Below are 115,343 nucleotides of genomic sequence, written 5' to 3' on the forward strand. Positions count from 1 at the left end.
CATTTAAAAAAGCCAAAGCTCCTTCATAAATGTGATCAGAAATTTCTTTCATTTTTCCATCCCCTGCATCTTGTTTCATTACCCAAGATTTTTTTACAAGCATGTATACTAAGCCTAATAATGCCATTACAATTGGCATCCAAATCATCATTGATTCCATATATTATTTATTTTGATTAGTTAAAAACAGTCGTAAATGTAAGGAAATCAATGAGAAATAAAAAACCTCTTAAAATAGTTAGTTTTAAGAGGTTTATAATTTTAAAGTCTTTTAATTTCTATATCTTGAAATTATCGGTCTTTTTATAGTCACTTTTTTCGTATCTCTCAACACAATCTTTATAGATTTGTCTTGCTTCTTCAGCATTTCCCCAACCACCAACATCTACTTTTTTCTTTTCTAAATCTTTATAAACCTGAAAGAAATGTTCTATTTCTTTTAATCTATGCGGATTTAAATCTGAAATATCATTTTTGTTATTCCAAATAGGATCTGAAATTGGTACACAAATAATTTTTTCATCTGGTCCTTTTTCATCTGTCATGTGAAAAACTCCAATTGGTTTTACTTCAATAACACACATAGGAAAAGTTGGTTCATGTCCTAAAACTAAAACATCTAATGGATCGTCATCTAAAGCTAAAGTCTCTGGTACAAAACCATAATCTGCAGGATACATCATAGAAGAGAATAACATCCTATCAAAACGAATTTGACGTAAATCAAAATCGTATTCATATTTATTTCTACTTCCTTTTGGTATTTCAATTAAAACATCGAAAGTTTTTTTTTCTTCTGGACTCATGAATTTCTTTATTTATCTATTTTAAACTAACTGCAAAAGTAATACATCTAGCAAGTTTTTCAATATAATTTATTATGAATTTACGCAATACTTTTCGATTAAGTTGATTTTTTCAATCAAAAAAAATCCTTTTTTCATCTATTGAAAAAAGGATTTCTAAAAAACATTTAAAATACTATATTATACGTACAATACTTCTTTTACAGCTTTTATAACATCGTTTGCATTCGGAATCCATTTCTCAAATAATACTGGAGAATAGGGTGCTGGTGTATCTGCCGTTGTAATTCTTTTAATAGGAGCATCTAAATAATCGAATGCTTCTTCTTGTATTCTATACGTAATTTCAGAAGCAACACTTGCAAATGGCCACGCTTCTTCTAAAATTACCAATCTATTTGTTTTCTTTACTGAAGTTAAAATAGTAGCATGATCCATCGGACGTACTGTTCTTAAATCGATTATTTCAATAGAAATATTTTCTTTCGCTAACTCATCAGCAGCTTTATAAGCTTCTTTAATAATTTTCCCAAAAGAAACAACAGTTACGTCCGTTCCTTCTCTTTTAATGTCTGCAACTCCAATAGGGATAATGTATTCTCCTTCTGGAATCTCCATTTTATCACCATACATTTGCTCAGATTCCATAAAAATTACTGGATCATCATCTCTTATAGCAGCTTTCAATAAACCTTTTGCATCATAAGGGTTTGACGGTACAATAACCTTTAAACCAGGCGTATTAGCAAACCAGTTTTCAAATGCTTGGGAGTGTGTTGCCCCTAATTGACCTGCCGAAGCTGTTGGCCCTCTAAAAACAATCGGACAGTTAAGTTGCCCACCAGACATTTGTCTAATTTTTGCTGCGTTATTTATAATTTGATCAATTCCTACTAAAGAAAAATTAAATGTCATGTATTCTACAATAGGTCTGTTGCCATTCATAGCAGAACCAATTGCAATACCTGCAAAACCTAGTTCGGCAATAGGAGTATCTATAACTCTTTTTGCACCAAACTCGTCTAACATCCCTTTACTAGCTTTATAAGCTCCGTTATATTCTGCAACTTCTTCTCCCATTAAATAAATGCTTTCATCTCTGCGCATTTCTTCACTCATGGCCTCACAAATTGCCTCTCTGAATTGAACTGTTTTCATTGAATCTAAATTATTGTTTATTTTAGTTTAGCAAAAGTAAGGAATTTATGAGTAAAAAATTTATAAAAAGACACATTACTAAAACTTTTTAAATTACTCTTCAAGATTAAAAAATACTTAATTCTTTATTGTATTTAAAATTTTTAATTTCTGAAATTTCTAGCAGACTATGAAACAAAAAGTCTGTGGTATATTTTTTATTTTTATTTGAAATAAGATTTTTTATTTTCTCTGGATTATTTTCTTTAAAATTAGTAGAATACCAAACCAACATTGCAGGGTTTTCAGACGCTTTATTTTGTTGCGCATGAAACCATTGTCCGTTTTCACCAAGAATTTCTCCATGGTCTGATAGGTAGATAAGTATTGTTTCTTTGGATGATTTTTTCAATTCTTCAATTAAATTATTTAAGAAAAAATCTAAATACAAAAGGGTATTATCATACGAATTTATAAGTTGTTCACTAGATAGAGAACCAATATATTTACTATTTGTGGTTGGTGTGAATATTTCAAAATCTTTGCTATATCTACTATTATAATACCAATGACTACCAATCATATGAAGTGTAGATATCTTATTTTTAGCCATATTTTCATCTTGTTTAAAAAGATCTAATATTTTTAAATCTTTCTCTTTTTTGAAACTTAAAACAGAATGAAATTTATCTACAATTGTAACTTTTTGATTGCTGTTTACAATAGCTTCATAGCTCTTTTCTAAAGATTGATTCCCAATCCATTCAGAAGAAAAAGATGCACTATCTAAAATACTAAACAAACTATAAAAAGCAGTACCAACAGAATCTAAAACAGATTTATTTGTTAATATCTGAGGAACGCTAATTGCAGTATAAGTTAAAGGAGTTTCAATGTTTTTAAAACTGATGATATTTTGTTGTTGAGAAAGTAACGGATTCGTTTTTCTGGCGTATCCATTTAAAGACAAATGATCTGCTCTTACAGATTCGCCAAGAACAAAAATAATATGAAGGTTCTCTTTTGATGAACTTATATTTTCCTCAATTACTTTTAACTTGATTTTAGATTTTTCTACATACTTTTTTATGGCTACAAAAGCGTTGTAAGGAAGCTTTCTCTTTAAAACTCCAAAACGATAGTTTTCAACAATAAAAAAAGAAATAATTGCAAGAACAGCAGCAATAAACAAAGGCGACTTAATGCTATTTTTTTTAAGTTTTCTAAATTTTTTTATAAAAAATAAAGAGCAACACAATGCTAATAAAACAAACAAAAAGAATTGAAAGCTAAAAACATCTACAGCAATATCTATTTTAGTTTCCAATATTGCCTGTATAATACTAGCTTCAATTGTAATATCTTGTGTGTAAACCCAAAAAGCTAAAGAAGCTAAAACTGTAAATACCAAAGGAAATACAACACTAAAAATATTTTTAAACAAACTTAAAATATAGACAAAACCAAAAACTGAAAATTGTAAAATAAAAAAATGGACACCATAAACAAGCACACTTTTTAAAGGCCCAAAGGGAATATGAATGTATGAAGAGATGCTTACAAAAACAGCAATTAATAGGTTTAGAAAGAGGTGAAATAGGATCTCTTTCTTATATACTTTTATTTTTCCCATTTTATAAAGGCATGTATTTGTGTGAAGGCTTAAAGGCTATATTATAGCTAACTGAACCAATACCAATAGTGTTCTTTATAATTATTAATTTTATAAATATTAACGCTATAATTTGCAATGCTAAAAGAGAAGTGGTATTTTTATCAAAGAAAGAAAAAACCTTTAATTTTGTATGTTTTGTAATGGATAAATGCCAAAAAATTACACCAATAATCCCAAAACCTTTTAACTTATTTATCCAATCAATTCTATCTTTTGGGAAAGTGTCTTTATTTTGCAATCTGTTATTTTATTGTTAAATATAATTGTAGACAATATTACTTAATAACAAGCATAAATAAAAATTAGAAAAGCTTATTATTTTTCGGAATATATATGAAACTGTTAAATAATTAAAAAATTTACTATGCATGCATAGTAAATTTAAAAAAAAGACGTAATTTCGTCAACAAGAAAAGAATATAAAATTATAATTTATGAAAATATTAGTTTGTATTAGTCACGTTCCAGACACAACTTCAAAAATTAATTTCACAAATAATGATGCTGAGTTTGATAAAAACGGAGTGCAGTTTGTAATTAATCCTTATGACGAGTTTTGTTTAACAAGAGCAATGTGGTTTAAAGAAAAGCAAGGTGCTTCTGTAACTGTTGTAAATGTTGGTGGAGCAGAAACAGAACCTACACTTAGAAAAGCATTGGCCATTGGTGCAGATGATGCTATTAGAGTAAATATAGATCCTACAGATGGTTTTTTAGTCGCAAAAGAATTAGCTGCAATTGTGAAAAACGGAAGCTATAATCTAGTGTTAGCTGGTAAAGAATCTGCAGATTATAACGGACAAATGGTTCCGGGTATGTTAGCTTCTTTAGTAGATTTTAACTTTGTAAATGGTTGTGTATCGCTAGAAGTAGAAGGCACAAACATAACTGCAAAAAGAGAAATAGATGGTGGTACAGAAACTTTAGCTACAGCTTTACCTTTAGTTATAGGTGGTCAAAAAGGGCTTGTAGAAGAAAAAGATTTGCGTATTCCTAATATGAGAGGAATTATGATGGCGCGTAAAAAGCCCTTGCAAGTAGTAGAAGCAAATGGTGCAAACGCAACAACAAACAATCAATCTTATGAGAAACCCGCACCAAAAGGCGCTGTTAAATTAGTGGCAGCAGATAACCTAGATGAATTAATCGACTTATTGCACAACGAAGCAAAAGTTATTTAAATTTCTCAGGAAGTTTAAACAATCTAAAAGAGCATCAATAAAATAATTAAGAATTCATTTTTGTAAACTATATTAGTTCATCAGAAATATAAAAATATAAAATATGTCAGTTTTAGTTTTTGCCGATTCAACGGAAGGGAAATTTAAGAAAACTGCTTTTGAAGTAGTTTCTTACGGAAAAAAAGTTGCAGAACAATTAGGCGTTAACCTAGTTGTGTTAACAATAAATGCTACAGATGCATCTGAGTTATACACGTATGGCGCAGAAAGGGTATTAACAGTTTCAAATGAAGGTTTATCTACCTTTAACGCAAAAGAATATGCAGCTGTAATAACACAAGCAGCAAACAAAGAAAATGCAACAGTAGTTGTTATAGACTCTAGTATAAATAGTTTGTATTTATCGCCATTAGTAGCGGTTAGTTTAGAAGCGGGTTATGCATCAAATACGGTAGCTGCACCTTCAAGCACTAATCCTTTTACTGTAAAAAGAAAAGCGTTTTCTAACAAAGCATTTTCAAATACTGTAATTTCTACAGAGAAAAAAGTAATTGGGGTTGCTAAGAATTCTTTCGGAATTCATGAAAATTCTGTTGCAGGATCTTTAGAAAGTTTCGATGCAGAAGTGGTTGCTTCTGGTGTCAAATCAGAAAAAGTAGAAAGAGTTACGGGTACAGTAACCATCGCAGATGCAGACATTGTAGTTTCTGCAGGTAGAGGTTTAAAAGGACCAGAAAACTGGGGCATGATAGAAGAATTAGCAGCAGTTTTAGGCGCAGCAACAGCTTGTTCTAAACCAGTTTCAGATTTAGGATGGCGTCCTCATGGTGAGCATGTTGGCCAAACAGGAAAACCTGTAGCCTCTAATTTGTACATCGCAATTGGTATTTCTGGCGCAATTCAGCATTTGGCAGGAATTAACGCATCTAAAGTAAAAGTAGTCATTAATACAGACCCAGAAGCACCGTTTTTTAAAGCTGCAGATTATGGTGTTGTAGGAGACGCTTTCGAGGTTGTACCTAAGTTAATAGAGAAATTAAAAGCATTTAAAGCTGCTTAATATGTTTTGGGCGTGCCCAAATTATTTAGTATAGAACTTTTAAAAACCTATCGAGATTAATTTTTTTGATAGGTTTTTTTAATGCAAACAGTCAAATAAATAATTTCGTCGGGCTTTCGCTACTCGCTTTTTCTTTTTTGTTTCATTTCAATCAACAAAAGAAAAGAGCTCAAACAATAGCTCAATCCCTCACGCGGGCTTCAGTTATTGTAAAAAAATAAATTCCGTAGTAATAACAGTTTTCACTATATAATTTTTTAGTAAATTGTGCCCTTAAAAATTAGCTTACTATAATAAGTTAAAAGCTAATTTTATTTTCCGTAGCAAGATATATGAGTTTGATAAAACTAACAATAAAAGGAATTTCATACAGCCAGACACAAACAGGTGCTTATGCACTCGTGTTAAGTGAAATGGAAGGAACCAGAACCTTACCAATAATTATTGGTGCATTCGAAGCACAATCTATCGCCATCGCTTTAGAAAAAGAAATTAGACCTCCAAGACCCTTAACACATGATTTGTTTAAGACGTTTTCAGATCGTTTCTCAATAGAAGTCAAAGAAGTTATCATACATAAATTGGTAGATGGTGTTTTCTTTTCTAGTCTTGTTTGTGAAAAAGACGGAGTAGAAGAGGTCATAGATACAAGAACATCAGATGCAATTGCAATTGCAGTTCGTTTTCAGGCGCCAATTTTTACATATGAAAACATTCTAGACAAAGCAGGTGTTTATTTAAAGCTAGAAGAAGAATTAGGGTTAACAGATACTTCAGAAGCACAAGATATTTCTACAGAAATAGAAACTATCTTAGAAGTTGATACAGCGGCACCTTATGCGAATCTACCAGTCTCAGAATTAAATAAGAAATTAGACGCAGCAGTTTCTGATGAAAATTATGAATTGGCAGCAGAAATTAGAGACGAAATTAGCAAACGCTCTTAAAAATTAACGAACTTACTTATGAAGAATCTATTATTAATTGCCTTTTGTTTTGTTTCATTAACTTTTTTAGGGCAAGATTTAGAGCAAGATTGGAAAATTGATACTGTTACAAAATCAGACGGATCTTCTTTGTTAGAATCAGAAGAGGTACAGATGTTCTCTTTAGAAGCTGGTAATTTTGAGTTTCCTGTTTTTGGTGAAAATGAAAAAGCATCAGGAACATACCTTAGACAGAACAACTTAATCATCTTTAATTTTTTAAAACCAAAAGAAGCATTAAGATATTTTAATATTATTTCTTTCGATAATGCGAGCTTAGTTTTATCCGAAGGAAACGTTACTTATACATTTTCATCTCAAGAATATGCAAAAATAGTATTGCCAGAAAATGAAGAAAGTACAGCGTTACCAATAGCAGATACATCGCTAGGTGAACCAGCAGCTGAAAGTGAAAATGAAGAAATTATTGCAAGTGGAGACTTTACTTTTACAAGTTTATGGAGAGGTGTTTTAGGAATGTTTTCTTTGATAGTTATTGCCTTTTTATTTAGTTCTAATAGAAGAGCAATTAGCTGGAAAAGGGTTGCCATTGGTATATTTCTTCAATTAGTTATTGCTGTAGGAGTTTTAAAAATTTCTTTTATTCAAAAAGGATTTGAGTTAGTAGGAAAGCTGTTCATAGAAATTTTAGAATATACCAAAGCTGGAAGTCAATTTTTATTCGCAGGTTTAATATCAGATATGGATTCTTTCGGATATATTTTTGCTTTTCAGGTATTACCAACTATTATCTTCTTTTCTGCATTAACCTCATTATTATTTTATTTAGGAATCATTCAATGGATTGTTAAGATGTTGGCAATAGCTTTGTCTAAATTTTTAGGCATTTCTGGCATGGAAAGTCTATCTGTTGCAGGAAATATTTTCTTAGGACAAACAGAAGCACCTTTGTTAATTAAAGCATACTTAGAAAAGATGAATAAATCTGAAATGCTTTTAGTAATGATTGGTGGAATGGCTACTGTTGCAGGTGCCGTTTTAGCAGCTTATATTGGCTTTTTAGGTGGTGGCGATAAAGAATTAGAATTAATTTTCGCAAAACATTTATTAGCAGCCTCTGTGATGGCGGCTCCTGGTGCAATTGTAATTTCTAAAATACTGTATCCACAAACAGAAGAGGTAAATACAGATGTTACAGTTTCTCAAGAAAAAATAGGTTCTAATATTCTAGATGCAATTGCAAACGGAACAACAGAAGGCTTGCGTTTAGCAGTAAATGTTGGTGCCATGTTATTGGTTTTTGTAGCCGTAATTGCAATGATAAATGGTGGTTTAGATTTAATTGGTAATTTAACGTCTTTAAACGATGTAATTGCAACAAACACAGCTTACAACAAACTTTCTTTAGAGTTTATTTTAGGATATGCTTTTGCGCCTTTAATGTGGCTAATTGGTGTACCAACAACAGATATGACGTTAATGGGACAGTTATTGGGTATTAAATTAGTTGCAAGTGAGTTTGTAGGTTATATTCAACTTTCAGAACTAAAAAATGTAGCGAATGCAACACATTTAACCTATAACAAGTCAATTATTATGGCAACATATATGCTGTGTGGTTTTGCAAATTTTGCTTCTATTGGTATTCAAATTGGTGGAATTGGATCTTTAGCTCCTGGACAACGTAAAACATTATCAGAATTCGGAATGAAAGCATTAATAGGAGGTACAATTGCTTCTTTAATGTCTGCTACTATTGCTGGAATGATTATAGGATAGTGGCGAATCGCCACAGATAATTAAAAAATGTTATCTCCAAATCGTTAATAACTTTAAAATATTATACAAAAAGCTTCGATGGAAATTACTGAAGCTTTTTTTATTTATGACACTAAAACAAATAAACAAATAAACGACTAAACAAATAAACGAGTAAACAATGCGTCAATATCACGATTTAGTAAAGCACGTTTTAGAAAACGGAAACGAAAAAGGAGATAGAACTGGTACCGGAACAAAAAGTGTTTTTGGTCATCAAATGCGTTTTGACTTAAGTGAAGGTTTTCCTATGGTTACGACCAAAAAATTACACTTAAAATCGATTATTTATGAGCTACTTTGGTTTATAAAAGGAGATACAAATATTAAATACTTACAAGATAATGGTGTGAAAATCTGGAATTCTTGGGCAGACGAAAACGGAGATTTAGGTCCTGTTTATGGACACCAATGGCGTAACTGGAATAGCGATGATATTGATCAATTACAAGATGTAATAGAGACTTTAAAAAACAATCCGAATTCTAGAAGAATGATGGTTGCTGCATGGAATCCTTCCGTAATGCCAGATACTTCCGTTAGTTTTTCAGAAAATGTAGCTAACGGAAAAGCAGCTTTACCACCCTGTCATGCCTTTTTTCAATTTTATGTTGCAGACGGTAAGTTGTCTTGTCAATTATATCAGAGAAGCGCAGATATCTTTTTAGGAGTTCCTTTTAATATTGCTTCTTACGCATTGTTTACAATGATGATGGCACAAGTTTGTGGCTATGAAGCGGGGGAGTTTATTCATACTTTTGGAGATGCTCATATTTATACTAATCACGTAGAACAATTAGAACTGCAATTATCTAGAGACATAAGACCTTTGCCAAGAATGAAGATGAATCCTTCAATAAAAAATATAGAAGATTTTACTTTTGAAGATTTTGAATTACAAGATTACAATCCGCATCCACATATTAAAGGAAAGGTTGCAGTTTAATAGAATTATAGCATAAAAAAAGAGCTTTCAAATTAATGAAAGCTCTTTTCTCTTCTTCATAGCATTATCTTATAACTTAATTACGCTATTTTCTGCATTGGCAAAATCACTCCAAGCGAAACCATCAGCTTCATTTTCATTCACATAAGCTCCATCAATTAAATATTTAAATTCATGAGAAGTTTTCGTTTCTAAATCAACAGTTCCTTTAAAAGAACCATTTTTTAATTTTTTTAACGGAGCAGATTCGGCATTCCATTCATTAAAACTACCAACCACTGCTACAGTATTAGCTTCTTTTGCAGCTACAGTAAATGTTACTTTACACACTGGTTTGCTTTTTAAAAATTGTTTTTTAATTGCCATAATTATATTGATTAGAATTTCAGTGTAAAAATATACAAGATGAGTAACATTATCGGCGTTATTTTTTATTTACCGAAATAATTATGATTTCATAATGTGATGTAGAGTAAAACTAATAATTATGAAATAATTAATAGACAAAAGGGACTATAATTAAATATAATATAATATCTTTTGTACTGATTTTCAGTGTTTTTATTTCGAAATCGGTTTCGTAAAGCTGTTTTTTTTGACGAAAATGATGTAAAAACGTCAAACCTGAAATGATTTCTCTTATTTTTGTTAAAAATGGATTCAAACTATGATTACAGTAATCGCCGCAATTGCAAATAATAATGCTTTAGGAAAAGACAATGATTTAATTTGGCATTTACCTGCCGATTTAAAAAGGTTTAAAAGAGTAACAACAGGTCATTATATTTTAATGGGTAGAAATACTTTTGAATCTATAGGAAAACCATTACCAAACAGAACAACTATAATTATCACTAGAAATAAGAATTATTTTAAAGATGGTTGCTTAATTGCAAATAGTTTAGAAGCTGCAATTGAGTTGGCAAAAGAAGAAAAACAACTCTTTATTATTGGTGGTGCTCAAATTTATAAAGAAACAATTGCTAAGAATTTAGCAGATCAATTAGATATAACTGTGGTGCACAGCGAATTTGAGGCAGACGTGTATTTCCCAGAAATAGATGTAAAAGTTTGGAAAGAAGTTGCTAGAGAAGATTTTTCTGCAGATGAAAAAAATAAATATGATTATAGTTTTATTTCTTATCAGAAAATTTAATTAATTCGTCCGTTTCTAAAGCCTCCACCTAAATTCATTTTATATTTTCTTTGCGCAAAAAGAAAGTAATTAAAAAGCTTATAGTTTACTTCGTAACCATAATCTATGTTGGCTTGGTAATCTATAATGTTTTCATAAATATTTGAATTAAATCTACTCGGACTTTGTGCCCTTTGGTTCCAAGTAAGCACCCAAGACCTGTTTCTTGCTTCCATATAATTCTGGCTATAAAAACCTTCTGGATGTGCAGTAGAGGCTAAATAAAAGGTGAAACCAGGATCTATAATTATAATTTCATATTCTAAACTATCGTTGGCGATCACTACAGGGGCTTCTTTTTGGGTTTTGGTATTATTTATTGGAGATGAACCACAAGACCAAAGAAGAATTGCTACACAAATTATTAAAGAAATGTTTTTTAAAAGTTTCATAATCAATCAATTTAGTACTAGTAAAGCTGCAAAAATTATTCCAAAATAGATGGATTTCTAGATGATTTAACACTAATTTTCGTTTTTTAAATTTATTATAAATGAAAAATAGATGTTTTTGGGTTTCAGAAAGTCAGTTATATATAGACTATCACGACAAAGAGTGGGGAGAACCTGTTTATGATGATGCAACACTCTTTGAATTTTTAATTTTAGAAACCTTTCAAGCAGGCTTAAGTTGGATAACTATTTTAAATAAAAGAGAAAATTTTAGAAAAGCTTTTGATCATTTTAATTATGAAAAAATAGCAATGTATTCCGATGAGAAATACGAATCTTTATTGCAAGATGCTGGTATTATTAGAAATAAATTAAAAATAAAAAGTGCGATTAGAAATGCACAACTTTTTTTGGATGTTCAACAAGAATTTGGGTCTTTTTCTAAGTTTATTTGGTCTTATGTAGCGGAAAAACCAATTGTGAATACATTTCATAAAAGAGAAGAAGTACCGGCAACAACCGCTCTTTCAGACAAGATTTCTAAAGACTTAAAAAAACGCGGATTTAAATTTGTAGGTTCTACAGTAATGTACGCATATATGCAAGCTGTTGGTATGGTAAACGATCATACAACAGATTGCTTTAAATATTCTAAAAAATGAAAATAATAGTAATACCCAGAGAAGATTTAAAAAAAATAAGTGCTATTTTTAATAGAGAAGCCGGTTTATTTATTGCTTCAATTTTTATTCTTTTTTTTGATGGAATTTACTTCAATCATGAGTTCTATCATCTGCAAAAATTTTTTAATGTACTTATGATTTCAGCATTTACAATAATGCTTTATAGGGCAGCTCCAAGGGTAAAAGAACTCATGGTATATGCTGTTTTTTTAGGTTTTATTGGTGAATATTTATTTTCTAAAGGATTAAATATGTACACCTATAGGTTGCAAAACATTCCACTCTATGTACCTTTTGGACATGCTGTTTTGTTTGCCAGAATTTTTAGGTTTAGTAAAGCGTCTATTGTAAAAAAGCATCAGGAAGAATTAGCTAAATTATTTCAAATATTAATCGCAATTTTTGCAACTATTTATTTGGTTTTTTTTAGTGATGTTTTTGGTTTTGTAATGACGGTATTTGTTTTTCTTTTACTTTGGAAACGTCCAAAAGATAGGTTGTTTTTTTATTCTATGTATATTTTGGTCGCTATTTTAGAAATAGGAGGAACCGCTTTTGGTACTTGGAAGTGGCCTGGTACAGCTTTTGGAGTTATTGATTTTCTACCAAGTAATAATCCGCCAAGTGGTATTAGTTTATTTTATTTCTTGCTAGACATTGGGTGTTTTTTTATATACACACAAAGACATAAATATACTTGGAGAAGATTAAAAAATATAAGAAGAATAAAAACAGTTTAATTTCCTGCAAGTAATCGAATGGCAACAAAAATAAAAATAATTATACTACCGTAAATAAGTACTTTTTTGCCTGCATTTTTATAATAACGTTCATGGTTTTTGATGTCTTTCCTGTAACTATAAATCATTAAAGCAATAAAAGCTGTAATAAAAAAGATCATAAATATAATTCTACCAGTTGTAAAATAAGCGCTTAAAAACATGTTTAATTTTCTTTATAATTTATATAAATAGAACAATTGTAGGCTTTATTTTTCAATATTTTTCCTATATATTGTCTTTCTAAAAATGAACCTATTAGAAGTTGCAAAATTACAAATTAAAAAACTTCTATGAATTAAAATACAGATGAAAAACAAAATAAAAGCAGTGCATCAATTTCACACAGCATTTAAACTAAATATTCAAGACACACCTACAGTTGCTATTTCAGAAGATAGAAAAAAATTGCGTTTTGAGTTAATGAAAGAAGAAAATGAAGAATATTTAGAAGCTGCCAAAAACAACGATTTGGTAGAGGTGGCAGATGCCTTAGGAGATCTGTTATATATTTTATGCGGAACCATTATAGAACACGGAATGCAAGATAAAATTGAAGCAGTTTTTAATGAAATACAGCGCAGTAATATGAGTAAATTGGGTGAAGACGGAAAACCAATTTATCGAGAGGATGGTAAAGTTTTAAAAGGACCAAATTACTTTCAACCAAATATTAAAGAAATTTTAGAAAAATAGGCTTTGTGATTTAATCGAAATTAGCACTGTTTGTGCGGACAAAATCGATGACAAGCTGAACAATATCTTCGGTATTGTTTTCAAATTCGGTGTCTAAAGCATCCCATAAATCAATATTTGATTCTTTTTGCATCAAAATTGCTTGTCGTATTCTTGAATCTTTAGGAACAGGCATTTGTGGAAATAAGTATATTGCTCTGGTGAGGATATCAATGGTTTTTTCTGCTTTAATTGCCATATACGCATGAAAAATTTCATGAGTAAACTGGCCAGAAGAACTAAAAAAGAATTGAATAAAACCGCCATTGGCAACACCTTCTTCTAAAATATCAATGTAAATAAAAGTTCTTTCAAACTCGTTTAAATTACTGAAATCATCTTTTTTAGGGATTTTCTTTCCAATAATTTCTCCAATTCTGGTTATTTGTTCAGTGTCGTCATTTAAAAGAAGTGCAATTTCTGTAGATGTCATTTTGTATTATTTAATTTTTTTTACTCTTTTTAAGCTCATTCCCTTAATCATCCAATTAGGCAATGGTTTTTAGGATCTCTATTTTTTAAATTGATGTTTATTCCTAACTTTTTAACAAGAGGTACTTTATGAGTTTCTATAAAATCAATAAGTGTGCCATCAAAATCTTCGATATACCCCCAATGTCCGTTTGCTTCTCCCATTTTAAAAGAAGGATTGCTAATTATTTGAAAAGGAACACCTTTTTCTAGGCATTCAGTCTTTAGGACTTCCATGTTTTTAACATCAAAGCATAAGTGAATATACCCTAAATCTCCCCAATATCTGTCTTCAAAAATTTTATTAGGTGTATTTTCTAAACATTGTATCAATTCAATCTGGCTAGCACCAAACAATTTAGAAAATCCACCAACCCTTTCTTCTGAATGAGAAAGTACTATTCTTCTAAACTTTTTTTCTCCATTATTTAGTGAGCTTAAGTCCTTAAAAACACCTGTTTTGTCAAACTCTACAATGTCATAACCTAAAATATCTCTGTATAATTTTAAAGAAGTATCGATGTTAGAAACACCAATAGCAGTTCCTAATATACCACCAACATCATTTTTTTTATCTTGATACCAAGAGTTACTTTCTTTAATCTTTAAAATATTATCGAAAGGATCTTTTAGAAACATCTGGTTCTTCACAAATATCAGAAATAATGTTTTCTTTTAAATTCTACAGTCTTTTGAAGGTTTTATAGATGTTTTTTGTTTTAACAAAAGGGAATTGAATGCCTAAATCGCCAATTTTAAAAGGTGTTTTAGGTTTGGAAGGTGTGCTGTTTGTAAATTGCCAAATCTCATAACCACCACCACCTTGCATATTCAAGGCTAATAAAGCTCTTTTTTTTCGAGATTTTCCGCCCATGTATTTTGCCATATAGGTGGCTTCGTTACTATCATCAAAAATTAATGCATTTGCACCCAATCTTGTGGCGTACCATTTAAAAGCTTTAGCTGCATTTGCAACACCAATACCAACTTGTTGAATACCATAAATTAATTTTTCAGTCATTATTTAGTAGGCTAATTTTAGTTATAATTTTTTTATTGATGGTCAGTATTTAATAATTAGTCTCAAAAAATATAAGGTGACGAAATAGTAGTATCCTAACCTCTAAACTAATGAAACTATTTTAAAGTCTTCTTAAATAATTACGTATTTTTTAGAGGAGTAGTTTTATTTTTATTTAAAATAGAAAAGAAATAAGGTCTATACAATGAAGAATAAGTGTTGTTTTGAATATAAAAAAAAAAGCCTTGAACGTTCATTTTCAAGACCTTTTGTGTGTAATAAAAATATATTTATTCTGTTGCTTTGATGAAAGCTTCTTTACCACCAACTATTGGTATTATAATAGAAGTTCCGTTTAAATCAACAGTTAATTCTGTTCCTGGTTTAGGTAAAACGGTGTAATTGTTGTCACTAGAAAAAATCATTAAACCAATTTGCTGTCCTTTTTCTATTATTTGATCGTCTGGTTGTAAATCAAAAGTCATTTCGTAAAATTTACCAGGTTTTAAAGGTTTACTTTTAGTTAAGGATTTATGATTCTGTAAATCTGCCCAACCACGTGTAATAATATTATCTGTAATTTTTATCCTTCTACCGTCATTCCAAGGCAAAGAAACCAACCAAACAGATAAATTTATGGCAGGTTTACTACTAGCCGCTTTTATTGTAATTGAAGTTAAGCCAGAAATATGAATGTCTTCTTTTAAAATAGGCGAAAGATAGAGTAAACGATGATTAGTATACTCTGCCTGCGCTAAAGCTTCTCCTGAAAAAGAGTAATTATCTACCAACGTTTCTTTTCCTTTAGAAATAATATTTACAGACAGTTTACCAGCTTTTGGTGCTCCTGCTTCTAAATGCAAAGTTACAGGTTTTGCTTCCGGATTCGGATAGTCTGCATACGCCGTTGGTGCATCTCTTTGATCATTTTCTCTGACAATCCAAGCTTTTGCATCGTTTTCAACATTATTTTCTACGCCGTGTAAATAATGGGTAAACCAACGATTCATCATTTTCATTGGAGGTGGTCCTCCATGTCCATTTTGATGGTAAAAGATCTGAGAAGGAATTCCCATTTCTTTGGCTCTCTTGTAGATTCTGTAACTGTGTTCTGGCATTACATTCCAGTCGTTAAAACCATGAGACATTAGCAAAGCTGCTTTCATTGGTTCCATGTCATTTAAATAATCTCTTCCAGCCCAAAAATCATTATAATCTCCAGAGGCTCTGTCCATTCCATTTGCCAATTCAGTATCTCTAGTAACCTTATTATTATGCGCTCTGTTTGCTTCTTTTCCACTATGGATAAAATCGTACAAAACATCAATATCTTCCCCTAGATAACCACCAGGAGAACGGACTAAACCGTTAGAACGGTAATAATGATAATAAGAAGTATTTGGAGCCACCGGAATAATAGCTTCTAAACCTTTTACACCAGTTGTAGCTGCTGCTAAAGGAATTGTTCCATTATAAGAAGTTCCTGTCATTCCTACTTTTCCAGTAGACCAGAAAGCGGTAACAGTTTCATTTCCTTCTCTAGAAGTATACCCTTTTGCACGACCGTTTAACCAGTCTATCACAGCTTTTGGAGCTAGAGATTCGTTATCTCCACCAACCGTTGGTGAACCATCAGACAAACCTGTTCCTGGAGAAGAAGAATGCATAACAATATACCCTCTAGGAACCCACGTTTTAATTTGAGAATTCGAAATAATTGGTCTTTTTCCTCTTCTTTCTACTTCTACGCGTGTTCTTTGTTTTTCTTTTGCACCAATTTCATGCTTCACGTCCCAAAATAAACCTGGTGTATCTCCTGCAGTTCCTGCATAATACGGACTAGATTCATAAACAACAGGCAATTTTAACCCTTCAGATTCGGTTTGTTCGGGTCTTGTAACATCTACATGCATTCTATCTAATCTACCATCACCATCGGTGTCAAATGCAGTTTCTACCCATAAGTCGGAGCGAATCCACTTGCTGTCATCATTAAAAGCAGCAACAATTTGAGCTTCACCATCTTTAAAAATGGGGATTGCTTTTTCTTGGGCAGTTACTTGAACTACAAAAGCAAGTAGTAAAATTAAAATTGATTTTTTCATCTTTTATTTTGAATGTATTAATGTCTATCTTTTTTTATATAATCGGAATCAAATCTTGGTTCTTGTTTCTAAAAGCGAAGCGATCTGGTTTCTTTTTATTCTTTTAATACTGAAAACTCTATTGAAGAATCGGTAAAAACAGTGTGTGTTTGTGTTTTAAAATCTTTTTCATCTGCTTTGTAAATATTATCTACATATGTTTGTGGATTCAAGTCGATTAAAGGAAACCAAGTACTTTGCACTTGAATTTGTAATTTATGTCCTTTTTTAAAGGTGTGAAAAACATCTTGCAGTTTAATATTTACGTCTGTCTTTTTATTCGGAATAAAAGGTTCTGGTGTCTCGAAACTATTTCTAAAACGTCCACGTAAAACTTCACTTCGCACCATTAAATGATAATTACTCATTTTTAAATGATCTTGTAATTTATCGTTCGTTTCTTCTACATTATCAGGGTGTACGTCAATCACTTTTACAATCCAATCTGCAGCAGAACCCGTAGTTGCCACTTTTAATTTGGCTAAAATATCTCCAGCCAACGTAAAGTTTTCGGTTAAAACTTCTGTCTCAAATACCAACACATCGGGTCTTCTTGCCGCAAATCGTTGGTCATCTGTCATGTATTTTCTAGGTGTAAAAACGGTTTTAATATCTTCGGAATACGGAACAGGACGTTTAATATCGCTAATAAATTTTATTTCTGATGCTCGTTTTTTATCTGGGGTTAATTCTTGATTTTCAGATAAAAACCAATCTTCTTTCACCACATTTTTAGGAGGCCACGCGTCATACGATTTCCATTCTTTCTTACCAGAATCGAAAACATAGGCTTCTGGCAAACCAGAGTTTTTATCTCCATTTCCTTTTAAGAAATGGTTGAAAAATTTTGTTTCAATATCTTTCTGAAACTTTAAAGAAATAGAATCTCCAAAATAATAATTACCCACATAATTTTCTACGGTATTTCTAGCCCATTTTCCATGATCCCAAGGGCCAAAAACTAAGGTATTGTAATTGTTTTTTGCGTGTTTTTCAATAGCTTTATAAGTTTCTAAAGGTCCGTATAAATCTTCTGCATCAAATTCTCCAGCAACAACCATGGTTGCAACAGTAGCAGGAACTTTGTCTAAATGTTGAATAATTCCTTTGCTTTGCCATACAGAATCGTAATTAGGATGCTCTGTAATTTCTTTCCAGAAAAAATCGTCGATTCTGTCTTTGTTTTCCGCTGTTTTTACGTCTAACTTATCATATTGAAAATATTCATTCAGGTTTTTTAAAGGGCCTTTGTCTAGAAAAAACTGATATTGATCTTTAGAATCCATCTTAGGAAAAGAATACCAAGCAGAATCTGTTGGGGTGTCTTTGTAAGTTCCGAATAATGAAATGGCTCTAAAATAACTTAATAAAAAAGCACCATTATGGTGAAAATCATCAAAGAAAAAATCGCCAATACTTGCTTGTGGAGAAGCTGCTTTTAATGCAGGGTGTGCGTCTATTGTAGAAACAGTTGCATAATGTCCAGGATATGAAATTCCCCAAGTTCCCACATTTCCGTTGTTATTTTCTACATTTTTAACCAACCAATCGATGGTGTCATAGGTATCTGAAACTTCATCGGATTGTTGTGCTGTTTTATTCGGAATATAGGCACGCATGTTATCATAAACACCTTCGCTCATCCAACGACCACGAACATCTTGATACACCACAATATTTCCTTCTTTCATTAAATGAACATTCGGCGCTATTTTGGTTTTCATTTTACCTTCTCCGTATGGCGCAGAACTATAAGGTGTTCTTTGCATTAAAATAGGGTATTTATTAGAAGTGTCTTTTGGAGAATAAATGGTTGTATGCAGTTTTGTACCGTCTCGCATGACAATATTTACTTCTTTTTTAATGTAATTATCAATTACATAGGTGTCTTTTTTGTCTTCTTGTTCTTTTGTAGAATTACAAGAAGCAAATAGGAAAAGACTAAAAATGGTTAATAATAAAAGTTTTTTCATTTGAATGTTGATTAGTTTCGATAAAATTACGAAACAATTAAGAGTTAGGGAAAATTCTTCTGTTAAAATGAATTTTTGAAATTACTTTTGTAAAGTGACTAAGAGAATTTTTGGTAGTTATTATGCATTGCATGTCATTTCGAAAGAGTTTTTTAAGCGATTGAGAAATCTTATTCATGAGAAGTAGTTGTGATAATATTTTTCTCATATTGTATTAAAGGTACATTTCTGTGGTTCTTTTTTTGAGTTTTTATATTATTTTCTAAAAATAGTGAAACTTTAAGGATTGCCTTTAGCAAGCAAAAAGCTTAGCCCTGATTGAAACGGCATCCTTTTTAGAGGTACGAAAAAAAGATATAGTGTAAAGCAGGAAATAGCTTCTAATTATTCTAAAAGACATTCTTAGAAATAAGTGTTTATTCAATTAAAATTCTCGTATTTTTGCAAAATATGGAAGGCACAAAAAGACATCAACTAACAGATTGGTTACCAACAACAAACAAGGAAGTTAAAATTCGTGGTTGGGAAGAATTAGACGTTATTTTATTTAGTGGAGACGCTTATGTCGATCATCCATCATTTGGGCCTGCTGTAATTGGGCGTATATTAGAAAGTTACGGTTTACGCGTAGCAATTGTGCCGCAACCAAGTGTAAATGATAATTTACAAGATTTTGAAAAATTAGGAAGACCTCGCTTGTTTTTTGGAGTTACGGGTGGTTGTATGGATCCGATGGTTTCTAATTACACTGCAAGTAAAAAACGAAGAGATAAAGATGCGTACACGCCAAATGGCGATAAAGGTTTTAGACCCGATTATGCAACTTCTGTATATTCGAAAATATTAAAAGAAAAATACCCAGATATTCCTGTTTTAATTGGTGGAATAGAGGCTTCTTTAAGACGTGTAACACATTATGATTACTGGTCTGATAAGTTATTGCCTTCTATTTTAGAAACGTCTAAAGCAGACATGTTGGTGTATGGAATGGGAGAGCAGCCTTTGCGTGAAATTGTAGAATTAATGCAAAAAGGAGTGCCGTTTTCTAGTTTGAAAAACATTAAACAAACGGCTGTTTTTGTTGATGAAAAGATAGAAAAATTGCCTGTTGTGAATGATTGGGATGATGTAACCATTAATTCTCACAAAGCTTGTTTGGCAGATAAGAAAACATTTGCTTCTAATTTTAAGGTGATTGAACAAGAATCTAATAAATTAAAAGCAAGAAGAATTTTACAAGATGTTGAAGGAAAAACGTTGGTGATAAATCCGCCATTTCCTACCATGACAGAAAAGGAAATTGATGGTTCTTTCGATTTGCCTTTTACGCGTTTACCACACCCAAAATATGACAAACGTGGACCAATACCTGCGTTTGAGATGATAAAATTCTCTATTAATATTCACAGAGGATGTTTTGGTGGTTGTAGTTTTTGTACCATTTCTGCGCACCAAGGAAAATTTATTGCGAGTAGAAGTCAGGAATCTGTTTTAAAAGAAATAGATAAAGTGGCAAATATGCCAGATTTTAAAGGGTATTTATCTGATATTGGCGGACCTTCTGCAAATATGTATCAGATGAAAGGGAAAGTACAATCTATCTGTGATAAGTGTGTTGCACCAAGTTGTATTTCGCCAGTGATTTGCTCTAATTTAGATACGTCTCATAAACCTTTAACGGAGCTATACCAAGCAGTTGATAAACATCCAAAAATTAAAAAATCTTTTATTGGAAGTGGAATTCGTCATGATATGTTGGTGCCAGAATTCAATAAAAACGCAGATCCGAAAGAATTAGATGCGTATACAGAAGAAGTAATGACAAAGCATGTTTCTGGTCGATTAAAAGTTGCGCCAGAACATACTTCAGATCCTGTTTTAAAATTGATGCGTAAACCGTCCTTTAAATATTTTCATATGTTTAAAGAGCGTTTCGATAAGATAAATATTAAGAAGAAATTAAATTTACAGTTAATTCCGTATTTTATTTCGAGTCACCCAGCAAGTGAAGTGGAAGACATGGCAAATTTAGCTGCAGAGACCAAAGATATGGGCTTTCAGTTAGAACAAGTGCAAGGTTTTACACCAACACCAATGACGGTTGCAACGGTAATTTATTATTCAGGATTTCATCCGTATACTTTAAAGCCAACAAAAACGCCGAAGACAAAAAAGGAGCGTGAAGACCAACATAAATTTTTCTTTTGGTATAAGAAAGAAAATAAAGATTGGATTAAAAACACACTTAATAAAGTTGGAAGACAAGATTTATTACAAAAATTATTACCAGAAAATAATTCTTGGAAAAAGAATAAAAATGCCAAAGAAGTAAAAAATACTTTTGATGACGCAGTGCCTGTTCCTTTTAATAAACGAAAGAAGAAGGTGAGTAGAGCGCCTAAGAAAAAGAGGAGGTAGTAGAAGTTCTAATTAATAATCTCTAATTAAAACTTCGGTTGGAATATTCTGTTGCATGCGGGTATTCAGACAAAATTCCATTAGTTCTGATCTTTTTTCTTTAATTTAAAATGCATGTCATAATATTTCTTAAATAAATTGTATCCTCTTCTTCATTTTTGGCTAATATCCAAAGGGTCAATACCGTTATTTATTTTATTAAATATTCAAACTATTAATAAATAGGTTTCTGTTTAGTTCCTTTAAAATTAATAATTTCAATTATTAGTTTATTATAATCCACTCTGTAAATAATATAATTATTTTTATCTATTAAGCCTTTATGAACATTTTTGTAGATTGAAGTTACAGGACAACTTTTAGGATATGTACTAATTTGTTTTAAAAGAACTTTTAAATTCTGTTCTATATTAAGAATTTCAAGTATTGTACACTCTTTTTCTAAATACTCTAAAACTTTTCTAAACCTTCATCAGCTTTAGGAGTACAGACAATTTCTAGTGCCATTTATTAAAACGTTGCATTACTTTTTCGTTTGCAATAAAATCACCTTTATCAGCTTGTTCTAGTCCTTTTTTAATCTCTTCTTGTTCCTCTTTTGTCATATCAGTAAACCAATCTTTATTAGTTTTAGAGACCCCACTAGTATTTAAAGTATACAGTAAATCAGATTCTGACACAAACGAATCTGTTTTATTAATAACTTGCACATCTTCATTACTAAACTTACTTAAAAGTAACTTATCATAAACTTTATCACTAATTTTTAAATGAATTGTTTTCAGAACACTCGTTTTTACAAATAGACAAAAAGGTTTTACTTCTTCATATCATTACTTATTTTGAGGATTAATACATAACAAGTATTTTTTTAAGAAAATTCTCGATGTTTGCCTCTTGGACCATTCCCCTCATAAAGTACAATTTCAGAATGTAATAATTGTGCGGCTTCTGCCGAACTTTTCACTTTAGAAGCACTGCGTTTTATCATTTCAGACTCAAAGGCTGTTAATACACTTTTTCGAATTCCTATTTTCTTCCATTGAGAAGAAGCGTTGCATTTTTTTGAAATTTCTAGAGCCAATGCCAATGCATCTAACAATGCTTGATTTGCACCTTGTCCTTTAAAAGGACTCATTGGGTGTGCAGCATCTCCAATTAGCGTTGTTTTTATTGCTTTTTCAAACAATTCAGGTGTTAATAGTTCTCGATCATAAACAGGATAACCAGAAATTTTAGTTTCAATAGTAGCTGCTACAATTTGTGGAATAGGATCGTGCCATTGCGTTCTTTTAATTGCTTCTTCTTTTAGTGCTTTTACGCCTTGTATATTGAGTTTTCTAGCCTCTTTTTCTGATATTGGGAAACTAAGTTGCCACATAATATTTTCTGAATCATACGGCATCATGTAGATGCGTTCATGACCATTTGCAGTTTGAAATACAGTTGCCGAATCGAGTAAAGGGGTTTCTACATTTTCTAAATTCTTTAAGGGACAAATTCCCAAAATTACGATGCAACCTAAATAACTTAAAGGAGTTTTGTTTTCTCCAATAAGTAATTTTCTCACCGTACTTCGGATGCCATCTGCGCCAACGACAAGATCTGCTTTGGCAAATTTTATTTCGTTATTTACTTTAAATTCTAACTGTAAAGTTCCGTCGTCAGCATCATTAAAACTCAATAATTGATGTCCCCATTTTACAGCAGCATCTCCACCGAGTTGTTCTAGCAATGCTAAGCGTAAAGATTGTCTTGCAATGTGTATGTTTGTGCGTTTTGGAGAAGTTTTGGTGGTTGGTCGTCCCCATTTTCTAATGCCCCATTCGCCAATAATTTTTCCATCGATAGTATGAACTACGTGTCTGGTGGAGGTGATTCCTGCTTCTAAAGAGTTAATACCCAAACTCGCCATTGCTTTACTGGCTTGTTGTAAGGTAAGCCCGTAGCCTTGAGATCGAGTATTAAAGCTCTTATCTCGTTCATAAAGTGTAAAAGGAATTCCACGATGCAAGCAAGCTATTGCGAGTGCAACGCCTCCAATTCCGCCGCCAATGATAGCAATGTGTGGATATACTTCTTTGTTTATTTCGGGTTTTGAAGTAGATAATATTAACCCAGTTCCTTTACAGTTTGTACAAGTCTGTAAAATTCTAATAGGTTTAATTGGCGCAGTTTCTTTACCGTTTGATTTTTCAAAAAGATCTAATTTGTTTTGATACTCTAAACGAACATTTTTTCGAACACGCTGCTTTTTTTTGCCAATTCCTTTACAGTCTTTGCAAACATTCCAATAATTATTTTTGGTTTTAATTTCTTTCACTATTTTCTAACTGCAATCATCATATGAGGACTAAAAGGTAACAAATATTCATCATTTTGAGTAAGAGTTTGCAATGCTTTTAAAGTTTTCGACTTTTTCTTGTCTAACATGTTTGCAAAATATTCGTTGTCTAACCAAATCATTCCTTCCACCGCAAAAAGATTTATAAAATTGAGATTTTGTTCTAGAAACTCTGCTTTTAATCCTGCTGGTTTGTGGTAGAAAGCATCTGCTAATAAAAAAGGAAAGTCTTTAGGAGCATCATGTACACCTGTGGTGAGTTCTGCTTTACACATGTCAAAAAATGAGTTGGCATGAATCATTCCATTCATTAAACCCACAACCGTCGAAGCCGTTGCGTTAATTGCAAAACCTAAAATAATTCCGCCTTTTTTCAATACTCTTTTTGCTTCAATAATAGCGGCAACTCTATCTTCTCTTTTTTGCAAATGATATAAAGGGCCGTGTAAAATTACTAAATCTGCGGTATTGTCTTTAAAGGGCAACTTTTTTGCTTCACCAATAGCAACAGAGAAAGGTTTCTTAAGTTTATTGGCTCTTTTTTCGGCAAGTTTTATGTGTTTTAAAACAGGTTCTACTAAATGAACGGTGTGGTTATTCTTAGCTAACCATTCCGAATATTTACCTGTTCCGCCGCCAACATCAATAATAGTGCTATTTGACTTTGAAATATGTAATTCTATGAGTTCTTTAATACGTTCAAACTCAAAAATACCCATTCCTTTTTCTAGCCTGGTTTCTTCTGAAGCTTTGTTGTAAAAATCGTCTAATTCTTTACTGATAAGAGTTTTCTTTTTCACCTTAAATATTTAAAGGATAAAAGTACTTAATTTTAAATGAAAAGTAAGAAAGTTATTGTGAGGAACGAGAAAATATCTCAATTAAAAACCATAAAGTAACAGATTACTTCTTCTGTCTTCCTCACAATGACAGCCTTATCCTTTTAAGTGTGTATTAAAAAAGGCAATGGTTCTTTCCCAGGATAAATCTGCTGCTGCTTCATCAAACCGAGGAGTTGTATTGTTGTGAAAGCCATGATTTACATCAGGATAAATATGCGCTTCATAAGTAACGTTGTTTTCTTTTAAAACTTTTTCAAATGCTGGCCAACCTTCATTTACTCTCTTATCTAAACCTGCATATTGTAATAACATAGGCGCTTTAATTTTTGCAGCATCTTCTTTTTCAGGTTGTCTTCCGTAATAAGGAACGGCAGCTCCTAAATCTGGTAATCTTACCGCCATCATATTAGAAATCCATCCGCCAAAACAGAAACCAATAACACCAACTTTTCCATTGCAGTCTTTGTGAGATTTTAAATACTGATAACCAGCAATAAAATCTTCTAGCATTTCATTTCGATCTCTTTTTCCTTGCATTTCTCTACCATCGTCATCATTTCCAGGATAACCACCCATAGGAGCAAGTGCATCAGGAGCCAAGGTTACATAACCTTCTAAAGTAGCTCTTCGAGCAACATCTTTTATATACGGATTTAAGCCGCGGTTTTCATGAACAACTAAAATACCGGGTAATTTTTCTTTTACATCTTTCTGAATTGAAAAGTAACCATTCATTTTTTTTCCCCCTTTTGGCGACTCATAATGAACCGTAACTGACTTTAATCTAGGATCTGTTGACTTAACTAAAATAGCATCTGCATAATTCGGAGAAATAAAACTTAATAAAGCAGGCAATGTAATTGCACCAAAAGCAAACAAAGAAAGTTTTTTAAGAAATTCTTTTCTGTCTATTTTATTGTGTGCATAATCATCGTATAAATCGAATACATCTTGACTAATATCTTCTTTTTTTATTGGTTCCATCTTATTGAGATTATTGTTTTTAGAAAAGGAGCGAATTAGAACTATTAAATGGCGTTTTCTAATGCAATATAATGTGTTGTATTTTTATAAGTTAATGGAAAAATTTTTATTTCACACTTGTAAGCAATTTTATCTTGTCTGTAATTTAATACAATTTCTTTAAAAGGCTTATTGAGGTGTATTTTTTTTCTAATTCTTGTTTTCGTTTCTTCACACGTATTTGTGCCTTGCAAGAAAGAAGGTGTTTTCTTAATCGCAAAATTTTTACTATAACCTGTCATCTTTTTAAAACCACTATTTACCCACACAATTTCTTGTTTATTGTTTGTAAGGACAATCGTTTCAAAAGCTTCATTCTTAAAAATCTCATCTACATTATTAGTCCATTGAAATTTAGCGGCAAATTCTTTAATCATATCGATGTCATTTTTTCTGCTCACTTTATTCATTTCATCAGAAAAATAATCAATATAAAAATCGAAACTAGTTATTGGTAATTGAACAGATTCTGACGGTGTGAGAAGAGGTTTTATAGCAGAATAATCTTGCTCATCTTGCGAAGCTATAAATAAATCTAAAGACATCATATTGGCTAAATTGTGTTTCATAGACAAATAGTGTTTTTTTTAGTTGAAAAGGCTAAGCTATAAAAAAGAGAATGAATATCCTGTTAAAAAGGAACTTCAATTTTTGTCTTTTCTATTACCTTAACTTAATGATCTAGTAGGTTGAAGATATTTTAAAAAATTTAAAGCCCCGTTTAGAAATTTCTAAACGGGGCTTTTATCAATATTATAAAATTAAAAGCGGCTTAATTCTGATCTTTTTTAAACCCATATAAATTTTGATCGATAAAATTAGTAGGAAATTTATCATCGCCTTTAAATCCAATTTCTACGGTTCCGCTATCTTCTGGGATGTAATTTGTTTTAAAAATATAATCCCAAAGGCTTAAGCTAATTCCGTAATTCATTCCATTTCTACCTTTTGGAACAACATAGGCATGATGGTATAAATGCATCACAGGATTGTTAAAGATATATTTAAAAATACCCCAAGTTATTTTAATATTGGCATGATTAAAATGCCCAATTGCAATGGTAATAAAATGAACAATGTAAGCTTGTTCGGGTTCAAAACCACCAAGAATCATTACTCCGAATGTTTTAAGAGGTTTGTAAAAGATGTTTTCCATCCAATGGTATCTTAAATGTGCAGCAAATCCCATTTCTTTTACACTATGATGTACTTTGTGAAATCTCCATAAAAAGGAATATTTATGTAAAAGCACATGCGTAAACCATTGTACAAAATCTAGAATAATGAAGAAAACTAATAATTGCATCCATGGTGCCCAAGCAGAAATATCTATTAGTGCCAAACTTTTTGTTGTGATATTAAATTCACCAAAGAACAATCCTAAAATTTCATAAACCCCGCTAATTATAATTGAGAAAATGAAAAAATTAAAAAACATATAAAATGCATCTAACCAAAAATCGCGTCTAAAGATAGCTTGTTGTTTTCTCCAAGGAAAGGCAATTTCTAAGCCCCAAACAAAAAGAGAAATAAGAATAAGGCCCCAGAAATAGTTTGTGTACCAAGGCACTTCAAAAATTATTGATTTCCAGGTCCAATCTACAGTTCCTGTAAAAGCATTTATAAATGCGTCTAAGTATTTTTTCATTATTTATATTTTACTACTTTTTTAGTGTATACCAATTAATATCGGTTAAGTTTAAGCGTCTTCCTTTTGCTATTGGGGGATAATTTGTAACCAAATAGTTTACAATAACCTCTTGATTTTCGCCTAAATCCCATAAGTTTTGAGTTTCTTGCATCCACTTAATTGTTGTGTTCCAACGTTCTGTATTCATTCTATTTTGAATGACTAATTTTGCAGAATGACAATTCGTACAATTGTTAACAACGGTTATTAAGCCTTCTGCGTCTACTAAGCCGGTTCTTATGTGAACTCCGTTTTCAATTTTATCTTCATTTTTGTTTTCAACCGTATCACTATACGTTAGCGCCGTTTCTTTATTTCCAAAAATTGAAAATGTTGGATCATACGCAGCGAAAAGAAGTAAGACGGAAGCTAAAAAAGAAAAAAAAATCGCTTTATAAGCAGTCTTCTCTGCTTTTTTAATTTTATTTTGAAACTCATTCTTATCAATCATTAAACAACTTTTATTGCGATTCTGTGGCAAGCATTATTTAAATAACCTTTGGGGTTCCAACCAGGTAAGAGCATGGGTTGTGCTATATTATTACTGTCTATTGCTTTTGCCCAAATTTCATAATATCCTTTTTTAGGAAAGTTGATGGAAGCAGAAAAATGTTGCCATGCTAGACGGTTTGCTGGTTTTTCTACCAAACAAGTGGTCCATGTAGCACCAAAATCTATAGAATATTCCATTTTCTCAACTTCTAATTCTCCTGCCCAAGCATGTCCTCTAATTTCTAAGGGTTGATTTTCTTTTAGAGTAGCACCTGTTTTAGGATACGTAATTAAAGACTTTACTGGCATCGATTCTATAATGCCCATATCTTCATCTTTTACCTTTTCTCCAGGGGCAACGGGGTTTTTGGGTACACGATAAGCTGTTCCCATCATTTTTGTACCATCATGTACTTTATCACGAATGCTAATTCTATTCAACCATTTACCCGAAACCGATGCTGGCCAACCACCTGCAATTAAACGTAGTGGATATCCATGAGCCAACGGAATAGCTTCACCATTCATCTGAAAAGCTAAGATAGTTTCATCTTGTAGAGCTTTAGACATTGGACAACCTCTAGAAATTGGTTCTTTAGAAGGATCTCCACTCAAATGAGCATCTACAGCATGGTAGCCTATATATACGGCATTACTTTTAATCCCTGCATCTTCTAAAATATCACGCAAACGAATACCTGTCCAAGAGGCACAATGTACCGCACCAATTGTCCATTGATTTCCTTTTGCTGGTGGATCAAATTCACTTCGTCCATTACCACCACATTCTAAAGTTAATTGGTAAGTATGTTGTTTAAATGTTGATTTTAAATCTGCAAGCGTATATGTTTTTTTATTTTTAACAGCTTCTCCGTCAATAGTAAGTGTCCACGTTTCTGGATTAATTTCTTCTGGAATTTTACCATTGTTTCTTATAAACATAGAAGAATTTGGAGTTACCTTATCATCTAATAAATGAGCTTGTGCTTCAATATTCCATGGTTTATCATTTAAAACAAGCATTTCTTTATTTTTACTAAATAATTTAAAAGGATTGGGTTCTTGTAACGCTAGTGGGGTATAGCCTTCCATCATATTAGCACCAAAAATAAGTTCTGTTCCTATAATTGCTGCAAACGAGCTTAGTACTGTTTTTTTTACAAAAGACCTTCTTTTCAAGATTCTAAAATTAAAAGTTTATAATAGACAGCACAAGTTACACCGATTAGTGCTTTTTCTATGTAACTTTTGTTACATATTATAACAAAAAATATTTTTACCATTACAGCACATAAAAAAAACATAATAATCAATGAAAGTAATGAAGAAAGATTTCGAAACCAATTTTACTGGATGGGCGTTTGTTTTAGCAGCAGTTTTACTCTGGTTTGGTTGGGCATTATCACCTCATCATATCGGAGAGTACATTGTTGCAGAAGATTTTACAAAAGTAGGAGAAAGCGTTTGGTATTGGATTTGGATGTATCGTATTCATATTTTTGGTTGGGTAACCATGGGGGTCTCTATGTTTGCACTCATGTCTATTACTCTAAGCAAACCTTATAGAGTAGTGATACTTCCTGGTATTGGGATGGTTATTGTGGGTACTTTTACTTTGGCAATTGCCAATGCATTTTTCTATAATTTTGGTGCTTGGGGTGTTGGTAAAACAGCAGGAATGTCTGCAACAGAAATAACCGCTTTTATGGATAGTATTCTTTCTACCAACCAATATGTTACTTGTTTTATACGTTTTGGAAGAATTTTCTCTGGAGTTGGATTGGTATTATTGGGCTACGCCTTTGTAAAATGGAAGTTGGTAAGTACTTGGTTGGGTTGGTTTACAATGTTGCTAGGTTTTATTGCTGTGGGTATTATTATATCTATTCCAGACAATTATGAAATTTACAAGCCTATATTTCACATAAAAGTAATATGGCTAGTGGCAATGGGAGTTGCCATATTAAGGCAAGGTATTCACTTGCCAGAAGAAAAGGCTTAAATTGTTTACATATAAAAAAATAGCAGAAAGGTTTTTCTTTCATCTTTCTGCTTTTTTTTAGTTACATTATTAAAAAGAACGAGCTTCTCATTCACAAATTTTACAATCTGCTTTTTCTTGAATTTCGCCAATTAAATTTCCTTCTTTATTTAGTACAAAACCACAACAATCCATAAAGCCTTTAGCTATTAATTTTCTAGCACGTTGAATTTGAGATTTTGTTGTAGGTAAACTTTGTTTTAATAGATTGGCTACTTCTTGCTGCTTTAACCCTCTAATATCAGATAGAAATAAAGGTTCTCTATATTTCTTAGGCAACTGTTTTAAGATGCCTCTTAGACAGTCTTTTTCTGTATGTTCTTCACTTGGTATTTCTGTTCCATTCTCAAAATTTGCAATTTCAAAAGTTTTGTTTGTCCATTTCCAGTAGTCTAAAATAGCGTTTCTAGCAATTGTAAAACACCAAGACTTTAGTTTTGTAATATCTTTTAAGGTATGTAGTTTTGTGTGAATTTTAATAAAAGTATCCTGCAAAATATCATCTGCAATAGTTGTGTTTTTTACTTTGCTGATGATAAATCGTTTTAAATCTTCGGAATAGGAAGTCCAAACTTGTTTTGTCGTCATTATTAAATATATACGCCGGTACAAAACACGAAGCAATCTTTGATTAGATGAGATTGCCTTGTGCTTTGAAGTGGCAATGAATTAACAATTACAATTGGTACACGTGCAGTTTGTGCACGTACAATTTTTACAATCGCCCGTTTTACAACCTTCACAATTACAGTTACAACTTGTGTTTTCTGAATTTTTCATGATATTATTTTTAATGTTCATTGAATAGACCGCACTTTTTAAAAAAAGATGCATAAAAAAGAAGAAAAATTTAAAGTTTTCTTTTGTAACTATCTTTTTTTAAAATGAAACCCTTTCTAATCTTAAAAATTAGAAAGGATTTCATTTTATAATGCATGTTTTAAGAATATAAGTTCTACTTATTTTATTTCAATTTATCAGAATTTAAAAGAAAAACAGCATTGGCTACAAATAGTTTTCCATTTTCCCAGAAAGATCTAAATAACGGATTGTCTACCATGTAAATTACACTTCCGCGCCCCATTGGCTCTTCACCAAACAATAAAGATTCTGGTACATTTTTTACAGCTTTACTACCTGCGTAGCCAGAAATATTTTTAGTGTTTTTATCAAAATAACCAACATTATACCCTTCTTCTAAATAGCTATAAGAAGTTCCGCTTAATTTTAAAGAAAAGTACTCTTTATTGTATCCAAAAGCTAACGGATGCGAATTATCTAAGGTGCTTTTAAAGACACTACCTGTAATTAAGTTAGCCACACTTTTACGTTCTCTATCTTCAAAGGGGGTTAAATTATTTTCTTTATCATCCTCTTTTGTAGCTGTTTTTTTAGTTTTTAAAGAAAAGCCATCTTTATTGGCAAAGCTTTTTAAGGCATTTCCAATAGCAATTAAAGTTCCACCAGAACGTGTCCATTTTTTTACTTTTGTTAAAGTTGATTTGTTTAAGACAGCATTGTAATACCCATTTGGCAAAATAATTACATCATATTTATTTAAATCTGTATAGCCAAAATCAGTAGAATTAATATTTGTAATTGGGTATTGTAATTGTGTTTCAAAGAAATGCCAAACTTCACCAAAACTTAAAGAAGAAGTAGCTTTACCAGATACAACTGCTATTTTTTGCTTGTGAATTGGTTTTACAGAAGAAGAACCAAAATCTACACCAAGTTCTGAGAAACCTGTTGAAATAGCCGTTAAACTTCGCTGGTGCTTATTTGCAATTTCGATTATTTTGGTGTCAAAACCTGGGTTTCTATTGTCATTTCTTAGAATAATTAAAGTTCCTTTTTTAAATGATTTTCCATTAGCAGAAAACGATTTTTCAGTATATCTTGGTACAATATTGTGTTGCAATAAAGCGCCTAAAAAAGTAGCATCGTCTAAACTATTCCATTTAGAAATATAGGCATAAGCATCTTTATCAATACTATTTTTTACTGTTTTTGTATCATTAATAAAAGTTGAACTTATTTTAGATTTAGAAGCAATGGCATTAAAACCATGCGCATAAGGCAAAGACCAAGCAGTAATATCATAGGTTAAAGAATCTGCTAATTTAGCATTTGGTTCAAACAAAACTTTTACCATCTTTCCTTTTGGTTGGTTTGTATGAATTACTAAATCAGTATTATTTGCATCAAATTTATCCTCTTCTTGCGTGTTGTAATTGTATCCTTTTACCCTGCCACTTTTTGCATTTTCATATTTAATTTCATGCGTGTCTAATAATTTTTTAAGACGATTCATTTTGTCTTCATTCTCATTTTTTAACACATAACTTTTATAGTTCAAATTAGAATTATCGAAGAATTTTTTGAATTCAATATTTAATTTCTCAGCATTTTTAGAAGAAATTTCTACGGTAGACAAACCTGTTGTTAGATGATGTGCTGCTCTGTCTTTTAAGGTTAAAACTTCCCCTTCATCTGTGTTAATTCCTAAACCTGCACGTCCATGACCAGCTTGTTCATACGTCATACCAATTGCGCCCATATATGTTGGGTAGGTATCGCCATAACTTGGGTACAATAAATCGAAACTTTCTTTTGTAAAATACAACCAACCCTCTTTGTCAAAATATTTTGCATGATTTTTTCCTATGGCGGTTTGAAAATTGCGTTGCCAATCAGAAATTACTTCGTGAAAAGGTTCTGCTGCAGGTGCAAAGTAATACGGACTATTAATTCCTTGTTCGTGAAAATCTACGTGAACATGTGGCATCCATTTATTATAAATAGCAATTCTTTGTTGCGATTCTACCTGACTAGCCCAAGCCCAATCTCTATTTAAATCAAATAAATAATGATTTGGTCTTCCACTTGGCCAAGGTTCTGAGTGTTCTTTTGCATCTTGATCAATATTAAAAGGCGTACTTTTTACTTGGTTAAACCAATTTACGTATCGATCTCTACCATCAGGATTTATACATGGATCTAAAATAACAACGGTATTTTTTAACCAGGCTTTTTTAGAGGTAATTAATTCATATAAAGTCAACATTGCTGCTTCTGTGCTAGAAGCTTCATTTCCATGCACATTGTAACTTAGCCAAACAATTGCTTTTTTATTGGTCGCATTTCCAGCAATAATTCCTGTTTGAGAAAGATTGTCTTTTCTAATTTCTTCTAAGTTTGCAATATTTTCTTGCGAGGAAATATAACTTACATACAAAGGTCTATGCTCATTTGTTTCACCATATTTTTCTAATTTTACGTTAGATAAAGTGCTGCTAACATATTTAAAATAGGCTACAACTTTGTGATGTCTTGTAAAACGAGAACCAATTTCATAACCTAAAAACTCTGAAGGAGACTTTATTTCTTGAGAAGAAATATTTGTTGCAAACAATAAAGCAACAATAAAAAATGATATAAATTTCATAAAATAAACCGTTTGGTTTTCAAAAGTAATGAATATATATGCGCTATTTTAATAGAGAATTGTTAAACTCGTTAAATATTTGTTAGTTTCAAATTGAAGCAGTGTTGTAACCTCTAAATTTAGTATTTTTGATGTATGACTACAAACGAAACTGACAGTAAAATTTCATCACCAGCAAAAGATTATAAAAAGCATTGGAACGCTGCCTATAATAAGATTTCAACTGAAAAGTTAGGTTGGTATGAAGAAAATTCAGCACAAACTTTAGCATTAATTAAAGAAACAAAAATAGCAAAGAATGCAACTATTTTAAATGTTGGTGCTGGTTCATCCACTATAATAGATAATTTATTAGCAGCAGGTTTTTCTAATATTATTGCAAATGATTTAGCAGAAGCGTCTTTAACTTCTTTAAAAAGTAGAGTAGGAGATAGCGATAAAGTTCAGTTTTTGGTGGATGATTTATTAAATCCTTCAAAATTAAAAAGGTTAAAAAAGATCGATTTATGGAATGATAGAGCTGTTTTACACTTCTTCTTAAAAGACGAAGAGATTGCCACTTATTTTAATTTATTGAAGAAAATATTAAAACCAAACGGATTTGTAATCATTGCTGTATTTGCAGAAAATGGTGCAGAAAAATGTTGTGGTTTGCCTTTAAAAAGATATTCCGTAGCAATGTTACAAAAAAACTTAGGCGCTAATTTTGAGCTAATAAAAAGTTTTAATCATACGTTTGTAAATCCTAACGGAGATGACAGACCTTATATTTATTCATTGTTTCAAAGAAAAAGTTAAAAATGAAAGCAACACAAATTCCATTTAAAAATACCGGCTTTTTCTCTAAAACAATGCTAGATTATTTAGAGAAAAAAGAGAGTATACAACCGTTTTATAACAACTTTCCAGATATTACTGGTTTTCACAATCAAATAGAAGAAAAAGAAAAATCGTATCGTTTACAATCTCGGTTGGTGCTGGTTGAAGCTTTGAAAAATCAATACCATAACTTTGATGTTTCAGAGAAAACGCAAGATAATATAGCGCTTTTAAAATTAAAAAACACCTTTACAATCACTACCGGACATCAATTAAATCTGTTTACGGGACCTTTGTATTTTTTATATAAAATTATTTCTGCCATTAATTTAGCGGAAGAATTAGGGCAAAAATTTCCAGAGAAAAATTTTGTTCCTATGTATTGGATGGCAACAGAAGATCATGATTTCGATGAAATTAATTATTTTAATTTTGAAGGAAAAAAAGTAAAATGGACGCGAGAAGATGGTGGTGCAGTTGGTAGATTCTCTACTGACGGATTGGAAGAAGTTTTTGCCGTTTTTGCAAACCAATTAGGTGGTTCTAAAAATGCCAAGTATCTAAAAGAATTATTTTCTAAAGGATATTTAGAACACACTAATTTAGCAGATGCTACGCGTTTTATTGCAAACGATTTGTTTAAAGAATATGGTTTGGTAATTATTGATGGTGATGATAAAGACTTGAAAAATCTTTTTAGCCCTTTTATAAAAAACGAATTAGAAAACGAAACGTCATTTAAAGAAGTTTCTGAAACCATTTCTAAATTAGAAGAAAACTATAAGATTCAGGTGAACCCAAGAGAAATAAATTTATTTTACTTGAGTAAAAATTCTCGTGAACGTATTATTTTCGAAGACGGAGTTTACAAAGTAAATAATACAAATACTACTTTCTCTAAGGCTGAAATATTAAAAGAAGTGGATGAAAATCCGTTAGCATTTTCGCCCAATGTTATTATGAGACCTTTGTATCAAGAAGTAATTTTACCAAACCTTTGCTATTTAGGCGGAGGAGGAGAAATTGCGTACTGGTTCGAGTTAAAGAACTATTTTGAAAAAGTAAATGTTCCTTTTCCTATTTTGTTATTGCGTAATTCTGTGCAAGTGGTTTCAGAAAAGCAACAAAAAAAGCTAGATAATTTAACAATTTCTCATGAAGAACTCTTTTTAAATCAGCATGAATTATTATCTAAAAAGGTAATAGAAAACTCTGATATTGAAGTCGAATTTCTTGAGAAAATTCAATATTTAGAAAATCAGTTTTCTGAGTTAAAAGTAGTTGCAGAAAAGACAGATGTTTCTTTTATAAATGCAGTAAATGCACAAGAAAGAAAGCAAATTAAGGGGTTAGAAAATCTTCAAAAAAGATTATTAAGAGCAGAAAAAAGAAGGCAAAACGATTTAGTAGAAAGAATTACAGCGCTTCAAAATGAACTGTTACCAAACCAAAGTTTAGAAGAAAGACAACGTAATTTCTCTGAGTATTATTTAGAATATGGGGTTACTTTTATAGCAGCTCTAAAAGAGTCTTTAAAACCTTTAGAGTTAAAATTTACGCTTTTAGAATTGTAGAATAAAATTTGTGCGTCATTGCGAGTAAGAATAACGTGGCAATCTAAAAATAAACACTAATTTTACAGCCTAAGATTGCATCTCCTAAATTTTTGGAATTAGCAATGACACGATATATTATGAAAGAAAAAAATCTTCACCCAAAAAATAAATTCAATAACGGTTATAACTTTGATGAATTAATCAAGATCAATCAGAAACTAGCACCTTTCGTTTCAAAGAATCAGTTTGATGTTGTTACAATCGATTTTTCTAATCCAGAGGCTGTAAAAGAATTAAATAAAGCGTTATTATTTTCTTTTGATAAAATTTCTGTGTGGGATTTCCCTAAAGAAAATTTATGTCCGCCAATTCCTGGTCGTTTAGATTACATTCATTATTTAGCTGATTTAATTTCAGATGAAGCTGATGTTAAGGTTTTAGATATTGGAACAGGAGCAACGTGTATTTATCCTATTTTAGGAGTGGCAGCATATAACTGGAGTTTTGTGGCTTCAGATATCGATCTAAAGTCTTTAGATACAGCGCAAGATATTATAGATGATAATGATTTAGGAAGCAAGATAGAATTGCGCCATCAAGTAAAAGAAGAAGAAATTTTAAAAGGAATTTTAAAAGAAGGAGATTCTTTTTCAGCTGTAATGTGCAATCCGCCATTTTTTAAATCGGCAGAAGAAGCACAAGGAGCAAACAAGCGTAAGAATAAAAATTTAGGAAATAATACGGTAAGAAACTTCTCTGGTAATAATAATGAATTGTGGTACATTGGTGGAGAAAAAGCATTTTTACATAACTATTTATACGAAAGTTCTTTATTTAAAGAAAAAAGTAAATGGTTTACAAGTTTGGTTTCTAAAAAGGAAAATATCAAAAGCTTAGAAAAATCTTCCGCAAAATTAGGTGCTGTAGAGTTTAAAGTAATTCCTATGAGTCAAGGAAATAAAGTAACAAGAATTGCGTGTTGGAGGTTTCAATAAGCTAATTTTTTAGATTTTTTAATAGCGAATTACTTCATATAAAATAAATAAAATAGTTCCATAGAAAACAAAATGCTGTTTCTATGGGACTATTTTTTTTAAGTTATTTCTATTCTCGAAGGAACCTTTAGTCTGTCATTCCGAATGAGGAACGAAGAGATGTCTCCTCTTTGAAATATCTTTATAAGATGCTCACTTATGGAATACTCTAAGATAATCTATGGGTAATAATTAATTAAAAACGACATCATTAATTTTATACTTTTTACAAATAAAATGTAAAATCGTGTAGACCAACATGTGTACAAATACCAAGCAAATAAAAGCATATAAAGGAACACCAAAAAGTTGGTAAGGCCAATAATACGTCCAAACACCTAAATAAATAGTAATAATTTCACCAAAAGCTGGTAGAATTAATGCTAATAATAAAGCTAGGAAAATTTTATTTTTTTGACTTTTATTTTTTAACAAAGGAATTAATTTTAATTCTAGTTTGTACAAATAATGGAAAGCCAGTATCCATGCAAAAGGCAGCCAAAGCGGCAATGCTCTTGTAACTTTATGATACTCCCAATATCCATTTGCAACGCCCCAAGTTTCGCCCACAATTCCGCCAAAACATGTTAGTAACATTCCTACCAACAATAACCAATTTTTGTTTTTGGGTCTAATAATGTCTTTATAGATATTATGAAAAATTTTTGCAGCTAAAATAAGTGCAATCCAAAAATCATATTCTTTAAAAAAACCAATAAAAATACCTGCAACAACTAATTTTAAAATTCCTTTTAGAATTTCAGTAAAAAATTTCTTTTTGTTTGTAATCATTTGAATATATAAAAGACAAAAATAATACTTTTGTTTTATTGTCAGACATCAAATTCATTTGATTTAAAAAGAAAAAACCGAAGCAATTTACTTCGGTTTGTTTGTTCTATGTCGTTATTTCTACAAGTTAGGAATCACTAATTCTTGACCTGGATGAATAACATCTGCAGATTTTAAGATGTTTTTATTTGCTTCAAAAATAACAGTGTATTTAGAAGCTTTACCATAATACTGCTTTGCAATCTTACCTAAAGTTTCTCCTTTAGCAACCATATGATGTGCAAAAACAGCCGTGTTTTCTACTTTAATGTCTGCCATAATATCAGTAGGGTTTTCGCCACCAACTTTTTTTATCTCATCCCAAAGAAGATTTTTTTCATATTGGTTTTTTGCAGTTCCGGTAACATGTAAAACACCATTTTCTTCTTTTACATCACCATTTTTAATACCCAATTCTTCACCTAAATTAAGCACACTTTGATATTTTGCTTTCATTCTATTTTTTTTAAATTGTTGTTAATAGTATAAATATACAAAAAAACCGAAACAAAATGTTTCGGTTTTTTTAAATAAATATTAAATTTTGATGTCATCTAAATGTTAGTAAAAATCTCAAATTTAATAAAGAGAGTCTTTCACTACGTTCGTAATAATAGAAAATACTACAAATGTATTACTTCATCATACGCGTCTGCAACAGCTTCCATAACCGCTTCACTCATTGTTGGGTGTGGGTGAATTGTTTTTAAAACTTCATGTCCTGTAGTCTCTAATTTACGTCCTAAAACTGCTTCGGCAATCATATCTGTAACACCAGCACCAATCATGTGGCAACCTAACCATTCGCCATATTTTGCATCAAAAATTACTTTTACAAAACCATCTTTTGTTCCAGCAGCAGTTGCTTTACCAGACGCAGAAAAAGGAAATTTACCAACTTTTAATTCGTAACCTGCTTCTTTTGCTTTTGCTTCTGTCATACCAACAGAAGCAATTTCTGGTGTTGCATACGTACAACCAGGAACGTTTCCGTAATCGATTGGTTCTGTATGTAAACCCGCTAATTTCTCTACACATGTAATTCCTTCTGCAGAAGCAACGTGTGCCAATGCTTGTCCAGGAACAATATCTCCAATGGCATAATAACCAGGAATATTTGTTTGGTAAAAATCATTGACTAATATTTTATCTCTGTCTACAATAATACCAACATCTTCTAAACCAATATTTTCAATGTTCGATTTAATTCCAACAGCAGATAATAAAATATCAGCTTCTAGCTTTATTTCGCCTTTTTTTGTTTTTACAGTAGCAACAACACCTTCACCAGAAGTATCAACAGACTCTACAGAAGCATTTGTCATTACTTTAATTCCTGCTTTTTTAATAGAACGCTCAAATTGTTTTGAAACATCAATATCTTCTAAAGGAACCACATTTGGCATATATTCTACAATGGTAACGTCTGTTCCCATGGTGTTGTAAAAATGCGCAAATTCAACTCCAATTGCTCCAGAACCTACAACAATCATAGATTTCGGTTGACTCGGCAATGTCATCGCTTTTCTATAACCAATTACTTTTACGCCATCTTGCGGTAAGTTTGGTAATTCTCTAGAACGTGCACCTGTTGCAATAATAATATTGTCTGCACTATATTCAGTTACTTTACCATCTTCGGCGGTAACATCAACTTTTTTACCCGTTTTAATTTTACCAAAACCGTTAATAATATCAATTTTGTTTTTTTTCATTAAGAAAGCAACACCTTTGCTCATTCCGTCTGCAATACCACGACTTCTTTTAATAACTGCTTCGAAATCTTTATCAATAGCTTCAGCTTTTAGACCATATTCATCTACATGCTTTAAATAATCATACACTTGTGCAGATTTTAACAATGCTTTTGTAGGAATACAACCCCAGTTTAAGCAAATTCCACCTAAACTTTCTTTTTCTACAATGGCAACTTTAAAGCCTAATTGAGAAGCTCTAATTCCTGTAACATATCCTCCAGGACCACTTCCAATAATAATGATGTCGTATTTCATAATTGTATTTTTAACTTTTATTTCTTTATTTTGGGCGTTCGAGCGGGCTTTTTGTTCTATCTTTTTAGTGAAAAACTAAAAAGGATGCCACTTCAATCCCTAACGCGTGCTAATTTACTAACTTTTGTTCTTATTGCCAACTGCATACTGCAACTGTTATCTAATTTACATTCTCTCTGGAACATTAATTCCTAATAAAGAAAATGCAGATTTTATAGTATCCGCTACTTTTTTTGCCAACTGAACTCTAAATACTTTTTTATCGAGGTCTTCTTCTCCTAAAATAGATACATTCTGATAAAAAGAATTAAATTCCTTCACCAAATCATACGTATAATTTGCAACAATTGCTGGCGAATAATTTGCAGCTGCTTGTTGAATTGTTTCAGGATATAACTCTAACTGTTTTAATAATTCTTTTTCCTTTTCGTGTAATTCAATGGTTACCGATTTCGAGTAATCGAAAGTTGCTTTTCTAATTATAGATTGAATTCTAGCATAGGTATATTGAATAAAAGGCCCCGTATTTCCTTGGAAATCTACAGAAGATTTTGGGTCGAACAAAATTCTCTTTTTAGGATCTACTTTTAAAATAAAGTATTTTAAAGCACCCAAACCAATTGTTTCGTATAATTCGTCTTTTTCTTCATTAGAATAGCCATCTAATTTTCCTAATTCTTCAGAAATTGTTTTGGCTGTAGCTGTCATTTCTACCATTAATTCATCAGCATCTACAACGGTCCCTTCTCTAGATTTCATTTTTCCAGAAGGTAAATCTACCATTCCGTAACTTAAATGATGTAATTGTTTAGACCAGTCGAAACCAAGTTTCTTCAAAATTAAAAACAATACTTGAAAGTGATAATCTTGCTCGTTACCAACCGTATACACCATTCCACCTACATCTGGAAAATCTTTTACACGCTGAATGGCAGTCCCAATATCTTGGGTCATATAGACCGCTGTTCCGTCTGAACGCAACACAATTTTTTCATCTAAACCATCTTCTGTTAAATCGCACCAAACAGAACCGTCTTCTTTTTTAAAGAACACTCCTTTTTCTAAACCTTGTGCAACCACATCTTTTCCTAATAAATAGGTGTTGCTTTCATAATATAGCGTGTCAAAATTAACACCCATATTTTTATAAGTCACTTCAAAACCAGCATACACCCAAGAATTCATCGTTTCCCACAAGTCAACAACTTGTTTGTCTCCAGCTTCCCATTTTAATAGCATTTCTTGAGCCTCTAAAATAATTGATGCTTCTTTTTTAGCTTCTTCTTCCGTTTTACCTTCAGAAATTAACTGCGCTATTTCTTTTTTATATTCTTGATCGAATTTCACATAATAATTCCCAACCAATTTATCGCCTTTTAAACCAGTAGATTCAGGTGTTTCACCGTTTCCAAACTTCTCCCAAGCCAACATCGACTTACAGATATGTATTCCTCTGTCGTTAATAATTTGAGTTTTATAAACTTTCTTACCAGAAGCTTTTATAATTTCTGCAACAGAATAGCCTAATAAATTATTACGAACATGCCCTAGATGTAAGGGTTTGTTAGTATTTGGAGAAGAATATTCTACCATCATCGCTTTTTCACCTGCGGTTGGTGTAACAAAACCAAAGGCAGCATCTGCATACACAGAATTAAAGAAATTGGTGTAAAAAGCATCATCAATTACTAGGTTTAAAAAACCTTTTACAACATTGTAATTTGTAATTTCTTCGACGTTTTCAACTAAGTATTTCCCTAAGTCTTCACCAATTTGAACAGGATTTCCTTTTTTATAGCGCAACATAGGAAAAACAACGACTGTAATATCGCCTTCAAATTCTTTTCTTGTTGCTTGAAATTCTACAGATGGAATTTCGGTATTATATAAAGCTAAAAAACCTTCTTTTACTTTGGTTTCTATGGTGTTTTGAATATTCATTTACTTAAAAAAATTGAATTGCAAAATTAAGAATTTTATTTGTTTTTTAGAACCATTTTCGGGCAAGAATAATTGTATTTTTGCACGGTTATTCGTTAGAACCTTTAAACTCCGATTCTGGAGCTATAATATCTAAGGTGAAGCGGAGTCGAAACCTATTTTTATGATGGAAAAGCGTTTAAAAGAATTACCAAAATTAGCAAAAGAAGCCAAGAAAGAGAGTCAGAAATATTTTGCAAGATTAAAGAAACGTACACCAAAAAGGTTGGACTATCTAATGCAAGAATTGCACGAAGAAGAGTTTAAAAAAACAGATTGTTTAGAGTGTGGTAATTGCTGTAAAACCACCAGTCCTATTTTTACAAACATAGATGTAGATAGAATTTCTAAGTCGTTAAAAATGAAAGCGGCTGCTTTTACAGAGAAGTATTTACTAAGAGATGAAGATGATTTTTTAGTGTTAAAAACTGCGCCTTGTGCCTTCTTTGATGAATCTGATAATTCTTGTTTTATTTATGATGTAAGACCAAAAGCGTGTGCAGAATATCCGCATACAAATAGAAAAAAGTTTATTGGTATTACAGATTTAACAATAGATAATACAGAAGTTTGTCCTGCAGCATACAGAATTGTAGAAAATTTAAAGAAACGCTTGCCTTTAGAAGGTAATAAGAAAGTAAAGCATTCTTAATTTAGTTTTATTTTTTAAGAATTTTAAAATATTATAAAATCACTCAAATCGACACATGTACCTGTTCGTTTGAGTGATTTTTTAGTTTTAAATAATATGATTTTAGGCAGCTATTTTCTACTTTTCACTTCAGTTTAGCTATAAATAAAAACTATTTATACATCAAATACTTACTTCTAACCAATTTAAACTTCTCTAAATCTTCTGCCCAATTTTTTCTAATTTCTTCTTCAGATACACCTTGCTCTATTTGTTGTTGTAATTCTTTTGTTCCTGCTAATTTGGTAAAGAAATTATTAAAGAACTCTTTAGAAGTATTTTGTTTGTGGGCTTTAATTAGATAAGATAAATCGAGTTTGTTAAGGTTTGCTGCTTTTCTTAAATCTTCACCGAAACACAATTTATTTTTATACTTTGGGTATTTTGCACCTTCATTTGCTTGCGGAGTGAAAGAAAAATTACCTTTAGTCAAAAAAGGAGAACCATAGATTTGAAATTGCATTTCCGTTCCACGACCTGCAGAAACATTGGTTCCTTCAAAAAAGCAAAGGCTAGGATAGAGGTTTATACTTTTATCATTTGGTAAATTTGGCGATGGTTTTATTGGCAAACTATAAACCGTTTTATGCGTATAATTTTCTAACGGAATCACTTTTAAATCACATTGTATACCGTTTTCTAACCACTTTTCTCCGTTTATCATTTGTCCGTATTCGCCAATAGTCATTCCATAAACCACCGGAACTTTATGCATCCCAACAAAAGATTTGTGTTCTAGTTCCAAAACAGGTCCGTCTATATAATGACCATTCGGATTGGGTCTGTCTAAAAGAATTACAGGAATTCCAGCTTCTGCACACGCTTCCATTACATAATGTAAAGAAGAAATATAGGTGTAAAAACGGGCACCAACATCTTGAATATCAAAAACCACCACATCAATTCCTGCTAATTGTGCTGCAGAAGGCTTTTTATTTTTTCCATAAAGCGAAACAATTGGTAATCCTGTTTTAGTATCAATACCGTCTTGTACAACTTCTCCGGCGTCTGCTTTTCCTCTAAAACCATGTTCTGGTGCAAAAACTTTTTTAATATTGATACCATTGTAATTGTGTAAATAATCTACTAAATGGTGGGTTCCTTTTTTAGAACCCATTATATTTGGTGCAACTTCAGCTCTTTGTAAAACCGTTGAAACAGAAGTTTGGTTAGCAACAATAGCCACGTTTTTCCCTTCTAAAAGATCTAAATATAAATCCGTTCTTTCTGCTCCCGTTTTAATTATTAACTTTTCCTTTTCTAAACTTTCACCTTTAGATTGAGAATCTTGAACTTTTTGGGCACAAGAAATCAGCTGAAAATTCAGCAATAGAAATAAGAATAAATATGTACTTTTGAAGGGTTTAAAATTGATCATAATTTGAATTACGAGTTATTTATTGCAAAACGCATTATTGCTGGCAAAAAGTATAAAAATAGCATTTCATCTCCAATAATAAAAATTGCAATCACAGCAATTGCATTGGGAATAATGATTATGCTTATTGCTGTGGCAACAGCATCTGGCTTACAGACGAAGATTCGCGATAAAATGGCGGGTTTTAAAGGACATGTACAAATTGTAAATTACGACAATAATAATTCTGATGTTTCTACAACACCCATAAATAAAAATCAAGATTTTTATCCTGAATTTAAAAATATAGAAGGCATAAAAAATGTACAAATATTTGCTTCTAAAGGCGGGATTTTAAGAACAGACACCGATTTCGAAGGTATTGTGTTTAAAGGAGTTTCTATAGATTATGATTGGACCTTGTTTAAAGAATATTTGGTAGCAGGAAAATTACCAGATTTTAGCCAACCAAGAACAAAAGGAGTGTTGCTTTCTCAAACAGTTGTCAATCGTTTGCAGTTGCAACTAAATGACACTATTGCTGCGACTTTCTTAAAAACTACTTCCAGTAAATTACCGTCCAACAGAAAATATATTATTACAGGAATTTACAATTCTGGTTTTGCACAGTTTGATAAAAACATGATGATTGGCGACATTAGAGAAGTGCAGAAATTAAATAAATGGACAGAAAATGAGGTTGGTGGTTTCGAAGTTATTTTAGACAATTTCGATAATATCGAAGCAAAAGGAGAAGAGATTTATAGTGAAATTAGCCTAACTTTAAATGCAAAAACCATTTTAGAAAGTTACCCAGCTGTTTTCGATTGGATTAAATTATTCGACAATAATGTTTGGTTTATAATTGGCATTATGATCTTAATTGCTGGTATAAATATGATAACTGCTTTGCTTGTTTTAATTCTAGAACGTGTACAAATGATTGGTATTTTAAAAGCCTTAGGAAGTCATAATTCGAGCATTCGTAAAATATTTTTATACAATGCTTCTTACTTAATTTTAAAAGGAATGTTTTGGGGAAACATCATCGGCTTATCAATTATTGGTGTGCAGTATTTCTTTGAAATAATTACGTTAAACCCAGAAACCTATTATGTAGCTACAATGCCAGTTCATATTTCTATTGGCGCAATTTTAGCGTTAAATATTGGTACATTGGTCTTGTGTTTTTTAATGCTAATTATTCCTTCTTATATTATTACAAAGATAAATCCGTCGAAGTCTATTAAGTTTGCCTAGTTTTTGGGCGTTTCCTAAATAGGTCGCGCTTTTCACTATATCTTTTCCTCGTTCCTCAAAAAAGGATGCCGTTTCAATCGCTAACGCAACATTTCTATAAAATTTTAGTGCATCTACTTGTTGGCAGACAGTTTGCGTTAGTGATTGAATGGCGTGTTTAAGCTCTTTTACACTTCTTAAAAGTGTTAAAAGCGAGTAATGAAAGCACGACCTTTAGGTAACGCCCAAAAAATAATTACCTTTGCAACTGTAAATTATAGAAATGAAATACGCAAAAAATATATTAGAAACTATTGGTAACACACCATTGGTTCAGTTAAACTCGGTAACCAAAGAGATAGACGCTTTGGTATTGGCAAAAGTAGAAACGTTTAATCCAGGGAATTCTATAAAGGATCGAATGGCGTTAAAAATGGTAGAAGACGCTGAGGCAGACGGACGATTAAAACCTGGAGGAACAATTATAGAAGGTACTTCTGGAAACACCGGAATGGGGTTGGCATTGGCAGCAATTATAAAAGGCTACAAATGTATTTTTGTAATGTCTGACAAGCAATCTAAAGAAAAAATGGACATTCTTCGTGCAGTTGGTGCGGAAGTAATTGTGTGCCCTACAAATGTAGAACCAACAGATCCTAGATCTTATTATTCGGTTTCTAAACGCCTGGGTGAAGAAACACCTAATTCTTGGTATGTAAATCAGTATGACAATCCTAGTAACGCGTTAACGCATTACGAACAAACAGGACCAGAAATTTGGGAGCAAACAGATGGTAAAATTACACATTTTGTAGTTGGAGTAGGAACAGGAGGAACTATTTCTGGAACCGCAAAATACTTAAAAGAGAAAAATCCGAATATTAAAATTTGGGGAATTGATACTTATGGTTCTGTGTTTAAAAAATACCATGAAACCGGTATTTTCGACGAGAATGAAATTTACCCATATATCACAGAAGGAATCGGTGAAGATATTTTACCTAAAAATGTAGATTTTTCTTTAATTGATGGTTTTACAAAAGTAACAGATAAAGATGCTGCTGTGTATACTAGAAAAATTGCCAAAGAAGAAGGTATTTTTGTAGGTAATTCTGCGGGTTCTGCTATAAAAGGTTTGTTACAATTAAAAGAACATTTTACAAAAGACGATGTGGTAGTCGTTTTATTTCATGATCACGGAAGTAGATATGTTGGGAAGATGTTTAATGATGATTGGATGCGTGATAGAGGCTTCTTGGAAGAAGAGATTAAAACGGCAGCAGATTTAGTTAAAAATCATTCAGAAAATCCGTTAGTTGCTGCACAGACAGAAGAATTAGTTTCACACGCAATAGAGCGAATGCGCGATTTTAAAATATCGCAAATTCCTGTAAAAGATGTCAACGGTTTTGTAGGTTCTATAGACGAATCTGTATTGTTACACAATTTTATAGCGGATAAAAATATTGCAGATAAACCAATTAAGGATATTATGGGGAAGCCGTATCCTATTGTAAAATTATCGGCAAAGTTAGAAGCTATTTCTAAGTTAATAACCAAAGAGAATCAGGCTGTTTTGGTAGCTTTAGAAAATGGCAGTCACCAAATTATTACAAAGTATGATATTATAAGTGCGATGTAATTTTCACAAAACAGAGTTTCTTTAAATAGCATAGCTAAAAAGAAAAAAGCCATCTCCTTGAGATGGTTTTTTGGTGTTGTAAATTTTGCTACCTTTATCAAAATAACAAACTTTTATCAAAATGAAATACCTAAAAATTCTAGCAGTACTTTTAATTGTAACTTCTTGTAAAGAAACCAAAGAAAAAGAAGTAGTAGACGTTATGTCTAAAGCGAAAGAAATTCATAAACGAGTGATGACTTTAGATACGCACGTAGATATTAACGTAAACAACTTTACAGATTCTATAAATTATACGCAAAAATTAGACAACCAAGTAAATCTTCCGAATATGGAAGAAGGAGGTTTAGATGTTGCTTTTTTTATTGTGTATACTGGGCAAGGAGATTTAACAGAAGAAGGTTATGACAAAGCATATAAAAATGCAATGAGTAAGTTTGATGCAATTCATAAACTAACGAAAGAAATTGCACCAGAAAGAATAGGTTTGGCTGTAAATTCTGCAGAAGCTAGAGCAATTCATGCTTCAGGAAAAAAAGTAGCAATGATTGGCGTTGAAAATGCATATCCTTTAGGAACAGATATTTCTAGAGTAAAGCAGTTTCACGATTTAGGAGCAAGATATATGAGTCTTTCTCATAATGGGCACAGTCAGTTTTGTGATTCTAATACAGGTGAAAGTGATAATGTTTGGTTACATAATGGTGTAAGTGAATTAGGTAAAGAGGTGATTAAAGAAATGAATAAATGGGGAATTATGATTGATGTTTCTCATCCTTCAAAAAAATCGATGAAAGATATGATTGCATTGTCTAAGGCGCCAATAATAGCATCTCATTCATCTGCAAGAGCATTGTGTAATCATAGTAGAAACTTAGATGATGAGCAGTTACAATGGATGAAAGAAAATGGAGGAGTTGTACAAGCGGTTGCTTTTAGCTCTTATGTGAATACAGAAAAACATAACGCTTATAATGATGAACTTCAAAAAGTGATGAAAGAATTGGCGAATGAGCAAAGTTTAGAATTGCATGCTAGATGGGAAATTGGAAACCTAGAAGGAGCTGAACAAGCAACTGCAATTGAAGTTTATAAGAAACTATCTAAAGAAGCAAAAACGAAACTAAAATCTTCAGATTTTACACCAGTAGCTGTGGCAGATTTTGTGGATCACATTGATTATTTAGTTAAAAAAATGGGAATAGACCATGTTGGAATCAGTTCTGATTTTGATGGAGGTGGTGGAATAGAGGGATGGAACGATGCTTCTGAAACTTTAAATGTGACTTTAGAATTAGTGAAAAGAGGATATACAGAAGCGCAAATAGCACAACTTTGGAACGGTAATTTATTACGTGTTTTAGACGAAGTAGAAAAAATAGCTAAAGAGATTCAGTTGAAAGCATAAGTATAATTTATTCTTTATAAAATCAAAAAACCATCTCAAAGAGATGGTTTTTTTTAATCAACTAATTCAAATTAATTACACAATGAAAACAGTTTACTACGTTGTTTTCTTTTCATCTGGTTTTATACAAGTATTGTGCCAAAGTTATTTTTAGTGTTATAAATTGGTGTATTGGTGCAATTATTATATTATTTAAATAAAAAAACGATTCTCGTTAAAGAATCGTTGGTTTATATCTGTTTTTAGTATTGATATTTAGTATTTCTAAAAGATAAATTATCAACTTAAAAATTTTTATACAGCATGTTTGTGTGCTTTGTAAGAAGAACGCACTAAAGCACCACTTTCTACATACATAAAGCCCATTTCTAAGCCTAAAGTTTCGTATTTCTTAAATTGATCTGGTGTTATAAATTCTTTAACAGGTAAATGTTTTTTAGAAGGTTGTAAGTACTGACCGATTGTAATTACATCGCAATGTACTTCACGTAAATCTTTCATTGTTTGTATTACTTCTTCTTCCGTTTCACCCAAACCTAACATTAAACCAGTTTTGGTACGCATTCCGTTTTCTTTTAGATATTTTAAAACACCTAAACTTCGATCGTATTTCGCTTGAATTCTAACTTCACGCGTGAGCCTTCTAACAGTTTCCATATTATGAGAAACCACTTCTGGGTGCACAGCTATAACTCTATCAATTTGTTTTGTATTTCCTTGAAAATCTGGAATTAAAGTTTCTAAGGTTGTCTTTGGGTTTGCTCTACGAATTGCATCCACAGTTTCTGCCCAAATTATAGAACCACCATCTTTTAAATCGTCTCTATCTACAGAAGTAATTACCGCATGTTTAATGCCCATAATTTTTATAGAACGTGCCACTTTTTCTGGCTCATCCCATTCTACCGTTTCTGGTCTACCGGTTTTTACACCACAGAAACCGCAAGAACGTGTACAGATATTCCCAAGAATCATAAATGTTGCAGTTCCTTCACCCCAACATTCACCCATATTTGGGCAACTACCACTCGTACAAATGGTGTTTAATTTATATTTATCTACTAAACCTCTAAGTTCTGTGTATTTTTTACCAACCGGTAACTTTACACGCAACCATTTTGGTTTTTTAGGTCTTTCAGGAAGTACTACAGATTCTATTGCCATTTCTAACTTTATTAGAATGCAAATTTACGAAGAATTATATGAAAAAAAGCGGTTAAAAGCTTTAGTAATTAAACTGATTTTTTAATGAAAAAGAATACGGGTATATTTATAAACTACCAAACAGTCCAGCTTTAAAATGTTCCCAATCAGAAATAATAATTTTAGTGATATAGCATGAAACTCACAAAATAAATATTCTTAATCTCAATTCATTTTCTTTTTTTTTGAACGTGTTTTGTTTTTTAGTTTTGAAGTCATAGCAATAATTTTACTGTGAATATATAGAGTCATTTATAAACTCATTAAAAACCAAATACTAAATCCAATTAAAAAAAGAATACCAACAATACTTAAAATTCTTAAATATATTCCTGGTCTGTGTTCTTTCGGAGTGTGTTTTCCTGTAATTAATTTATAGTTTAAAATAGCATAAAAAGGTGCCGTTAAGAAAGATAAAATAGTTGCTACTTTAACCAAGAAGCCCATATTGTCCATAAAATATTGTAAGATTAAAAACGTACCAATAAATAGGAAAATAATCCAAAACCAATAACCGTATTTTAACTCTTTATTAAATAATAATTTTGTAGTTCTATTCATTGCTCTTGGTGAAGCATCTAATGCAGTTATTGTGGTACTAAACATTGTTGTAAAAGCTGCAATAGCGATAAAAATATATGAAAACTCTCCTAGATTTTTGGTGTACAAATCAATTAACTGATTTGCAAAAATACCTGCTTTATTAGAAAAGTTTTCACCAGACTTATACATTACCAAAGCGCCTAATAATAAAAAACACATTCCTAAGAAAAGCGCACTAATATAACCTACATTAAAATCGAATATGGCAGCTGTTCTTTGCGTTTTTAGAACAGTCGTTTTATCTTTCTCTACAGACCAAATAGAGTGCCAGATAGAAATATCTAAAGGTGCTGGCATCCAACCTAAAAAGGCAATCAAGAAAGTTAATTCTACCGTACCTGAAGGAATAATTTGAGTTACATCAAAAACGTCTTTTGTGCTAAATAGCGCCATACTTACGGCTACAATTGTACTAATTGTTAGAATTACAATAATGTATTTCATTAAATTATCTAACAATTTATACTTACCAATCACTAAGAAAATTAGACTAATTCCCATCAAAATAGTCGCCCATAAAACTAAATCGTTGGTGAAACCAAAAAGTTGTGATGCTAAACCAGCAGTAACAATCGTAACCGCAGCTTGTATGGTAAACATAGTTGCAAAATTGAGAATATAATATACAATTAAAACTCCTTTGCCTAATTTTTTGTAACCGTCTAATAATGTTTCTCCAGTTGCTGCCGCATATCGTGGACCAAATTGAAAAAAAGGATATTTAAATAAATGAACTAATAACAGTGCCCAAATTAATCCGAAACCAAAATCGGCACCCGCTCTAGTAGATTGTACTAAATGTGAAACGCCAATTGCTGCTCCTGCAAATAATAAACCCGGACCTAAAGATTGTAAGAAAGATTTTCTCATAACTAAGTCCTCTTAATGATCTCTGCCAATAGCTTTTTAGCACGTAAAAGTTTCACTTTTACATTGTTCATCGGTTCGTTAATTTGGGTAGAAATTTCTTTGTAACTCAATTCTTGAAAGTACCTTAAATGAATAACTTCTTGGTATTTAGGCTTTAATTGTTTGATATCTCTTAACAATTTTGCTAAATTTTGTTCTCTAATTATTTTGTCTTCGGGTGTTGGGTTTTCATCAATCACTAAATAGACCTTTTCTTCTTGTTCTTTGGATGTTTCTGTAAAGATTGATGCATTTTTTTTCCGAAGTAAATCAATATGAATATTCTTAGAAATAGTAATTAACCATGTTTTAAAAACATACTTTTCATCGAAGGTCTTTATTTTGTCAAAAGCTTTAGAAAATGTTTGAATGGTAATATCTTCTGCATCATTCTCGCTTTTTGTACGTTTTAACTGATAATTATAAACATCTGGCCAAAAGAAATCCAATAAGAAACGAAAAGCAGATTGGTCTCCGTTTTTTGCTTTTAGGATGTATACAGCAAGATTTTTATTATTTACTTCCAATGATTTGGTTTTGAAATCAAATTAGTCATAAATATACTAAATTGAAATAATATTAAACAAATTTCTAGAAAAGGTAGAAAATAAATGACTTGAGGTTCATTTAATTTTTTCGAAGAAAAACCTACCACTATATATTGTACGAGGTAATAAGTTAGTATAATTGGTAAAATAATTTCCCAAGGATAAAAGAAAAAAAGAATAGCAGTAGAAATTAATAAAAATACTTTAGAGAAAAAAAATAATCCTAAGAAAAATTGATGCTTCTTTTTATAATAATGTGCCGTAGAAATATGACGTCTTTTTTGTTGAAACCACTCGTTTAAAGAATTTGGGGCTTCAGATTCTGTAAAACTATTTTCAGAAATACAAATTTGTGTATTTTCTTTATTAGCAGCATCTTGTATGAATAAATCATCATCGCCAGATCTAATTTTTATATGCTTTATAAAACCATTTACAGTAAAAAAAGCTGTTTTAGCATATGCAAGATTTCTGCCTACACCCATGTATGGCGATCCTAGTTTTGCGTAACTAAAATATTGAATTGCAGTTAATAAAGTCTCAAAACGAACAAAAATATTTATAAAGTCTTTGGTCTTTTTATATTTTCCGTAGCCTAAAACAATTGTTTTTTTGGTACTAAAATTCTGAGTCATTGCAGTAATCCATTCTTTGGAAACAGGTTTGCAATCTGCATCTGTAAAAAGCAAATGCTCATTTTTTGCAGCTTTAATACCTAAAGTAAGTGCGTATTTTTTATTTCCCCAAAAAGCCTCTGTATTTTCGACACTAATAATTTTAATATTAGCATTTTTTTCTTTGAAAGCTTCCATAACATCAGCAGTTTCATCAGAAGAAGCATCGTTAATTAAAACCACTTCATAGTTAGAATAATTTTGTTCTAAAATACTAGGTAAAAATTTCTGAAGATTTTTCGCTTCATTTTTGGCACAAATTACAACAGAAATAGGCATTTCTTTAGAAGCTCTTTCCTTTTTTTTATCCTTAAATAAAAAAGAAGAAAAAGAAAGATAATACATCATTTGAATTGCTGCAGAAACTACAAAACTGTAGAAAAGTACAGATATTATCATTAAAAAATAGAATTAGTTGTGTTCTGGTTCTGCACAGTCTTCATATTGTTCTGGCGTTTTACCACAAAAACCACAAGATTCACCGCTCTTATTTAACATTGGGTTCTGGCTTGCACAAGTTCCTGCAAATTTACCATCTTTTTTTGCCCAAATTTTAATTGCAATTCCTGCAACACCAAGTCCTAATAATACTAAAGTAATCAGTAATAGTTTCATAAGTAATATTTGAATTGCAAAGATACAAAAACTAACTATTTTCTTCTGTTTATTAGCATTTATTGTATGTTTACTTTTACGAATAATAGGGTGGTTAAAGGCACAAAAACCTAGTAGGGAATTAAAAGTTGATTTAGGGAGGCTCTTTTTACTGAATCACGTTCACTTCAATTTCCAAAGAAATTCTAAAGTTATTAAAAACAGTTTCTTGTATTTTTTGTGCAAGTTGATAAATTTCTTCACCAGAAGCATTGCCATAATTCACTAAAACTAAGGCTTGTTTTTCATGCACACCAGCATCGCCAAAACGTTTGCCTTTAAAACCACTTTGCTCTACCAGCCAACCGGCAGGAACTTTAACTTCTATACTAGAAACTGGGTAATTAGGCATATTCGGATGCTCTTTTTGTAGTTCTAAAAACTGTTTTTTAGAAATTACAGGATTTTTAAAAAAACTACCACTGTTTCCAATTTCTTTAGGATCTGGTAATTTCGATTTCCGAATGGCAATAACTGCATCAGAAACATCTTTTAAAGTAGGTCTTGCAATATTTTTTGAAGTCAATTCTGTTTCAATTGCTCCGTAAGAAGTATTTAATTTGTGGTCTTTTTTCGTCAATTTAAAACCAACAGAAGTTAAGATTATTTTTGCTTTATGAGAATTTTTGAAAATTGAATTTCTGTATCCAAAGTTGCAATCTTTATTAGAAAAGGTAACCAATTTACCCGTTTTAATTTCTAAACCTTCTACTTTGGTAATTACATTTTTTACTTCAACACCATAAGCACCAATATTCTGAATAGGACACGTACCAACAGTACCCGGAATTAGAGATAAATTTTCAATTCCGCCATAATTATTAGAAATACAATACAAGACAAACTCGTGCCAATTCTCGCCAGCATTTACTGTTAGATAAACAGCATTGTCATCTTCTCTATCAATAGAAATACCTTTTATATCTATGTGAATAACCAATGTTTCAATATCTTTTGTAAGTAACATATTACTTCCGCCAGAGACTAAAAAAAAGTTTTTTTCCGTTTTTAAAAGTTGTTGTAATTCATAAACGGAAGTCACAGTAATAAAACGTTTGGCAATCACAGAGATGCCAAACGTATTATAGTTTTTTAAAGGTATATTTTGTTGAATTTTCAATTAATGAGAATATTGTTTTAATGCTTCTCCTAAAATTTCTACAGATCTAATTAAATCAGCTTTGTTTAAAACATACGCCATTCTAATTTGGTTTTTTCCTTCTCCTGGAGTAGAGTAAAATCCGCTTGCAGGAGCAACCATTACTGTTTCGTTATTTACATTAAAATCTTCTAAAAGCCATTGTGCAAAATGGTCTGAATCTTTTACTGGCAATTCTGCAACACAATAAAAAGCACCTTTTGGTTTGGCAACTTTTACACCGTCAATTTTTTCTAATTCAGCAATTAACGTATTTCTTCTTGCAACATATTCTTTTTTTACATCATCAAAATAAGATTGTGGCGTATCTAAAGCAGCTTCACTTGCAATTAATGCGTACGTTGGCGGACTTAATCTTGCTTGTGCAAATTTAATAGCCGTTTTAATAAATTCTTGATTTTTAGAAACAATACAACCAATTCTTGCACCACACATGCTGTAACGTTTAGAAACAGAATCAATTACAATCGCATTATTATCTAAACCTTCTAAAGATAAAACAGACGTGTGTTTTAAACCATCGTAAGTAAATTCTCTGTATACTTCATCAGCAATTAAAAATAAATCGTGTTTTAAAACAATCTTTTTCAATTTTTCTATTTCTTCTTCAGAATATAAATAACCAGTTGGGTTACCAGGATTACAAATTAAAATTGCTTTGGTTTTAGAAGTAATTAATTTTTCAAATTCTTCTATTTTTGGCAACGCAAAGTTATTTTCAATCTTAGAAATTACAGGAACTACGGTTACACCAGAAGCTGTAGAAAAACCATTGTAATTTGCGTAAAATGGTTCTGGAATAATAATTTCATCTCCCGGATCTGTAATACTACCAATAGTAAATAATAAAGCTTCAGAACCACCAGTTGTTGCAATAATATTATTTGCAGTAACAGGTATATTGTTCTTTACATAGTACTTCGCTAACTTCGTTCTGTATTCTTCAGAACCTTCCGAACGAGCATAAGAAAGTGTTTCTATAGTATTATTTTTTACAGCATCTAAAGCAACTTGAGGTGTTTTAATATCTGGTTGCCCAATATTCAAATGAAAAACTTTAACTCCTCTTTTCTTTGCATCTTCTGCATATGGCACCAATTTTCTAATTGGCGATTCTGGCATTTGTATTCCTTTTCTAGATATTGAAGGCATAATATTGTTTTTTGTAAAATTTATCTCTGCAAATTTGCAAAATATATTCTACAACATCCATCATTTTATTGAAACTTTAACTGTTAATTTTTAAATAAAAAAGAATTTCTACTAATTTTTTTTTTGTATTTTTAGAAACATCAGAAAAATAATCGACTTGTATAAAAAAAGTTTTTTCCTATTTCTACTTATATTTACTGTAATATTTAACAGTAATTCTCAAAACGGATTCCGTTTTAAAGATAAAACGGAAAGCAGACAAAAAGTTTCTTTTAGGTTGATACATAATTTAATTGTTATTCCTTTAGAAATTAATGGCAGCACACTTTCCTTTATTTTAGACACTGGCGTTCATAAAACGGTTATTTTTAATCTTTCTGAAAATGATAGCATCAACTTTTTAAATTCTGAAAAAATAAATTTAAGAGGTCTTGGTGGTGGTGCACCTGTGGCTGCAATAATAGCTAGAAATAATAAGATGACTGTTAAAGGTTTGGTAGGAGCTAATGAAACCATCTACGTAATTCTAAAAGATTTTTTCGATTTGTCGAGTAAAATAGGAACTACCATCCATGGAATTATTGGCTATGATTTACTAAAAAATTTCATTGTCAAAATTAATTACAAGAGCAAAAAATTAATTTTTTACAAGCCTGATACTTATACCTATAAAAAATGTAGAAAATGTGAAGTTTTACCCATTCAGTTTTATCGGAATAAACCATTTGTAGATATTAAGGTGCAATTAGATACTATTGGTACGAAATTCACAAACGTAAAAATGTTAGTAGATTCTGGAGGGAGCGACGCAATTTGGCTTTTTGAAAATTCGAAGTTAGAAATTAAAACACCCAAAAGGTATTTTAATGATATTTTAGGAGAAGGTTTAAGCGGTACTATTTTTGGAAATCGAAGTAGAATTCCGAAGCTTAAAATAGGAAACTTTGAGATAGAAAAACCAACAGCTTCTTTTTTAGACTCACTTTCTACACTAAACGCAAGAAAACTAAAAAACAGAAATGGCAGTATCGGTGGTAATATTCTAAAAAGATTTATTGTTTGGGTAGATTACCCAAACAAAAAAATAACTCTTAAGAAAAACGGCTCTTTCAAATCGGGTTTTAATTACAACATGAGTGGTTTAGATATTGTTTATAATGGCAAACAATTAATAAAGGTAGCAACTACTAAATTAGCATCAGATGCGTATTCTAATTCATTAGACGCAAAAAACACCGTTTCTCTTGTGAGTAGTTTTGTTTATAAATTTAAATCGACCTATATAATTAAAGGGGTTGTTAAAAATTCTGTAGCAGACAAAGCAGGTTTAAAAGCAGGAGATCTTATTTTAGCAATTAATAGAGAACCAGCACACAGTTATACTTTAAATGACATTATTTTAAAACTACAAGAAAAAGAAAATAAAAAAATACGAATTAAAGTAGCAAGAGAAGGTGTTACAATGACCCTTCAGTTTCGTTTAGAAAAAAGAATTTAATTATTTAAAAGCATGCTCTTTTCTTTTTCAAAAAGTTTTTCTTTTGTGATATAACCTCTAATTTTTAAAATTTTTCTTGCAGATTTAGCATTTGAAAGAATTGTAATTTGTTTAGAAAAACCACCAATTATATTTGTGTTGTAGGCCACTTTTATTTTTCCTTTTTCCCCAGGCATAATCGGTTTTTCTGGTTTTTCAGGAACGGTACAACCACAAGAAGATTGTATGTTTTTTATAAGTAAAGGAGCATCACCAATGTTTATAAAAACAAAAGTTCTTTCTCCATTAGTACCTTTATTTATTTTTCCATAATCAATTGTTTCCTTTTCAAATTTAAATTCTTGTGAATTCATAGAAAAAGTAATAAAAAGTAGGCCTAAAAATATTCCGAATGCTTTCATAATACATGTTATAGAATGTGAAATTAAGACTAATAATTTGTTTTAAAAAATCAACTACTAATTTTCACTACAAAATAGAGTTTTGTATTTTTGCGAACGATATCTCAAAAACGATTCCAAAGTATGACAATTCCATCTAAATATGATGCAAGCCAAGTAGAAGACAAATGGTATGACTACTGGATGAAAAATAATTATTTTCATTCGACGCCAGATGATAGAGAACCTTATACAATTGTAATTCCACCTCCAAATGTAACAGGAGTTTTGCATATGGGGCATATGTTGAATAATACAATTCAAGATGTGTTAATTAGACGTGCACGTTTATTAGGTAAAAATGCGTGTTGGGTTCCGGGTACAGATCATGCATCTATTGCTACCGAAGCAAAAGTTGTAGCCAAGTTAAAGGAACAAGGAATTAGTAAAAACGATTTAACACGTGAAGAGTTTTTACAACATGCATTTGATTGGAAAGATGAATATGGGGGTAAAATTCTAGAACAATTAAAAAAGTTAGGAGCTTCTTGCGATTGGGAAAGAACTGCGTTTACAATGGACCCAGAAATGTCTGAATCTGTAATTAAGGTTTTTGTAGATTTATACAACAAAGGTTTAATTTATAGAGGTTACAGAATGGTAAACTGGGATCCTGAAGCTAAAACGACACTTTCTGATGAAGAAGTAATTCATGAAGAAAGACAAGGAAACCTATATTACTTAAAATATAAAATTGAAGGATCTGAGGATACGTTAACCATTGCAACGACAAGACCTGAAACTATTTTTGGCGATACTGCTATTTGTATCAATCCAAATGATGAACGTTTTACGCATTTAAAAGGCAAGAAAGCAATTGTGCCGCTTTGTGGTAGAATTATCCCTATTATAGAAGATGAGTACGTTGATGTAGAATTTGGTACAGGTTGTTTAAAAGTTACGCCTGCGCACGATGAAAATGATAAAAATTTAGGAGATAAGCACAAACTAGAAGTTATTGATATTTTTAATGATGATGCTTCTTTAAATTCCTTCGGATTGCATTATCAAGGGAAAGATAGATTTGTAGTTCGTACAGAAATTAGCAAAGAATTAGAAGAAAAGGGCTTTTTAGTAAAGACAGAAGTTCATACAAACAAAGTAGGAACCTCAGAAAGAACAAAAGCGGTTATAGAACCTAGATTGTCAGATCAATGGTTTTTAAAGATGAAAGATTTAGCAAAGCCTGCAATTGATGCAGTTTTAGGCGAAGATGCAGAAATCAATTTATATCCAAAGAAATTCGAAAATACCTACCGTCATTGGATGGAGAATGTGCGTGATTGGAATATTTCTCGTCAGCTTTGGTGGGGACAACAAATTCCTGCATACTTCTACGGAGACGGAAAAGAAGATTTTGTAGTTGCAGAAAATATTGATGATGCTGTAGTTCTTGCTCAAGAAAAAACAAAAAACACTGCACTTTCGGCATCAGACCTTACACAAGATGAAGATGCATTAGATACTTGGTTTTCTTCTTGGTTGTGGCCAATGTCTGTTTTCGACGGAATTAGAAATCCAGAAAACGAAGAAATTAAATACTATTACCCAACTAACGATTTAGTTACCGGACCAGATATTTTGTTTTTCTGGGTAGCAAGAATGATTGTTGCAGGATATGAATATAAAGGCGAAAAACCTTTTAATAATGTGTATTTAACGGGTTTGGTTAGAGACAAACAAAGACGTAAAATGTCTAAATCTTTAGGGAATTCGCCAGATGCCTTAAAATTAATTGACGATTATGGAGCAGATGGCGTACGAGTTGGATTGTTGCTAAGTTCAGCAGCCGGAAACGACTTAATGTTTGAAGAAGACTTATGCCAGCAAGGAAAAGGGTTTGCAAATAAAATTTGGAATGCTTTCCGTTTGATAAAAGGTTGGGAAGTAGATGTTACTTTGCCACAACCAGAAACTTCTAAAAGTGGTTTGGTTTGGTATGAAGCAAAGTTTCAAAAAACGTTGGCAGAAATAGAAGATCATTTCTCTAAGTATCGTTTGTCTGATGCTTTAATGGCAATTTATAAATTAATAAATGATGATTTTTCATCTTGGTTATTAGAGATTGTAAAACCTGCATATCAACAACCAATAGATAAAAGAACTTTTGATGCAATTATTGAAGTTTTAGAAAATAACTTAAAAGTATTGCATCCGTTCATGCCGTTTTTAACGGAAGATATTTGGCAATATATAGCAGATAGAACGCCAGAAGAAGCCCTAATTATTGCAAAATATCCAGTGATTAAAGATTTTGATGCAAAAATTATTGAAGATTTTGAATTCGCAACCGGAGTTGTGTCAGGAATAAGAACCATCAGAAAAGATAAAAACATTTCTTTTAAAGATGCTGTAGAATTATTTGTAATTGATAATGATAAGAGTTCTAAAGAATTTGATGCTGTTATTCAAAAATTAACAAATACATCAATTATAAACTACGTTATAGAAAAAGTAGAAGGAGCTTCATTTAGAGTGAAGTCTAATGAATATTTTGTACCTATTTCTATAGAAAATATTGATGTAGAAGCAGAAATTAAAAAATTAGAAGCAGAATTAAAAAGAGCAGAAGGTTTCTTATTCGGCATTACAAAAAAGTTGTCTAATGAACGTTTTGTGTCTAATGCACCAGAACAAGTAATTGTAATAGAACGTAAAAAAGAAGCAGATACTGTTGCTAAGATAGAAACGATTAAAAGTAGTTTGAATTCACTACAATAAGTTTTTTTTAAATTGTTTTAGAAAGTAAAAGTCCATGAAAACTAGTTTTCATGGACTTTTTTATTGCTCAATTTAAATTAAATAAAAAAACATCAATGTTTTTGTAGGGTTTTTTTGTGCTCAGTTGTTATAATTATATAGTATAATTTAAGAACAAGGTAACCGTTTAATGGTTATGTAATTTAAACTAATTAATTATGAAAAAACTAATTATTCCAGTTGTAGCAATTTCTTTATTGGCAACTTCATGTGTTTCAAAAAAAAAGTATGCAGCTTTAGAAAGTCAGTATAAGGACACGAAAGGAAACCTTCAGAAAACAACCTTAGAAAAAGAAGCGTTAGAAGGTAAGTTTGCAAAAATTGAAAACAGAGTTGCAGATTATAATGAGAAAATTAATTCTTTAAAAGGTGACAACGTTACGTTGCAAAATGAGAATGATGTTAAATTAGAGATGGTTGGTAATACAGCTGTTATTTCTAATAAGACAAGAGCAACCATGAGAGCAACATTGTCTAAAGTAGATCCGTCTGTTTTGGCAAATGCGACCACATTAAAAGATTCTTTAAATCTTGCGATTTCTTACAATTTAAAGAATAAGATGAATACAGAAGATTTTAATAATTCAGATGATATTAATATCGATATTGACCAAACCGTAGTAATGATTTCTGTTTCTGATAAACTGTTATTTAACAACGCTAGTTATAGAGTTAAAAAAGGTGCATTTAAGTTAATAGAGAAATTAGCAAATGTAATTAAGTCTGAACCAAGTATGGATGTTATGATTGAAGGACACACAGATTCTAGAACCATAAATAATGCTGCTGTTCAAGATAATTGGGATCTAAGTGTAAAGAGGGCTACTTCTATTGTAAGACTTTTAGAAAGTAAATATAAGGTAGACGGAAGTAGATTAATTGCTTCTGGTAGAGGCTCTACAATGCCTTTAGTAGAAAATACAACCAATGCAAATAGAGCAAAAAATAGAAGAACAAGAATTGTAATTCTACCTAATTTAGATAAGTTTTTTGCATTATTAGCTAGTGACCAACCCTTAGATAAATAATTGTTTTATTTTTAAAAATAAAAAAATCGTCCAAATTTGGGCGATTTTTTTATCCTATAATATTTGGGCACTATTTTATCTTTAATTTTTTTTATCGTGGTTTTTATAAAATTGCATTATTATAAAAGAACCAATAAATGAAGAAGCCATACCTTCGATTACTAAAGTAATTATAATTTCTGGCAATGATAAACTACCTCCAATTAAAAAGGAGTTACTCATTACAGAGATAAAATTTGGGTTTATAAATTGAATGTATACAATAATACCCGCTATGGATAAAAATACAGCTAGGGCAGAAGTTCTAATTCCAATCCCTAAATTTGTCATGTAGTTAGTTTCTTTATTTACAAAGACACTTTCCTTAATGGCTAAATAAATACCCAAGAGTACAAAAACTAAGTTTAAGAACCTTAAAAACGGATTCTCTTCTAGCCCAAGTAAGGTAGATACCAGAAAAAAGCCACCAATTAATAGCGTTATTACTAGAGCATTTTTTATTATAATCTTATCTGACGACATGTTGTTTATTTTTTTTGGTTAATTATTAAACAAATTTAAGGAAAAATGTGGCTTCTATCCTTACTAATTTCAAATTCTTAAAGATAATTTTTTATTATGTTCGCATTAGGCAATGCAAAAAGCTCAAAAAAAAGATTTTTTGAGCAAAGTAGATAAAAGACCAAGTTTCAGCTCGGTTTTATCTTATAATGGTTTTCTACCAGAGATAATATTATACAAGATAACAATTACTGCTATCACTAATAACGTATGAAGAAGGCTACTTGTTCCAATCCCAGGAACAATACCTAGCATTCCTAATGCCCAAACAATAATACAAACTACGGCTACAAGCCACAAAATACTTCTCATAATACTTAATTTTTTTGTTCACACAAAGCTATAATAATTATAGGATGAAGTTTAACGCTATCCATTTAAATATTATCTTTGATACTTATACAAAGTGTTTATGAAAATTATTGCAATGATTCCTGCACGCTACAGTGCATCTCGTTTTCCTGGTAAATTAATGAAAGATTTAGGAGGTAAAACTGTAATTCAAAGAACCTACGAGGCAGCTGTACATACGAAGTTATTTGCGGAAGTTTATGTCGTTACAGATTCAGAAATTATTAGAGAAAATATTTCGAATGCTGGCGGAAACGTAATCATGAGTAAAAAGGAACACGAATGTGGTTCTGATAGAATTGCAGAAGCAGTAGCATTTATAACAGCAGATATTGTTATTAATGTACAAGGAGATGAACCTTTCATAGACGAAGAGTCTTTGTCTAAATTAATTGCTGTTTTTAAAGAAGACACAAAGAAAGAAATTGACTTAGCTTCTTTAAAAGTACAAATAACAAATAAAGAAGACATCGAAAATCCGAATAATGTAAAAGTTATTACAGATGTAAATAATTTAGCAATTTACTTTTCTCGAAGTGTAATTCCGTTTCATAGAGATAAAGACATTGCTGTAAAGTACTACAAGCACAAAGGTGTGTATGCGTTTAGAAAGCAAGCATTGTTAGACTTTTACAATACACCAATGACACCATTAGAGGCTTCAGAAAAAATTGAAGCGATAAGGTATCAAGAAATTGGTAAGAAAATAAAAATGGTAGAAACCACTGTTGAAGCTGTTGGTATCGATACACCAGAAGATTTAGAAAAAGCAAAAAAATACTTAAACCTGCAGTAATGTTCGAAGATATAAAAGTAATCGCTTTTGATGCAGATGATACTTTGTGGGTAAATGAAACGTATTTTAGGGAAGCAGAAGAAGTTTTTGCAGAATTACTTTCTAAATATGAAACTAAAAATAAAATAGATCAAGAATTATTTAAAACTGAAATCAAAAATTTAGCTATTTACGGATACGGAATTAAAGGGTTTGTTTTGTCTATGATAGAATGTGCTTTAGAACTCTCTAATTATAAACTACCACAAGAAACCATAGAGAAAATACTAGATATTGGTAAAGAGATGTTAGAAAAGCCAATTGAATTATTAAATGGAGTAGAAGAGGTATTGCAAAGTTTACAAGGCAAGTATAAATTGATTGTTGCTACAAAAGGCGATTTATTAGATCAAGAAAGAAAGTTAGAGCATTCTAATTTATTAGATTATTTTCACCATATAGAAGTAATGAGTGATAAAAAGGAGCGAGATTATTTAAAGTTAGTAAAACATTTAGATGTTGAACCCTCACAATTATTAATGATTGGTAATTCTTTAAAGTCTGATGTTTTACCGTTGTTAGAGATTGGTGCAGCTGCAATTCATGTGCCATTTCACACTACTTGGGTTCATGAAGAAGTGTCTTTAGAAGTGCAAGAACAAACAGATTATAAAACCTTAAGAAATATCAAAGAACTTATAACGCTCTTTTAAATAAATAAGCTAACTTTGCACCTTTAAAATTAAAACAAATTATGGCTAGCATAAAAAACTTAAAAAAAGATATTAATTACACTTTAGGAGATATTATTGGATTTGTTTCTGAAAAAGTAGATGTAAAAGGAGATAATAAAGAAGTTGAAGCAATTATAGATGAAACTATAAATACTTTTGACGCTTTAATAGCAAAAATTAACAAAAAAGGTGTTGAGAACAAGAAAGCACATTACAGAGAAGTAAGTGCCGATTTAGAGGTTAAAGCGAATGCGTTAGTTGCTAAAATTAACAAGCTTTAAATCTTAACATTTTTTAAACATTTTTTTAACTACCATCAACACATCGTTGATGGTTTTTTTTAGTAACTTTGGTTAAGCTATAATAAACATACTATTATGTGCGTTATAACTATTAAATACTAAGAAATATGGCGAGAGCAATGTTCGAATACACGAAAACTGTATTAAAGAAGGTTAGTTTCAATTCAGAATTATTTTGTAAAGAATTAAAAAAAGGCTTAGAAAGTTTGTTACCTTATGAAAGAGATGAGTTAACAATTTGGTTAAAAAGCTTTATAGCAAATAAACCAGAGTTATTAATTTGTATGGCTCTGCTAAAATAAAAAAAAAGAGGCATAATGCCTCTTTTTTTATTTTAACAATATATATACTATTCTTTAGCTTTCCTTCCTTTGCCGTATTTACGCATTAATTCTCTTGCGAATTCTCTCTCCGAAAGGTGAAGTTTCATAATTTTTTTATAAGAAAGAAATTTAGAAACCGTTGTGTTAAAATCTATTTTTCCTGCCACCATCTTTTTTTCTAAATCTAGTTTTAATAGGACTAATTTTTTTGCTTGAGATTCGTCTAAGTTGTTTAAATCTCCAACTTCTTTAATCTTTTTTTTAAACTCTAGTCTAACTTTAGTTCTTAGAAGATCTATTTCTTCTTCATGTTTGTTATACACAGGCCAGAATTTTTCTGCTTCCATAGAAGTAAGTTTTAATTCTTGTGTAAGAAAAGCAACTTTTAACGCCTTAATTTTATCTCGACTTTCTTGACTATGCTGCCCAAAAGCTTGAAAAGCTGTAAGAAAAAGTGTTAGAATTATAGTGTATTTTTTCATATTAATAGTTATCATTTAATAAAGAGGAGTTTTCAGAATCGATAATATATTCCTCAATATCATTATTATTTATATCTGTTAAGGCAAAATCATTTTCGTTTGTAATTTCACGCTGTAAAAGAGCCGCAAAATCTTCATCAGATAGTTCATTCGCGTTTTCTAAAACCCAATTTTCTATATCTGAATGTGCTAAGTTTTCAAAACTAACTTCTTTTGTACTTTGTAGACTCAAGTAGTTAAGACTTAAAAACAAGGCTAAGGAAGCTGCTGCTGCCATGGGAATGTATTTTAATAATTTGCTTTTTAAAGAAATAACTTTTACTTCTTTATTAGGTACTATTTTCTCGGTAATTGAGGCTTCTAATTCTTCAAAATAATTTTCGGGAATTGTAAAACCATTTTCTTTCGGAAGTTTATCTTCAGTAAGAAAAGAAGCAAGTTGATCTTCTGCACCGCTTAAATAATTTTTAGGTGCAGAAAAACCAGTCTTTTTATTCAGTACTGATTTTAAGAAATCTTCGCTATTTCTAATTTTATTGTCCATGTTACTATTTAGACCTTAATTTTTATGAAAGGTTTAATCAGTTTTGTTTTTTATATAACTTTCAATTTTCTTAACTGCGTGAAAATAAGATGCTTTCAATGCACCAACAGAAGTTTCTAAGATCTCAGACATTTCAGAATACTTAATCTCATCAAAATATTTCATGTTAAAAACTAACTGTTGTTTTTGTGGTAAAGTAGCAATTGCTTTTTGTAAAATTAGCTGAATTTCATCCCCAGAAAAATACACATCACTTTCTAAAGTAGCAGCTAATTGTTCTTGTATTTCAGAAATATCTACATTCCTTTCTTTTGCACGTTTGTTTATAAAGGTGATGGCTTCATTGGTCGCAATTCTATACATCCAAGAAAACAATTTGCTTTCTTGATTAAATTTACCAATATTTCTATAAATTTTTATGAATGTATTTTGTAAAACATCATCTGTATCATCATGAGAAATTACAATTTTACGTATGTGCCAATACAAGCGTTCTTTATATAGAGAAATTAATTCCCTGAACGCTTTTTCTCTTGTTTGAACATTTTTTAGCTGTTCTATTAAAACAATTTCGTCTGTCAAGTACGTTTTTTTTAATTAGACAAAATGTTTTCTAAAAGGTTTAATCGTAAAATTAGACTATTTACTTATTCTCGATCTAGAGTAGCCAAATAAACGTTTTTGTTTAATAATTTCTGGAATCCCTTCTGGCAACATTTCTTCCCAACCTTTTTCTCCGTCTCTAATCATCTTTAAGACTGTTCTAGAGAAAATATCTAGAATTTCAGGATCAAAATCATCAATATTTATAAGTCTACCATTGTTTTTAAAGAATTTATATAATTCTTTCATCCTTGGATGCACTTTTAAATTTTCACTATTAATGTAATCTCCAGAACCTTGATCGTGGTAAGGATACATGTACACTTTTAAATCTCTGTAAAAAAGTTTACCAAATGCTTCTAAGATGCCACCACTTAAATTGCGATAATATTTTTCATCAAAAATTTGAATAAGGTTATAAACCCCCATTGCAAGCCCCATTCTTTCTTTGGTAAATTCACTAAAATACTCTACCAATTTAAAGTATTGTTGAAAGCTGGTAATCATTACATTTTGTCCTAAAGAACACAGTAACTCTGCTCTGTCTAAGAAATCTCTTTCGTTAATTTTTCCTTCAGAAGTAAGGTTACTTAAGGTGATTTCAAAAATAACTTGTGTGTTTTCTTCTTTTACTTTGTTTTCTTTTAAGAAAAGCCTTTTAGACTTTTCGTACATGTCCATATTTACTTTGGTAACGGGTCTAAAACTACCACGCAACGCCAATATATTTTTTTTGTATAAAACCTGTGCAGGCAATAAGTTGTTTCCATCAGGTCCAAACATTACTGCATTTGTCATTCCGTTTTTTAGCAATTGTAGACTCATCAAACGATTGTCTACATACATAAAACGTGGCCCAGAGAAATTAATCATGTCAATTTCTAATTGGTCATTACTTAAATTATCGTAAAAAGATTTAACCAATTCTTTCGGATTGTCATTTAAATAAAACGCACCATAAATTAAGTTAACACCTAAAATACCTAAGGTTTCTTGTTGCAGACGAGCATCTGATTCTTTGAAACGCAAGTGTAAAATAATCTCATTATATTCTTCTAAAGGATCTAATTGAAAACGGATACCAATCCATCCATGGCCTTTAAATTTTTTAGCGAAATCTATGGTTGTTACTGTGTTTGCATAACTAAAAAATAATTTATCTGGATGCTTAGATCTGCTTAGACGATCTTCCATTAAATCGATTTCGTGACGCAGCATTTTTTTTAGACGCGGCTGTGTAACGTAACGTTTATCTAGCTCAATACCATAAATAGCATCAGAAAAATCTTTATCATAAGCACTCATTGCTTTTGCAATAGTACCAGAAGCAGCACCAGATCTAAAAAAATTACGAGCAGTTTCTTGTCCTGCACCAATTTCAGCAAAAGTTCCGTAAATGTCTGAGTTTAAGTTGATTCTAAGTGCTTTACTCTTGGTTGTTGGTACAGTACTAATTTCTTGATCTCCTTTTAAAGAAATTGCCATAAATCGATTTTTATACGTTGCAACAAATGTAATGAATAAGTGTGCTATCAGTCAATTTTTATCTTATTTTTGTTTCAATGAAAATTGATAAAAAACTGTTGAAAATTACTTTTTTGGGAACAGGAACATCACAAGGCATACCAATGATTGCCAGTAAAGACCCTGTTTGTTTATCTAAAGATTCTAAAGACAAGCGCTTGCGTTCTTCTGTATCAATTTCTTGGGATGATAAAACGTATGTAATTGATTGTGGCCCTGATTTTAGACAGCAAATGTTAAGAGAAGAAGTACAATTAGTTAACGGCGTTTTATTTACGCATGAACACGCAGACCATACTGCGGGTTTAGATGATCTACGTCCGTTTTGTTATATTATAGGAGAAATGCCTATTTATTTAAATCAGAAAACTTTAACCAGTTTAGAAGAACGTTTTCAATATATTTTTTCCAAAGAGAATAGATATCCAGGAGCGCCAAGTGTGCAACCCAATGTTGTTGATAATAATCCTTTTTATATTGATAGCTTAGAGGTTATTCCTATTAAAGTACTGCATGGTAATTTACCTGTTTTAGGTTATCGCATTCAAGATATAGCCTATTTAACCGATGTAAAAACAATTACTTCGGAAGAAAAAGACAAGCTTAAAAATTTAGATATTTTAATTGTAAATGCGTTAAGAATAGAAGAACATCCTACACATTTTAATTTACAAGAAGCATTAGATTTTGTTGAAGAAATTCAACCTAAAAAAACATATTTCACACACATTAGTCATAAGTTAGGCTTTCATAAAGAAGTCTCTAAAAAATTACCCAAAAATGTGTTTTTAGCGTTTGATGGCTTAAAAATAGAAGCTTAGAGTTTTAGTAATTATATTTTAATGTATATTTGTTAGCATCGCTTTCTTATTTTATAATTGAAAGACTCATCATTTTAACTAATATTCCCAGAAATTAACTCAAGATAAAAAAATATGGAAAAAAAGTCAGAAAAAAACCAAGCAGCAGAAACTAAGCCGTTAGTAGATAGCAGAATTGCAGCAGTTAGAGACTTAATTTTTGGTGAAAATATTCAGCAATATAATTCTGAATTCGAAGATGTTTTCAATAGAATTAAGGCTTTACAAAACGAAACTCAGAAAAACTTAGGAGATTCTGTTAGTCATTTAGAAAATAAATTAGCGGATTTAGAAAGTTTGATGGATCATAAGTTTCAAGATTTAAATGACGATTTAGATAAAAGATTGGCAGATTTGGATGATGAAAAGACAGATAGAAAAAAATTAGGAAAAGCTTTAGAAAAAATTGCATTGATGTTGCAAGAATAGATGGAAAAGCCAACTGTAGATAACAAAAAAGACAATCGTTTTGAGTTGCTCAGAGAACTTTTATTAGCCGAGGATAGAGATAAATTTACAGCTCTAAGTGAAGAAATTATCGAGAAAGAAAAACTGTCTAAAAGAGTAACCCCTCTTGTAGATGAGAAAATTGAAGATCTTCGCCGTAATTTTCCAGAATATTTTGGAGATACAATTACTCAAACAATAAAAATTCAAATTAGAGATTCTCAAGATGAAGTAGTAGAAGCTTTGTACCCAATTATGGGTAAATTGATTAAGAAAGCTATTGTTAGTGAAATCACTAAGTTATCTGACAGTATTAATAAAACAATCAAAGAGAAATTCTCTATAAAAGAAATTTTCACACGTTTTCTAAAAGGAAAAAAGAACGACGCAGGTGTTGTTCTAAATGAAATTTTTGAACCCATTATAGAAGAAGTTTTTGTTATTGAAAAAAATTCTGGTTTACTTTCAGGTAGTTATACAAGAGGGAATACTGCAGACAAAGATATGATTTCTGGTATGTTAACAGCTATTAAGTCTTTTGCAGAAGAAGCTTTCTCTAAAGAAAATCAGAATTTAGAAGACATTAAGTTTGATAATTTTCATCTGACTATAAAAAATTACAAATCCATTTATATTGCCATCGCTACTTCGGGTGTCTTGAGTGGTGAATTTAAAGAGACAATTGCAGACAACGTGCATAATTTAGCAGAAATTATTTTAAGAGATCGTACTTATTTAGCGGATGAAGCAAAGTTAAATTTGCTAATTAGAAAACATATAATAACGTAAAATGAATGATCGCTAAAAAAGTTTTATTGGTTGGGAATTTTGGTGTTGGAAAAACATCATTAATTAGAAGGTTTGTTCTCAATCAGTTTTCTGAAGATTATATAAGTACTATTGGTGTTCGAGTTAGCTCTAAAATTGTACAATTTGAAAACCAAGAAATTAAATTATTAATATGGGATGTTGCTGGTACTAGTGGGAATGAAAAAATACCCAAAGCTTATTTTTTAGGAGCAAGTGCCGCCATGTATGTGTTCGACTTAAGCAGAGAAGAGACTTATGTATCTATAGATAATTATTTAGAAAGCATCAAAGAATTGTCTGGTTTAAAGGATATTATCGTTGTTGGGAATAAAAAAGATTTATTAACGCAAGAGGAATTAGAGAGTGTTATTAATACTGTTTCTGTGAAAATTGACTTAATTACGAGTGCTAAAGAAGATGAAAATGTAGAAAATGCCTTTTTACAATTAGCATCTCAAGCTATAAAATAAATAAATTTGATACCTGCAAAAATAGATGATGTTTTTATACAGATTACCACCAGCCTCTCTGGAGTAATTCTAAACATCACTGCAGGAAAGTTTCTCCAAAAAGAATTTAATGCACAAGAATCTATTTATAAAACTTGCCCTTTTTTAGAAGGTACTTTAGATGCTTTAGAGATTTCTGCGCCTTTTTTGTTGGAAGGAATGGTTCTTGTTTCTGATTTTACAGAATACAATGTAGATATTGAGTTGTTTAAAAGTGCGAAAAATATATCTGTCTTAATTCATAATAGAACCAATGTTTACAAATATTTAGAACAGCTCAATCAAAATAGAAATGATATTTTTTTTGTAAAAAGACAGTTGGCTGAAAAAAACATTGAATTAGATAAATTGCGTAAAATAGCAGATAAGGCAAATGAAGAAAAGTCGCGATTTTTAGCAATGATGAGTCATGAAATTAGAAACCCGCTAAATGTTATTTTAGGCTATGCAGCAATGATTTCTGAAGAGAGTATAAATAATAGTGTAAAAGAATATTTAAAATTATTATCGCTTTCTGGTGAACATTTAAAAGTGATTGTAAATGATATTTTAGATTTATCTAGAATTGAAGCAGGAAAGCTAGTATTGGTAAATTCACCTATAAATATTAAAGAAATTTCTAAACATTGTATAGAAAATTATCGTCATCAGAATACCAATACAGCAGTAGAATTACTTTTAGAGGTTTCAGAGAAGGTTCCATATTTGGTCTTAGGAGACAATGTAAGAATTAATCAAATACTGTCTAATTTGTTGTCGAATGCTTTAAAATTTACAGAAAAAGGAGAAATATCTATAGTCGTTACAGTCGTTTCCGAAGATGAGAAGTCAGTAAATATTGCTTTTTTAGTTTCAGATTCTGGAAGAGGAATGACGACCGCCCAAACGTTTGAAATTTTTGACGAATATCAACAAAACAAAAAAACAGACAACCGAGTACATGGAGGTGCGGGTTTGGGGCTATCTATTGTGAAAAGACTTTTAAAAGCCATGAATGGTAGGATTTCTGTTGATAGTGAGCTAGGTAAAGGAACTGTTTTTAAAGCTGAAATTCCATTTTTAAAAGAAACACATCAAAAGAGTGAAGTTGTTAAAAAGATAAAAACCCTCGCTTCTAAAAGTTTACGGGGAAAAAGAATTTTAGTAGCAGATGATGATGCTTTAAATCAGACAATTGTTGCACATATCTTAACAAAAGAAAATGTAACCTTAACGCAAGTAAAAGACGGGTTAGAAGCATTAGATATACTAAAAACAACAATTTTTGATGTGGTGTTGCTAGATATTCACATGCCAAATATAACGGGAGAACAATTAGTGCAGCAAAAAAAAGAGTTTAAAAAGGAAAATAGAGACATTCCCTTTTTAGCATTGACAGCAAATACAGCTCCAGAAGATTTAAAACGTTATAAAAATATTGGTTTTAAAAGTGTAATTGGCAAACCTTATACTTCAGTCTCTTTTCTAGAACAAATAGGTTTGACTTTAAATTAATTTTCATCCTCTCATAAGTAAGATTTTATACTAGTTATTTAATTGAAGGAGCGTAATTTCTTTCGTTGTTTGTACTTTCTATTTGTTCTTATCAGTCGATATCTTAAATCGTCATAAAATAGACTTATTAATAAAATGATTGCTCCTAAAACAAGCGTGTTTAGTTTTAGTCCAAGAACTGAATAAAAATATCCACCCGTTATTCCGCCGAGAAAGAAGAAGCAAATTATGTAAATTCGTAACTTTATAGTTGCTTTAATTTTGTCTCTTTTTGGATGCGTTTTCGGAAAAAATAATTGAGAAAGTTCAATTCCTAAATCTGTAAATAACCCTGTTAGGTGTGTTGTTCTAACAATTGTGTTCGAAATTTTCGTGACGTAAGAATTTTGCAATCCCATTGCAAAAAGGAGTAAACAAACAATTAAATCGGGATATTTTATTTTAGTTACATTGCTTATCAGTGCAATTACTATTAAGATTAAAGATTCAATAATTGTTGGTAAGACAAAAACATTCAGTTTCTTTTTTGCTCTAAATGCTTCAATAAGAATACTAGAAAGGAAAGATCCAAATAGGAAAGAAAATATATAAAGGAAGTAAATGGTTCCTTTCCAAAACTCAAAATTGGCCACATCACTAATAAATAAAGCAAAATGACCAGTTACATTTGTAGTTAATTGATTAAAAGATAAAAAGCCTGTAACATTTACAATTCCAGCAACAAAAGATAAGACAGTAGCAATTCTAAGGTTGTGTTTTAAAGTTCTGCTTTTACCTTGATGTCTAAACATGTTGTAGCTTCCTTTAGATAATAGTCTATCGTTTTATAGCTTATAATAAATGCAAACGAATTCTTTTTTTTAATTTAGAAATAAAAATAGAAGATTAATACCATCGTTTTTTCTTCTTTTTAGAAGCTTCAGATTTTCTTCCTTTTTTCTTTTTACTAACGGTATTAGGTTGTAATTTTTTATTCTTAGGTTTATTTATAACATAAGAATGATCTGTAATGACTTTAATTGGTCTTTCGATTAAAGTTTCAATCAATTTTATATACGCATTTTCATCCGGAGAACAGAAAGAAAACGCAATTCCAGATTTACCTGCTCTACCAGTTCTACCAATTCTGTGAATGTATGTTTCTGGTACATTAGGAATGTCAAAATTAATAATGCAATCAACATTTGTAATGTCTATTCCGCGAGAAGCTACATCTGTAGCAATTAGAATGTGTGCTTTTTTCTCTTTAAAATCTTCAATCGCTTTATTTCTTACGCCTTGTGTTTTATCTCCATGAATACTAGCAACTTTGTAGCCGTTTTTAGTTAAAGATTCTTCTAATTTATCAACACCAAATTTCGTGCGTCTAAAAATAATAATTTTTCCATTTATGGTATTTCTCAACAAATCGATACATAAATCTGTTTTGTTCTTTTTTGGAAGGTAATATAATAGCTGCCCAATATTCTTAGCTGTAGTTTCTTCAGGATTGATTTCAACAACAACCGGACTTTTTATTACTTTTTTGGCTAACTCTACTATTTTTTCTGGCATTGTAGCAGAAAAAAGTAAGGTTTGCTTTTTCTTCGGACAAAGAGCTTCTATTTTCTTAATATCGGCTATGAAACCCATGTCTAGCATTAAATCTGCTTCATCTAAAACAAAGATTTCTACAGCACTTAAATCGATGTTTCCTTGCATTTGCAAGTCAATTAATCGGCCAGGAGTCGCTACTAAAATATCTACACCTTTTGCTAAAATTTCTTTTTGAGGTTCTAAAGAAACACCACCAAAAACTGCTGTTGCCCTTAAGTTAGAATATTTACTAAAACTTTTAAAGTTTTCTAAAATCTGAATTGCCAGCTCACGCGTTGGTGTTATAATTAAAGATTTTATCTTTTTCTCACCTTTTTCTGCATCTTGCTCATCGAACAATAACTGAATAATTGGCAATGCAAAAGCAGCCGTTTTTCCTGTACCAGTTTGTGCAGAAACAATAACGTTCTTTTTTTCTAAAACTAAAGGAATCGCTTTTTCTTGTACTAAAGTAGGTGTTTGAAATCTCTCTTCAGCAACGGCTTTTAAGATGGATTTATTAAAAGGAAAATCAGTAAAATGCATGTATTATATTTTGATGCAAAGGTAGTTTAAAAGAAAGTATATTTTTTATGCAATTTAGTTTTAATACTAAAACTGTATCATTTACTTTTATAGCTTGTTTAGAGCAATTAGGATCTATGAATCAGGAAGTAAATAGGATTAAAAAAACAAAGAAACCTTGGCCAACCAAAGATGCGATGCAACAAGTGTATGAAATGAAGCTTTGGGGAGGTAATAATTCTAATTTTTATTCAGGCGACGGTTCCCATAATTCAGAAATTGTAAATCCCTATGTTGCTGCTATTACCAGGTTTTTAGTTAGTTTTAAAACTCCAATTACAGTTTGCGATTTAGGTTGCGGAGATTTTAATGTAGGAAAAAATCTAGTGAAACATACCAAGAAATACCTTGCAGTAGATATTGTTAAAGATTTAATAGCTTATAATAAAAAAGAGTTTAAAGCAGAGAGGTTAGAATTCCTTTGTTTAGATATTGCTGAAGATGAGTTGCCTGCTGCAGATTGTGCTTTGGTTCGGCAAGTGTTACAGCATTTATCGAATGCAGAAGTTTTAAAAGTGATGCATAAGTTAAAAGATTTTAAATACGTCATCTTAACAGAGCATTTGCCTTTAGGAGAATTTGTGCCAAATAAAGATATTATTTCTGGGCAAGGGATAAGATTTAAAAAACAAAGCGGAATCAATTTATTAATGCCGCCGTTTAATTTAACAGTAAAAGAAGAAACAGTATTGGTTTCTTTTATTTTAAAGGATTCTAAAGGTGTTATTATAACAACGCTTTATCAACTTTTTTAAAACATATTTATCTGTTTCTACACAGCAGAAGTGTAATTTACATACTCATGAATTTTTCTAGCTGTTTTTTTGTAGTATTCTAAATTTTATTTTTCATAAAAGGCTTACATTTAGTGAAATAAACAGCAACTCTAATGGTTTGTTGTGTCCGTTTTCATAAATTAAAAGTATCTATATGCTCAATAATTTTACCGTCTTTAAATTTAAAATTGGCGGTAACATTATTAATCACTTTTCGTTTTTATGCTCTGTAAAGATGTTCTGCTTTCTATTTTGCAGAACCTTTTTCCTCTGTTGCTGTAATGTTACTGAAACTAATTTTTGTAGTTTTAGTTCTTTCAGAGAGTAACATTTACCATATCTTTATAGCTTTTTCCCCTTTTAATAGTCCAAAAATAGGTTCTTGAAACCGCATGTTTTCATGATACCATGTGGTCATTTCCTTAACGTCTCCATTTGAAAAAGAACTGTAAAATTTTTCTATCAACCCTTTGGTATTCATAGGGTCTGTTTTAAGTTCTTTATCAAATTTTAAATGCAGTAAAAAATAGAATTACAAACGCTCCTCTATCCATTTCTTAAAGCTGTAAAAATTTTGAGGTGCAACTCCATGTCCAACATTGTATTCAGAGTACACATTGTTAAAACCTAATTTGTCTAAAAAAGGTTTTGAGTTTCTAGCCCATTCTACTGGTAAAACCTGGTCTACAGAACCATGAGAACAATAATAATCGGTTTTAATATCGGTGGATATTTTTTCTGGAAGTAGTTCTGTATTTATATAACCACTCAATACAATTACGTGTTGTATTTTATTCGGATAGAAGAAACTCAAAGAATAGCTTAAAATAGCACCTTGACTAAAGCCTAGTAAAAAGGTTTTATCAGAATTTGTGTTGTATTTTTTCTTTATTTCATCAATAAAAATGGCGATTTTATCTATGGATTCTTTCGCTTCTTTTAAGTCGGAAAACTTTCCGTTTTTATCATCAAAATTAATAGTATACCAAGCGTAACCGCCAAAACCCATTGAAAGAGGAGCTTGTGCGCTTACAATTAATAAATTGTCTGGTAATTCTTCTGCAAAAGAAAATAAATCTTGTTCATTACTTCCGTACCCGTGCAGCAAAATTAATAAAGACGGCTTTTCTACAGGAATTTTAGGTGTTCTAACGATATAATGCAAATCACTCATTTTAAATATAATCTTTTAAATATTTTTAAACCATTCTTGAAAATGTTCACCAATAAAAGGAACTAATTTCTCTTCGCCTTTAATTGCTCCAAATAGAGAAATAATCCAAAGAACAAAAGCAACAACTCCAACAATCCAACCAGCAGTAGCTCCTATATAGCTATACACAATGTATTGATTTGCGAAGTACAAAAGATTTAAACCAACCATTTGTCTTATGTAGAAACTTGCAAAAGGGTTCTTTTTACTGTTGTTCATAATAAAAGCGATAAGTAAACCAAGTACCCATAAATGACTAATAATAGCGGCTGTTTTTCCTTCTTTTACTGTATAATTGTCCATAGAATTAAGAGTTTAATATAAGTTGATTGTTAGCGTAAATACCATACACTTTTCCATTCATTTTTTTATTGATAAATGCACTGTTTTTAGATGTTGATAAAATATCTTTTTTGATAAAAGTATATTTTTCTTCAGGATTAAAAAGTGAAATATCTGCTGTTCTTCCTTCTGAAATAGAAGTGGATGCTAAACCAAAAATATGTCTTGGCTTTGAGGTGATTTGTTCGATAAAATCCTTTAGGTCTAAAACCGAATTTACTGCGCTAAATAAACTTTCTAACCCAATTGTACCGTCTTTTGCCTCGCTAAATTCTAATTTTTTATGCTCAATATCAATAGGGTTGTGGTCTGATGTAATAATATCGATAACACCCGATTTTACACCTTTTTGCAACGCTTTACAGTCTGCATTGGTTCTTAATGGCGGATTCGTTTTATAGTTGCTATCAAACTCGTGTAATTCAATATCTGTTAACGTTAAATTGTGCACGGCAACACTACAAGTAACTTGTAAGCCTTTCTTTTTTGCCTCTTTTATTAAGTCTACAGATTTTACAGTAGAAATTGTTGGGATGTGTAATTTTCCGCCAGTATATTCTAATAAAAATAAATCTCTAGCAATTTGCAATTCTTCTGCCAATGCAGGAATTCCTTTTAAACCTAATTTAGTGCTATTAATGCCTTCATGTGCAATACCTTCACTAGCAATTGACTTGTTTTTAGGAAAACTCAATACCAGGCCGTCAAAATTTTGAGCATATAATATAGCGACTTTCATCAAATTATCATTGTCAATCGGTTTTTTATAATCGCCAAAAGCAATCGCACCAGATTGTTGCATATCATACAATTCTGCCATTTCAGTTCCTTTGCTTTGCGCAGTTAAGGCAGCAATAGGATATAATTTTGTAGCAAAACCATTTCCTTTATGAATTAGAAATTCTACCGCTGCTTTATTATCTATTACAGGGTTTGAGTTTGCGTTTACTGCAACGGCTGTAAAGCCACTTTTAGCAGCAACTTGCAGTCCGTTTTTAATCGTCTCACGTTCTTCATAACCAGGTTCTCCAAAAGAAACACTCGTATCAAACCATCCACAAGAAACATGTAGGTTTTCTTTAGTTACAATAGTGTATTCTTTTTTAGACGGAATGGTGTCTTCAATTTGTTTGATAATACCTTCTTGAATTAAAATATCTTTTTTTTGTTGATGGTAAAGGCTTGAAGAATCTATAATCGTTGCCGATTTTATAAGCGTAATCATGGTTTATAGAATTTTAAAATCAAAATTTCTAATAACAAAGATACAATTGCCAAGGCTAAAAACCATTTCCAAAGCCAATGAACTTCATTCTTTTTATTAATTTTTTCGAAAACGTCTTTTATAGACGAAGAAATTGTGATGTTTTTATGGTTTTCCTTTAAGGTGTTTAAGTCTAAAAAATTTAATAAACTTTCTTCTTTAGGGTAGTTAAAAGCGATATTTTTAATATTGATACTCTCTTTGAAAACTTTGTACAAACCAGCTTCTAAAGGTTGTTCTTTTGTGGTAATGATTACTTTGTTTTGGTAGGTTTGCTGTATCGGAATAAAAGAGTTGTGTCTATTCGAAATTGCTAAAATTTCATCCTTACTAATTTGTGTTTCTATTGCTATTTTATTTTCTTGGTTTATGCGATAAGCTAATTTAGGATATTGAAAACTCATCTTACCAAAGTTGTAAAAGACAGGGACAATTAACGGCGAATTTAAAAAATTACTGTTCTTTTTATTTAACGCACTTGAGACATAATAAATGTTACTATTTGCTAATTGACTTATAAAAGATGCGTTGTTTTCAAAGGAAACTATTTTAGAAGTGTTGGCTAAAATAGGGTAGTGGCTTTGCACTGTTGGATATTGAAAGTTAGTTACTTTTTTAGAGAATACATTTTTAAAAATTGGGTGTTTGTAATTGATGGTTGTAACCTTTAAAGTGTCTTTTTTTTGAGGTTCAATTTTGCCTAAATTTAAGTTTTTTAGAAAGAGATTGTATGAAGAGATATCTATTTTTTCATTCGGAATTATAACAATACTTCCATTATTTTTCGAAAAATTTATCAAACTTTTTAATAAAATTTCTGGTATGTTTTCTAATTCATTCAGTACGATTAATTGTTGCTCTTGAATGGTGTTGTAGTTTGTGTTTTGAAGCGAAGAACTTGTAAACTCAAATTCTTCTTTTGTATAAATTTTCGATAAAAAAGTAGCCTCATTTCCAATAGCTAAAACACGTGTTTTTTGGTTGTTGTTTAGAGTGAAAAAATAGGTGTTGTCAAATGAAAAAGTATCGCTGAAAGAAAGTGTTATTTTGCCTAAGAAATTTGGTGTGTTAGTAACTGTAAATTGAATTGTTTTTTCTGTGTCTTTCTCAATAGGGAAGGACTGTTTGCTAATTAAGTTTTCTCCGTTAAAAAGGGCAATTGGTAGCTTGTCTTTTTTATTACCTTGATTTTTAACAATTACATTTACGGTGAAATTATTGTTATTTTTACTGTTGATGAAAACACTGTCTATTGAAACATTACTTTTTAGGGTCGCTTCTAATTTTATAGCCGTAAAAGCGGGTGTTACATTTGTAAACTTATTTACGTAATTGTATTGAAAATCAGATATTAATATGTTTTCATTTGAAGTGTTTGTTGTGGTTTTGTTTTCTTGGCTAATTTTTAGTAAAATGGTCTCAAGATCTAACTTTATGGAAGTTTTTTCTGTTTTTAAAAGTACATTTTTTAATTCATCTTTACCAATATCTTTGTAAAAATCGGTATTTGTTAATAGAGAATATTCATTTTTGACATCTGTATTTTCTATAATTTCTTGTGCAGCAATTTTTAGTAAATTACCTTTTTCACCTTTTGTATTTGTACTTAAAGAGTTGTCTAAGTAAATAAAATTATGTTGTTTCTTAGTACTATTAGTATCACTAAAATAAGGTTGAGAAAAAGCAATAAGTATCGCAGTAAATAATAGTAGTCTTGTGGCTAATATGAGCCATTTTTTTATACGAGAACTTTTACGTGATTGTTGTTGTAGTTTTTGTAAAAAAGCAACATTGGTAAATGGTATTTTCACAAACTTTTGAAGCTGAAAAAGATGTACTAATATAGGGATAATTAGTAGTGCTAAAAAGTATAAAATTTCAGGATTTTTAAATTGCATTTAGTTGTAATTATTCATTTTATGAAAGTATAAATTTATTACAAAAAAAGGGATTTAAAAAGACTTGTTCATTTCTAATTAAAACTTTTCGAAAACGCCTAAACCAAAGAGTGCAAAATCATATTTTACAGGGTCTGTTTTGTCTAGTTTTCTAAGATTTAAATCTAATTCAGAAACCGCTTTCCAGTCGTTTTGTTTTCTAATCAATAGCTTTAATTTTCTTGCTACGTTGCCAGAATGCACGTCTAATGGGCAAGATAAATTAGCAGGATTATGTGTGTTCCAAAGTCCGAAATCAACACCCTTTTCATCTTTTCTAACCATCCAACGTAAATACATATTTATACGTTTTGCTGCAGAATTTTTCAAAGGGTCTGAGATGTGTTTCTGAGTTCTTTGTTGGTGTTCAACTTCAAAAAATAAAGTTTTAAAGTTATTTATTGCGGTTTGGTAGGTGTTAGAATTATCCTTAATTGAAAGCGCATTTTCCAATCCACCATGATTTATGTAGATGTGTTGTAGTGATTTTATAAACTGTTGAAAGTCGATATAATTAAAAGTTCTGTGAACAAAACCTTCTAAACTTTTCAAATCATTTTCTTGATGATTTAAGATGAAATCATGTGGAGAATTGTCTAACAATTCCATCATTTTAGAAGCGTTTCTAATAATCATAGTTCTATTTCCCCAAGAAATAATTGCAGCCAAAAAGCCCGCAATTTCAATATCTTCTTTTTTAGAAAATAAATGCGGAATCTGTATAGGATCTGAATCGATGAATTTAGGATTGTTATATAAAATAACTTTTTCGTCTAGAAATTCTTTGAGTTCAGATTTTTTCATAAAATTTATTATTTAAAGATAAAACTAAGTAGAATTAAGGTTCCGTTATAGCACCCATGAAGTAACATAGACCATTGCAAGCCAAAACGGACTCTTATGTAACCAAAATAGCCGCCCAAGAGTATTTGTGGCAATACTAATAAAGGGGATAATAGTATCACGTTCATTGTTAAATCAAAATTTGTAATATGAACAAAGCCAAATAATAAAGCAAAAACATAAAATGCTATTTTAAAAGCTTTAGGTTTCTTAAAAGCTGTTATTGGCGCTCTAAAAAGAACTTCTTCTATAACAGGAACAAGAACTGCTCCTAGCAAAAATATTTGAAGAATTCCCATGTTTTCAAACATAGCCTCTACTTTATGATTTTCCATATTTACCCATCCCATTTCTTCAATAAGCGCAAAAATAGGTGAGATGGCAATTCCTGTTAAAAGACTTATTATAAGTACTTTAAAAAATAGGGTAAATCGGTAATTTATATTTGTATTGGTATCTTTTTCAAGAATAGGATTTTTTAAGTACGCGATTAAGTTTCGGAAAGTTTCCTTCATAGTAAAGTTTACACATTAGTAGTATAAAAACATCATTTGTTACAGAATTAAATAATTTTACCATCTTTCATGGTTAATTTTCTATCTGCCATTTCTGCCAATTCTTCATTATGGGTTACTAAAACAAAAGTTTGTCCAAATTTATCACGCAATTCAAAGAATAGCTTGTGTAGATTTTTTGCAGATTCGCTGTCTAAGTTTCCACTGGGTTCATCTGCTAAAATTACCGACGGATTGTTAATTAATGCTCTAGCAACAGCAACACGTTGTTGTTCTCCACCAGAAAGCTCATTGGGTTTGTGATTTATTCTATGAGATAAACCCAGGAACTCTAAGATTTCTTTGGCTCTTTTTTCAGTTTCTTTCTTGGACTTTTTACCAATAAAAGCAGGAATACAAACATTTTCTAATGCTGTAAATTCTGGTAATAATTGATGAAATTGAAAGATAAAACCAATGTGATTATTTCTAAATGAAGATATTTTTTTGTCTGATAAATTTTTGAGTGAAATACCGTTTAAAGAAAGTTCAAAATTTTGTGCTACTAAAGGTTTGTCTAAAGTACCTAAGATTTGTAATAAGGTAGTTTTTCCTGCTCCAGAAGGACCAACAATAGCTACAATTTCTCCTTTTTTGATGTGCAAATCCACGCCTTTTAAAACTTCTACATCACCATAATATTTGTGAATATTCTTACAAACAATCATACCTTCTTTAATTTAAAAACGAATGTATAAAAAAGAAATTAGAAACACATATATGTGCTTCTGATTTCAGTTTCAAATCTCAAATAAATCGATGAACAATACTTAAAAAATATTTTTTAGAGTTTTGTAGTCTATAAAATAAACAAATCTTACAGATAATGTGTGTTGATTTGGTTGGTTGAATAAATTTTCTAGGTTTTTGTAAAAATCCAATCCAGATTTATCGTTGGCATCAAAAATAGAATTCCTGTAAAAAACAATGAATTGACTCCCTGGAGCAAATTGCCAGAAGTAATTTAAATCTAAATTCCAACTATTAAAATTCACGTCGTTACCCGCGTAATTTGTATTTTCAGCTAAAGAGCCATCATTATTTAAGTTGTAATAACTATTGTAAGCAACATCACTCCAATAATGTCTAAAACTTAATGATAATGAAGAATCTGTACTGAAATTATAGGTACCAGATATGGTATTTGTGTAGCTTTTTATATCTCTCTGACCAAAAATAACGGTACTCGTATCTTGGCTTACATAACCTTGATCATTGTGCGTTTTATTATAATTTAGACTATATTGTAATGAAAACTGATTTGTAAATCGGTAACGCGGACTAATACTAATGCCGTAAGCTTTTTGAGGATGGTTTTTGTAGCTTGTAAAATAAGCATTTGTATTTAACTCTAATTTCTTTTGAGAATTGGTAGAAATCCAGCCATTTACATTCATTGTTTCTGGTCTTTTAAAAAAGACTCCGCTTGTGGTTCCTTGTCTTGGTTCAAAATAATCTCTATTTTCTGAACGGTAATTTAAATTCCCACCAAAAGTGAAACGCTCTTTTGTTTGAGCGCTAGCATTAAGACCAGCTTCATACCCTGTAAAAGCACCAGAAAAATGCTGAAAATTTGCTTGGTTATAAAAGTTAAAACTGTAATTGTTAAACTTTTTTGTGGGTTGTAAGGTTCTCCAACCTGCACTTCCATAAAGGGTCTGTTGGTCATTTGAAAATAAAATACCTAAGTCATTTGGGTTAAAATCTTTATTTTCAAAATTATAACCTATTTCCCAATTCCAGTGTCCAGAATTATAGCCAAAACTATTATCAAAAGTATACCCAGTTCTTGGGTTGTTTACATCGTCTGATATAGCGCTCATTTTAACAGAACCATCCACATTGTACTTGCTGTTTTTTGTTTCTATATGCCAATCTAGAGCCGTAACATTTGCGTCTCTAAAACGTCCATTTCTGGTAACATTTGTATTGATTAAAGTAACTGTAGAATTTTGATTAAATTGTTGGTCTAAAACAAGGATGTTGTAATTAGAAAAGGGATTTATAACCACTTTTCTAGTGGTTGTCCTTTTAGTGCTTGTGCCGCCGTTCATTTGTTCGGTTGTTGTTTTAATAGTAGCTTCCGTGTTTTCTGTAATTGCGTTAAAAAAACCAATTCCTAAACCATTTTTTGTTCTACCAGATATCTTTACAGCATTTAACATGGTTACTTTTCTGGGGTATGCTATGATTTCTTCACGAACTCTTTTACCGCTTCCATCAAAATCATCTTGTTTTATTAAGGTAGATGCAACATTAAATTGATCTATTGGAGCACCTCCAATTCTTCTAGAGTAAAATAACCGACCCTTGTTAAAAAGTTCTGTTCCTTCAGTAAAAAATTGTCTTTGTTCAGAGAATTGTTGCTCAAATGGCCCTAGATTTAACTCCACATTATCAAATCCTACTTGGCTAAAATCTGGTATTAAAGTAGCATCTAAAGTAAAATTATCTGTCAAACCATATTTTAAATCCATACCAACGCTATAATCATATGTGGTTTCTCCTTTAAAAGAAACAGCAGTTGCAGAAGCATAAGGGTATAGATTTAATCTTGTAGGCGGTGTTATGTTATTAAAGCCATCAATTAAACCATCATACTGCGTCCAATTACCAACAGCGTTGTCTATAAAATTCCAGGTGTGTTGTTCATTTAATTTTTCTAAACGCCTGTGAAAATTAAACCCCCAAGACTGTACAGGCCTATTTGCAAAGCGAATTGCTCTGTAAGGTAGTTTTATTTCCACATTCCAGCCTTTTGATGTAATCTGTGTAGCACTTTCCCAAACGGCACTCCAATTAAAGTCTTCATTGTCATTTGAAACTTTAGCGTCTCCTTGGTTTCCTGTAACTTGTACAATAAATTCGAACGGATTCTGGCCATCATCATTTGGGTTAATAGTGACTAAAAAGAAATCTGCCTGACTAAAATTGTCTCTCACAGCAAATTCTTGTGGAATATTTTCTGGATCTGGATCTAACATTTCAGCAGAAATATACACGGCATCATCATCATAAATTACTTTAACGGAAGTTTGATATTCTGATGAAACAAGTTTGCCATTATCTGGTCTAAAAACAATAAAATCTGATAATGCTTTTGCATTTTTCCATGCAATATCATTTAAAAGACCATCTATTTTCGGAGGTGTTGTAACTTTTATAGTAGTCGTTTCTTTTCGATTGTCATTTTTCTGTGCAAATAATTGAAACGTACATAAAAGTACTAATTGTAGTATTAAAATTTGTTTATACATGCGGTTTTGGTTGATTAATTGTTAACTGAGCAGACTAATATTTATTTCAAGAATGATGTTAACTTGTTATAAAGACCGCTTTATCATAGAAGTGTTACATTTAAGAAGTGTTAAATATTTCTTAAATAAAATTTAGGCCAATTATTTTTGCTTTTTTTTATTCGAATCATTGCATAAAATAAGTTCTGAATTTGTATTTTTGTATCCGTTTTAAAACATTTATAGGATGAACTTACACGAATATCAAGGAAAAGAAATATTAAATAGTTTTGGAGTTAGAATTCAAAGAGGAATTGTTGCAAGTACTCCTGAAGAAGCTGTAGCTGCTGCGAAAAAACTAACTGAAGAAACTGGTACAGGTTGGCACGTTATAAAAGCACAAGTACACGCAGGTGGTCGTGGAAAAGGTGGTGGTGTTAAATTGGCTAAAAATTTAGACGAAGTTAAAAGTATTTCTGATGATATTTTAGGAATGATGTTAATTACACCTCAAACATCTGCTGAAGGAAAATTGGTAAATCAAGTTTTAATTTGTGAAGATGTATATTATCCTGGAGATTCTGAGCCAGATGAATATTACATGTCTGTTCTATTAAATAGAGCTACTGGTAAAAATATGATTATGTATTCTACAGAAGGTGGAATGGATATTGAAACTGTTGCAGAAGAAACGCCACATTTAATTTTTACAGAAGAGATTGATCCTTTATTAGGAATCATGCCTTTTCAAGCTAGGAAAGTTGCTTTCAACTTAGGTTTGTCTGGTGTTGCTTTAAAAGAAATGACGAAATTTGTTACTAATTTATATAAAGCATACATTGGTTCAGATTCTGCTATGTTTGAAATTAATCCAGTTTTAAAAACATCAGATTCTAAAATTATGGCAGTGGATGCTAAAGTTTCTTTAGATGAAAATGCTTTATATAGACATAAAGATTATGCAGAAATGCGCGATTTACGTGAAGAAAATCCGATTGAAGTTGAAGCAAAAGCTGCTGGTTTAAACTATGTAGATTTAGACGGAAACGTTGGTTGTATGGTAAACGGTGCTGGTTTAGCAATGGGAACTATGGATTTAATTAAAGAATCTGGTGGTGAGCCTGCTAACTTTTTAGACGTTGGTGGTACTGCAGATGCAGAACGTGTAGAAAAAGCTTTTGGTATTATCTTAAAAGATAGCAATGTAAAAGCTATTTTAGTTAATATCTTTGGTGGTATTGTACGTTGCGATAGAGTTGCACAAGGTGTTGTTGATGCATACAAAAGTATGGGAGACAAAATTACTGTACCAATTATTTGTAGGTTACAAGGTACAAATGCTAAAGAAGCAAAAGAATTGATAGACAATTCTGGAATGGAAATTATTTCTGCTACAGAATTTCAAGAAGCTGCAGATAAAGTGCAAGAAGTTTTAGAAGCTTCATAAAATTTTATTTTTCAACGATAAAAAAAAGCCTCACAATTTGTGAGGCTTTTTTGTTTTTTTTAAATTATATTTAAGTTCCTTAATAATTAACAATTTAAAATAATGAAAAAACTTTTAATATTACTTTTATTGCCTTTGCAGATATTAGCACAAGAAGGACCTAAATCGACCATGTTTTGGAATACCTTAAAAGAACACTGTGGTAAGACATATGAAGGAGAAATAGTTGCAGGGGGGGAGGAAGGAGATGGTTTTACAGGAAAAAAATTAGTAATGCATGTTCGTTCTTGTGAAGAAAATACAATTAGAATTCCTTTTTTTGTTGGAAATGATAAATCACGTACGTGGGTTTTTACAATAGATGAGGATTCCTTAATTCAGTTAAAACACGATCACAGGCATAAAGATGGGGCAGAAGATAAAATAACACAATACGGAGGCACAAACCCTAATACTGGTTTAGCTAATATTCAGTTTTTTCCTGCAGACCAGCATACAGCAAACTTAATACCTTATGCTTCTAATAATATTTGGTGGGTTACTTTAGATGAAACTAGCTTTACGTATAATCTACGTAGAATAGGATCTGAAAGATTTTTTTCTGTAAAGTTTGATTTAACGAAAGAAATAAATACTCCGAGCGCACCTTGGGGAAGTGAAGATTAATTTACTAGAAATATGGCGGGATAACTTACGTAGCATTATTTACTAGAAGTCACTTTTTAAATAGAATTTTAAAAACCTTAATACAGCTTATATTATATTTGAAAATAAAAACGCCCCATGAAAATGAGGCGTTTTTGTTTTTATACTATTTTAAAAATTAGTTACGTATGTGACCTTCACCATAAATATAATATTTATTGGTCACTAATTTTTTCAATCCTAAAGGACCTCTATGGTGTAATTTATCTGTACTAATAGCTAATTCTGCACCAACACCTAATTGTCCACCATCCGTAAATCTGGTAGATGAATTTTTATAAACCGCAGCACAATCTACTTGCTGCATAAAGTTATCTGCATTTTCATCATTTGTTGTCATGATAGCTGCTGAATGTCCGCCAGAATACTTGTTAATCATTTCTACAGCTTCATCAAGATTATTTACAGCACCGATGCAACATTTTAAAGCCAAAAATTCTTGTCTCCAAATAGTTTTGTCTGTTATTAATGACTCGTCTTTCAATACATTTTGTACATCTTCATCTACTAATATGCTTACATTTCTATCTTTTAAGACGGTTTGTAACTCTTTTAGTTTGTTGTCGAAATCTTCTATATTTTTGTTGATAAGAATTTTATCCAACGCATTACAAGCAGAAATTTTATCGGTTTTAGCATTGATAATTACCGCCAATGTTTTCTTCCAGTCTGCCTTTTCATCAATATATAAGAAGTTATTTCCTCTTCCACTGATTAAAACAGCACATGTTGCATGTTCTTTTACAAAATTAATTAAGCGTTCACCACCTCTTGGTACAATTAAATCTAATTGTTCTGTTGGGTTTCTTAAAAATTCTTGTGTTTCTTTTCGATCCATTTGCAACAACTTAATATAATCTTCACTTATATTATTTTCAGTTAATGCTTTGTGCCAAAATTCTACCAATACTTTGTTACTAAATATTGCTTCTTTACCACCTTTTAGTAAAATTCTGTTATTAGATTTAAACGCTAATACAGCAGCTTCTACGGTAACATCTGGTCTAGATTCGTAAATAATCATGATGGTACCAAATGGCGAAGTTTTATTAGTTACTTGCAATCCGTTTTCTAAAACATCATCACTAATAATTTGATTCACAGGGTCTTCTTGTGCTTTTACTTCGTTGATGGCTTTTATCATTCCATCAATTTTACCATCATTCAAAATTAAACGATCATACATTGCTTGATCTTCTTTATCAAAAGCATCTAAATCTTTTTTATTTGCTTGTAATAACAATTCCCGATTTTCATCAAGAATTTTTGTCATGCTTTCTAAAACATTGTTTTTTATGGTTGTGTCTAATAATTTCATTGTGTAAGTTTTTAAAGTGCCACTTTTGTACCAACAGACTTTCCGTCGATAATATCAATAATGGTATTGTCTCTTTTTCCGTTTGCGATATAGGTAGGAATATTATTTGCTGCAGCTTCTTGTGCATAATCTAATTTAGACCCCATTCCGCCACGGCCTTCACCTGGTTTTTTATCACTGTCTTTAATGTATTTATCTAAATCTTCATTAGGATTTACATTTGTGATTAAATCGCTGCTTTCAGACTCTGGATGCCCAGTATACAAACCATCAATATCTGTTAAAATAATTAGTTTGTCTGCATTTATTAGTTGTGCTATTAAACTCGCCAATTCATCATTATCTGAAAACATAGACATGGTAACCGAAACGGCATCATCTTCATTTGCAATAGGTATCACACCTTCTGCTAACAAACCTTCACAGCAATTAATCATATTTTCTCTATGAACCCCTTCACTAAAATCTCTTTTAGTAGGTAGCACTTGCGCACATTTCATACCAAAATCATTAAAAATATTGTAATAATGACGCATCATTCTTGGTTGCCCAATAGCAGAATACACTTGCCTTCTTTGGGTTTCATTTTCAATATTAGATTCTCCTAAAACTTCTTTACCAGCAATTACAGAACCAGAAGAAACTAAAATTGAAATAATTCCACGTTCATATAATTCTGCAACTTGCTGTACTAAACGTCTTAAAACAGGTCTAACAATTCTGTTATCTCTGTTGGTCATTACGTTTGTTCCTACTTTAATTACTATTCTTTCTTTGTACATCTTAATGTTCTTTACCTAATTCGACAGCTCTATTAAAAGCAGCAAAAGCAGCGTCTTTAATTAATTCGTTTACATTGTTATCTTCCATAGAATCTAAAGCTGCACGTGTAGTACCACCTTTAGAAGCTACTTTTTCCATCCAAGAATTTGGCGATAGATTCGATTGGTTAAAAAGTTCTACAGCACCTGTAAAAGTCTGACTAACTAAAACGGTAGAGTCTTTTTTTGAAAAGCCCATTTTTAACGCAGCTTCCATCATACTTTGCATAAAGTAAAAAACGTAGGCAGGTCCACTACCAGAGATTCCTGTAGATGCATCAATAAGTTTTTCATTGCTTACTTCCATAGATTTTCCTGTGGTATCTAGTAAACTTTCTACCGTTAATTTTTCTATTCTAGACACTTCTTCTGACGTTACATAAGAAGTTAAGCCTTTACCAATTTGAGCTGGTAAATTAGGCATTGCTCTTACAACCTTGCTTAAGCCAGAATATTTTTTAATATTATCTATATTAACACCAGCCATTATAGAGACTAAAACTTGCCCGGGTTTTACAAACGGTTTTAAAGCTTTAAATAGATTTTCTGCATGATATGGTTTAACGGCAATAAAGATAATGTCTGCTTTTGGCACACAATCTTCTAATTCCTTAAAAGCATCAAAGTGAGAAATTTCATTCAATTCTTCTAACCTTTCCTCAGACTTGTCTAAAATCATGATGTTTTTTTTCTTTAACAATTTTGATTTAGACATTCCCTGAGCATACGTTAGCCCCATGTTTCCTGCGCCAATTACTAAAATTTTCATTTTGTTTTAATTAAGTATTATTAATTTTCTTTGTTACTATTTGTTTTTGATTATTTTTTATGCAATGTCATTTGAATTTTCTTAGATTCAAATCCGTTTTTTTCAAACAACTCAATCGCATCGTTTTTTCTATTGATGTGAAGTGTAATGTTTCCGTTACAATAGTCAATTGCTTCATTTAACAGTTTTGTAGCGATGCCTTTATTTCTAAACTCCTTATGAACAACCAAATAAGCCAACAGATTCTCAGACTGATATTCGCTCATTCCAGTTTTATTGATAATGGTAGCACCAACAATAGTACCTTTATCTTCCACAACAAAAGCATAACCACCTAAACTAGGAATTTCTTTTGCAGCATATAATAGCGATTTTCTTATGGCACTTTTGTCATCTTCACATTTTTCTAAATGTTGGTGTAAAAAATTGGTAATTTTATCTATATATAAGAATGACAACCTTGTATAGGCGTCAAATGTTGTTATAACCATTGTTAATTGATGTAATTTATCTGAAAAGATAAAATGAATAGCTACATAGCTATTTTTCTTTTGAAAAAGATAAAATCTTTTGTCCAAAAAAAAGAGTAATTACTTTTAGTGAAATACTTAAAATAGTGGGTGAGGAGGTATGAATTTTTTAGGTTGATTTCTAAAAACTAAAAAATTAAAATTGAATATCCTAAAGTTACGCTGTTTGTGTATCCTTACTTTCATTCTGCAAAGTTACAAAAATGGTTGCTATGAGCCAAGTTATACAGGGTTTATTAAAAAACCAGTTGGTAAAATTGCGATTGAAACTACTCTTTTCTGCTGTATATTTTTTAATTAAAAGTGAATAAAAAGTGTAAAAGTAGTTGTGATAAATTTTTTCATAATAGTGTTTTAAGAACCTGTAGGTATAGCGAACGAAGCTTTAAAAGTATAATTATTGCTCATTTTTTTAGGATTGATTTTAAATTTGTATTTTTAAGGAATGAATAAAAAATATTTTTACTTATTTTTCTTCGGATTTTTCTTCTTACCTTCCATAAAAGCCCTAAATATTGAAGTAAAAAGTAAGCATTTGCATTTAATTGAAGTAAATAAGCAAGACAATACAATCTTAATTAAAAAGATAAAAGCCAAAATTAAGGCTTTAGAAAAGAAGAGAGCGCGTTTAAAAACGTTAAAAAAATGGTCTGAATTAAAAGAAAAAAATTATGTGTTTGAAGTAAATAAACTAAGAAGTAATCTAGAAAAATTAGGAGAAAGTTCAATAAAAAAACTAGATGCAGGTGAAATTATAAGAAAACTTCAAAAACAATTAAAATTTCTTAATAACGCTAGAGTCAATAAAAATGCTAAAGAAATCTGGACTAAAAAAGACGATGCTATCTACGAGAAAAAGGCAGGTAAATTAATTGACAGTATCATTAAATTGAGAATAAAAAAAGATTAATTTTTTCGCGAACGTGTTTTGTACTTGGTTAAGCCTCTAATTTAGGAAGTAGAAATTGAACAGAAACTTTCAAAGACTCTTACAATGGTCAATTAGTTTTATAATACATTTCTTAATTCGTACCAATATTTATAATTTTTTGTGTTTCTTAAATTACATATCAATTGCAGTTTACAAAAATATTTATCAATAAAATTCATGTTTTTGTCAGTTAAAACAACCTCGAATAGATTGTATTTTGATAATTTTAGTAACCCCTTTATTTTATAAGTATCTTTCTTTTAATAAATTAGTATATTCCTTTCTTAATTATTTGGTTTTTCTACCCCACTTTTCTTTATCTACCTAAAGCTAATAATTTTAAGGGTTTCGATTCCTTTCGTAACCTTAAATATAAGATGTACACCAAGTTGATCAAAAGTCAATTAAATAATACTTTGTTTTTATGTCAGAAATTAATATCTAATGTCCATTTATATCTAATGCTTATAATTTAATCAAATAAGTTTTAAACTTTTTGTTTTTCAATGGTGTTATTTTTTTTACGTGTATTGAATCTCGCTTATAGAAGTCAGCTGTTCTTAATCATTTTATAGGTTTGTTGTATTTCATGTCACCTTTATTGTCTTCAAATTTTAAAATAGATATGTTCTAATTGCTAGCAATTAAAGATATGTTTTTGAGTAGTTTTTTGTAATCAATTCCTTGTAATTTTTAGTTTCATTATTAATTATAAGAATAATAGAATGCTACTTAATACCCCTTAAGTTACTATCTTTTTACTATTTTCTATGAATTTTTTTATCATTCGCATCTATTTTTTGATTCTCACTTAAATAAAGTATCTCATTATTATTGGAATTAAATTTTAATTGGTGTTATATCATTAATAAAAGAAAGTATACTATCTAACTTTTTGTCGCCTTTAAAAGTATTGTAATTTTTATTTTAAATAAAATTCGTCCCTAATTTTATGTAGCTATTATAAATACTTTTCATCTAATAAAAGGTGGAAGCAACATTAAAAAAATATTTTCTGTTATATATTTTTTTAGTCTAGTCTAAAATATTATTTTTGTTAATCTAAAATAGTTTTCATTATGGAGTATGTTATAGAACTATTAGAAGAAAACAAAAAGTACTTGGAAAGAAATGTTATCAAAACAAATCTGATGCAAGTCAACATGCAAAAAGCAACAAAAGATTTTAAAAAGATAAATGAATTAAAAAGAGCTATTAAAATTTTAAAATTTAAAAACAGCAAACAATGAAAATTACACAAACATTACCAGAGCTTCCTTATGCCAAAAATGCACTCAACCCAATTATTACAGAAGAAACGTTTGATTACCATCATGGAAAGCATCATGCGGCTTACGTAAACAATCTTTCTGAACTAGTAAAAGATACTGAATTAATTGATTCAAGTATTGAAGAAATTATTCAAAAAGGATACAGCGAAAACAACGCCGCTTTGTTTAATAATGCTGCACAACATTGGAATCATACTTTTTTCTGGCATTGTCTTTCTCCTAATGGAGGGAAAACTCCAGAGGGAGAAATAGGTGAAATGATAGTACGTGATTTTGGTAGTTTTGAGCAATTCAAAGAACAATTTTCTACTACAGCAATAAAGTTATTTGGTGCTGGTTGGGCTTGGTTGGCACAAGATGAAAAAGGTAAGCTTGAAATTCTACCGATGAAAGATGCTCATACACCACTAACAGAGAATAAAAAGCCGATTCTAACACTAGATGTCTGGGAGCATGCATATTATATTGACTATAGAAATGCTCGACCAAAATTTGTGGAAGGCTTTTGGGACATTGTAAACTGGGATTTTGCAAACAAAAATTTAAAATAAAATGAGTGATAATTGTATGAATCATATAGAAAAACACTGGCAGATATTAACTGTCTCGAACAATGAACTTTTTAACAGAGGAGATTTTGAAGAAGCACTATTAGGTTATAAAGACGCGCTTTATAGGGCAGAGGTGCTGAATAATAATATTTCGGACTGCATCCGTTTAAAAATCCCATATATACAAGTTTATAATATCTCTTGCAATAACTTGGCGAATACTTATGAAGAATTAGGGAACAAAGCAGCAGCAGAGAACATGCTTAAAAGGGTGGTGTATTACCTATTGCAATTAACAGTAAACAAAGAATTAAATATCGATGAATTGCAGTCGGAACTCAAACTAGCTACGTTGGCTTATGTCAACTTTTTAGAAAAAAATAATATTACAGAAGACAAACAAAAAAAAATGATTACCATATTAAAAGAAGAGCTTTTAGAAAATGATTTGATAAAAAGACTATAAGAATAGGAGTATGTTTTTCTTTTTTTGGAAGGCTACACTATAATTTTAAAATGCGAGTTATTATAGTGTTTGCTTTTCAATTGAGTTACTATTTTATTTTTAGACATATATGTATCTAAGTATTATAATTCAGATGGTTTCTATAACTCAACAGTAATCTTACATCGATTTAATGACGTCTGTAAGTAGTTTGTAAAGTTGGTTTTTTGAAGAGAAAATAAACAAGGAAACACCTGTTTTCATTACAAGCTCTCCTTCAAAACAGCAATTTCATCACGTAATTTTGCAGCAACAATAAAGTCTAAATTTTTAGCTGCGGCCTCCATTTGTTTGCGTTTTTCCCTAATTCTTTTTTCTATTTCTTCTTTTGGTAAATACTGTAAATCTTGCTCTGCCGCCACTTGCTTTGCATTGTCATAATGATAACTAGAAACTGCAGACTTTGTTAACGTATCGTCAATTCTTTTGTTAATCTGAGTAGGCGTAATGTTGTGTTTGGTGTTGTACGCAATTTGCTTTTCTCTTCTTCGATCTGTTTCATCAATGGTTTTTTGCATGCTTTTAGTCATTTTATCAGCATATAAAATAGCCAAACCATTTACATTTCTTGCAGCTCTACCAATGGTTTGTGTAAGCGACTTAACATTTCTTAAAAAACCTTCTTTATCAGCATCTAAAATGGCAACTAAAGAGACTTCTGGTAAATCTAAACCTTCACGCAATAAGTTTACACCAATTAGAACATCAAACAAACCTTTACGAAGATCTTGCATGATTTCTACACGCTCTAGAGTGTCTACATCAGAATGAATATATCGACAACGAATATCTACTCTTGTTAGATATTTTGTTAACTCTTCTGCCATCCTTTTTGTAAGTGTAGTGACTAAAGTACGTTCATCTTTTTCTACTCGAATTTGTATTTCTTCAATTAAATCATCTATTTGATTTAAACTTGGGCGCACTTCTATAATCGGATCTAATAAACCAGTAGGTCTAATAATCTGTTCTACAAAAACACCTTCTGTTTTTTCTAATTCATAATCTGCAGGTGTTGCAGAAACAAAAATTGTTTGATTCTGAATGGCTTCAAACTCATCAAATTTTAAAGGACGATTGTCCATTGCTGCGGGCAAACGAAATCCGTATTCTACTAAATTTTCCTTTCTACTTCTATCGCCACCATACATTGCGTGTGTTTGAGGCACAGTAACATGGCTTTCATCAATAATCATTAAATAATCGTCCGGAAAATAGTCTAATAGGCAGAAAGGTCTTGTTCCTGGCAATCTACCATCTAAATATCTCGAATAATTTTCAATTCCAGAACAATAGCCCAATTCACGAATCATTTCTAAATCGAATTCTGTACGTTCTTTGATTCGTTTTGCTTCTAATTGTTTTCCTATTTCATTGAAAAAAGCAACTTGCTTCATCATATCTTCTTGAATTTGATGAATGGCATTTTGTAAAACATCAGGAGAAGTCACAAATAAATTTGCAGGATAAATGCTTAACTCTTCGAATGTATTTATTACTGCGTTACTTTCTAAATCGAACAATTCTATTTCTTCAATTTCATCACCAAAAAAGTGAATTCGATACCCATTATCTCCGTAAGAAGGATAAATGGTTACCACATCTCCTTTTACTTTAAAGGTTCCACTTTTTATTTCATGTTCTGTTCTAGAGTATAAACTTTGTACTAATTGATGTAAAAATTTTGTTCTAGAAATTAATTGGCCAACTTGAACCGGAATTACATTCTTCTTAAATTCAACAGGATTTCCAATACCATACAAACAAGAAACAGAAGCAACGACCAAAACGTCTCTTCTACCAGAAAGGAGGGAAGAAGTGGTGCTCAAACGCAGACGTTCTATATCTTCATTAATAGATAAATCTTTTTCAATATAAGTTCCTGTAACAGGAATGTATGCTTCTGGTTGATAATAATCATAGTAAGAAACAAAATATTCTACGGCATTTTCTGGAAAAAACTGCTTAAATTCTGAATATAATTGGGCTGCCAACGTTTTATTGTGTGCTAAAACTAATGTTGGTTTTTTAACTTCTTTTACAACATTTGCTACGGTAAACGTTTTACCAGAACCTGTTACACCTAATAATGTTTGAAATTTCTCACCAGCAATAATACCTTCAGAAAGTTCTTTAATTGCTTGTGGTTGATCTCCTGTTGGAGAAAATTCTGATACTAATTTGAATTCCATACGGTAAAAATACGGATACTAATTGTAATTCTATTTTCTAATTAAACTAAAATGTCCCGTTTTATTGATAACATTATCATCAATATCTATAATTTCTACTTTAAACCAATAGGTATTAGAAATTTGCATTTTGCCATTAAATGTACCATCCCAACCGGGAGTATTAAAATCTGTTATAGAGCACACAACGCGACCAAGTCTATCAAAAATTTTAATATTTATAGACTTATAAAACTGTGCATCTAGACCATTTATATTCCAATAGTCGTTTTTTCCATCGTTATTTGGCGTAAAAAAATCTTTAACTCCTAAAACGGAAACTTTTTGTTGAATCGGATTTTCACAAGTATTAATATCTCTAACGTAAATAGTTTTAAGACCAGCAACTACCTTTGTAAAAGTGTATGAAGTAGAATTGCTAAAGAAATTTATATTGTCTAAAGAGAATTCATAAGTACTATTTCCAGAAATTTCAACATCAACTATAGAATTGGTTTCATCTTCTGTGTTTACTGTAATGTTAGAAAAAGCAGGTTCATCAGGATTTTTAACTGTAAACTCTTGGGTATTGGTACACTCAATTCCGTTTTCTGTTTTGTAAACAGTTAATGAGAATACACCTGTATTTACCAGCGTGAAATTTTGAGCTGTGCTTTGTATTATTCCTGAACTATTTTTCCATTCGAAGCTATTATTTGTTGCCTCTGCAGAAATGGTTACAGCAGGTTTTAAACTAGGGTTGTAACAAATGGTATAGTTTTCTTGCAAGTTAATGATTGGTTGTGAATTTACAATTACTTTAAAAGACTGAATTCCGCCACAACCTAATGCATTGTCTGCCCTTACCCAAATTGTTTTGGTAGCACTTGTGTACATATCTGGCAGTTCATCTTTGGTTAATTGTGCATTTTCTGAAGAAGCATAAAAACGAAGTGTTGTACTGCTAGGTATACTTAAATCTCGTTGAATACTTTTTCTTTTTTCTGATAATGAAAAAATACCGGTAGAGATTACTGAAGAAGTATCTAAATCATCACACGCATATATATTATCGATAGTATTTAGCTGCACAAAAAGTGTTTCAATTGAAAATTTGGTCGTTTCAGAACATCCATTTTTATTAAAGACCGCTACAATTATTTCCTGCGGATTGCTTTCGTTTTCGAAATTATCAGGATTTAAAATAGGAGAGTTGCTGTTGAAATCAGTACTGTTTTTGTAGAAAACAAGTTCGTTTCCAGAGTCTGTTATTTGTGGTTTTATATCTGTTAAATCGAATAAACTTTTCCCATCATTATCTGTATCACATTGCTTTAAATTTTTTCCGGAGAGCGCAATTGGTAACGGAAAAACTTCTATTTTTTTAAACAGAGTTGTGCTAGAACCACCAAATGTTATGGTTGCTTTTACAGTATATTCTCCCGCAGCGGCATATAAGTGAGAAGGGGTCATTTCGGTAGAAGTAGTGCCATCACCAAAACTCCATGTTACACTTGTTATTGTGGTATAAGCATCAATAGAAAAATTAAAGTTTTCTGAGACACATTTATTTTCGGTAATAATTCTATTTCTAAAATAAGACTGAATAAAGTTTGGCAATCCTTTTTTAGAATAACCAGGAGAGATGTTTAAAAAATTACTTTCATAATTTACCGCTTCACCTTCTTTTTCTGGGTTTCTTATCACATCTAAAAACTCGTTTTCTGGATTTAATTTGTCTGTTTTAGTAATATAAATTTGGCCATTAGAGGCCAATTGCATACTTCTGTAGTTAAAATTATTCGAAAAAGATAGTTGTGTTCTTTTATCTAGTAGAGGGCTTTCAAATAAGTATTGATAAACATAACTATCCTGAGAACCATCATCTCCAGCAAAATATAAATTTTTTGAATCTTGAGAAAACTCTAAACCATAGCTAGAGACAAAAACAAAAATACCAGGAGATGTTCCAAATTTTTGAATAAAAGAAATAGCACCATTCGAGGGATTAAAGTCAAATAAATAAACAAAGGTACCTCCAAAATCTGCCAATGCTATTTTTTTTCCATTAGGTGAAATTTTTAAAGTTCCGACAGAAAATTTTATTTTTTCTTTTTCTGTTAATGTATCTATTTGATACGTTTTAGGGAATTCTATAGCACTTGCTGTTATTTTATAAGTTCTAAAAGTATCTTGCTCAGGGTTTATTGTATTTCCTTTAGAGCCAAAAGCAAGCAACCAAATCGAGTTTCCATCTGTATGGTGTACCGCTGTAATTTTTTCTGTTACAAAATTTGCTAATGTTATATTTTTATTGGTGACTTTCCCGTTAGGAAAACTTGTAGAAATTTCTACTTCAGAATAATACAAACCAGGGGTAAAGCCAGAAGAACTTTCTTTTCTTGTAGTAAAAATGTAATACACAGAATTGCTATTAGGTTTCGGAATAATTAGAGAAGATTGTGTATTGTTTATCTCTCCTGCTAAACCGGTTCCGCCCTCCATAATGTCATTGTTTTTATTCCAAACAGACACACCGTTTGTATAAAATAATAAGTTTCCGTTAGGGTCTGAAATAGATGCGCTACCTGCTGGTGCTTCGATTTTACTATCAGTTAAAACAGTAAGATTTCCTAGATTAAAATTGATACCTCCTTTTTCACCAAAATGCCAATTGTTTGTTTCATTCTGAGAATAGGCAAATAAAAAACTCAATAAAAATAATATGATAATAAAAGAGTTCTTCATAAAGTTTTTATTTTCTTAAAAGAGAAAAATGCCCTGTCTTTTTTCTAATATTCCCACTTATATCAATTAAAATAGCATTATACCAATAATCATTTGATGGAAGTGGTTTTCCGTTATAAGTCCCATTCCAACCAGCATTGGTTTTTAGGTCTATATTCTTTAGATTTTTACCATATCTATCAAAAACCTGGAGTTTTACTTCGCTATAAAAAGTATTCTCTACTCCTAATATTTTCCAAGTATCAAAATAGCCATCTCCGTTTGGTGTAAAATGCCTTTGAAAATAAATGAAAGAAATTTCTTTTGTATTTATAATGCGCCCACAATTATTTCGATCTCTAATATAAACTTTGTTAAGTCCGGGAGGTATGTTTATAAAAGTGTACGATAAATTTTCTGAACCTTTTACAAAACTAGCAAGCGCATTATTATTTAAAGCATATTCATAATCGCCTTTACCAGTCACTTTAATTGTAATTGTATTGTCTGTAGGGTTATCTTGATCGTCTATAAAGGTAATTGATTCTGGTCCTAAAAGTGCTTCATTAGATTCTAAGACGGTAAATGTATTGTAGCCTGTGGTAAAAGAATTATCTGTTGTTATGCTCGTATCATTTTCATAACCTCTAGAAGCTTCAACTCTATATGTTCCTTCTTTATTTGCTTCTAAAATAGCATTTGTTTCACTTGGTAATAAAGTTTCATTTAAATACCAAGCATAAGTGTCGCTAGCAGCGCCTGTATCTGCATCTAAGTTTTCTGTAAATGGCTGTGGAGCATCAATAGGATTGCTTACACAAAGAATTATGGGAGATGGATTACCTTGCGGAATTGGTAAAATGTTTAAAATAAATGTAAACTTCCCAATACTTTCACATGCATTTGTTCCTTTTAAAGATATTCTAACAAAAATTTCATCTTCATTTGCAAATAAATCATCCTCATAAGGAGCTACTATTTTATCATTCTGCAAAGTTGCATCTTCTCTTGTCCTAAAATAACTAAAGTCATGAGAAGTACTTGTTAAAGCACCAGAAGAATTTGCTATTATTTTATTTGTTTTATCATCTAAATTATAAAACGAATTTAAACTACCAAGGCTGCTTCTACTATTAGAAATATTTTTATTTTGGTCTAATTCTGATGAATAAACATTTGAGTAAGAGTCGATACCATACGGATTGACTTTTAGTTCAATTACTATTGTTTGATAGCAGTCAGTATCTACATTTGTAACTTTTGCAACAACTTTATGATTTCCGTTTGTGCTATTAGTTGCTGTAGCGTTAGTGTAGTTGTTTTTTGCAATAGGAGAATTAAAAGAGGTGTCTGTAGTTTCAAAAAACTCAATTTTTACAGTGTCAGATCCTGTATAAATAGCCGTTTCTCTTGTGGTTAGGTTAAAACTGGTAATAAAGTCGTTGGGGTTGCTGTCAAAGTCACACTGTTCATAAACATCAATAATGTTTACTGTTGGTTTTTTATAAAAAACAATTTCAGCGATAGCTTCTAAGTTCCTCTCTCTTCCACAGTTATTTGTATAATTTACTTTTAAAGAATAAATTCCGCCAGTTGTTCTTCCTAGTCCGCCAACGCTAATCTTACGATTTGTCTCGGTAGTTATTAATACATCATCTTTAAACCATTGATATTTTATTGGTTTTGTGGTATCGGCTGTATCATCAAAATCTGTAACAGAATTTATTCCTAACTCTCTAATATCTCCAGAACAAATCGAAAATTCTTCTGTAATTTTAGTACTTGTATCTAAATCGGTTAGGGCAACTTTAAAAAAAGATTGTATAAAAGGAGGAAGTCCTTCTGAGGATATTCTTCCACCTAAACTGACTCCGTTATCAACATAATTTACGTTTATTCCTTCTTCTTCGGGTTTATTAATAACCCCTAAACTAGCTTCTCCACTTCGAGCATAATAAATTTTTGCATCAGGGCCTAGTTGCAAAGCACCTCTATAACCCGACCAAGAAGTTATTGTATTTTTAGAGTTATTAATGTCATTAAGGGTATTTTCGGTTAGATTGTATTGAAAAATATATGAAGCACTACGACGACCACCTTGGTTGTTACCACCTGTAGAAATATAAAGTTTATTACTGCTTTGAGAAAATTCAGCACCATAGCTACTCTCTCCATTAACATTTAGTATTTTCTTATTACTAATTGTACCTGTGGTAGTGTTAAAGTCGTACAGTAAACAGTTTTCACTTTGACTTGTTATTACTAATTTTGTACCATCAGGTGAAATTTTTAAACTACCTCTAGCTCCAATTTCAGTTGAAGATAAAAAAGATATGGCAGGGTTATTAAAAGCAACACCATCTCTAGTTACTTTGTAAGAATACAATTCTTTTTCTGAAGTAGAAATTATCCAAAACTCATCACTTTTATTAGACTCAATGGCTGTTACTCTCTCTGTCCATAAACGTTGGTTTCCATTGTTTAAGTCTACAGGGCCATCAATTACACTTCCTAAACCGGCATTTGTATTTAAGTCTATAGTATAATAGAAAAAACCAGGATTACGACTATTACCAACAACAAATAGGTAGTATAAGTTTTTATTAATAGGGTTTGGCACAAATAAAGCAGATTGTGCGCTAGAAGAGTTTCCTAATAATCCAGAGCCACCTGGCATAACATTATGGTCTTTATTCCAAACGGTTGTACCGTCTGAATAAAACAATAACTCGCCATTACTCTTAGAAATGGTAGAACAACCTTCATCTGTATTTAATTTACCATTCGCAAGCGCTAAAGGGTTGCAGCCAGTAAAATCTAATCCCGCATTGTTACCAAAATACCAAAAATTAGCTTCTTTTTGAGAAAATACATTTAATGTAATAAATAGTAATAAAAACGATAAAATATTCTTCATTTGATGGTATTTCTTTTCTTAACATCAAATATATTTAAAAAGTATTATAAATCCCTCTTTTTTAACAGTGCGAAAGACAAATAGATAAAGATAAACGTCCAAACAGAGACAATTACAATTGTAGAAAATTCTACAGCATAACTTTTAGTAAACGTTTCACCTATTTGGTTTGCAACAGATCTTACGGCACCTAATCTTGTAAAAGGTTCTTTTATTAAATTAGACATAGACTCGAAAGGAAGAAACTGTATTACAGCATCTACTTTTTCGCTGGTATTTTCTGCGTTTTTAAAACTCCAAAATAAGTATCCTTTGAAAATATTTTCCGCAAAAAACCAAACCACCATTGCACCAACTGCAAAAGCAGATCTTTTAACTAAAATACCGAAGAATAATCCCATAGAAAAGAAAGCTACTAATTTGATGAAAAAGGCGAAAAGATATTGTAAATCGGATGTTATGATGGCGAATTCATTATAATCTGAATAAGACAAACCTAATATTAATGAGACAACAAAAACAAAAAGTGTAGAGACGAGCGCAAAAACAACTACCGTGTAAAATTTAGAAAGAATAAACTCCTTTTTACTTAAACCATCAATCAAATTCTGTTTTAAAGTCTTGTAGCTATATTCATTCGCCATCATAGAAACAATAACTAAGAGTAAAAAGAACTTTAAAATTGCCGCCACATAGGTGTTAAAGTGCCAGATATAAGGGAAATTGAAGATTCCTATTTCTGCCAAATGAAATTTAATTGGGCCAACGTCAAACTTAACTGCAGCGATTAATGCAATACAAGTTAACAAGCCGAAGTAAATTAGCGACAAAATTTTACTTGCTTTGTTGTGTCTTAATTTATGAAACTCTATGGTTAATAATCTTAACATGCTATTTTATGATTTTATTGAAGGAGTTCTAGACAACGCTCGAACCGGTATTTTTAATTAATTGTTGTTTGTTAAATCTAAGAATTGTTGCTCTAAACTTGGTTTACGTTTTACCAAATGACTTAAAACAATGCCTTTATTAAATAAAAATGTATTTAGCTCTGCAGATGAAATTACATCATTTAAAGTAGCAATAATAGTTTCGTGATCTTTGGTTACTTTATTTATAGAAGGATGTTTTTCTAACTCAGCCAACAATATTTCTTCATTTTCATCAACCTTTAGCTCAAACAAACCATTAGAAGCCGTCATTTCATCGACTCTACCACTGTATAATTTTACACCTTCTCTAATAACAACTACATGAGAACACACTTTTTCAACTTCATCTAGTAGGTGAGAAGCTAATAAAATAGTAGTTCCTCTGCTTGCAATTTCGTTTATAATTTGTCTAATTTCATGAATTCCTTGAGGATCTAGACCATTTGTAGGTTCATCTAAAATTAAAATTTCAGGATCATTTAACAATGCAGAAGCAATAGCCAAACGTTGTTTCATACCTAAAGAGAAGGTACTAAATTTACTGTTTTTTCTATCGTAAAGATTTACTGTTTTTAATTTCTCATCAATTTTTTCTGCGGATATTCCTTTGATTGTACAAATTAGTTTTAGATTTTGCACTGCAGTCATGTATGGATAAAAATTAGGTCGCTCTATAATTGCACCTACTTTTTTTAAAGCTTCATGGGTAGATAATTTTCCGTTAAACCAAGAAAATTCGCCAGAAGTTCTGTTTACTACATTTAAGATAATGCCTAAAGTGGTAGATTTTCCACTTCCGTTAGGGCCTAATATTCCGTATACATTTCCTTTTTTAATATCAAAAGAAAGATTGTTTACAGCATGAATAGCGCCGTATTTTTTATCGAGGTTTTTAAGAGATAAGATAGTTTCCAAAGAAATTGTGTTTAGTCGGTTATGAATGTAAGACGGCTAATTTACAATTTTGTTACTGGAAATTTTTTATTTGTTTCTGTGATTGACTGTTTAATTGTGTATAAAAAATTAGTGAAAGCTCGATAATTAAGTAACTAGCAAGAAACAATTACACGAATAAACAGTTTAACAACTACATATTTTTTTAATATTCATTGTAATCGAAATCATCATCAAAATGACCGTATTCGTCATCGATATCTTCCTCATCACCAAAACCATCATCTAATTTCTCTGCAACAAATTCTTTTTCGGGAGCTTCACTAGGTATTTCACCAACGGTAAGGATAATTTGTGGCAAACCCTCTTTTTTTCCTGAAGAAATTTCAATCACATCCACATAGAAAGTCCACATTTTTAAGAAATCGTACACATAAATTAGCTTGTCGTTTTCTTCTGGTAAAGAGTCATTTAAAATGCAAGTTTGCATAGAAATACCTTCGCCAACTTCTTCCATATTAAACAAAGGAATCTCTTCACCTTGATTCCATTCTTCATCAGTTCTGTAAAAAGAAGCCATTTCTCGACCTCCAAAACCGAAGGATTTGGCAATTGTTAGGTGTAATTCTTCTAAATTTAAGTTGTCTTCAACCAAAATTGTTCTAATTACATCTTCTTTTGTGTCTAAAATTACGCGTATTTTGTACATAGAATGCTTTAACTTTTCAGTTGCAAAAATACAATTTTTTATACGTATTTTTACATATTAAATAATTGATTATGGATAAAACTAGCATTTTAAAAGCATTTAACAAGCGTTCTAAAAATACGCTAATGGAAACTCTTGATATTGAATATGTTGCTATTGGAGATGATTTTTTAACTGCAAAAATGCCTGTAAACTCAAGAGTTTACCAACCTTATGGGCAATTACATGGTGGCGCAACTGCAGCTTTAGCGGAGAGTGTTGGTAGTGCGGCTTCCAACTTTTTTATCGATAGTGAAACACAGTTTATAAACGGAATTCAATTATCTATAAACCATATAAAAAGTAAACGAGATGGTGTTGTTTTTGCTACTGCAAAGAATATTCATAAAGGTAAAAGCACGCATTTATGGGAAGTAACAATTGTAGACGAAGAAGATCGTTTAATTTCGGTTGCAAAAATGACCAATATTGTTTTAGAAATTCGTAAAAAATAACTTTTAGTTTTGAATAAATTATTCGATAAAATTACTACTCAATACAGTAATCACTTACCTTTTGTAGCGTATAGAAAGCCAAATGAGAAAAATGTTGCTGCTTTTTTTATGTCAGATTCAGTATTAAATTTTGTTTCAGACTTTAAAGAAAAAGGGTTTGTTTTTGCTCCTTTTAATAGTGATGAAAAAGCCATTTTATTTCCAGAAGAAAAAGCATTAACTTTTTCGGAAGCGGTAATATTAGCCCCTTGTAATTTAATGAGTGAAGCTTTTAATGCCCATACTTCATCTAAAGATAAACACTTACAAATTGTTAAAAAAGCAATTGATAGAATTAATGCGGGCGATTTACAGAAAGTTGTAATTTCTAGAGAAGAGGTTGTGCATGTTTCTGATTTTGAGTTACTAGAAGTCTATAAAAAACTACTATCTACTTATAAAAATGCCTTTGTATATGTTTGGTTTCATCCAAAAGTAGGACTTTGGTTTGGTGCAACACCAGAAACTTTGTTAAATTTAGAAGGCACTTCTTTTAAAACAATGTCTTTGGCAGGAACGCAAATTTATAAAGAAAACCAAACTGCAATCTGGAGATCTAAAGAATTAGAAGAGCAGCAATTAGTAACTAATTTTATAGAAAATCAGTTAGAAGAAATTGCTACTAATTTAGAAATTGATAAAACAGAAACTGTTAGAGCAGGAAACTTGTTGCATTTAAGGACAAAGGTTTCTGGGGATTTAGAAAGTTCTTCAAACCTAGAAAAATTAATTAGAGCTTTACACCCAACACCAGCAGTTTGTGGTTTGCCAAGAGAAAACGCTAAGAAATTTATTTTTGAAAATGAAAACTACAATCGAAGTTTTTATACGGGTTTTTTAGGTGAATTAAACCTCAAAAAGGCAGCGGGAAATAAAAAAAGTTCGGCCCTTTTTGTAAATTTACGTTGCATGAAGATTGAAAACAATACAGCTTCTATTTTTGTTGGTGGCGGAATTACAAAAGACAGCAATGCAGAGAAAGAGTGGGAAGAAACAGTTTCTAAAGCTAAAACAATGAAAAGAGTTTTGTAAAGAATTCTATTTAGAAATTAAATAACATCAAAAAACCGCAAATAGTAAATTTGCGGTTTTTATTTTTTTGTGTAAAATTGAATTTGAATTGAAATTTCTTAATGCAACTTTTTTAATCATAAAAGGTGCTTACAAAAACAGTATAAAACTGTTATATATCGTCAAAAGAAACGTCTGTAAAACTTTCTGTAGAAGTGGTTTCTTCTGCATCTATTTTTGTGTCTTCTTTCTTAAAATCTTTTTGATGACGTTCGCTAATTACTTCGTCTCCTTTTTCATTAATAATATAATCTGTCGCTTTCTTTAGCATTTCATGAAAGTCTGTAAAATCTTCTTTATACAAGTAAATTTTATGTTTTTGATAGTGAAAAGTACCATCATCATGTGTAAATTTCTTACTTTCTGTAACTGTTAGATAGTAATCGTCTGCTTTTGTTGCTCTTACATCAAAAAAATACGTTCTTCTTCCAGCTCTTAATACCTGTGAAAAAATTTCTTCCTGTTCAACTCTCTCTGCCATGTTCTTTAAAAATAGTAGTTATATGTAATTAATTATAGTAACAAATCTAACAAAATATTTTACGTAGCAATGTTAAAGATTAATTTTCTTTTTCTAAAAGTTGCTGCTCGTATAAATCTTTATAGTATCCTTCTTGTGTTATTAGTTGATTATGAGTGCCTTGTTGTATAATTTGACCTTCGTCTAAAACAATAATTTTATCAGCATTCTTAGCTGAAGAAACTCTGTGGCTAATTATAAAGGTAGTTTTATTTTTAGAAACTTTCTTTAAATTAGCTAAAATTCTTTCTTCTGTTTCTGTATCGACAGCAGATAAACAATCATCAAAAATTAATATTTTAGGATTCTTTATAATCGCTCTAGCAATAGATACACGTTGCTTTTGTCCGCCAGAAAGTGTGACACCACGTTCTCCTAAAATAGTTTGATATCCGTTAGGAAAATCGATAATATTCTCATGAACCACCGCATCTTTAGCTGCTTGTATAATTTCTTCTTGGGTAGCGTCTTCTTTACCAAATTTTATATTGTTACCAATACTTTCAGAAAATAAAAACGGATCTTGAGGTACAAAACCAATCTGATTTCTAATATCATTTAAATTAGTGGTTTCAATTTCGATACCATCAAGAAGAATAACACCTTGTTTTGTATCGTATAATCTTGCAATTAATTCTATAATAGTAGATTTACCAGACCCTGTTTTTCCAAGAATTGCTACAGTTTCGCCTGCTTCTACAACAAAAGAAATGTTTTTTAAAGCGGTAATATTTGTATCATCATATGTAAAAGTAACATTTTTAAAAGCTACTTTTCCTTTTAGTAATGTAGGTTCTGTATTTTTATTTTGTATTTCTGGTACTTGTTCTAAAAATTCATTAATTCTTGCTTGAGAAACTTCTGCTTGTTGCACCATGGAAGTAACCCAGCCTACAACAGCAACTGGCCACGTTAAAATATTTACGTATAACATAAATTCAATAATAGTTCCTATTTGAATTTCGCCGTTGATATATTGATGGCCACCAACATACACTACAATAAGATTACTTAGACCAATTAATAAAATCATCAACGGAAAAAATAATGCGTTTGCTTGCTGAAGGTGGATGTTCTTTTCTTTGCTCTTGTCTGCAATTGCATCAAAATCTTTAATAATAGAATTTTCGATTCCGTATGATTTTACAACACTAATTCCCGAGAAAAATTCTTGATTAAAAGTAGTTAATTTTGATAAATATTCCTGAACAATGCTACTTCTTTTATGAATAACCTTACTTAAAACAAAAATTAAAACAGATAAAACAGGAAAAGGAAGCAAGGTGTACATGGTTAATTTCACATCGATATTTATCATCTGTGTAAATCCAACAGCTATAAGAACAATCATATTCATGGTGTGCATAAGCGCGGGCCCAACATACATTCTTACTTTAGAAACGTCTTCAGAAATACGGTTCATTAAATCTCCTGTTCTATTTTTCTTATAGAAATTAAGGGATAATCTTTGGTATTGTTGATAGATTTCGTTCTTTAAATCGAATTCTATTAACCGAGATGTAACAATAATAGTTTGTCGCATTAAAAAAGTAAAAAAACCAGCTAAAACGGCAACACCAACAATTATTAGAACATTTATTAAAAGCTCGTGTTCTACAGCTTCTATATCTGTAATGATTCCGTTTTGGTAATCTTCAACAATATTTAAAGAATCGCCAACAATTTGCGGAACTTTAAGTGCTAATAATTTTGATAAAATGGTGATTAAGATACCAATTAATAATCGCCATTTGTACTTTACAAAGTATTTATTTATATATTTTAGAGCCTTCAATGCAGTTATGAAATTTAAGAAATAAAATTACAATTTATAGGATCTATCTTTCTTTATTTTCTGTTAAATTAAAGAAATAAGTATGCTATTTTCAAGCACGAAGATACATTTTTATAAATAATATGAATCGTTTTTAACCCGTACTAAATCATTAAAATAAAAACCGAAAAGAAATTAAAATAGATACACCTTTAGAAGTAAAATAATATTATTTTTGTGGCTGGTTAGAAACAAAAAAATCATCGTGATTTATTTAATAAAAGTTCTTTATAAAAATGATTAACAGAAGACATATTCGAGTTAAAGTAATGCAATCTGTGTACGCAATGTTGCAATCTCATAATGATGACATCATTAGAGAAGAAAAGTTTTTAAAACATAGTGTCTTAAAAATGTTTGATTTATATGTCTTAAACATTCAGTTGCTAGTAGAAGTACAGAAATTAGCAGCAAAAAAAATGGCGCTTTCTAAGAAGAAAATTCTTGCTACAGCTGCAGATTTAAAACCCAATACAAAATTTATTGACAACAAATTAATTAATACAATTGCAGAAAGTGTCAGTTTAGAGGGGTATATCGAGTTAAATAACTTGAGAAATTGGGAAGAAAATGATGAGTATGTGAAAATTATTTTTGATGAATTGCAACAAAGCGATTTATATAAAAAATATTTAGCTACAGAAGAAGATTCATCTAAGATAGACAAAGCTTTTGTTTTAGATTTCTTTAGAGAAATTATAGCTCCGAATGAAAAGTTAGCAGAATATTATGAAGACAAGATGATTTCTTGGGTAGATGATATTCCTTTTGTGAATACTTGGGTTGTAAAAACGTTAAGTAAACAAAAAGCAACTGGCTTGTTTGTTTTAGGTTCTCTGTATAAAGACAAAGATGATGAAGACTTTGTGTCTCAATTGTTTAGAAAAACAGTTTTAAAGCAAGCAGAATACGAGCAGTATGTTGAAGACAAGACACCAAACTGGGAATCTGATAGGATTGCAGAAATAGACATGATTTTAATAAAAATGTCTATAACAGAGTTTATGAATTTCCCTTCTATACCAACAAGAGTAACTATTAATGAATATATAGAAATCTCTAAAGACTACTCGACAGCTAAAAGTAGTTATTTTATAAATGGAGTTTTAGATAAAATTTCTAAAGAGTTTATTGCCAACGAAAAAATTGTTAAAATTGGCAGAGGACTTATATAATATGATATAAACTAAGATTAATTTATTATTTTTACAAAAAATAGATTTATAATGAAAAAAATAACATTTTTATTCGCATTTGTAGTAGTAGCAACATTTATAGTTTCTTGTGGAAACGGAAACGCATCTACAAAAATTAATAAAGAAAACCTAGATACTGCTAAATCTAGAGATGCAGAAATTAAAAAAGGAGTTGCTTCTATTTCTTTAGATAAAAGAGAGTATGATTTTGGTACTGTAAATGAAGGAGATATTGTAGAAACGTTGTTTAAAGTAACCAATTCTGGTAAAACAGATTTAGTAATTACAAACGCTACAGGTTCTTGTGGTTGTACGGTTCCTGTGTGGCCTAAAGCACCAATTAAACCAGGAGAAACAGGTGAAGTTGCCGTGAAATTTAACACTTCTGGGAAGCCAAACAGACAAATGAAAACAGTTACTTTAACTACCAATACAGAATCTGGTAGAGAAGTATTAACACTTAGAGGTTCTGTAACACCTAAAGCAAAATTATAATAATGTTCAATTCAATTTTTTTACAATTCGATTCAAGCAGTTTAACAAGTATGTTGCCTTTTGCAGCTATGATTTTAGTCTTATATTTTTTTATGATAAGACCACAAATGAATCGTCAGAAGAAAGAAAAAGCTTTTCAGGCAGAAATAAAAACAGGAACTAAAGTAATAACTTCTAGTGGTATTCATGGTAAAATTACTGATGTTAATAATACAGACAATACAATTACAATAGAAACAGGAGCAGGCAAAATTAAATTTGAACGTTCTGCAATTTCTATGGAATTAAGTAAAAAACTTTTAGCGCCAGTTAAAAAATAATTTACTAATTACTTTATATTAAAAGTGGGTATTGTCTTTTTAGACAGTACTCACTTTTTTCTTTGAACCCTTTTATGTAGATTGCATACTTTAAAAATTACTTTTGAAACCTAAAAAAAAAATACCTAAAACCTTTATTAGCTTTTTATTAGCGTCGGTGCTTATTTGGCTTCTAATAACACTCTCTAAAGAATATGTTACCAGTATTTATTTTCCGATAAAGTACGGTAATCTTTCTCAAAATAAACTTTTACAAGGAACACCAGTAAAGGAGTTAGAGGTGGTGGTTAAGGCAAACGGATTTAAGATTCTTAGAACGCGAGTAAATACCAAAAATATTGGTGTGCATGCAAACGCATTAATTCAGAAAAAGGGGACAAAATATTATATACTTGTTAAAAAACAAAAACAAAGCATTCAAAAGCAATTGCCTTCTGGGGTGGTTTTACAAGAAATTGTTAGAGATACTTTGTTTTTAGAAGTTAGTAGTTTGGTTTCAAAAAAACTACCTTTAAAACCAGACGTAAAAATAAGATACCAGGTAGGTTATGATCTTTCTGAAGAAATTAATGTAGCACCAGATAGTATTATTGTTTCTGGGCCAGAAAACTATATTTCTGAAATAGATGAAATAACACTTTTGCCAATTGTGTTAGAAGGTGTAAAAGCAGATTTTAGCAAGAAAGTTGCTGTTAAAATACCAAAAGGGATAAGAAATTTAAAATTTGAATCGAAAGAAATAATAGTTTCTGGTAAAGTAGAAAAGTTTACAGAAGGTACTCTAGATATTAAATATACCATTACAAACGTTCCAGAAGATCTTACAATAAATACCTTATCTAAAAAGGTGCAAATTACTTTTATTATTGGCTTGTCTCGTTTTAATACAATAGATGAAAATTCATTTCAAATAGAATGTGATTATAGCATGTCTGCATTTAATAATTTAGGTTATTTAATTCCTAAATTAGTGCACAAGCCATCAGAAATAAAAAGCTATAAAATTATACCAAATAAGATCGATTTTTTAATTCAGCATTAATATGGTAGTAGGTTTAACAGGCGGTATTGGAAGTGGGAAATCAACAGTAGCCAAACTGTTTAAAAACTTTGATACGGTTGCAGTGTATATTGCAGATGTTGAAGCAAAAAAACTTATGAATTCTTCGGATGAAATTCGAACAAAACTTACAGAAGCTTTTGGCGAAGAAACTTATATAGAAAATCAATTAAACAGGCCTTATTTAGCTAGTATTGTTTTTAATAATAAAGAAAAACTTAACGTTTTAAATAGTATTGTACACCCTGAAGTAAATAAACATTTCGAAGCATTTATTCAAGAGAACGCTCATAAAGCTTACATTCTTTATGAAAGCGCTATTTTATTTGAAAGTAATAATCAACATCAATTTGATTTTATAATTTCTGTATTTGTAGCTGTAGAGGAAAGAGTTATAAGAGTTTTAAAGAGAGATCATTCAACAAAACAAGCAATTTTAGACCGAATTAACAATCAATGGAAAGAAGATAAAAAACTGCTTTTATCTAACTACATCATTGAAAACCATACACTTAAAGAAACAGAAGCTGCTGTTAAAAGGATTCATAATATTTTAACACAAAAAGTAGTAACTTTTTTATAAAATATATTTTTTATGTTAAATAAGTCTTAAATTTTTAATAAATCTGTTAATTTAGGTTAAAATCAATAATTACAACTTATGAAAGTAGTAAATTTGATTTATGCGCAAAAAAATATTTATTCTTATTGTTGTTTTAATGAGTGTTTCCTTGATAGGAATTATCACTGTACAGCTCTACTGGATTAATAATGCGCTAGAAAGTAAGAAGGCACAATTTAAAAATGATGTTCAAAAATCTTTGGGTGCTGCAACAGAAAGAATTAATGAAAAAGAACAAGCAGAATTTCAAAAGAAAATAGAAGGTCTTATTGCCCAGAAAGGATTAGCCGACAAAGCACAATTAAAAAGTTACTTAATACAACAAATAGATACTACAACTAAAGAAAGAATTACTTTTGGAGGTACTTTTTTAGAAGAAAATTTTAAACTACCTACAGATTTTTTAAATAGTGATTCTATAATTTTTAAAAGAGTAACAGGAAAAAAAGATTTTTTTAAATCTTCCATTATAAAAAGTCCAGATACTTATTTTTCGAAAACACATGAAGAAAGATATTCATTTATAAAATCCTATTCAGAGTTTGACAGAATACAAACTACAGAGTTGTTAAATGACGTTAATCGAAAGAAATTAATTCATGAGAGAATTAGTAATAGTGAATTAAATAAAACGATTAAAGAAGAGTTAGTCAAAAGAAATGTTCATTTAGACTTTAAATATGGTGTTTATAGTATCGATGAATTGGCAACAAAGTTAAAGTCTGGTTATTACACAATAAACACAAAAGACAGTTACAAATATCCTCTTTTCTATGATTCTTTTGGCAATATAAGTTATAATTTACATGTTACTTTTCCGGATAAAAATGAGCATATTTTATCTGGAATTTCAACTATTTTATTGCTTTCATTATTCTTTATTTTTATCATTATTATTGCTTTTTCTAGTTCTTTATATCAATTAATTAGACAAAAAAAGATTTCTGAAATAAAGACGGATTTTATCAATAATATGACACATGAATTTAAAACACCAATTGCAACAATTAATTTGGCTTTAGATTCTATTAAAAATCCTAAAATTTTAGGAGATGATGCAAAAGTGTTGCGTTATGTAGAAATGATTAGAGAAGAGAATAAGAGAATGCACTCTCAAGTAGAGAATGTACTAAGAATTTCTAGATTAGAGAAAAATCAGATCGATTTAAGTAAGGAAACCATAGACTTACACGACACAATAGAAGATGCAATTACGCATGTAAGTTTATTGGTAGAAGATAAAAAGGGAAAAATTGCAACACATTTAGAGGCCATTGAATCTGAATTACCTGGGAATCAATTTCACCTTACAAATGTTGTGGTGAATATGTTAGAAAACGCCATAAAATATTCTGAAGGCGCTCCGCTAATAGAGGTGTACACAGAAAGTACGGACAAGTTTTTTATTTTTAAAATAAAAGATTCTGGAATAGGAATGAGTAAAACAGTACAGAAACAAGTATTTAATAAGTTCTACAGAGAACAAAAAGGAAACATTCATGATATTAAAGGTCATGGTTTAGGGTTAGCTTACGTAAAAGAGATTATAGAAAAGCACCATGGAACTGTATTTGTAGAGAGTGAGAAAGGAAAAGGAAGTATGTTCACGGTAAAATTACCTTTAATTTAAAACAAAAAACAATGGGAAGTAAAAAGATTTTGTTAGTAGAAGACGATCCTAATTTTGGAACGGTTCTAAAAGATTATTTAGCATTAAATGATTATAACGTAACACATGCAAAAGACGGAATAGAAGGTCTTATTATGTTTAAAAATAGCGATTATGATTTGTGTATTTTAGATGTAATGATGCCTAGAAAAGATGGTTTTTCTTTAGCACAAGACATTAGAGTTACGAACAAAGAAGTGCCAATTATTTTCTTAACAGCAAAAACATTAAAAGAAGATGTTTTAAGAGGCTATGCTGTTGGGGCAGATGATTATTTAAATAAACCTTTTGATTCTGAGGTTTTATTACACAAAATTAAAGCAATTTTACAACGTAAAGAAATAGACAGCTCTCCCGAAAGTGAGCAGTTTGAGTTTACTATTGGTAATTTCTTCTTTAATTCTAAATTGCGTCACCTTACTGTTGGTGAAGAGGGTGAACCAATTAAATTATCGCCAAAAGAAAGTAAATTGTTACGCATGCTAGCCATACATAAAAATGATTTAATGCCAAGAGAATTGGCCTTAACAAAAATATGGCGAGATGATAATTATTTTACCTCTAGAAGTATGGATGTGTATATCGCAAAATTGCGTAAATATTTAAAACTAGATGACAAAGTAGAGATTTTAAATATACACGGAGAAGGTTTTAGATTGGTAGATAAAACTTAAATTCATAAAACTTCCTCATTAATATAACTCAGTTTGTAAAACAAGCTGAGTTTTTCGTATTTTTATAGCATGGCAGAATTTATAAAAATATATAACGAAAACCCCAATCCTAAAGAAATAGCCAAAGTTGTAAAAGTTTTACGAGCAGGCGGTTTGGTTATTTACCCAACAGATACTGTCTATGGTTTAGGTTGTGATATTACCAAAACCAAAGCTTTAGAAAAAATTGCACGAATAAAGGGCATCAATTTAGAAAAGGCAAACTTCTCTTTTATATGTAATGATTTAAGTCACCTTTCAGATTACGTAAAGCAAATAGATTCTGCTACTTTTAAGGTTTTAAAGAAAGCTTTACCCGGGCCTTATACATTTATACTTCCCGGTAGTAATAACCTACCTAAAGTCTTTAAAAAGAAAAAAACAGTAGGAATTAGAATTCCTGATAATAATATTATAAGAGCCTTAGTTGCAGAATTAGGCAACCCTATAATGTCTACTTCTATTAGAGATGATGATGATGTCTTAGAATATACTACAGACCCAGAGTTGATCTTCGAAAAATGGCAAAGTTTGGTAGATGTTGTAATTGATGGTGGTTACGGAGGTAATGAACCTTCTACAGTAATCGATTTTACAGATGAACCAACCGTAATTAGAGCGGGAAAAGGAAGTGTAGCTATTATTTAATTTTTTTTAATTTTTCTGGTTTCACAAGAACTCTTTAAATAAGTAAAATAGTGCCGATTATAAAATTAACTACAGAAATTAACAACGCGAATATAGAAATAGTTTTTGATTTGATTAGAAGTATCGATTTGCATAAAATTTCTACTAAAAAATCAAAAGAAGAAGCTATTTCAGGAAAAACTTCAGGATTAATTTCATTAAATGAAACGGTCACTTGGCGAGCCAAACATTTAGGATTTACGCAAGAACTTACTTCTAAAATAACCGATTGTATTTTTCCGGTGTTCTTTGCTGATGAAATGGTTAAAGGAATTTTTAAAAGTTTTAGACATGAGCATTATTTAGAAAAGAAAAACGAAAAAGTACTTGTAAAAGATATTTTTGAATATCATTCTCCACTGGGTTTCTTGGGAAGAATTGCAGATTTTCTATTCTTAAAAAGATATATGACCAATTTTTTAAAAGAAAGAAATGAAGTCCTTAAAGAGTTTGCAGAAACAGATAAATGGAAAAAAATTATCGAGCTTACTTAAGTTGGTCAAACTTTTTTCTTCCCAATATAAAATATTGCCATACAATACTAGTGTGTAAATTGTAGTCTTGTTTTTTCTTCAGTTTTTTTCGTTTTCCTAAGAATTTAAAAAGGTTTTTGTAAAAACTAACATGTGCTTTTAAAATGGCAAGTGTATGTATAGGTCTTAACTCAATTAGAAACTTTAAACCTGCAATTCCGTCTAAAATTAAACGAGAAAAGAGCACGAATAAAAACCATTTCTTAGGAACGTTTTTTACTACGTTTAACAAACTATTTCTAAAATTTAAAAATGTTTTCTGTGGATTTTTTTCTTTTAAAGTTGCGCCACCAACATGATAAACAGTGGATGCACCAACATATTTTACCTTATAACCTCTATTTTGAACTCTCCAACACAAATCAATTTCTTCTTGATGTGCAAAGTAGTCTTCGTCTAAACCATCTAATTGATGATAGACTTTAGAACGTATAAATAAACAAGCACCAGAAGCCCAAAAAATTTCAGAAACATCATTAAATTGTCCATTGTCTGTTTCTAAATTATCAAAAATACGTCCTCTACAATATGGGTATCCATAAAAATCTAAAAATCCGCCGGCAGCACCTGCGTATTCAAATTTAGTTTTGTCTTTAAAATCTAATAATTTTGGTTGAATAATAGCTGTATTCTCTTCCTTTTTAAAAACGTCTAAAACAGGTTTCAGCCAATCTTGGGTAACTTCTACATCAGAATTTATAAGACAATAAATATCTGCATCAACGTTTGCCAAAGCATCATTATAACCTTTTGCATACCCCTCATTTGTAGTGTTTTCTAGTATCTTTATAGTAGGGTAAAATTCTCTTACATACTCTATAGAAGTATCTGTAGAAGCATTGTCTGCAATATAAATTTCAGCCAATTCAGAACTAAAATGAACCACAGAAGGCAAAAACTGTTCTAATAGTTTTTGTCCGTTCCAATTTAATATGACGATTGCTGTTTTCAAGGGGGCAAATTTACTGTTTATAAGTCAGTTTTTATCTAATTATTTCTTAATTATATAGACTTTTATCAGTAGTTTTTAAACTTTTTTTTTACTTCTAAAATGATTAGAAATACATAAGAAGTAACAAGTATTATTTGTAATCTGGAATTTCCTTTAGAAAAATATAGGTTTCATTTTCAAAGTCCATTTTACAGTAAAAATGCTCTAAACCGTTGGTAACAATTAAGAAATTAGCCCTTAGTTTTAGGTTGTAACGTGCAATTTGATCAAAAGTAGCTTGTGTTATTTTAATTTGGGGAGCTTTACATTCTACTATAATATCTGGATTTCCTTCTTTATTAAACACCAAGATATCTGTTCTTTTTATGCGGTTATTAATTGTTAATTGCTTTTCTAAGGCAATTAAAGATGTTGGATATTTTTTCTCTTTAATTAAATACTGCACATAATGTTGTCGAACCCATTCTTCTGGAGTTAAAACCATATATTTTTTTCTAAGATTATCAAAAATAAGCGTCTTATTTTCGTTACTTTTGAGTCTGAATTTATAGTTTGGTAGGTTGAGTTTTTGCATCAATCAAAAGTAAGAAAATGAACGAAATAAGAGACATTGTTTCAGATATTAAAAAAGGGATTGTAAAGCCTATTTATTTTTTAACGGGTGATGAGCCTTATTATATAGATAAAATATCTGATTATATAGAAGATAACATTTTAGATGAAGCAGAAAAAGGCTTTAATCAGCAAGTAATGTATGGCAGAGACGTAACAATAGAAGACATTGTTTCTGCTGCCAAACGTTACCCAATGATGGCAG

Annotated in this window: 115 protein-coding genes (2 of these 115 cut by a window edge); 48 read left to right on the forward strand and 67 right to left on the reverse strand. The window is 30.8% G+C overall.

Going from position 1 to position 115,343, the window contains the following annotated elements:
* The 5 genes from ES045_RS07170 to ES045_RS07190 all read right to left on the reverse strand — a co-directional run.
* A protein-coding gene (locus ES045_RS07170) for a sodium-translocating pyrophosphatase (protein WP_147114652.1) crosses the window boundary here: on the reverse strand, positions 1-160 show its 5' portion. The gene continues 2,264 nt to the left of window position 1, outside the view; the window shows 160 of its 2,424 coding nt (coding positions 1-160); the start codon lies at positions 158-160; its stop codon lies beyond the left edge, outside the window.
* 118 nt (positions 161-278) lie between these two features.
* Entirely contained in the window at positions 279-806 is a 528-nt protein-coding gene (locus tag ES045_RS07175) for an inorganic diphosphatase (RefSeq protein WP_147114655.1), read from the reverse strand.
* Between the two features lie 180 nt (positions 807-986).
* Positions 987-1,964, reverse strand: a complete 978-nt coding sequence (locus ES045_RS07180; RefSeq protein WP_147114658.1) for a pyruvate dehydrogenase complex E1 component subunit beta — start codon at positions 1,962-1,964, stop codon at positions 987-989.
* Between the two features lie 106 nt (positions 1,965-2,070).
* Positions 2,071-3,576 (reverse strand): phosphoethanolamine transferase, encoded by a 1,506-nt coding sequence (locus ES045_RS07185; RefSeq protein WP_147114661.1) that lies wholly within the window; start codon positions 3,574-3,576, stop codon positions 2,071-2,073.
* Position 3,577: 1 nt separating this feature from the next.
* Positions 3,578-3,856, reverse strand: coding sequence for a hypothetical protein (locus ES045_RS07190; protein WP_147114664.1), 279 nt, complete (start codon positions 3,854-3,856; stop codon positions 3,578-3,580).
* Positions 3,857-4,052: 196 nt separating this feature from the next.
* Here ES045_RS07190 and ES045_RS07195 point away from each other — a divergent pair, with 196 nt between their 5' ends.
* From ES045_RS07195 to ES045_RS07215, 5 genes are all read left to right on the forward strand, one after another.
* Entirely contained in the window at positions 4,053-4,799 is a 747-nt protein-coding gene (locus tag ES045_RS07195; RefSeq protein WP_147114667.1) for an electron transfer flavoprotein subunit beta/FixA family protein, read from the forward strand.
* 103 nt (positions 4,800-4,902) lie between these two features.
* Complete coding sequence (locus tag ES045_RS07200; protein WP_147114670.1) at positions 4,903-5,859, forward strand: electron transfer flavoprotein subunit alpha/FixB family protein; 957 nt, start codon at positions 4,903-4,905, stop codon at positions 5,857-5,859.
* Positions 5,860-6,191: 332 nt separating this feature from the next.
* Positions 6,192-6,806, forward strand: coding sequence for a bifunctional nuclease family protein (locus tag ES045_RS07205; protein WP_147114673.1), 615 nt, complete (start codon positions 6,192-6,194; stop codon positions 6,804-6,806).
* Positions 6,807-6,824: 18 nt separating this feature from the next.
* Positions 6,825-8,585: a NupC/NupG family nucleoside CNT transporter gene (locus tag ES045_RS07210; protein ID WP_147114675.1), complete on the forward strand. Its 1,761-nt coding sequence runs from the start codon at positions 6,825-6,827 to the stop codon at positions 8,583-8,585.
* Positions 8,586-8,745: 160 nt separating this feature from the next.
* Positions 8,746-9,570 carry a thymidylate synthase gene (locus ES045_RS07215; protein WP_147114679.1) on the forward strand — a complete coding sequence of 275 codons (825 nt, stop codon included), beginning with the start codon at positions 8,746-8,748 and terminating at the stop codon, positions 9,568-9,570.
* Between the two features lie 69 nt (positions 9,571-9,639).
* Here the strand turns inward: ES045_RS07215 and ES045_RS07220 are convergent, their stop codons facing one another.
* Positions 9,640-9,936, reverse strand: a complete 297-nt coding sequence (locus ES045_RS07220) for an isoamylase early set domain-containing protein (protein WP_147114682.1) — start codon at positions 9,934-9,936, stop codon at positions 9,640-9,642.
* Positions 9,937-10,237: 301 nt separating this feature from the next.
* On the opposite strand from ES045_RS07220, the gene ES045_RS07225 reads away from it, so the two are divergent.
* Positions 10,238-10,726, forward strand: coding sequence for a dihydrofolate reductase (locus ES045_RS07225; protein ID WP_147114685.1), 489 nt, complete (start codon positions 10,238-10,240; stop codon positions 10,724-10,726).
* On the opposite strand, the gene ES045_RS07230 is transcribed toward ES045_RS07225, so the two are convergent.
* A complete protein-coding gene (locus tag ES045_RS07230) occupies positions 10,723-11,157 on the reverse strand; it encodes a DUF6146 family protein (protein WP_147114688.1) in 435 nt (144 codons plus the stop codon). The genes ES045_RS07225 and ES045_RS07230 overlap by 4 nt on opposite strands.
* A gap of 101 nt (positions 11,158-11,258) precedes the next feature.
* Between ES045_RS07230 and ES045_RS07235 the strand changes: the two genes are divergently transcribed.
* Positions 11,259-11,819, forward strand: a complete 561-nt coding sequence (locus ES045_RS07235) for a DNA-3-methyladenine glycosylase I (RefSeq protein ID WP_147114691.1) — start codon at positions 11,259-11,261, stop codon at positions 11,817-11,819.
* Positions 11,816-12,580: a hypothetical protein gene (locus ES045_RS07240; RefSeq protein ID WP_147114694.1), complete on the forward strand. Its 765-nt coding sequence runs from the start codon at positions 11,816-11,818 to the stop codon at positions 12,578-12,580. The genes ES045_RS07235 and ES045_RS07240 overlap by 4 nt, the downstream gene beginning before the upstream one ends.
* Here ES045_RS07240 and ES045_RS07245 read toward each other — a convergent pair.
* Positions 12,577-12,783: a hypothetical protein gene (locus tag ES045_RS07245; protein ID WP_147114697.1), complete on the reverse strand. Its 207-nt coding sequence runs from the start codon at positions 12,781-12,783 to the stop codon at positions 12,577-12,579. The two genes, ES045_RS07240 and ES045_RS07245, sit on opposite strands and share 4 nt — an antisense overlap.
* A 145-nt stretch (positions 12,784-12,928) precedes the next feature.
* Here ES045_RS07245 and ES045_RS07250 point away from each other — a divergent pair, with 145 nt between their 5' ends.
* Positions 12,929-13,315 (forward strand): nucleoside triphosphate pyrophosphohydrolase family protein, encoded by a 387-nt coding sequence (locus tag ES045_RS07250; protein ID WP_147114700.1) that lies wholly within the window; start codon positions 12,929-12,931, stop codon positions 13,313-13,315.
* 10 nt (positions 13,316-13,325) lie between these two features.
* Here the strand turns inward: ES045_RS07250 and ES045_RS07255 are convergent, their stop codons facing one another.
* The 5 genes from ES045_RS07255 to ES045_RS07270 all read right to left on the reverse strand — a co-directional run bounded on the left by ES045_RS07255 (position 13,326) and on the right by ES045_RS07270 (position 18,963).
* Positions 13,326-13,787 carry a DUF4375 domain-containing protein gene (locus ES045_RS07255; protein WP_147114703.1) on the reverse strand — a complete coding sequence of 154 codons (462 nt, stop codon included), beginning with the start codon at positions 13,785-13,787 and terminating at the stop codon, positions 13,326-13,328.
* Positions 13,788-13,834: 47 nt separating this feature from the next.
* Positions 13,835-14,464, reverse strand: coding sequence for a VOC family protein (locus tag ES045_RS16600; RefSeq protein WP_223267200.1), 630 nt, complete (start codon positions 14,462-14,464; stop codon positions 13,835-13,837).
* Between the two features lie 43 nt (positions 14,465-14,507).
* Complete coding sequence (locus tag ES045_RS16605; RefSeq protein WP_223267201.1) at positions 14,508-14,846, reverse strand: hypothetical protein; 339 nt, start codon at positions 14,844-14,846, stop codon at positions 14,508-14,510.
* Between the two features lie 290 nt (positions 14,847-15,136).
* Complete coding sequence (locus tag ES045_RS07265) at positions 15,137-16,951, reverse strand: Xaa-Pro dipeptidyl-peptidase (RefSeq protein WP_147114707.1); 1,815 nt, start codon at positions 16,949-16,951, stop codon at positions 15,137-15,139.
* A gap of 95 nt (positions 16,952-17,046) precedes the next feature.
* Positions 17,047-18,963 carry a CocE/NonD family hydrolase gene (locus ES045_RS07270; RefSeq protein WP_147114710.1) on the reverse strand — a complete coding sequence of 639 codons (1,917 nt, stop codon included), beginning with the start codon at positions 18,961-18,963 and terminating at the stop codon, positions 17,047-17,049.
* A 450-nt stretch (positions 18,964-19,413) separates the two neighbouring features.
* Here ES045_RS07270 and ES045_RS07275 point away from each other — a divergent pair, with 450 nt between their 5' ends.
* Positions 19,414-21,381 (forward strand): YgiQ family radical SAM protein, encoded by a 1,968-nt coding sequence (locus ES045_RS07275; RefSeq protein ID WP_147114713.1) that lies wholly within the window; start codon positions 19,414-19,416, stop codon positions 21,379-21,381.
* 497 nt (positions 21,382-21,878) lie between these two features.
* Here the strand turns inward: ES045_RS07275 and ES045_RS07285 are convergent, their stop codons facing one another.
* The 8 genes from ES045_RS07285 to ES045_RS07320 all read right to left on the reverse strand — a co-directional run bounded on the left by ES045_RS07285 (position 21,879) and on the right by ES045_RS07320 (position 28,951).
* Entirely contained in the window at positions 21,879-22,061 is a 183-nt protein-coding gene (locus tag ES045_RS07285; RefSeq protein ID WP_147114716.1) for a hypothetical protein, read from the reverse strand.
* 191 nt (positions 22,062-22,252) lie between these two features.
* The gene (locus ES045_RS07290; protein WP_147114719.1) at positions 22,253-23,704 is read right to left on the reverse strand and encodes an FAD-dependent oxidoreductase; all 1,452 of its coding nucleotides are present in this window, start codon (positions 23,702-23,704) and stop codon (positions 22,253-22,255) included.
* Entirely contained in the window at positions 23,704-24,525 is an 822-nt protein-coding gene (locus ES045_RS07295; protein WP_147114722.1) for a class I SAM-dependent methyltransferase, read from the reverse strand. The genes ES045_RS07290 and ES045_RS07295 overlap by 1 nt, the downstream gene beginning before the upstream one ends.
* 135 nt (positions 24,526-24,660) lie before the next feature.
* Positions 24,661-25,551 (reverse strand): dienelactone hydrolase family protein, encoded by an 891-nt coding sequence (locus tag ES045_RS07300; protein ID WP_147114725.1) that lies wholly within the window; start codon positions 25,549-25,551, stop codon positions 24,661-24,663.
* A gap of 44 nt (positions 25,552-25,595) precedes the next feature.
* Positions 25,596-26,159 (reverse strand): PAS domain-containing protein, encoded by a 564-nt coding sequence (locus tag ES045_RS07305; RefSeq protein ID WP_147114728.1) that lies wholly within the window; start codon positions 26,157-26,159, stop codon positions 25,596-25,598.
* 203 nt (positions 26,160-26,362) lie between these two features.
* A complete protein-coding gene (locus ES045_RS07310; protein WP_147114731.1) occupies positions 26,363-27,238 on the reverse strand; it encodes a sterol desaturase family protein in 876 nt (291 codons plus the stop codon).
* Positions 27,239-27,251: 13 nt separating this feature from the next.
* Positions 27,252-27,731, reverse strand: coding sequence for a monoheme cytochrome C (locus ES045_RS07315; RefSeq protein WP_147114736.1), 480 nt, complete (start codon positions 27,729-27,731; stop codon positions 27,252-27,254).
* Complete coding sequence (locus tag ES045_RS07320; RefSeq protein WP_147114739.1) at positions 27,731-28,951, reverse strand: sulfite oxidase; 1,221 nt, start codon at positions 28,949-28,951, stop codon at positions 27,731-27,733. The genes ES045_RS07315 and ES045_RS07320 overlap by 1 nt, the downstream gene beginning before the upstream one ends.
* Before the next feature lie 142 nt (positions 28,952-29,093).
* On the opposite strand from ES045_RS07320, the gene ES045_RS07325 reads away from it, so the two are divergent.
* Positions 29,094-29,774: a hypothetical protein gene (locus ES045_RS07325; RefSeq protein ID WP_147114742.1), complete on the forward strand. Its 681-nt coding sequence runs from the start codon at positions 29,094-29,096 to the stop codon at positions 29,772-29,774.
* A gap of 87 nt (positions 29,775-29,861) precedes the next feature.
* Here ES045_RS07325 and ES045_RS07330 read toward each other — a convergent pair whose 3' ends face one another.
* Both ES045_RS07330 and ES045_RS07335 read right to left on the reverse strand, forming a co-directional pair.
* Positions 29,862-30,401, reverse strand: a complete 540-nt coding sequence (locus ES045_RS07330) for a sigma-70 family RNA polymerase sigma factor (protein ID WP_147114745.1) — start codon at positions 30,399-30,401, stop codon at positions 29,862-29,864.
* 376 nt (positions 30,402-30,777) lie between these two features.
* On the reverse strand, positions 30,778-33,261 hold the full coding sequence (locus tag ES045_RS07335; RefSeq protein ID WP_147114748.1) for a M14 family metallopeptidase: 2,484 nt from the start codon (positions 33,259-33,261) through the stop codon (positions 30,778-30,780).
* 135 nt (positions 33,262-33,396) lie between these two features.
* Here ES045_RS07335 and ES045_RS07340 point away from each other — a divergent pair, with 135 nt between their 5' ends.
* The 3 genes from ES045_RS07340 (at position 33,397) to rlmF (ending at position 36,631) form a co-directional block, all read left to right on the forward strand.
* Positions 33,397-34,059, forward strand: coding sequence for a class I SAM-dependent methyltransferase (locus ES045_RS07340; protein ID WP_223267202.1), 663 nt, complete (start codon positions 33,397-33,399; stop codon positions 34,057-34,059).
* A 2-nt stretch (positions 34,060-34,061) separates the two neighbouring features.
* The gene (gene bshC / locus ES045_RS07345; protein WP_147114751.1) at positions 34,062-35,654 is read left to right on the forward strand and encodes a bacillithiol biosynthesis cysteine-adding enzyme BshC; all 1,593 of its coding nucleotides are present in this window, start codon (positions 34,062-34,064) and stop codon (positions 35,652-35,654) included.
* Positions 35,655-35,773: 119 nt separating this feature from the next.
* Positions 35,774-36,631, forward strand: a complete 858-nt coding sequence (gene rlmF / locus ES045_RS07350; protein ID WP_147114754.1) for a 23S rRNA (adenine(1618)-N(6))-methyltransferase RlmF — start codon at positions 35,774-35,776, stop codon at positions 36,629-36,631.
* 231 nt (positions 36,632-36,862) lie between these two features.
* On the opposite strand, the gene ES045_RS07355 is transcribed toward rlmF, so the two are convergent.
* From ES045_RS07355 to argS, 4 genes are all read right to left on the reverse strand, one after another.
* Positions 36,863-37,462, reverse strand: a complete 600-nt coding sequence (locus ES045_RS07355; RefSeq protein ID WP_147114758.1) for a hypothetical protein — start codon at positions 37,460-37,462, stop codon at positions 36,863-36,865.
* A gap of 120 nt (positions 37,463-37,582) precedes the next feature.
* Positions 37,583-37,957, reverse strand: coding sequence for a LysM peptidoglycan-binding domain-containing protein (locus tag ES045_RS07360; protein WP_147114761.1), 375 nt, complete (start codon positions 37,955-37,957; stop codon positions 37,583-37,585).
* A gap of 167 nt (positions 37,958-38,124) precedes the next feature.
* Positions 38,125-39,513: a dihydrolipoyl dehydrogenase gene (lpdA, locus tag ES045_RS07365; protein ID WP_147114764.1), complete on the reverse strand. Its 1,389-nt coding sequence runs from the start codon at positions 39,511-39,513 to the stop codon at positions 38,125-38,127.
* Positions 39,514-39,678: 165 nt separating this feature from the next.
* Positions 39,679-41,454, reverse strand: coding sequence for an arginine--tRNA ligase (argS, locus tag ES045_RS07370; RefSeq protein ID WP_147114768.1), 1,776 nt, complete (start codon positions 41,452-41,454; stop codon positions 39,679-39,681).
* 166 nt (positions 41,455-41,620) lie between these two features.
* Here argS and ES045_RS07375 point away from each other — a divergent pair, with 166 nt between their 5' ends.
* Complete coding sequence (locus ES045_RS07375) at positions 41,621-42,145, forward strand: YkgJ family cysteine cluster protein (RefSeq protein WP_147115382.1); 525 nt, start codon at positions 41,621-41,623, stop codon at positions 42,143-42,145.
* A gap of 151 nt (positions 42,146-42,296) precedes the next feature.
* On the opposite strand, the gene ES045_RS07380 is transcribed toward ES045_RS07375, so the two are convergent.
* Positions 42,297-43,562, reverse strand: coding sequence for an exo-beta-N-acetylmuramidase NamZ domain-containing protein (locus ES045_RS07380; protein ID WP_147114771.1), 1,266 nt, complete (start codon positions 43,560-43,562; stop codon positions 42,297-42,299).
* 3 nt (positions 43,563-43,565) lie between these two features.
* On the opposite strand from ES045_RS07380, the gene ES045_RS07385 reads away from it, so the two are divergent.
* The 3 genes from ES045_RS07385 (at position 43,566) to ES045_RS07395 (ending at position 47,830) form a co-directional block, all read left to right on the forward strand.
* A complete protein-coding gene (locus ES045_RS07385) occupies positions 43,566-44,801 on the forward strand; it encodes an ABC transporter permease (RefSeq protein WP_147114774.1) in 1,236 nt (411 codons plus the stop codon).
* 262 nt (positions 44,802-45,063) lie between these two features.
* Positions 45,064-46,422: a pyridoxal-phosphate dependent enzyme gene (locus ES045_RS07390; RefSeq protein WP_147114777.1), complete on the forward strand. Its 1,359-nt coding sequence runs from the start codon at positions 45,064-45,066 to the stop codon at positions 46,420-46,422.
* Between the two features lie 121 nt (positions 46,423-46,543).
* Entirely contained in the window at positions 46,544-47,830 is a 1,287-nt protein-coding gene (locus ES045_RS07395) for a dipeptidase (RefSeq protein ID WP_147114780.1), read from the forward strand.
* A gap of 294 nt (positions 47,831-48,124) precedes the next feature.
* Here the strand turns inward: ES045_RS07395 and lipA are convergent, their stop codons facing one another.
* The 7 genes from lipA to ES045_RS07430 form a co-directional block, all read right to left on the reverse strand.
* Positions 48,125-48,994 carry a lipoyl synthase gene (lipA, locus tag ES045_RS07400; RefSeq protein WP_147114783.1) on the reverse strand — a complete coding sequence of 290 codons (870 nt, stop codon included), beginning with the start codon at positions 48,992-48,994 and terminating at the stop codon, positions 48,125-48,127.
* A gap of 291 nt (positions 48,995-49,285) precedes the next feature.
* Complete coding sequence (locus ES045_RS07405) at positions 49,286-50,506, reverse strand: Nramp family divalent metal transporter (RefSeq protein WP_147114786.1); 1,221 nt, start codon at positions 50,504-50,506, stop codon at positions 49,286-49,288.
* Positions 50,507-50,508: 2 nt separating this feature from the next.
* Positions 50,509-51,072 carry an RNA polymerase sigma factor gene (locus ES045_RS07410; RefSeq protein WP_147114788.1) on the reverse strand — a complete coding sequence of 188 codons (564 nt, stop codon included), beginning with the start codon at positions 51,070-51,072 and terminating at the stop codon, positions 50,509-50,511.
* The gene (locus ES045_RS07415; RefSeq protein ID WP_147114790.1) at positions 51,063-52,166 is read right to left on the reverse strand and encodes a glycosyltransferase; all 1,104 of its coding nucleotides are present in this window, start codon (positions 52,164-52,166) and stop codon (positions 51,063-51,065) included. Before ES045_RS07415 ends, ES045_RS07410 begins: the two co-directional genes overlap by 10 nt.
* 12 nt (positions 52,167-52,178) lie before the next feature.
* Complete coding sequence (locus ES045_RS07420) at positions 52,179-52,382, reverse strand: membrane or secreted protein (protein WP_147114793.1); 204 nt, start codon at positions 52,380-52,382, stop codon at positions 52,179-52,181.
* Positions 52,383-52,530: 148 nt separating this feature from the next.
* Positions 52,531-53,541: a UDP-N-acetylmuramate dehydrogenase gene (gene murB / locus ES045_RS07425; RefSeq protein ID WP_147114796.1), complete on the reverse strand. Its 1,011-nt coding sequence runs from the start codon at positions 53,539-53,541 to the stop codon at positions 52,531-52,533.
* The gene (locus ES045_RS07430) at positions 53,542-54,732 is read right to left on the reverse strand and encodes a pyridoxal phosphate-dependent aminotransferase (protein WP_147114800.1); all 1,191 of its coding nucleotides are present in this window, start codon (positions 54,730-54,732) and stop codon (positions 53,542-53,544) included.
* Between the two features lie 277 nt (positions 54,733-55,009).
* Here ES045_RS07430 and ES045_RS07435 point away from each other — a divergent pair, with 277 nt between their 5' ends.
* Positions 55,010-56,230, forward strand: a complete 1,221-nt coding sequence (locus ES045_RS07435; RefSeq protein WP_223267203.1) for an aspartyl protease family protein — start codon at positions 55,010-55,012, stop codon at positions 56,228-56,230.
* On the opposite strand, the gene ES045_RS07440 is transcribed toward ES045_RS07435, so the two are convergent.
* Positions 56,227-56,631 (reverse strand): DUF1573 domain-containing protein, encoded by a 405-nt coding sequence (locus ES045_RS07440; RefSeq protein ID WP_147114805.1) that lies wholly within the window; start codon positions 56,629-56,631, stop codon positions 56,227-56,229. The two genes, ES045_RS07435 and ES045_RS07440, sit on opposite strands and share 4 nt — an antisense overlap.
* Before the next feature lie 123 nt (positions 56,632-56,754).
* On the opposite strand from ES045_RS07440, the gene ES045_RS07445 reads away from it, so the two are divergent.
* On the forward strand, positions 56,755-59,391 hold the full coding sequence (locus ES045_RS07445; protein WP_147114808.1) for a valine--tRNA ligase: 2,637 nt from the start codon (positions 56,755-56,757) through the stop codon (positions 59,389-59,391).
* A 197-nt stretch (positions 59,392-59,588) separates the two neighbouring features.
* Complete coding sequence (locus ES045_RS07450) at positions 59,589-60,458, forward strand: flagellar motor protein MotB (RefSeq protein ID WP_147114811.1); 870 nt, start codon at positions 59,589-59,591, stop codon at positions 60,456-60,458.
* Between the two features lie 81 nt (positions 60,459-60,539).
* Here ES045_RS07450 and ES045_RS07455 read toward each other — a convergent pair whose 3' ends face one another.
* Together ES045_RS07455 and ES045_RS07460 are read right to left on the reverse strand one after the other, a co-directional pair.
* On the reverse strand, positions 60,540-60,980 hold the full coding sequence (locus ES045_RS07455) for a hypothetical protein (protein ID WP_147114813.1): 441 nt from the start codon (positions 60,978-60,980) through the stop codon (positions 60,540-60,542).
* 183 nt (positions 60,981-61,163) lie between these two features.
* Positions 61,164-61,331 carry a lmo0937 family membrane protein gene (locus tag ES045_RS07460; RefSeq protein ID WP_147114816.1) on the reverse strand — a complete coding sequence of 56 codons (168 nt, stop codon included), beginning with the start codon at positions 61,329-61,331 and terminating at the stop codon, positions 61,164-61,166.
* 100 nt (positions 61,332-61,431) lie between these two features.
* Here ES045_RS07460 and kdsB point away from each other — a divergent pair, with 100 nt between their 5' ends.
* From kdsB to ES045_RS16610, 4 genes are all read left to right on the forward strand, one after another.
* On the forward strand, positions 61,432-62,166 hold the full coding sequence (gene kdsB, locus ES045_RS07465; protein WP_147114819.1) for a 3-deoxy-manno-octulosonate cytidylyltransferase: 735 nt from the start codon (positions 61,432-61,434) through the stop codon (positions 62,164-62,166).
* On the forward strand, positions 62,166-62,858 hold the full coding sequence (locus ES045_RS07470; protein ID WP_147114822.1) for an HAD family hydrolase: 693 nt from the start codon (positions 62,166-62,168) through the stop codon (positions 62,856-62,858). The genes kdsB and ES045_RS07470 overlap by 1 nt, the downstream gene beginning before the upstream one ends.
* Before the next feature lie 41 nt (positions 62,859-62,899).
* Positions 62,900-63,160 carry a hypothetical protein gene (locus ES045_RS07475; RefSeq protein ID WP_147114825.1) on the forward strand — a complete coding sequence of 87 codons (261 nt, stop codon included), beginning with the start codon at positions 62,900-62,902 and terminating at the stop codon, positions 63,158-63,160.
* A 128-nt stretch (positions 63,161-63,288) separates the two neighbouring features.
* Positions 63,289-63,483, forward strand: a complete 195-nt coding sequence (locus tag ES045_RS16610) for a hypothetical protein (protein WP_147114828.1) — start codon at positions 63,289-63,291, stop codon at positions 63,481-63,483.
* 47 nt (positions 63,484-63,530) lie between these two features.
* Here ES045_RS16610 and ES045_RS07485 read toward each other — a convergent pair whose 3' ends face one another.
* The 4 genes from ES045_RS07485 to ES045_RS07500 are packed head-to-tail and all read right to left on the reverse strand — an operon-like array spanning position 63,531 to position 66,618.
* Positions 63,531-63,986 (reverse strand): sensor of ECF-type sigma factor, encoded by a 456-nt coding sequence (locus tag ES045_RS07485; RefSeq protein WP_147114831.1) that lies wholly within the window; start codon positions 63,984-63,986, stop codon positions 63,531-63,533.
* Position 63,987: 1 nt separating this feature from the next.
* Positions 63,988-64,530, reverse strand: coding sequence for a hypothetical protein (locus ES045_RS07490; protein ID WP_147114834.1), 543 nt, complete (start codon positions 64,528-64,530; stop codon positions 63,988-63,990).
* A gap of 33 nt (positions 64,531-64,563) precedes the next feature.
* The gene (locus tag ES045_RS07495; protein ID WP_147114837.1) at positions 64,564-65,112 is read right to left on the reverse strand and encodes an RNA polymerase sigma factor; all 549 of its coding nucleotides are present in this window, start codon (positions 65,110-65,112) and stop codon (positions 64,564-64,566) included.
* Positions 65,113-65,169: 57 nt separating this feature from the next.
* On the reverse strand, positions 65,170-66,618 hold the full coding sequence (locus ES045_RS07500; protein WP_147114840.1) for a TonB-dependent receptor: 1,449 nt from the start codon (positions 66,616-66,618) through the stop codon (positions 65,170-65,172).
* 77 nt (positions 66,619-66,695) lie between these two features.
* Here ES045_RS07500 and ES045_RS07505 point away from each other — a divergent pair, with 77 nt between their 5' ends.
* From ES045_RS07505 to ES045_RS07525, 5 genes are all read left to right on the forward strand, one after another.
* Positions 66,696-67,478, forward strand: coding sequence for an MBL fold metallo-hydrolase (locus tag ES045_RS07505; RefSeq protein WP_147114843.1), 783 nt, complete (start codon positions 66,696-66,698; stop codon positions 67,476-67,478).
* Between the two features lie 114 nt (positions 67,479-67,592).
* Complete coding sequence (locus ES045_RS07510; RefSeq protein ID WP_147114847.1) at positions 67,593-67,946, forward strand: hypothetical protein; 354 nt, start codon at positions 67,593-67,595, stop codon at positions 67,944-67,946.
* On the forward strand, positions 67,947-68,753 hold the full coding sequence (locus ES045_RS07515) for a cell envelope biogenesis protein OmpA (protein ID WP_147114850.1): 807 nt from the start codon (positions 67,947-67,949) through the stop codon (positions 68,751-68,753).
* 5 nt (positions 68,754-68,758) lie between these two features.
* Positions 68,759-69,244 carry a Rab family GTPase gene (locus tag ES045_RS07520; protein WP_147114855.1) on the forward strand — a complete coding sequence of 162 codons (486 nt, stop codon included), beginning with the start codon at positions 68,759-68,761 and terminating at the stop codon, positions 69,242-69,244.
* 6 nt (positions 69,245-69,250) lie between these two features.
* Positions 69,251-70,777, forward strand: coding sequence for a hybrid sensor histidine kinase/response regulator (locus tag ES045_RS07525; RefSeq protein WP_147114858.1), 1,527 nt, complete (start codon positions 69,251-69,253; stop codon positions 70,775-70,777).
* A 38-nt stretch (positions 70,778-70,815) separates the two neighbouring features.
* Here ES045_RS07525 and ES045_RS07530 read toward each other — a convergent pair whose 3' ends face one another.
* Both ES045_RS07530 and ES045_RS07535 read right to left on the reverse strand, forming a co-directional pair.
* Positions 70,816-71,568 (reverse strand): YoaK family protein, encoded by a 753-nt coding sequence (locus ES045_RS07530; RefSeq protein WP_147114863.1) that lies wholly within the window; start codon positions 71,566-71,568, stop codon positions 70,816-70,818.
* Positions 71,569-71,662: 94 nt separating this feature from the next.
* Positions 71,663-72,898, reverse strand: a complete 1,236-nt coding sequence (locus ES045_RS07535; RefSeq protein ID WP_147114866.1) for a DEAD/DEAH box helicase — start codon at positions 72,896-72,898, stop codon at positions 71,663-71,665.
* A 116-nt stretch (positions 72,899-73,014) separates the two neighbouring features.
* Here ES045_RS07535 and ES045_RS07540 point away from each other — a divergent pair, with 116 nt between their 5' ends.
* The gene (locus ES045_RS07540; RefSeq protein WP_147114869.1) at positions 73,015-73,692 is read left to right on the forward strand and encodes a class I SAM-dependent methyltransferase; all 678 of its coding nucleotides are present in this window, start codon (positions 73,015-73,017) and stop codon (positions 73,690-73,692) included.
* Between the two features lie 352 nt (positions 73,693-74,044).
* Here ES045_RS07540 and ES045_RS16360 read toward each other — a convergent pair whose 3' ends face one another.
* From ES045_RS16360 to ES045_RS07580, 9 genes are all read right to left on the reverse strand, one after another.
* Complete coding sequence (locus ES045_RS16360) at positions 74,045-74,194, reverse strand: hypothetical protein (RefSeq protein WP_189663046.1); 150 nt, start codon at positions 74,192-74,194, stop codon at positions 74,045-74,047.
* Between the two features lie 51 nt (positions 74,195-74,245).
* The gene (locus ES045_RS07545) at positions 74,246-74,887 is read right to left on the reverse strand and encodes an alpha/beta hydrolase (RefSeq protein ID WP_147114873.1); all 642 of its coding nucleotides are present in this window, start codon (positions 74,885-74,887) and stop codon (positions 74,246-74,248) included.
* A 15-nt stretch (positions 74,888-74,902) separates the two neighbouring features.
* Positions 74,903-75,229 (reverse strand): DUF4870 domain-containing protein, encoded by a 327-nt coding sequence (locus ES045_RS07550; RefSeq protein ID WP_147114876.1) that lies wholly within the window; start codon positions 75,227-75,229, stop codon positions 74,903-74,905.
* Positions 75,230-75,233: 4 nt separating this feature from the next.
* Positions 75,234-76,493 (reverse strand): dihydroorotase, encoded by a 1,260-nt coding sequence (locus ES045_RS07555; RefSeq protein WP_147114879.1) that lies wholly within the window; start codon positions 76,491-76,493, stop codon positions 75,234-75,236.
* Positions 76,490-78,430, reverse strand: coding sequence for a BatA domain-containing protein (locus tag ES045_RS07560; RefSeq protein ID WP_147114882.1), 1,941 nt, complete (start codon positions 78,428-78,430; stop codon positions 76,490-76,492). Before ES045_RS07560 ends, ES045_RS07555 begins: the two co-directional genes overlap by 4 nt.
* 78 nt (positions 78,431-78,508) lie before the next feature.
* Complete coding sequence (locus ES045_RS07565) at positions 78,509-79,273, reverse strand: TIGR02757 family protein (protein WP_147114885.1); 765 nt, start codon at positions 79,271-79,273, stop codon at positions 78,509-78,511.
* An 8-nt stretch (positions 79,274-79,281) separates the two neighbouring features.
* A complete protein-coding gene (locus ES045_RS07570) occupies positions 79,282-79,827 on the reverse strand; it encodes a CPBP family intramembrane glutamic endopeptidase (RefSeq protein WP_147114888.1) in 546 nt (181 codons plus the stop codon).
* A 47-nt stretch (positions 79,828-79,874) separates the two neighbouring features.
* Positions 79,875-80,534 (reverse strand): ABC transporter ATP-binding protein, encoded by a 660-nt coding sequence (locus ES045_RS07575; RefSeq protein WP_147114891.1) that lies wholly within the window; start codon positions 80,532-80,534, stop codon positions 79,875-79,877.
* Between the two features lie 102 nt (positions 80,535-80,636).
* A complete protein-coding gene (locus ES045_RS07580) occupies positions 80,637-83,123 on the reverse strand; it encodes a DUF5916 domain-containing protein (protein ID WP_147114895.1) in 2,487 nt (828 codons plus the stop codon).
* A 226-nt stretch (positions 83,124-83,349) separates the two neighbouring features.
* Here ES045_RS07580 and sucC point away from each other — a divergent pair, with 226 nt between their 5' ends.
* Positions 83,350-84,549 (forward strand): ADP-forming succinate--CoA ligase subunit beta, encoded by a 1,200-nt coding sequence (gene sucC / locus ES045_RS07585; RefSeq protein ID WP_100944960.1) that lies wholly within the window; start codon positions 83,350-83,352, stop codon positions 84,547-84,549.
* Positions 84,550-84,651: 102 nt separating this feature from the next.
* Positions 84,652-85,215, forward strand: a complete 564-nt coding sequence (locus ES045_RS07590; RefSeq protein WP_147114898.1) for a hypothetical protein — start codon at positions 84,652-84,654, stop codon at positions 85,213-85,215.
* Between the two features lie 157 nt (positions 85,216-85,372).
* Here ES045_RS07590 and ES045_RS07595 read toward each other — a convergent pair whose 3' ends face one another.
* The 4 genes from ES045_RS07595 to ES045_RS07610 are packed head-to-tail and all read right to left on the reverse strand — an operon-like array spanning position 85,373 to position 88,653.
* Positions 85,373-86,572, reverse strand: a complete 1,200-nt coding sequence (locus ES045_RS07595) for a glutamate-5-semialdehyde dehydrogenase (protein ID WP_147114901.1) — start codon at positions 86,570-86,572, stop codon at positions 85,373-85,375.
* 11 nt (positions 86,573-86,583) lie between these two features.
* Positions 86,584-87,354 carry a glutamate 5-kinase gene (gene proB, locus ES045_RS07600; protein WP_147114904.1) on the reverse strand — a complete coding sequence of 257 codons (771 nt, stop codon included), beginning with the start codon at positions 87,352-87,354 and terminating at the stop codon, positions 86,584-86,586.
* Position 87,355: 1 nt separating this feature from the next.
* Positions 87,356-88,162 carry a pyrroline-5-carboxylate reductase gene (gene proC / locus ES045_RS07605; protein ID WP_147114908.1) on the reverse strand — a complete coding sequence of 269 codons (807 nt, stop codon included), beginning with the start codon at positions 88,160-88,162 and terminating at the stop codon, positions 87,356-87,358.
* A gap of 50 nt (positions 88,163-88,212) precedes the next feature.
* The gene (locus ES045_RS07610; RefSeq protein ID WP_147114911.1) at positions 88,213-88,653 is read right to left on the reverse strand and encodes a GNAT family N-acetyltransferase; all 441 of its coding nucleotides are present in this window, start codon (positions 88,651-88,653) and stop codon (positions 88,213-88,215) included.
* Between the two features lie 484 nt (positions 88,654-89,137).
* Between ES045_RS07610 and ES045_RS07615 the strand changes: the two genes are divergently transcribed.
* The 3 genes from ES045_RS07615 (at position 89,138) to ES045_RS07625 (ending at position 91,932) form a co-directional block, all read left to right on the forward strand.
* A complete protein-coding gene (locus tag ES045_RS07615; RefSeq protein ID WP_147114914.1) occupies positions 89,138-89,602 on the forward strand; it encodes a hypothetical protein in 465 nt (154 codons plus the stop codon).
* Positions 89,603-90,869: 1,267 nt separating this feature from the next.
* Positions 90,870-91,466 (forward strand): superoxide dismutase, encoded by a 597-nt coding sequence (locus ES045_RS07620; RefSeq protein ID WP_147114916.1) that lies wholly within the window; start codon positions 90,870-90,872, stop codon positions 91,464-91,466.
* A gap of 1 nt (position 91,467) precedes the next feature.
* Complete coding sequence (locus ES045_RS07625; protein WP_147114919.1) at positions 91,468-91,932, forward strand: tetratricopeptide repeat protein; 465 nt, start codon at positions 91,468-91,470, stop codon at positions 91,930-91,932.
* A 242-nt stretch (positions 91,933-92,174) separates the two neighbouring features.
* On the opposite strand, the gene uvrB is transcribed toward ES045_RS07625, so the two are convergent.
* From uvrB to ES045_RS07655, 6 genes are all read right to left on the reverse strand, one after another.
* Entirely contained in the window at positions 92,175-94,163 is a 1,989-nt protein-coding gene (gene uvrB, locus ES045_RS07630; RefSeq protein ID WP_147114922.1) for an excinuclease ABC subunit UvrB, read from the reverse strand.
* 30 nt (positions 94,164-94,193) lie between these two features.
* Positions 94,194-96,890, reverse strand: coding sequence for a T9SS type B sorting domain-containing protein (locus ES045_RS07635; protein WP_147114925.1), 2,697 nt, complete (start codon positions 96,888-96,890; stop codon positions 94,194-94,196).
* A 7-nt stretch (positions 96,891-96,897) separates the two neighbouring features.
* Positions 96,898-99,786 (reverse strand): T9SS type B sorting domain-containing protein, encoded by a 2,889-nt coding sequence (locus tag ES045_RS07640; protein ID WP_147114927.1) that lies wholly within the window; start codon positions 99,784-99,786, stop codon positions 96,898-96,900.
* Positions 99,787-99,830: 44 nt separating this feature from the next.
* Positions 99,831-100,676 carry an ABC transporter permease gene (locus ES045_RS07645; RefSeq protein WP_147114930.1) on the reverse strand — a complete coding sequence of 282 codons (846 nt, stop codon included), beginning with the start codon at positions 100,674-100,676 and terminating at the stop codon, positions 99,831-99,833.
* Between the two features lie 57 nt (positions 100,677-100,733).
* Complete coding sequence (locus tag ES045_RS07650) at positions 100,734-101,633, reverse strand: ABC transporter ATP-binding protein (RefSeq protein WP_147114933.1); 900 nt, start codon at positions 101,631-101,633, stop codon at positions 100,734-100,736.
* Positions 101,634-101,817: 184 nt separating this feature from the next.
* Entirely contained in the window at positions 101,818-102,321 is a 504-nt protein-coding gene (locus ES045_RS07655; RefSeq protein ID WP_147114935.1) for an IS1096 element passenger TnpR family protein, read from the reverse strand.
* A gap of 71 nt (positions 102,322-102,392) precedes the next feature.
* Here ES045_RS07655 and ES045_RS07660 point away from each other — a divergent pair, with 71 nt between their 5' ends.
* Both ES045_RS07660 and ES045_RS07665 read left to right on the forward strand, forming a co-directional pair.
* Entirely contained in the window at positions 102,393-102,815 is a 423-nt protein-coding gene (locus ES045_RS07660; RefSeq protein WP_147114938.1) for a PaaI family thioesterase, read from the forward strand.
* Positions 102,816-102,824: 9 nt separating this feature from the next.
* Positions 102,825-103,886, forward strand: a complete 1,062-nt coding sequence (locus ES045_RS07665) for a chorismate-binding protein (RefSeq protein ID WP_223267204.1) — start codon at positions 102,825-102,827, stop codon at positions 103,884-103,886.
* 151 nt (positions 103,887-104,037) lie between these two features.
* Here the strand turns inward: ES045_RS07665 and ES045_RS07670 are convergent, their stop codons facing one another.
* A complete protein-coding gene (locus ES045_RS07670; RefSeq protein ID WP_147114941.1) occupies positions 104,038-104,406 on the reverse strand; it encodes a PUR family DNA/RNA-binding protein in 369 nt (122 codons plus the stop codon).
* Between the two features lie 79 nt (positions 104,407-104,485).
* Complete coding sequence (locus ES045_RS07675) at positions 104,486-106,240, reverse strand: ABC transporter ATP-binding protein (protein ID WP_147114943.1); 1,755 nt, start codon at positions 106,238-106,240, stop codon at positions 104,486-104,488.
* A 275-nt stretch (positions 106,241-106,515) separates the two neighbouring features.
* Here ES045_RS07675 and nusB point away from each other — a divergent pair, with 275 nt between their 5' ends.
* The 9 genes from nusB (at position 106,516) to ES045_RS07720 (ending at position 113,535) form a co-directional block, all read left to right on the forward strand.
* Entirely contained in the window at positions 106,516-107,454 is a 939-nt protein-coding gene (nusB, locus tag ES045_RS07680; RefSeq protein WP_147114946.1) for a transcription antitermination factor NusB, read from the forward strand.
* Positions 107,455-107,505: 51 nt separating this feature from the next.
* Positions 107,506-107,970: a DUF1573 domain-containing protein gene (locus ES045_RS07685; RefSeq protein WP_147114950.1), complete on the forward strand. Its 465-nt coding sequence runs from the start codon at positions 107,506-107,508 to the stop codon at positions 107,968-107,970.
* Between the two features lie 2 nt (positions 107,971-107,972).
* Complete coding sequence (gene yajC / locus ES045_RS07690) at positions 107,973-108,290, forward strand: preprotein translocase subunit YajC (protein ID WP_147114953.1); 318 nt, start codon at positions 107,973-107,975, stop codon at positions 108,288-108,290.
* A gap of 103 nt (positions 108,291-108,393) precedes the next feature.
* A complete protein-coding gene (locus tag ES045_RS07695; RefSeq protein ID WP_147114956.1) occupies positions 108,394-109,332 on the forward strand; it encodes a hypothetical protein in 939 nt (312 codons plus the stop codon).
* A 1-nt stretch (position 109,333) separates the two neighbouring features.
* Positions 109,334-109,933 carry a dephospho-CoA kinase gene (gene coaE, locus ES045_RS07700; protein ID WP_147114958.1) on the forward strand — a complete coding sequence of 200 codons (600 nt, stop codon included), beginning with the start codon at positions 109,334-109,336 and terminating at the stop codon, positions 109,931-109,933.
* 100 nt (positions 109,934-110,033) lie between these two features.
* Positions 110,034-111,602: a sensor histidine kinase gene (locus ES045_RS07705; protein WP_147114961.1), complete on the forward strand. Its 1,569-nt coding sequence runs from the start codon at positions 110,034-110,036 to the stop codon at positions 111,600-111,602.
* 11 nt (positions 111,603-111,613) lie between these two features.
* Positions 111,614-112,315 (forward strand): response regulator transcription factor, encoded by a 702-nt coding sequence (locus tag ES045_RS07710; RefSeq protein ID WP_147114963.1) that lies wholly within the window; start codon positions 111,614-111,616, stop codon positions 112,313-112,315.
* A 69-nt stretch (positions 112,316-112,384) separates the two neighbouring features.
* Positions 112,385-113,002 carry an L-threonylcarbamoyladenylate synthase gene (locus tag ES045_RS07715; protein WP_147114966.1) on the forward strand — a complete coding sequence of 206 codons (618 nt, stop codon included), beginning with the start codon at positions 112,385-112,387 and terminating at the stop codon, positions 113,000-113,002.
* Between the two features lie 50 nt (positions 113,003-113,052).
* Positions 113,053-113,535 (forward strand): SRPBCC family protein, encoded by a 483-nt coding sequence (locus ES045_RS07720; protein ID WP_147114969.1) that lies wholly within the window; start codon positions 113,053-113,055, stop codon positions 113,533-113,535.
* Here the strand turns inward: ES045_RS07720 and ES045_RS07725 are convergent.
* Both ES045_RS07725 and ES045_RS07730 read right to left on the reverse strand, forming a co-directional pair.
* Entirely contained in the window at positions 113,528-114,526 is a 999-nt protein-coding gene (locus ES045_RS07725; protein ID WP_147114972.1) for a glycosyltransferase family 2 protein, read from the reverse strand. The two genes, ES045_RS07720 and ES045_RS07725, sit on opposite strands and share 8 nt — an antisense overlap.
* A 130-nt stretch (positions 114,527-114,656) precedes the next feature.
* The gene (locus tag ES045_RS07730) at positions 114,657-115,100 is read right to left on the reverse strand and encodes a type I restriction enzyme HsdR N-terminal domain-containing protein (RefSeq protein WP_147114976.1); all 444 of its coding nucleotides are present in this window, start codon (positions 115,098-115,100) and stop codon (positions 114,657-114,659) included.
* Positions 115,101-115,117: 17 nt separating this feature from the next.
* Here ES045_RS07730 and holA point away from each other — a divergent pair, with 17 nt between their 5' ends.
* Positions 115,118-115,343: the start of a DNA polymerase III subunit delta gene (holA, locus tag ES045_RS07735; protein WP_147114979.1), read on the forward strand. Its footprint extends 776 nt past the window's final position; only the first 226 of its 1,002 coding nucleotides appear in the window; it begins with the start codon at positions 115,118-115,120; its stop codon lies off the right edge, out of view.

It is taken from the genome of Polaribacter sp. IC073, assembly GCF_007997075.1.
Lineage (GTDB): Bacteria > Bacteroidota > Bacteroidia > Flavobacteriales > Flavobacteriaceae > Polaribacter.

Coding starts and splice junctions, on each gene's coding strand:
- ES045_RS07175 (WP_147114655.1), bottom strand. CDS start 806: ATGAGTCCAGAAGAAAAAAAAACTTTCGATGTTTTAATTGAAATACCA.
- ES045_RS07180 (WP_147114658.1), bottom strand. CDS start 1,964: ATGAAAACAGTTCAATTCAGAGAGGCAATTTGTGAGGCCATGAGTGAA.
- ES045_RS07185 (WP_147114661.1), bottom strand. CDS start 3,576: ATGGGAAAAATAAAAGTATATAAGAAAGAGATCCTATTTCACCTCTTT.
- ES045_RS07195 (WP_147114667.1), top strand. CDS start 4,053: ATGAAAATATTAGTTTGTATTAGTCACGTTCCAGACACAACTTCAAAA.
- ES045_RS07200 (WP_147114670.1), top strand. CDS start 4,903: ATGTCAGTTTTAGTTTTTGCCGATTCAACGGAAGGGAAATTTAAGAAA.
- ES045_RS07205 (WP_147114673.1), top strand. CDS start 6,192: ATGAGTTTGATAAAACTAACAATAAAAGGAATTTCATACAGCCAGACA.
- ES045_RS07210 (WP_147114675.1), top strand. CDS start 6,825: ATGAAGAATCTATTATTAATTGCCTTTTGTTTTGTTTCATTAACTTTT.
- ES045_RS07215 (WP_147114679.1), top strand. CDS start 8,746: ATGCGTCAATATCACGATTTAGTAAAGCACGTTTTAGAAAACGGAAAC.
- ES045_RS07220 (WP_147114682.1), bottom strand. CDS start 9,936: ATGGCAATTAAAAAACAATTTTTAAAAAGCAAACCAGTGTGTAAAGTA.
- ES045_RS07225 (WP_147114685.1), top strand. CDS start 10,238: ATGATTACAGTAATCGCCGCAATTGCAAATAATAATGCTTTAGGAAAA.
- ES045_RS07230 (WP_147114688.1), bottom strand. CDS start 11,157: ATGAAACTTTTAAAAAACATTTCTTTAATAATTTGTGTAGCAATTCTT.
- ES045_RS07235 (WP_147114691.1), top strand. CDS start 11,259: ATGAAAAATAGATGTTTTTGGGTTTCAGAAAGTCAGTTATATATAGAC.
- ES045_RS07240 (WP_147114694.1), top strand. CDS start 11,816: ATGAAAATAATAGTAATACCCAGAGAAGATTTAAAAAAAATAAGTGCT.
- ES045_RS07245 (WP_147114697.1), bottom strand. CDS start 12,783: ATGTTTTTAAGCGCTTATTTTACAACTGGTAGAATTATATTTATGATC.
- ES045_RS07250 (WP_147114700.1), top strand. CDS start 12,929: ATGAAAAACAAAATAAAAGCAGTGCATCAATTTCACACAGCATTTAAA.
- ES045_RS07255 (WP_147114703.1), bottom strand. CDS start 13,787: ATGACATCTACAGAAATTGCACTTCTTTTAAATGACGACACTGAACAA.
- ES045_RS16600 (WP_223267200.1), bottom strand. CDS start 14,464: ATGTTTCTAAAAGATCCTTTCGATAATATTTTAAAGATTAAAGAAAGT.
- ES045_RS16605 (WP_223267201.1), bottom strand. CDS start 14,846: ATGACTGAAAAATTAATTTATGGTATTCAACAAGTTGGTATTGGTGTT.
- ES045_RS07265 (WP_147114707.1), bottom strand. CDS start 16,951: ATGAAAAAATCAATTTTAATTTTACTACTTGCTTTTGTAGTTCAAGTA.
- ES045_RS07270 (WP_147114710.1), bottom strand. CDS start 18,963: ATGAAAAAACTTTTATTATTAACCATTTTTAGTCTTTTCCTATTTGCT.
- ES045_RS07275 (WP_147114713.1), top strand. CDS start 19,414: ATGGAAGGCACAAAAAGACATCAACTAACAGATTGGTTACCAACAACA.
- ES045_RS07300 (WP_147114725.1), bottom strand. CDS start 25,551: ATGGAACCAATAAAAAAAGAAGATATTAGTCAAGATGTATTCGATTTA.
- ES045_RS07305 (WP_147114728.1), bottom strand. CDS start 26,159: ATGAAACACAATTTAGCCAATATGATGTCTTTAGATTTATTTATAGCT.
- ES045_RS07310 (WP_147114731.1), bottom strand. CDS start 27,238: ATGAAAAAATACTTAGACGCATTTATAAATGCTTTTACAGGAACTGTA.
- ES045_RS07315 (WP_147114736.1), bottom strand. CDS start 27,731: ATGATTGATAAGAATGAGTTTCAAAATAAAATTAAAAAAGCAGAGAAG.
- ES045_RS07325 (WP_147114742.1), top strand. CDS start 29,094: ATGAAGAAAGATTTCGAAACCAATTTTACTGGATGGGCGTTTGTTTTA.
- ES045_RS07330 (WP_147114745.1), bottom strand. CDS start 30,401: ATGACGACAAAACAAGTTTGGACTTCCTATTCCGAAGATTTAAAACGA.
- ES045_RS07335 (WP_147114748.1), bottom strand. CDS start 33,261: ATGAAATTTATATCATTTTTTATTGTTGCTTTATTGTTTGCAACAAAT.
- ES045_RS07340 (WP_223267202.1), top strand. CDS start 33,397: ATGACTACAAACGAAACTGACAGTAAAATTTCATCACCAGCAAAAGAT.
- bshC (WP_147114751.1), top strand. CDS start 34,062: ATGAAAGCAACACAAATTCCATTTAAAAATACCGGCTTTTTCTCTAAA.
- rlmF (WP_147114754.1), top strand. CDS start 35,774: ATGAAAGAAAAAAATCTTCACCCAAAAAATAAATTCAATAACGGTTAT.
- ES045_RS07355 (WP_147114758.1), bottom strand. CDS start 37,462: ATGATTACAAACAAAAAGAAATTTTTTACTGAAATTCTAAAAGGAATT.
- ES045_RS07360 (WP_147114761.1), bottom strand. CDS start 37,957: ATGAAAGCAAAATATCAAAGTGTGCTTAATTTAGGTGAAGAATTGGGT.
- lpdA (WP_147114764.1), bottom strand. CDS start 39,513: ATGAAATACGACATCATTATTATTGGAAGTGGTCCTGGAGGATATGTT.
- argS (WP_147114768.1), bottom strand. CDS start 41,454: ATGAATATTCAAAACACCATAGAAACCAAAGTAAAAGAAGGTTTTTTA.
- ES045_RS07375 (WP_147115382.1), top strand. CDS start 41,621: ATGGAAAAGCGTTTAAAAGAATTACCAAAATTAGCAAAAGAAGCCAAG.
- ES045_RS07380 (WP_147114771.1), bottom strand. CDS start 43,562: ATGATCAATTTTAAACCCTTCAAAAGTACATATTTATTCTTATTTCTA.
- ES045_RS07390 (WP_147114777.1), top strand. CDS start 45,064: ATGAAATACGCAAAAAATATATTAGAAACTATTGGTAACACACCATTG.
- ES045_RS07395 (WP_147114780.1), top strand. CDS start 46,544: ATGAAATACCTAAAAATTCTAGCAGTACTTTTAATTGTAACTTCTTGT.
- lipA (WP_147114783.1), bottom strand. CDS start 48,994: ATGGCAATAGAATCTGTAGTACTTCCTGAAAGACCTAAAAAACCAAAA.
- ES045_RS07405 (WP_147114786.1), bottom strand. CDS start 50,506: ATGAGAAAATCTTTCTTACAATCTTTAGGTCCGGGTTTATTATTTGCA.
- ES045_RS07415 (WP_147114790.1), bottom strand. CDS start 52,166: ATGATAATATCTGTACTTTTCTACAGTTTTGTAGTTTCTGCAGCAATT.
- ES045_RS07420 (WP_147114793.1), bottom strand. CDS start 52,382: ATGAAACTATTACTGATTACTTTAGTATTATTAGGACTTGGTGTTGCA.
- ES045_RS07430 (WP_147114800.1), bottom strand. CDS start 54,732: ATGCCTTCAATATCTAGAAAAGGAATACAAATGCCAGAATCGCCAATT.
- ES045_RS07440 (WP_147114805.1), bottom strand. CDS start 56,631: ATGAAAGCATTCGGAATATTTTTAGGCCTACTTTTTATTACTTTTTCT.
- ES045_RS07445 (WP_147114808.1), top strand. CDS start 56,755: ATGACAATTCCATCTAAATATGATGCAAGCCAAGTAGAAGACAAATGG.
- ES045_RS07450 (WP_147114811.1), top strand. CDS start 59,589: ATGAAAAAACTAATTATTCCAGTTGTAGCAATTTCTTTATTGGCAACT.
- ES045_RS07455 (WP_147114813.1), bottom strand. CDS start 60,980: ATGTCGTCAGATAAGATTATAATAAAAAATGCTCTAGTAATAACGCTA.
- ES045_RS07460 (WP_147114816.1), bottom strand. CDS start 61,331: ATGAGAAGTATTTTGTGGCTTGTAGCCGTAGTTTGTATTATTGTTTGG.
- kdsB (WP_147114819.1), top strand. CDS start 61,432: ATGAAAATTATTGCAATGATTCCTGCACGCTACAGTGCATCTCGTTTT.
- ES045_RS07470 (WP_147114822.1), top strand. CDS start 62,166: ATGTTCGAAGATATAAAAGTAATCGCTTTTGATGCAGATGATACTTTG.
- ES045_RS07475 (WP_147114825.1), top strand. CDS start 62,900: ATGGCTAGCATAAAAAACTTAAAAAAAGATATTAATTACACTTTAGGA.
- ES045_RS16610 (WP_147114828.1), top strand. CDS start 63,289: ATGGCGAGAGCAATGTTCGAATACACGAAAACTGTATTAAAGAAGGTT.
- ES045_RS07485 (WP_147114831.1), bottom strand. CDS start 63,986: ATGAAAAAATACACTATAATTCTAACACTTTTTCTTACAGCTTTTCAA.
- ES045_RS07490 (WP_147114834.1), bottom strand. CDS start 64,530: ATGGACAATAAAATTAGAAATAGCGAAGATTTCTTAAAATCAGTACTG.
- ES045_RS07500 (WP_147114840.1), bottom strand. CDS start 66,618: ATGGCAATTTCTTTAAAAGGAGATCAAGAAATTAGTACTGTACCAACA.
- ES045_RS07505 (WP_147114843.1), top strand. CDS start 66,696: ATGAAAATTGATAAAAAACTGTTGAAAATTACTTTTTTGGGAACAGGA.
- ES045_RS07510 (WP_147114847.1), top strand. CDS start 67,593: ATGGAAAAAAAGTCAGAAAAAAACCAAGCAGCAGAAACTAAGCCGTTA.
- ES045_RS07515 (WP_147114850.1), top strand. CDS start 67,947: ATGGAAAAGCCAACTGTAGATAACAAAAAAGACAATCGTTTTGAGTTG.
- ES045_RS07520 (WP_147114855.1), top strand. CDS start 68,759: ATGATCGCTAAAAAAGTTTTATTGGTTGGGAATTTTGGTGTTGGAAAA.
- ES045_RS07530 (WP_147114863.1), bottom strand. CDS start 71,568: ATGTTTAGACATCAAGGTAAAAGCAGAACTTTAAAACACAACCTTAGA.
- ES045_RS07535 (WP_147114866.1), bottom strand. CDS start 72,898: ATGCATTTTACTGATTTTCCTTTTAATAAATCCATCTTAAAAGCCGTT.
- ES045_RS07540 (WP_147114869.1), top strand. CDS start 73,015: ATGAATCAGGAAGTAAATAGGATTAAAAAAACAAAGAAACCTTGGCCA.
- ES045_RS16360 (WP_189663046.1), bottom strand. CDS start 74,194: ATGAATACCAAAGGGTTGATAGAAAAATTTTACAGTTCTTTTTCAAAT.
- ES045_RS07545 (WP_147114873.1), bottom strand. CDS start 74,887: ATGAGTGATTTGCATTATATCGTTAGAACACCTAAAATTCCTGTAGAA.
- ES045_RS07550 (WP_147114876.1), bottom strand. CDS start 75,229: ATGGACAATTATACAGTAAAAGAAGGAAAAACAGCCGCTATTATTAGT.
- ES045_RS07555 (WP_147114879.1), bottom strand. CDS start 76,493: ATGATTACGCTTATAAAATCGGCAACGATTATAGATTCTTCAAGCCTT.
- ES045_RS07560 (WP_147114882.1), bottom strand. CDS start 78,430: ATGCAATTTAAAAATCCTGAAATTTTATACTTTTTAGCACTACTAATT.
- ES045_RS07565 (WP_147114885.1), bottom strand. CDS start 79,273: ATGAAAAAATCTGAACTCAAAGAATTTCTAGACGAAAAAGTTATTTTA.
- ES045_RS07570 (WP_147114888.1), bottom strand. CDS start 79,827: ATGAAGGAAACTTTCCGAAACTTAATCGCGTACTTAAAAAATCCTATT.
- ES045_RS07575 (WP_147114891.1), bottom strand. CDS start 80,534: ATGATTGTTTGTAAGAATATTCACAAATATTATGGTGATGTAGAAGTT.
- ES045_RS07580 (WP_147114895.1), bottom strand. CDS start 83,123: ATGTATAAACAAATTTTAATACTACAATTAGTACTTTTATGTACGTTT.
- sucC (WP_100944960.1), top strand. CDS start 83,350: ATGAACTTACACGAATATCAAGGAAAAGAAATATTAAATAGTTTTGGA.
- ES045_RS07590 (WP_147114898.1), top strand. CDS start 84,652: ATGAAAAAACTTTTAATATTACTTTTATTGCCTTTGCAGATATTAGCA.
- ES045_RS07595 (WP_147114901.1), bottom strand. CDS start 86,572: ATGAAATTATTAGACACAACCATAAAAAACAATGTTTTAGAAAGCATG.
- proB (WP_147114904.1), bottom strand. CDS start 87,354: ATGTACAAAGAAAGAATAGTAATTAAAGTAGGAACAAACGTAATGACC.
- proC (WP_147114908.1), bottom strand. CDS start 88,162: ATGAAAATTTTAGTAATTGGCGCAGGAAACATGGGGCTAACGTATGCT.
- ES045_RS07610 (WP_147114911.1), bottom strand. CDS start 88,653: ATGGTTATAACAACATTTGACGCCTATACAAGGTTGTCATTCTTATAT.
- ES045_RS07615 (WP_147114914.1), top strand. CDS start 89,138: ATGAATAAAAAATATTTTTACTTATTTTTCTTCGGATTTTTCTTCTTA.
- ES045_RS07620 (WP_147114916.1), top strand. CDS start 90,870: ATGAAAATTACACAAACATTACCAGAGCTTCCTTATGCCAAAAATGCA.
- ES045_RS07625 (WP_147114919.1), top strand. CDS start 91,468: ATGAGTGATAATTGTATGAATCATATAGAAAAACACTGGCAGATATTA.
- uvrB (WP_147114922.1), bottom strand. CDS start 94,163: ATGGAATTCAAATTAGTATCAGAATTTTCTCCAACAGGAGATCAACCA.
- ES045_RS07635 (WP_147114925.1), bottom strand. CDS start 96,890: ATGAAGAACTCTTTTATTATCATATTATTTTTATTGAGTTTTTTATTT.
- ES045_RS07640 (WP_147114927.1), bottom strand. CDS start 99,786: ATGAAGAATATTTTATCGTTTTTATTACTATTTATTACATTAAATGTA.
- ES045_RS07645 (WP_147114930.1), bottom strand. CDS start 100,676: ATGTTAAGATTATTAACCATAGAGTTTCATAAATTAAGACACAACAAA.
- ES045_RS07655 (WP_147114935.1), bottom strand. CDS start 102,321: ATGTACAAAATACGCGTAATTTTAGACACAAAAGAAGATGTAATTAGA.
- ES045_RS07660 (WP_147114938.1), top strand. CDS start 102,393: ATGGATAAAACTAGCATTTTAAAAGCATTTAACAAGCGTTCTAAAAAT.
- ES045_RS07670 (WP_147114941.1), bottom strand. CDS start 104,406: ATGGCAGAGAGAGTTGAACAGGAAGAAATTTTTTCACAGGTATTAAGA.
- nusB (WP_147114946.1), top strand. CDS start 106,516: ATGATTAACAGAAGACATATTCGAGTTAAAGTAATGCAATCTGTGTAC.
- ES045_RS07685 (WP_147114950.1), top strand. CDS start 107,506: ATGAAAAAAATAACATTTTTATTCGCATTTGTAGTAGTAGCAACATTT.
- yajC (WP_147114953.1), top strand. CDS start 107,973: ATGTTCAATTCAATTTTTTTACAATTCGATTCAAGCAGTTTAACAAGT.
- coaE (WP_147114958.1), top strand. CDS start 109,334: ATGGTAGTAGGTTTAACAGGCGGTATTGGAAGTGGGAAATCAACAGTA.
- ES045_RS07705 (WP_147114961.1), top strand. CDS start 110,034: ATGCGCAAAAAAATATTTATTCTTATTGTTGTTTTAATGAGTGTTTCC.
- ES045_RS07710 (WP_147114963.1), top strand. CDS start 111,614: ATGGGAAGTAAAAAGATTTTGTTAGTAGAAGACGATCCTAATTTTGGA.
- ES045_RS07715 (WP_147114966.1), top strand. CDS start 112,385: ATGGCAGAATTTATAAAAATATATAACGAAAACCCCAATCCTAAAGAA.
- ES045_RS07730 (WP_147114976.1), bottom strand. CDS start 115,100: ATGCAAAAACTCAACCTACCAAACTATAAATTCAGACTCAAAAGTAAC.